This is a genomic window from Pseudenemella bisphenolivorans (genome assembly GCF_051133435.1).
In the GTDB taxonomy this organism is placed as follows: domain Bacteria; phylum Actinomycetota; class Actinomycetes; order Propionibacteriales; family Propionibacteriaceae; genus JAAYAO01.
Genome location: NZ_JBPGNY010000005.1, coordinates 284,278 through 380,458, shown reverse-complemented (window position 1 = coordinate 380,458; position 96,181 = coordinate 284,278). Strand labels below are relative to the sequence as shown.

The window sequence follows — 96,181 nt, the reverse complement described above, 5'->3', positions numbered from 1 at the left end:
CGAGCACTACCAAGCCCGTATCCTCCTGGCCAGCGCCCACCGACACGGCAGGCGCTCACCCTTGAATCAGCAGGCCACCACGTTCAACTGCGGATAGCCGCCAAAAGGGCCGGGTGTCGATGTCCCAAAAGGGCGCTAAGCGAAGCGGCGCGGCCATTATGGTCATGCCGACCCGCTCAGTGCCCTCGTAGGACATGAAAGACGCGGTGACCGGTCACCTGAGTTTTATGGTGCGCACTGCTACGAGCGTGAGCAGAACGAACGTCAACGCCAAGCCCAAGGCTGTTGCGATGATCGGAAGGGTGTCACCGGCGGTCAGCCCTCCCGAGCCGGCGAGGGCAGTCGAACCGAGGTTCAGCGCCCGGGTGTTGATGGCTTGTGGCAGTACGTAGCTGAACGGTCGAAGGGTTTCGGAAGTGACGGTGGCGACGCCGACAACGCAGCCGACCAGACAGATCGCCACTGGTGCGGCGAACGACTTCAACAACATGGACAGCAACGATTGGATCGCGATCAGCGGCAGGGCAGCGACGACGGCGATGACGCCAACGAGGGCGAACTGCCACGGCATCTGGCCCGATAGTCGCAGGATGAATTCTCCTGACAATAAAGTGCCGGTGACCAGCACGACCTGCATGAAGGCAACCGGGATGCTGACGACGGCGATCTTCGCGAGAACCAGCTTGACGGGTTGCCGAGTGCTGGTGAGCAGCAGGTTCCAGTTGGTGCCGCGGTGTTCCATCCGCCACACAGTGGCGGTGAGCAAGCCGATGCCGATGGAGTAGAACAACAGCCCGTAGAACAGGGTGGCCTGGGAGGTGAAGGACGCCCACCCCGCGTTGAGTGCCTCGGGGTTGTTGGCGTAGTTGATCGTGCCGGTGGTCACGGCCAGCAGAGGCAGCACCAGAGCGATCAGCCACGTGGTGGATCGCCTCAGTTTGATCAGTTCTGCACGGAGCACGTTGGTTACCTTTCAATGCGGTCGAGGTGGCGCGTGGCCGCCGCGAAGACGACTCCGACGAGGAGGAGGAACCCGACGATCCAGGCGAAAGGCGGGGTGATGTAGGTGATGCGGTCTCCGTCCTGCCCGGCGTGCAGGATCATGGCGTAATACCCCCAAGGGACGAAGCGCACGATGGTTCCGGGCATGAGCAGAGTGAATACCGCGACGAACGCGCCGAGCATGCCGATGCCGACACTGATGAGCTGGTTCTCGACCACCGAGGCGAGCCAGATGTGCAGGGCCAGGAAGGCCAGGTCGACGCCGAACAGCAGGGCGGTGTACCCGACCCACGGCCCGAACTCGAGGGGCACGCGGATGCCAACGGCAATCCCGATCCCGGCGACGAGCAGGCTTTGGACGGTGACCGCCGGAACCAACACGAGGCCCAGGGCAGCGAGCTTGGCACGGCAGAGCAAGCCGGGGCTGTATCCGGCGGTAGACGCCAGGGCCCATCCTCCGGTGTGCTCGATGTCGGTCTGGCGGCTGGCGAGAATGGCCGTGAGGATCGGCGAGGTCATCGCGGCCATGAACCCGTAGCTCGCCAGCAGCCCTGCCCACGGCAGCGCCGCCGGCTCATCGAAGGTGTTGCGAGTGCTGCCCGAGAACAACGAGATGCTGGACAGGGCGGCGACAGCAATGATCAGGAGCGCCAGGATCGGGCCGGTGCGCAGGCGTCGCATCTTGCAGAACTCGAGGCGGATGGCGCGCCTCACAGCAGACCTCCGCGTCCGGTGAGGTCCATGAACACGTCTTCCAGACTCTGCGCCACCCGACGCACCTCATGGATCGGGATTCCGGCCACGGCTAGCTGGTGAACGATCCTCGCGGTCTCGTCCTTGTCGACACCACTCACCCTGATTCCCTCCGGCACCGGTGTCGCGTTGATGCCTTGGGCGAGTGCGGCTCGCGGGTTCGGGGTTTCGATGATGAGATCCGGAATCGAGTGCTCGAAGAGTTGCTCGCGCGTGCCTTGGAAGATCATTCTCCCGCCGGAAAGGATGCCCAGCACGCTCGCCATCTTGTCGATCTCATCAAGCAGGTGGCTGGAGACCATGACGGTGATTCCATGGCCTGCAAGTTGCACCAGCAAGGTGCGGATCTCTTCGATCCCGGCAGGGTCGAGACCGTTGGTGGGCTCGTCCAGGATCAACAGCGCGGGTTTGCGGGCCAAGGCCATCGCGATGCCGAGGCGCTGCTTCATGCCCAAGGAATAGTTGCGGACCAGTTTGTGCTGCTCCTCAGTGAGCCGCACGGTCGCTAGGGCGTGCTCGATCTGCGTGCCCGACAGGTCGAGCATGTCCTGCACGATGCGCATGTTCTCGCGTCCGGTGAGATGGCCGTAACCGGGTGGGGCCTCGATCATCGAACCGATCGAGGGCAGCAATTTCGTGCGCGAGGCATGGGTGAGTGGTTGCCCGAGGATCTCGATGTCGCCGCTGGTCGGCTGGGTGAGGCCGAGCAGCATCTTCATCGTGGTCGATTTCCCCGATCCGTTCGGGCCCAAGAATCCGTACACCGCGCCCTGTGGAACTGCCAGGTTCAGCGAGTCGACGGCGGTGTGGGACTTGAACGCCTTGGTTAGTCCGCGGGTGGTGATGACGCTGCTCATCCATGCCTCGTTTCGATCGTGGGAGCCATGTTCTCCACGATTGCGCGACGCAACGTCCGGCAGATCATGCCGAGGCACGAAGTTCGAGTTCATACCGCGGTATGAACTGCCCGCAGCGCCGAGCGCGTAGCCTGCTGAGGTATGGAATCGTTCGCCCGTCCAGCCGTTTTCGGACGGTTCCTGACCCGGGATCGCCCCTGGGTCGTTGATCTGGCACTGGCCCTGGTTTTCGTCGTCATCGGAGCACTGGGCAGCCCCACGATGTCATGGGCGACAACAACCCAAACGGTCTACACGCTCGTCGTGATCGGCTGCGCGGGCATTCTGGTGATCCGGCGGATCCGTCCGCTGCTGACGCTGACAATCATCGGCGTGCTTCTGGTGGTGCATCTGCTCCTGGTGCGCGAACCGGGAATTTTCGCCGGCGCGGTGTGTGCTCTGGCCATCTACACCACCCAGACCCAACTCGTCCCACCCTGGCGATGGCTCGTCCCGATCGCCATCTTTCTCGGCGCCTGGGCGGCGATCCTGACTGCCCCCGCACTCACCGACAACACTGCATGGGCCACCCGCGCAACGTTTGCCGCTTTCGTCACGATCGTGCTGACCGTCGCGCTCCTGGCCGGGGTGATCCGCCGGGACCGGAAGGCCCGCTATCAGGGTGCTCTTGAGCGGGCCGCCTCGCTCGAGGCCCGCAGAGAAATCGAAACACGGCTGGCCGCAGCAGAGGAACGGGCCCGGATCGCCCGAGAGATGCACGACGTGCTCGGGCACTCGTTGAATGTCATCGCGGTACAGGCCGAGGGCGTTCGCCTGGTGGCCCGCACCGAGCCCGACCGGGCCGACCAGATTCTCGCGGGCATCGGAGAACTCAGCCGAAACGCCGTCGATGACATCAAAGGCCTCATCGACGTGCTCGCCACCGACGACGAGGAGGCCCCGGTGCGCCCGGCGCCATCATTGCGCGACATTCCCATGCTGATCGACGACCTGCGATACACCACGGGACCGATCCGCCTGCAGGTTGAAGGTGACCTCACCCGGGTACCCGGCCCGGTGGGTCTCGCCGGATACCGGATTGTTCAGGAGAGCCTGACGAACGTGCTCAAGCACGCGCACGGTGCGGCGGTGAGGATCCACATTGCCGTCGGAGTTCAACAGGTTGACATCACGATCCTCAACACTGCGACCGCAGACTCGGGCACGTCCACCGACACCGAGAACCGGCACGGCCTGGTGGGGATGCAGGAACGCGCCCGTGCCGTCGGCGGCACTTTGACGGCCGGCCCCGAGCCGAGCACGGGCGGGTGGCGGGTATCTGCGAGCCTGCCGTGGAGCAGGCCGTGATCACCATCGCACTCGCCGACGACGAACCTCTGTTCACCTCGGGTCTGACCATGATCCTGGAGGCACAACCCGATATGCGTGTGCTCTGGCAAGCCGGGGACGGAGCTGAGGCGATCCGCCGCCATGATGAGGAACAACCCGACGTTCTGCTTCTCGACATCCGGATGCCGACACTCGACGGACTGGAAGCCACGAAGCGACTGGTCACGGCCGAAACGTCGAGCAAGATCATCATCTTGACCACCTTCGATACCGATGAGTACGTCCTCACCGCCATCGAATCGGGGGCATCGGGATTCCTCGTCAAGAACACCCCGCCGGAGCAGCTCGTGACTGCAATCCGCACCGTCCATCACGGCGACGCCGTGATCTCTCCCGGTGCGACCCGCAAACTCTTCGCGACGTTCCGGCGCGAGCCCAGAACCGCGATGTCGGTAACGCCCACCGAAGTGCGCCTGGCCGCGCTGATCACTCCGCGCGAGCGCGACGTCCTGACCCTGATCGCACGGGGGCTGACGAATCAGGAAATCTGCGACGAACTGTGGCTGTCGATGCCGACGATCAAGACCTATGTCGGCAACCTGTTGGCAAAAACGCAGTCGCGGGATCGCGTGCAACTAGCACTCTTCGCGCTCCGCACGGGGATCGCCAACCTCGGTTCCTAGGAACCATGGGGTGGCCGTCTCCACCGGAGTCTTTGTGGGATATGTGGTGGGCGCAGAGGGACTCGAACCCCCGACATCCTGCTTGTAAGGCAGACGCTCTAACCAACTGAGCTATGCGCCCGTCGCACGCATGTGCGCAGGACACCATAGTGCACGAATGCCCGTACCGCCTACCGGCACCGGGGCGTGCCGGGTCTGGGCACCGTCGATCGGACCCGTCCGAAACTACTCAATGATTCGTGAGAACATCAGAGCATGACAACGCACATCGTCACTGCCGGCGGCGGAGGATTCTCCATGTCGTCCACCGGCTCGGTCACCCCCCTTGATCACTTTGTGTTGGAACTGGCCGACAAGCCCAAACCTCTGGTCTGCTTCGTGCCGACTGCGTCGGCCGACGATCCGCGATACATCAACAGGTTCCTGACCGCCTACGGCGCGATGGGCGTGCGCACCATGGTGTGCACCCTGTGGCGCGACGCGGCGACCTCGGTGTCGCGGCTCGAAGAAGCCGACGTGATTCTGGTCGGCGGCGGTTCGACGGTGAACCTGATGGCGCTGTGGGACGCCCACGGTGTCTCCCGCAAGATCAAGGACCTGGCCGCCGACTCGCGCAACATCGTGCTGGCCGGCACGGCCGCCGGTGGGGCCGCCTTCTACGACGGCTGCGTGACCGACTCCTTCGGTGACCTGCGGCCGTGGCGCGGCGGGGTGGGCCTGCTGCCGGGCAGCTTCTGCCCGCACTACAACGGTGAGGACACCCGTCAGCCGATCTTCGTCGATGCGATCGGTCGCGGCGATCTGCCGCCCGGTTACGGCGTCGATGACGGTGCCGCGATCCACTACGTCGACGGGGTGATCAAGTCCTACATCGCCGACACGGTGCACACCAAGGTCTACCGGGTCGAGGACTCGCTGTCGCCGACCTCGAGCGGGGTCACCGTTCAGCCGCAGAAGATGAAGGTCGTCTGAGCTAGACTGCCACGTTGTGGCTGTTGATTACTCTGCGCGAATTTCGGAACTGAACCGGGCACTGTCCTCGATCGAGGCGGTGGTCGACGTCGATGCCAAACGCGCCGAGATCTCCGAACTGGAACAGGCGGTCTCGGCCCCCGACCTGTGGGACGACCAGGACAATGCCCAGAAGCTGACCTCCCGGCTGTCGGCGGTGCAGTCCGATGTCGAGCGGGTCGAGAACCTGCGCAGCCGGCTGGACGATCTCGAGGTGCTGGTCGAACTCGCCCAGGAAGAGGGCGACTCCGACACTCTGGCCGAAGCCGACCGTGAGGTGGAGTCGCTACAGGAGGCGATCGACGCCCTCGAGGTGCGCACCCTGCTGTCGGGTGAGTACGACGAACGCGACGCGCTGATCACGATCCGGGCAGAGGCCGGGGGAGTGGACGCCGCCGATTTCGCCGAGATGCTGATGCGGATGTACCTGCGCTGGGCCGAACGCCACGGCTACGGCACCGAGGTGATGGACACCTCCTACGCCGAGGAGGCCGGCATCAAGTCGACCACCTTCCAGATCCGGGCGCCCTTCGCCTACGGCACCCTGTCGGTCGAGCAGGGCACCCACCGCTTGGTGCGGATCTCGCCCTTCGACAACCAGGGCCGTCGACAGACCTCCTTCGCCGGGGTCGAGGTGCTGCCGGTCACCGAGGAAGCCGACCACATCGACATTCCCGAGGCCGACATCCGCATCGACGTGTTCCGGTCGTCCGGCCCCGGTGGGCAGAGCGTGAACACCACCGACTCGGCGGTGCGGATCACCCACCTGCCGACCGGCATCGTGGTGTCGTGTCAGAACGAGAAGTCCCAGATCCAGAACCGGGCCGCGGCGATGCGGGTACTGCAGTCGCGCCTGTTGGAGAAGGCCCGACAGGACCGGGAGGCCGAGCTCAACGCCCTGAAGGGTGACGGCGGCAACTCCTGGGGTTCGCAGATGCGTTCCTACGTGCTGCACCCGTACCAGATGGTGAAGGATCTGCGCACCGACTTCGAGACCGGCAACCCCGACGGGGTGTTCGACGGAGACATCGACGCCTTCATCGATGCGGGCATCCGCTGGCGGCGCAGTTCCGAGGACGAGGACTGATCGACGCGCCCATTCGCTTGGCCGTTTCTTCGGGTTTTCCTGCTTAGACTCGCAAAGCGAGGCCGTCTTCCCCTACCCGGCCTCGCGGCGAGGCCATGATCACTTTCGACAATGTCACCAAGATCTATCGCGGGCAACGCAAACCCGCACTGCGCGACGTGTCCCTGGAGATCGGTGCCGGTGAGTTCGTCTTTCTGGTCGGACGTTCCGGTTCGGGTAAGTCGACCTGCTTGCGCCTGATGATGCGCGAGTACCGGCCCACCAAGGGCTCGGTGGTGATCGACAACCAGGACGTGGGCCGGCTGCCGAGCTGGCGAATCCCGAAACTGCGCCGCCAACTGGGGGTGGTCTTCCAGGACTTCCGGTTGCTGCCCGGCAAGACGGTCTTCGAAAACGTCGCCTACGCCCTGCAGGTGATCGGACGGCCCGGCCGCGAGATCCGCAAACAGGTTCCCGAGGCACTCGACATGGTCGGTCTCGGCTCGCTCAGCGACCGGATGCCCGACGAACTCTCCGGCGGTGAACAGCAGCGCGTCGCGATCGCGCGGGCCTTCGTGAACCGCCCCAAGATCCTGATGGCCGACGAGCCCACCGGTGACCTCGACCCGGAAAGCAGTGTCGGCATCATGAAGCTGCTCGACCGGATCAACCGAACGAACACCACCGTGGTGATGGCCACCCACGACCACTCGATCGTGGACCAGATGCGCAAGCGCGTGATCGAACTGGACGACGGCTACGTGGTGCGCGATCAGGGACGCGGCGTCTACGGCCGCGCGTCGTGATCAGGATCGCGGGAGGAGAACGATGAGGCATATCTGGTCGGAAACATGGACGGGCTTGCGCCGCAACGGTGCCATCACCGCCTCGATCATCGTCACCATGTGGGTGTCGCTGACCCTGCTGGGGGCCGGGCTGTTGCTGCAGCAGCAGGTCAGCCTGATGAAGGGCAACTGGTACGACCAGATCGAGATCTCGGTCTTCCTGTGCAATGCCGACACCGTCGGTGAGAACTGCACCCCGGGACGCGACGTCACCGAGGACGAGAAGGCGGAGATCAAGCGCACCCTGGACGCCAACCCCGAGGTGGCCGAGGTCTTCCACGAGTCGAAGGAACAGGCCTACGAGGAGTTCCGACGCACCAACGAGGACAGCCCGATCCTGGACAGTGTGACCGTCAACCAGATGCAGGAGTCCTACCGGGTCAAGCTGGTCAACCCCGAGGAATACCAATCGGTGGTCTCCGACGTGGCCGGCCTGCCCGGGGTGGAGAACATCCAAGACCTGCGGCAGTGGCTCGAACCACTCTTCCGGCTGATGTTCATGATCCAGGTGGGGGCGTGGATCACCAGTGGACTGTTGCTGGTGGCCGCCATGCTGCAGATCGGCACCACGATCCGGATGGTCGCCTTCGCCCGGCGCCGCGAGCTGCGGATCATGCGTCTGGTGGGTGCCGGCAACGGCTTCATCATGATGCCGATGCTGCTGCAAATTCTTATTTCATCCTTGATCGGAGCCCTGCTGGCGGCTGTCACAATCGTCACAGGAGTCTATTTGCTGACCACCCGTAACTCTGAACCCTCAAGTCAGACTTCAGCCCTAATTGGCTGGGATGAGACGCTTTTTGCCCTTGGAGGGCTTGCAATCGTCGCCATCGTGCTGTCTATATTGCCCACGCTTCTTGCGACTCGGAGGTATCTGCGGGTCTGAGGAGTTTGGGATGGGTCTCTGGGCTCAACCCAACCTGGAGACCTGATGGGGGATATCTGTGAAACGGGAACTTCCCTTCACCCGAGTGGGTGACCCGAAGAACAGCAAGACCTTGGCACGACTGCTGACCGCGATAGTGGCACTACTGATTTCAACCAGCCTGATCGCACCGGCGGCTGCCGACGATCTGGACGACGAACGCGAGCGGGTGGGCCGCGAACTGGCCCAGACCCAGCGCGACCTGGGCGCCTCGGACCAGAAGCTCGGCCAAGCCGCCGCAGCTCTGCAACAGGCCGAAGCCGATCTGTCCGCCGCCCGCGCCGAACTGCAACGCACCCGTGAGGCCTTGGCCGTCGCCCAGGCCCACGACGAGAAGATGGCGCAGAAGCTCGCCAAGGCCGAGGCCGAGTTGGAGCGGGCCAAGGCCAAGGTGGAAGAGGGTCAGCGCAAACTCGATGCCGAGCAGGAGATGGTCGGCAATGTGGCTCGCCATTCGTACCAGAACCGCGCCGACCTGATGCCGATCGCGGTGCTGGTGCAGGACGACTCGATGTCGAACATGCAGACCCGGATGCAGTGGTCGAACACCATGCAGCAGGCCACCGAGGCCGACATGGAGCGGCTGCGTGAGCTCAAGCGCAAGCTCGACGCCGACAAGGCCAAGAAGGAAGCCATCGAGGCCAAGGTCGCCGAAGAGCGCAAGGCCGCCGCCGAAGCCCTGTCGGCCAGCGAAGCCCTCGAAGCCCAGGCGGCTCAGCAGGAGGCCGTGGTCACCGAACGGGTGAACCAGCACGCCGCCGCCAAGACCCAGGCCGAGCAGGCCGTGGCCAAGGACAAGGCCCGCTACGAAGCCCTGAGCGCCGAGCGCGCCTCGGTCGAGAAGCGGATCGCCGAACGCATCGCCCGGCAGAAGGCCGAAGCCGCCCGCAAGGCTGCCGAGAAGCGGGCCCGCGAAGCCGCCGCCCGACAGGCCGCGGCCAAGGCCCGGGAAGCCGAAGCCCGCCGCAAGGCTGCTGCCAGCAAGGCTCCGGTACGTCGTGCGGCTGCCGCGCCGAGCCGAACCACCACTCGTTCTGCTGCCAGCCGACCCGCGGCACGTTCGTCCTCGTCCTCGAGCAGCGGTGGTGGCGGTGGCCTGGTGCGCCCGGTGTCCGGCCCGATCACCTCACCGTTCGGGATGCGGCTGCACCCGGTGCTCGGCTACTGGAAGCTGCACGACGGCATGGACTACGGGGCCGCCTGCGGCACCCCGATCCGAGCCGCCGCGGCCGGCCGGGTCACCGAGCAGTACTACAACGGTGGCTACGGCAACCGGGTGATGATCGATCACGGCAAGGTGAACGGTCGCTACCTGTCCACCTCGTACAACCACCTGTCGCGCTACGCGGTGCGCACCGGCTCCCGGGTTCAGAAGGGCCAGGTCATCGGCTACGTGGGTAACACCGGTTACTCCACCGGCTGCCACCTGCACTACATGACCTGGGTGAACGGCAAGCTGGTCAACCCCTGGTCGTTGTACTGAGTTCGATCACAACGCGCACGTGCCCACCGACGGGGAAGCGGTGGGCACGTTGCGTTGTCGGGAAAGGCACCTGCGTTGTCGGGAAAAGCACGTGCGTTGTCGGGAAAAGTAGTGCGGACGAAGCCCTCGGAACGAACAAAATGACAGCAGGATTTCGCCCCAGGTGCGAAGATGGCCCTCATGGTTAAGGAGAAGGGCCGCAAGATGGTCGCGCAGAACAAGAAGGCGCGCCACGACTATCACATCCACGACACCTACGAGGCGGGGATGGTGCTGACCGGCACCGAGGTGAAGTCGCTGCGGCAAGGGCGGTGCTCGCTCACCGACGCCTTCGCCACCATCGACGACGGTGAGGTGTGGCTGCGCCAGGCCAACATCCCCGAGTACTCCCAGGGGTCCTGGACGAACCACTCGGCCCGCCGCAACCGCAAGCTGCTGCTGCACCGCCGTGAGATCGATCGACTCGAACGTGACTTGGCCAAGACCGGCTCGTCCACCCTGGTGCCGTTGTCGGTGTACTTCCACGACGGTTTCGCCAAGGTCGAGATCGCGGTCGCCACCGGTAAGAAGGAATACGACAAGCGCCAGACGATCGCCGCCCGCGACGCCAATCGCGAAGCCCAGCGAGCCTTGGCCCAGCGCAACAAGCGCAGCCGGGATCGCGAACGGGTCCGCTGAGCCGGCCCCGGGCCACGTAGACTCGTCGCGTGCCGATCTTCACCAACAACAACCTGCACGGCTCCACGCCGCCGCGGGTGAAACCCCGGCTGGGCGAATGGGGTCCGCTGGAGGTGCCGGCTTACCGCGCGAAACGGCGGGCCCGCTGGTTGGTGTGGTTGGCCTTCGTGGCCGCCCTGATCGCGGTCACCCTGATGGGCTGGTACTTCTACGCCCTGCTCACCGGGTCGAAGTTCCTCTGGTTCGAGCTGTACTGAGCCTCTGCACCCCTAGGTGGATCGAACCAGCCAGGTATCGCAACCGGGCCAGTTCCGAATCGAAGAAGACCGGCCCACCGGGGCGTCCGACCAACACCAGGTGTTCGGGATCTTGCGGTACCGGCACCACCGCCACCGTGGTTTCCGGCCAGCCGGGCATCCAGTCGGCCGCCAACTCCACCCGCGCGGGTTCCCGATGCACCCCGACTGCGGCCAACACCGTCTCGGCCGGCTCGGGGGCGTTCGGCCCCACCAACACCGGGTCGCCGTCGGTGGTGAGCACCATCGCCCAGGACGCATGCAGCAACCGCGGCGCTGCCCGCAGCAACACCTCACCGGCCCTGCGGGGGTCGGCCAGCATCTCCTCCAACACCTCGACGTCGGTCACCAGCGAACCGGTCGGGGTTCGGGAGATCCACAGCACCTCCACCTCGTCCAGGCCGTGGCAGGCGCTGATCAACTCGTCGGGCAGCACGCCTGCCGACGGCTCCACCACGAAGTCGTCGACGACCCACTCACCGCCGCGCTGCACGATCTGCACCGACTCGATGTCGGCACCGATCGACCCCAGCGCGGTCGCCACCGCACCCAGCGAACCGGGCCGGTCGGGCAGAATCACTCGCATCAAGAACACCCCTCCAGTGTGCGTCGCGAAATTTCCACCGCCGTGTCACACGTGTTACGCGTGCGTTAAGGGCCGTTAGGATGACGGCTGGCCGTATCGGCAGCAGAGGAGAAGAACACGTGGCATTGAGCGAGCAGGAGGTGGCCAAGTTGGGCCACCTCGCGCGAATCGAGTTGAGTCCGGAAGAACTGACCCTGTTGGCGGGCCAATTGGATGTGGTCCTGCAGGCCGTGGCCCGGGTATCGGAGGTCGCCACCGACGACGTGCCGCCGACCTCCCACCCGCTGCCGCTGACCAACGTCTTCCGCGACGACGAGGTACGGCCGTCACTGCCGGTGGACGTGGTGCTGTCGCAGGCACCCGAAGCCGAGGAATCCCGCTTCCGGGTACCCCGAATCCTGGACGAGGAGGCCTGATGAGCAACGAGATCATCACCGCCACCGCCGCCGACCTGGCCGGCAGGATCGCGGCCGGCGAACTGAGCGCGGTCGAGGTCACCCAGGCACACCTGGACCGGATCGCCGAGGTCGACGGCGAGATCAACGCCTTCCTGCATGTCGACACCGACGGCGCGCTGGCCGCGGCCCGACGGATCGATGAACGCCGCGCCGCCGGGGAGGAACTCGGGCCGCTGGCCGGGGTGCCGCTGGCGCTGAAGGACGTGTTCACCCAGGAAGGGGTGCCCACCACCGCCGGCTCGAAGATGCTCGAGGGCTGGATCCCGCCGTATTCGGCGACCGTCACCCGACGCATCCAGGATGCCGGGATGGTGATCCTGGGCAAGACGAACATGGACGAGTTCGCGATGGGATCGTCCACCGAGAACTCCGCCTTCGGCCCGACCCGCAACCCCTGGGACACCGAGCGGATTCCCGGTGGTTCCGGCGGCGGTTCCTCGGCCGCGTTGGCCGCCTTCGAGGCCCCGCTGGCGATGGGCAGCGACACCGGCGGTTCGATCCGCCAGCCCGCTGCCTTCACCGCGACGGTCGGCATCAAGCCGACCTACGGCGGCACCTCCCGCTATGGCCAGATCGCGCTGGCCTCCTCGCTGGATCAGCCCGGCCCGTGCGCCCGTACCGTGCTGGACGCGGCCCTGCTGCACCAGGCCATTGGGGGCCACGACCCGATGGACGCGACCAGCCTGGCCGACCCGGTACCGGACGTGGTGGCTGCCGCCCGCAGCGGCGACATCGCCGGCATGAAGATCGGCGTGGTCACCGAACTGCGCGGTGAGGGCTACGCCCCGGGCGTGCTGGAGGTCTTCGACCGCACCGTCGAGACCCTCACCGGCCTGGGCGCCGAAGTGGTCGAGGTCTCCTGCCCGCACTTCGAATACTCCCTGGGCGCCTACTACCTGATCCTGCCCAGCGAGGCCTCGTCCAACCTGGCCCGCTTCGACGCGATGCGCTACGGCCTGCGGGTCGGGGACGACGGGATGCGGTCGACCGAGGAAGTGATGCAACTGACCCGCGAGGCCGGTTTCGGCGCCGAGGTCAAGCGCCGCATCATCCTGGGCACCTACGCCCTGTCGGCCGGTTACTTCGACGAGTTCTACGGCTCGGCCCAGAAGGTGCGCACCCTGGTGCAGCGCGATTTCGACGCCGCCTTCGACAAGGTCGATGTGCTGGTCTCGCCGACCACCCCGACCACCGCCTTCAAGCTGGGGGAGCGGGTCGACGACCCGATGGCGATGTACCTCAACGACCTGTGCACCACCCCGTCCAACCTGGCCGGCAACGCCTCGGCCTCCTTCCCGGCCGGTCTGTCGGCCGAGGACGGCCTGCCCGTCGGGGTGCAGGTGGTCGCCCCGGCCCGCGCCGACGACCGTCTCTACCGGGTCGGTGCCGCCCTGGAACGAGAAGTCGGGGTGCTGATGGAGCAGATCGCGAACTACCCGGCAGGAGGGGCCCGATGACCGAACTGGTGGAATACGACGACGCGGTGGCCCGCTTCGACCCGGTGATGGGTCTGGAGGTGCACGTCGAACTGAACACCGCCTCCAAGATGTTCTGCGGCTGCGCCACCGACTTCGGGGCCGAACCGAACACCCAGGTCTGCCCGGTGTGCCTGGCCCTGCCCGGCGCGATGCCGATGGTCAACGGCAAGGCGATCGAATCGGCGATCCGGATCGGTCTGGCATTGAACTGCCAGATCGCCGAACAGTGCCGGTTCGCGCGGAAGAACTACTTCTATCCCGACATGCCGAAGAACTACCAGATCAGCCAGTACGACGAGCCGATCGCCTTCGACGGCTGGGTCGAGGTGGACGTGGAAGGTGAGCCCTTCCGGATCGAGATCGAACGCGCCCACATGGAGGAGGACACCGGTAAGTCGCTGCACGTCGGCGGCAGCACCGGCCGGATCCACGGCGCCTCGCACTCCCTGCTCGACTACAACCGGGCCGGGGTGCCGCTGATCGAGATCGTCACCAAGCCGATCACCGGAGCCGGGGCGAAGGCCCCGCTGGTCGCCAAGGCCTATGTCGAGATGCTGCGCGACCTGTTGCGTGCCCTGGGTGTGTCGGACGTGCGGATGGAGCACGGCTCGCTGCGCTGTGACGCCAACGTGTCGTTGCGTCCCTCACCCGATGCCCCCTTCGGCACCCGTACCGAGACCAAGAACGTGAACTCCCTGCGCAGTGTCGAACGGGCCCTGCGTTACGAGATCTCGCGGCAGGCCGCGGTACTGGACGCCGGTGGCTCGGTGCATCAGGAAACCCGGCACTGGCACGAGGACTCCGGCGAGACCACCTCGGGTCGATCCAAGGAAGAGGCCGAGGACTACCGCTACTTCCCCGAACCGGACCTGTTGCCGGTGGCCCCGAGCCGGGAGTGGGTGGAGGAACTGCGCGCCACCCTGCCCGAACCGCCCGCCCAGCGCCGCAAGCGCCTGCAGGCCGAATGGGGATTCACCGATCTGGAGATGCGCGATGTGGTCTCGGCCGGGGCGACCGACCCGATCGCCGACACCGTCGCCGCCGGTTGTGTCCCGCAGGCCGCCCGCAAGTGGTGGCTGGCCGAGCTGACCCGCCGGGCCAACGAGGCCGGCGTCGAGCTCACCGAACTGGCGATCACCCCGGCCCAGGTGGCCGAACTGCAGGGCCTGGTCGATGCCGGCACGATCAACGACAAGCTGGCCCGCCAGGTGATCGAGGGGGTCTTGGCCGGTGAGGGCGAACCCGCCGCGGTGGTCGAGTCCCGAGGCCTGGCGGTGGTGTCGGACGACGGTGCCTTGTCGGAGGCGGTCGACCGGGCGATCGAGGCCAACCCCGATGTCGCCGAGAAGATCCGTGGCGGCAAGGTGGCTGCGGCCGGTGCGCTGATCGGTGCGGTGATGAAGGAGATGCGCGGTCAGGCCGACGCGGGCCGGGTGCGCGAGCTGATCATCGAAAAGCTCACCTGATCAACTCTGCTCCACAGAACACTGCTCAATACTGTGGTGCGTCGAAATCGTCATCGTCGTCGGCCGGGTCCGGATCCTCGGCGTCGAGGGTGACGATTTCGCCGTATCCGGGCACCACGGCCACCACACCGAGTTCGGCGCGCAGGTGTTGTGCGAAGCCGCGGGCCACCTCGGGTTCGCCGTGCACGATGAACACGGTCTCGGGCACCTGATCGAGATCACGCAACCAATCGGTGAGGTCGGAGCGATCACCGTGCACCGAGAATTCCCGATCGCGGACGATCTCGGCGGCGACCTTGACGTAGCGGCCATGAATCTTGACCTGGCCGGCGCCGTCCTCCAGGGCTCGTCCGCGGGTGCCCTCGGCCTGATACCCGACCAGGGCGATGGTGTTGCGGTCATCGGGCAGCAGCCGCTTCAGATGGTGCAGCACCCGGCCGCCCTCCAACATGCCCGAGGACGAGATGATGATCTTCGGGCTGCGGTCGGTGTTCAACGCCTTGGACGAGCGGGCGGAGCGGGATTCCCGCAGTTGCGGCAGCCCGGTGAAATCGGAGATCTCGATGTCGTCGCGCAACTCGTCGAGGCGCACATCCTTGTAGACCCGCAGCGCCTCCAGGGCCATGGGTGAATCGACCACCACCGGCACATCGGGAATGCGACCCTCGCGCTGCATCGAGGTGAGCGCCCGCAGCACGGTCTCGGTGCGGTCGATCGCGAACGCGGGAATCAACACCGTGCCACCGCGTTCGACGGTGCGGGTGATCGCCTCGGCCAGGTCCTGGTGTTCGACCTCGGGTTCTGGATGTTCCCGGTCACCATAGGTCGACTCCATCACCACATAGCGCGCCCCCGGTGGGGTCTTGCGGGCCTTCAGGATCGGATGGTCGTGTCGTCCGACATCGCCGGAGAACAGCACCTCGGCATCGCCCAGGCTCAGATGCACCGAGGCCGAACCCAGAATGTGTCCGGCCCGCACCCACCGTCCGACCAGCCCGTCACCGAGATCGACGTTGACGTCGAAATCCACCTCCCGGAACAGCGGCAGGGTCGCCTCGACATCCTCGGTGGTGTACAGCGGCAGCGCCGGTTCGTGTTTCGACCAACCACCCCGGTTGGCGTCCCGGGCGCCGAGTTCCTGCAATTTGCCACCATCGCGCAACACGATCTCGCCGAGCCGAATGCTGCCCTCGGTGGCCCACACCGGCCCGGAGAACCCGCGGGCCACCAGAGCCGGCAGGTAACCGATGTGGTCGGTGTGCGCGTGGGTCAGCACCACATCGCTGATCGAGGCCGGGTCGACCGGAAAGTCGTCCCAGTTGCGTTCCCGCCACTGCTTCTCACCCTGGAACAGGCCCGCATCGACCAGCACGCGGCGCCGTCCGATCGTGAGCAGGTACTTCGAACCGGTCACGGTTCCGGCCGCGCCGAGAAAGGTCAGGGTCAAGTGCTCGGTCATCGCTGGCTCCTCGCGTGTGGGTGCCCTCAGGCTAGCCAGCCGATGGTCCGCAGCGGTGGTGTCACTCGCCGAGACGCAACAACCGGTCGTCACCGTCGGCCGGATCACCACGCCCGTCGGTATTGGAGGTGCCGACCACCAGGGCGTCATCGTCGGGATCTGCGGCCACCGCCCGCAACCGGCCGTACTGCTCGACCAGATGTGCCACCGGGTCACCGGAACCGGATTCCTGCACCGGAATCTGCCACAGGCGTTGGCCGCGCAGCCCGGCCATCCACAACGAGCCGCGCCAGAAGGCCAGCCCGGACGGGGAAGCCTCCTCCACCGGCCAGGTGACCTGGGGGTTGATCATGCCGGGTTCCTCGCCGTACCCCTCCACGGTCGGCCAGCCGTAGTTGCCGCCGGATTCGATCAGGTTCAGTTCATCGGCACCCTTGTCGCCGAACTCGCTGGCCCACAACCGGCCCTGATCGTCGAAGGCCAGGCCCTGCACATTGCGGTGGCCCAGGCTGTACACCTCGTTGCCGAAGGGGTTGCCCGGGGCCGGGGCGCCCTGGGGTGTCAGCCGCAGGATCTTGCCGGCCAGGGAGTTGCGGTCCTGGGCGTCCTCACGGGTCTGGGCGTCGCCGGTGGAGACATAGAGGTAACCGTCGGGGCCCAGGCGAACCTGTCCGCCGTTGTGGGTCTGGGCGACCGGGATCTCGGTGAGCAGGTTCTGCTGCTCGCCGGCCCGCTCACCGTCCCAACTCACCGACACCAACCGGTTGTCGGTGCCGGTGGAGTAGTACAGGAATAACGTGTCGGTGCCGACCGCGATGCCGAGCAAGCCACCCTCCGACGACGGGACGACCTCGTCGATCCGGCCGACCTCGGTGGCGGTGCCCGAGGAGTCGATGCGTTTGATCAGCCCGGTATCGCGTTCGGTGACCAGGGCGTCGCCGTCGGGCAGCCAGTCGATACCCCACGGTGTGGTCAGGCCGGTCGTCCAATCGCTCACGCTGGGCGGGGCAGTCGGATCCGTGCTGGGGCTCGCAGTGGCCGTGGGCTCCGGTGTGGCGGTGGCGTCCGGTGTGGTGCTGGGAGCCGACGAGCCCGGGGTACCGGAGGGTTGCGGTTCCGGCTCGGTGCCCCCGCTGCATCCGGAGACGACCAGCGCCGCCGCCAGGGCGGAGATCCACGGTGCACGGCATCGCATGGCACCCATTTTGCCCGTTCCGGTCGCCTCGCACCCACCCTGCCCCGGCCGGTGTCGGGCCGACTACTGTTGAGTAACAGTCGAGACGTCCCTGGAGGGGCCATGTCCAGCAGCACCCATCCCGACACCTGCCCGGTGGGCCATGCCTCGGATCGCAAGACCGAACGCCCCGCCGAGAGCTACACCCCCGCGATCGAGAACCTCGACGGTGCCTGGCACATCCGCTCGCAGCATCTGGTGCGTCAGGCCCTGCGCGAGTTCGGCGACGAATCGATCCAGGAAGGGTTCAGTGCCGAACTGATCCGGGCCCGCACCAGCAGCATGCGCACCCCGGTGCTGTACATGGACGGGGAACCGCATCGCCAGGTACGCGCCAAGATCGCCCGCTACTTCGCCCCGGTCACCGTCGGACGCCGCTACCGGGATCTGATGGAGGCCCGCGCCGACGAACTGGTGGCCCAGGCCCGGCAGCGACGCGAGTTCGACCTCGACCAGATGTCGCTGCGGATGGCGGTACACGTCACCGCCCAGGTGATCGGGTTGACCAACTCCGATATGGAGAAGATGACCCGGCGTCTGGAACGGTTCTTCGCCTTCCCCTCGGTGACCCCCGGCAAGCGGGCCGAAACCCGTTGGGCCAAGTTCAAGGTGAAGCTGCGTTCGGCCCGGTCCTCGCTGCCGTTGGTGTTCTTCCACATCCACGACGTGAAGCCCGCGATCAAGGCCCGCCGGGCCGAACCGCAGGAGGACGTGATCAGCCACCTGATCGAGGAGGGCTATTCCGACGGCGAGATCCTGGCCGAATGCCTCACCTACGGGGCGGCCGGCATGGTCACCACCCGCGAGTTCATCGTGGTCGCGGTCTGGCACCTGCTGGAACGTCCCGACCTGATGCAGCGCTACCTCGGTGCCGAAGAGGCCGAACGGCACCAGATTCTGCACGAGATCCTGCGGGTCGAACCGGTGGTCGGCCACATCTACCGCACCGCGGTTGCCCCGATCACCCTCACCGACGGGGACGAATCCTGGACAATTCCGGAGGGCGCCTTGCTCGACATGTACGTGCGCGCGGCGAACTCCGATACCGCGGCGGTGGGGGAGCACCCGCACTCGATCTGCCCCGACCGCACCCGCTCCCGCGGGGTGCGCCCCGAGGTGCTGTCCTTCGGCGACGGCTCCCACCGCTGCCCGGGGTCGCACATCGCGATCCAGGAGACCGACATTCTGCTGACCAGGTTGTTGCAACTGCCGTTGACGATCGTGCAGACCCCGTCGCTGTCCTGGGTGGACGTGGTGGCCGGTTACGAACTGCGCAATATGCGCCTGCGGATCGGCTGAGCTACAAGCTCAGGTCGGTCTCGGCCAGCTTCGCAACCGCTTCGTCGGTGCCGATCACCTGCACGTGGGCGGCCTCCCGCCGACCGTGCCCGTAGAGCATCAACTCGCTGGGCAGCCCCACCAGGTTCACGGTCAGATCACCGCTGGCCACCCGCAGTTGGGCGCCGTCATCGGCCCGCTCCAACACCACACCCACGTCGGCGCGTCGGAACCAGGCCCGGCCGAGCAGTTTGATCCGCCGCCACATCCAGTCCTCGACCTCGGTACCGAGATCGCGCGGGTTCGGTTCCCCGTTGACCCGCCGGACGTCCTCGTGGTGCACGAAGAACTCGGTGGCATTGGCCGGCTCGTCCACCCCCGGGATGGCGAAGACCGAGAAGCGGAACGGCCCGGTGCGCACCCGTTCGACCAATTCCGCGTAGCTCCACCGCTGTTGGGCCTCGGCCATCCGACGTTCGGTGAGCCCGGCCAGCGGTTTGGCGATGATGCCGGGGGCTCCCAACGGATCGGTTTCGCGTACCCACAGGTGCGTGACCAGATCATGGGTGGTCCAGCCGTCGCACAGGGTCGGGGCGTCCGGCCCGACATGGTCGAGCAGGTCACACAGGGCGGCGCGTTCAGTCTGGGCGAGATGCACGAACGCCAATGTTAGGCCATGGGGGACAATGGCGCAGTGAGTGAACCCATCACAGCCCTCGATCCCGACCTGAGCCGACGCCTGACGCGCAATGCCGATGGTCTGGTTCCGGCCATCGCCCAGGACGCCACCACCGGACAGGTGTTGATGATGGCCTGGATGAACGACGAATCCCTGGCCCGCACCCTGAGCACCGGACGCGCCACCTACTGGTCGCGCAGCCGCGGCAAGTTCTGGGCCAAGGGTGAGGAATCGGGCCACCGGCAGTGGGTGCGCGAGGTACGCCTCGACTGTGACGGCGACACCCTGCTGCTCCAGGTCGACCAGGAGGGCCCGGCCTGCCACACCGGCACCACCAGTTGTTTCGACACCGACCTGATCGCCACCCTGCCGGCCCAGGAGGATGCGCAGTGAAAGTCAGCCCCACCCTCGAGGAGTTCCGCACCGCGGCCGTCGAGCGGCGGGTGATCCCGGTACACACCCGGCTGATGGCCGACACCCTCACCCCGGTGGGTTTGTACGCCAAACTCGCCGCGAACCGACCGGGCACCTTCTTGTTCGAGTCGGCCGAACACGGCTCCTGGGGCCGTTGGTCCTTCGTCGGGGTGCACGCCGCGGCAACCCTGACCACCCGGGACGGACAGACCCACTGGGAGGGGAACGTGCCGGTCGGGGTGCCCACCGAGGGCGACCCGTTGGAGGTGCTCGATCGCACCGTCGAACTGCTGCACACCGAACGTGACCCCGACCTGCCTCCGTTCACTTCCGGAATGGTCGGCTACCTCGGCTACGACATCATCCGCCGGCTGGAGAACCTGCCCGACACCAACCCCGACGACCTCGGGGTACCCGAGTTGCGGATGAGCCTGGCCACCGACCTGGCCGTACTCGACCACTTCACCGGCGAGGTGTGGCTGATCGCCAACGCGATCAACTTCGACGCCACCGACGAGCGGGTGGATGCCGCCCACGCCGATGCGGTGCGTCGGGTGGAGCAGATGGCCGAGGCTCTGGCCCGGCCCACCCCGGCCCTGGCCGGGATTCGCGATACCCCGGCCGAACCGAAACTGCGCCACCAGCGCACCAGCGCCGAGTACGCCGCCGCGGTGGCCGAGATCATCGAGCGGATCGAAGCCGGTGAGGCCTTCCAGGTGGTGTTCTCGCAACGCTTCGACATCGACACCGAGGCCGATGCCTTCGACATCTACCGGATGTTGCGCACCTCGAACCCGAGCCCCTACCTCTACCTGCTGCGGATGCCGGGCTTCGACATCGTCGGCTCCTCACCCGAGGCGCTGGTCACCGTCAGCGACCGGCGTGCGATCACCCGTCCGATCGCCGGCACCCGGCCCCGGGGCAGCACCCCGGCCGAGGACGCCCAACTCGAGACCGACCTGCTCGCCGACGAGAAGGAATGCGCCGAACACCTGATGCTGGTCGACCTGGGCCGCAATGACCTGGGTCGGGTCTGTGAACCGGGCACCGTCGAGGTCACCCAATTCATGAAGGTGCGCCGGTACTCGCACGTGATGCACCTCGAGGCGGAGGTCACCGGACGACTTCGCGAGGAACACAGCGCCCTGCGCGCGGTGCTCTCCTGCTTCCCGGCCGGCACCCTCTCCGGGGCACCCAAGGTGCGGGCGATGGAGATCATCGACACCCTGGAAACATCGCGCCGCGGGGTCTACGGCGGGGTGGTCGGCTACTTCGATTTCGCCGGCGACGCCGATGTCGCGATCGCGATCCGCACCGCCCTGATCAAGGACGGCATCGCTCACGTGCAAGCCGGCGGTGGCATCGTCGCCGACTCGGTCGTCGAAGCCGAGAACGCCGAAAGTCGCAACAAGGCCGCGGCGGTGATTCGGGCGATCGCGGCGGCCGAAAGCCTGCGCCCGGTGACCCAGCCGGAGGCGCCGTGAGTGGCAGCAGGCTGCGGCTGCTGGGCCTGGCCGGGCTGCTGCTCGGTGCGCTGGCCGGCCTGGTGATTGCCTCGCGCACCTGGTGGACGATCCACACCGACGGCCCACCAGTGCCGATGTCGGGCACCACCAGCAGCGGCGGTCTGGCCACCGCCCTGGCCCTCATCGTCGCCGGCGGTATGCCACTGCTGCTGTTGTTGCGGCACCGGGGCCGGCAGGTGGTGGCGGTGGTGCAGGGGTTCGCTGGGGTCGGCATGATCCTCACCGGTGCGTTGCCGGGCACCCCCGGTGACGAACTGGTGCGCACCCAACTGCGTCAGCATACCCTGGCGAATGCGACCGGTCTGGAAACCACCGGCTGGCCGCTCGGCTACTTGGTGGCCGGCCTGATTGCGGTGGCCGGTGCGGTGATCGTGATGGTCGGGGCCGGACGTTGGCCGACCCGCGGTGACCGTTTCGACCGGCGCACCGTCGATGCCACCAGTGACGACCCGCACGAGGTCTGGAAAGCTCTCGACGCCGGGGTCGACCCCACCGCGGTCGACGGCGCGGCGGACGATGCCGAACCCGGCAGGTCACCTAGGCTGAACCATCCGGAGTGAAACAGGTGGGCGGAAAGCCCGAAAGTTCGACACAATGGCCTCGCGACCTGCCCATTCGGCGAATGCGGGAGGCCATTTTGCAAGCGACCAGGAGGCACCGATGAGCGCCAGCTACATCAACCGGGGCAACACCGAACCCGACGAAGCGAAGTACCACCACGGCCGTTCCCCCTCGGCCTGGGTCAGCGTTGCGATCGCCTTCATCGCCGCGGTGATCGGCACCGTGGCCGTGGTGACCCTGAACTGGTGGCTGCTGGCGGTGGCCGGCGGTGTCGTGGTGGTGGCACTGATCGTCGGCCGGATCATGCAGGTCGCCGGGCTGAGCAACGCCTGACGTGGGCGTCCTCGACGAACTCACCGCCGTTGCCCGTGCCGACGCCGACCGGCGAGCCGCGGACCTGCCGCTGAAGGAATTGCGGGCCCGGCTGGCCGACGCGCCGCCGGTGCGCGATCCGCTGCCGGCCTTCGCCGCCGAGGATCTGTCGGTGATCGCCGAGGTGAAGCGGTCCAGCCCCAGCAAGGGTGCGCTGGCCGAGATCACCGACCCCGCCGGGCTGGCCTCGGCCTACGCCCGCGGTGGCGCCGCGGCGATCTCGGTGCTCACCGAACGCACCCGGTTCAACGGCTCCTTGGCCGACCTGGCCGCGGTGCGCGCGGCGGTGGACGTGCCGGTGCTGCGCAAGGACTTCACCAGCAACGAATACCAACTGGTCGAGGCCCGGGTGACCGGCGCCGACCTGGCCCTGCTGATCGTTGCCGCCCTCACCGACGACGAACTCGCCGCCCTGTACGAGCACTGCCTCGAACTGGGACTGACCCCGTTGGTGGAGGTGCACACCGCCGAGGAGATCGAACGCGCCCTGCGGCTCGACCCGGCACTGCTCGGGGTGAACAACCGCAACCTGCAGACCCTCGAGGTGCACCCCGAGGCCTTCGCCGAGCTGGCACCGCAGATTCCCGATCACGTGATCAAGGTCGCCGAATCCGGTCTGCAGGGCCCGGCCGATGCCGCCGCAGCCGCCCGAGCCGGTGCCCGCGTGGTGCTGGTGGGTGAAGCGCTGGTGACCGGTACCAACCCCGAGGACGGCGTGGCGGCCATGATCGCCGCCGGCTCGTCCGGCCACGAGAAATCGGAACAACAATGACCCGCACACCCGACCCGTCCGAACTCACCGGCCACTTCGGCCCCTTCGGCGGACGCTTCACCCCCGAGGCCCTGCACGCCGCCCTGAGCGAACTGGACGCGGCCTTCACCGCCGCCCAGGCCGACCCGTCCTATGCCGCCGACCTGCACGACCTGCGGGTCAACTACGCCGGACGGCCCACCCCGCTGACCCTGGTCGACCGTTTCTCCCGGCACGCCGGCAACGCCACGATCCTGCTCAAGCGCGAAGACCTGAACCACACCGGTTCGCACAAGATCAACAACGTCCTGGGTCAGGCCCTGCTCACCCGGCGGATGGGCAAGACCCGTCTGATCGCCGAAACCGGCGCGGGGCAGCACGGCGTTGCCACGGCCACCGCAGCCGCCCTGTTCGGCATGGAATGCCGGGTCTACATGGGTGAGGTCGACACCGATCGACAGGCCCTCAACGTCGCCCGGATGCAACTGCTCGGCGCGGAGGTGATCGCGGTCAAGGCCGGTAGCCGCACCCTCAAGGACGCGATGAACGAGGCGATGCGCGATTGGGTCGCCACCGTCGACCACACCCACTACCTGATCGGCTCGGCCGCCGGGCCGCATCCCTTCCCGAAGCTGGTGCGCGAACTGCAGCGGGTGATCTCCACCGAAACCCGCGACCAGGTTTTGCAGCGCTACGGCCGACTGCCCGACGCGGTGGTCGCCTGCGTCGGCGGCGGATCGAATGCGATCGGCATGTTCGCCGACTTCATCGACGAAAAGTCGGTGGGCCTCTACGGCTTCGAGGCCGAGGGAGAGGGCATCGACACCGGCCGGCACGCCGCCTCGATCACCGGTGGTGCGGTCGGGGTGCTGCACGGCATGCGCACCTACGTACTGCAGGACGAGGACGGCCAGACCAAGGACTCGCACTCGGTCTCGGCCGGGCTGGACTACCCGGCCGTCGGGCCGGAGCACGCCTGGCTGCATCACAGCGGCCGGGCCAGCTACGAGCCGGTGACCGACCGGGAGGCGATGGAAGCCTTCAAGCTGCTGTCACGCACCGAGGGCATCATGCCCGCGATCGAATCGGCGCACGCCCTGGCCGGCGCCCTGCGATTGGGCCGCCGCCTGGCCGACGAGCAGCCCGACGCCGAACCGCTGATCGTGGTCAACCTGTCGGGGCGCGGCGACAAGGACGTCCGGACCGCGATCCAATGGTTCGGGATCGACGGGTCGGTGGACGGATTCCAGGGGGACGAGGCATGACCGGCGCAGACATCACACTGACCCGCGAACCGGGTAAGTCGGGACGGGCCATCGCCGCGGCCAAGGCCGAGGGCCGGGCCGCCTTCATCGGCTACCTGCCGGTCGGATACCCGACCGTGGAACTGTCGGTCGCCGCGATGACCATGCTCGCCCGGGGACAGCACTCGGCCGGGGCCGACATCGTCGAGATCGGCATCCCCTACAGCGACCCGATGCTGGACGGCCCGGTGATCCAGCGGGCCGGCAATGACGCCCTGCGCGGCGGAGTACGCACCCGCGACGTCTTCACCGCCGCCGAAGCGGTGGCAACGGCGGGGGCGGTACCGGTGACCATGACCTACTGGAACCTGGTCGAGCAGTACGGGGTGGATGCTTTCGCCCGCGACTTCGCCAATGCCGGCGGCGCCGGTCTGATCACCCCCGACCTCACCCCCGATGAGGCCGAGGAGTGGCTGGCCGCCTCGGAGAAATACGACCTGGAACGGATCTTCCTGGTCGCCCCCTCGTCCACCGACGAACGCATCATCAGCACCGTCGAACACTGCCGCGGCTGGGTCTACGCCACCGCGGTGATGGGCGTCACCGGTACCCGCACCAGCACCTCGGCGGCCGGGGAGGAACTGGTCGCCCGGCTGCGCGCCCTGACCCCCGACGTCCTGGTCGGGTTGGGGCTGGGGGTGTCCGATGGTGACCAGGCCGCCACGGTGGCCGGCTATGCCGACGCGGTGATCGTGGGTTCGGCCCTGGTCAAGACCCTGCTCGCCGCCGTCGACGCCGGGAACCCCGGCGATCTCAGCGCGATGGCCGCGGTGGTGGACGACCTGGCCGAGGGTGTGCGCCGCAAGCACTGAGCAACAATTCCGTTGCTCCGGGAACCATCCGGCGCGGTTGCAGGTTCTACCCTCGTGAGACCCGTGTGGATCGTGGTGGGGCTCGCCCTGGTGTTCTTGGCCGGGTGCGGGTCGGCCGCACAGACCCCGGATGCCGCTGAGGCGGCCGACCTGCACGGCACGGAGATCACCGAACCCTACGACCTGCCCGACGCCGTGCTCACCGACACCTCCGGGCACCGCTACCGGCTGGCTTCGACCCCGACCTCACCGATCGTGGTGATCGTCTTCGGCTACAGCCACTGCGAACCTCGCTGCTCCGAAACCCCCGGCAAACTCTCCGAGGCGCTCGCGATGCTGCCACGGGATCTGCGGCAACGGATCACCGCCATCCTGATCACGGTGGACCCCGAACGCGACACCGCGGCATCCCTGAAAGAATGGCTGGCGCGCGATGCCCCAGGCGTGATCGGATTGACCGGTGAACGCCCCGACGTCGAACACGTCGCCGAACGGGTCGGGGTGGCGATCAGTGGAAAGCAGCGCAACGGACAGGATGGCTACTTCGTGGGACACGGCACCCAGCTCATCGCCTTCGGCCCCGACCGGACTGCGATCGCGTACTGGCAGCAGGACCTCTCGGCCGCGGACATCGCGGCCGACCTACAGGTATTGGCTTCGAGGTGAAAGATGATGGCGACACAATTGCTTGATGCACCACCCCGGCAGACCACATTCGCGAAGGCACAGCCCTGGCTCTCGCTGCTGATGCGGCTGGGCCTGGTGGCGGTCTGGCTGGTATCGGGCCTGCTGAAGGTCGGCACCCCGCAGCAGTCGGTGATGGCCGTCGAGGCCTACGAACTGCCGCTGCCGCCGGCGCTGGTGAACGTGATCGGCTGGGGCCTGCCCTGGTTCGAGATCGCGCTCGGGCTGTTGTTGCTCGCCGGACTGTTGACCCGTCCGGCCGCGATCGCCTCCGCGGTGGTGCTGGTGCTGTTCATGGCCGGGATCATCTCGGCCTGGGCGCGTGGCTTGAGCATCGACTGCGGATGCTTCGGCGGTGGCGGCCAAGTGGCGCCCGACCAAACCAGTTACGCGTGGACCTTGCTGCGCGATGCCGGCTTCGCTCTGATGGCCGGCTGGCTGATCCTCTTCCCGCGGTCCAAGTTCAGCCTGGACCGTTTCGGTGAGGACGACGAGTTCGTTGTGGACGACGAGGAGAACGAATGAGCAAGAAGACTCGGGCCAATAAGCAGTTGAAGCGGGCCGGGACACCGTCACCCGGCGGGGCCAACGCCCGCGAGCGGGCCCGGCTGCAGGCGCAGGCCGAGAAGCGCAAGAAGGACCGGATGACCCTGATCATCGCCGGAGTGGTCGTGGTGGCCCTCCTGGTCGGCGGCGGGGTGCTGTTCTCCTGGTTCCTGTCCACCCGCTCCCCGGAAGCCGCACCCAGCGAGTTCAAGGAAGAACCGCAGGCGCTGGCGATGAACAAGCCGATCGTGTTCGGCAAGCAGGACGCACCGAAGACCATCTCGGTGTGGGCCGACTTCCAGTGCCCGCACTGCGCCGAGTTCGAGAAGCAGTACGGCGACATCATCGAGAAGGCCGTGGTCGGTGGTGAATGGAAACTGGAATCGTGGCCGATGGCCTTCCTGAGCGCCGGATCGGTCAGCTCGGCCAATGCTTACGGTTGCGCGGCCGAGGAGGGATTCGCCTGGTCGTACCAGAAGGCCCTGTTCGAGAATGCGAACCTGCAATGGAACAACGATCAGTTGGTGCAACTGGCCGAGAAGGTCAACGGCTCGGCCCCCGAAACCTTCACCAGTTGCGTCCAGAACATGGAGAAGGGCCAATGGGGTGAATCGATCAATGCCACCTCGCGGTCGATGGGCATCTCCAGCACCCCCACGGTGCACATCAACGGTGAACCCTTCGACCTGCAGGGCCTGACCAAGGAGAAGATGGCCGAGACCCTCGGCGTCGAACCCTGATCGCACCACCCGGGCCCGATGAACGGGCACCCGACAACCCGTGGCGAGGACAACCCCTCGCCGCGGGTTTTTTCATGGCTGTAACAAAGCCGTAGCGCGGGTGAAAAAGCCGGCTGCCACGATTGCGACGAAAAACGCACCGCCCGGCTGTGGGAGAACACCGGGTGGCGCGCACCGACGCTCACACCACGGAGGATCGCATGGTCGCCTTTACCGCTCGGGGACACGCACCCACAGCACAGGGCCTGTACGACCCCCTGAACGAGCACGACGCCTGCGGGGTGGCCTTCGTCGCCAACCTCACCGGTGAGCCCGCTCACCGAATCGTGCAACAGGGGCTCGAAGCCCTGCGCAACCTCGACCACCGCGGCGCCACCGGTGCCGACACTGCCGCCGGGGACGGGGCCGGGATTCTGATCCAGGTACCCGACGAGTTCCTGCGTGCGGTGGTCGATTTCGCACTGCCCCCGGTCGGGGCCTATGCGATGGGCATGGTGTTCCTGCCGACCGATCCCGAACACGCCCGTGCGGCCCGAGAAGGCGTGGCCCGGATCGCGGCCGAGGAAGGCCTGCGTGTGCTCGGCTGGCGTGCGGTGCCACACGATGCCGCCGGCTTGAGCCCGGTGTCGACCGCATCGATGCCCGGCTTCGAACAGCTCTTCGTGGCCGCCGATGATGCCGAGGGTCGGCCGCTGACCGGGCTGGACCTGGATCGGGTCGCCTTCGTGCTGCGGGTGCGAGCCACCCTGGAACTCGACCTGTATTTCGCTTCCCTGTCGGCACGCACCACGGTGTACAAGGGCATGTTGACCACCGATCAACTCGGTGAGTTGTTCCCCGACCTGCACGACGAGCGGATCGCCTCGGCGCTGGCGCTGGTGCACTCGCGGTTCTCGACCAACACCTTCCCGTCCTGGCGGCTGGCCCACCCCTTCCGGATGATCGCCCACAACGGTGAGATCAACACCGTGCGCGGCAACCGCAACTGGATGCGTGCCCGGGAAGCCCTGCTGGACACCGATCTGATTCCCGGTGACCTGCAGCGACTCTTCCCGATCGCCGAACCGGGCTCGTCCGACTCGGGCATCTTCGACCAGGTGCTGGAACTGCTGCACCTCGGCGGGCGCAGCCTGCCGCATGCGGTGCTGATGATGATCCCGGAGGCCTGGGAGAACAACGCCGACCTGAGCCCGGCGATGCGCGACTTCTACGAGTTCCACTCCTGCCTGATGGAGCCCTGGGACGGACCGGCCTGTATGACCTTCACCGACGGCACCGTGATCGGCGCGGTGCTCGACCGCAACGGCTTGCGCCCGGGCCGTTACTGGGTCACCCACGACGGTCTGGTGGTGCTTGCCTCCGAAGCCGGAGTGCTGGACATTCCGGCCGATCGGATCGCCACCAAGGGCCGGCTGCAACCGGGACGGATGTTCCTGGCCGACCTGGCCGAGCACCGGATCATCCCCGACGAGGAGATCAAGCAGAGCCTGGCCGGGGCTGCGCCCTACGGCCAATGGCTGGCCGATACCCGGGTGAACCTGGCCGACCTGCCGCAGCGCGAACACGTCGTGCACACCCACTCCTCGGTGGCCCGCCGCCAGCAGGTCTTCGGCTACACCGAGGAAGAACTGCGCCTGGTGGTGGCACCGATGGCCAACACCGGTGCCGAAGCGATCGGCTCGATGGGTTCCGACACACCTCTGGCGGTGCTCTCACAGCGGCCACGTCTGCTGTTCGACTACTTCATCCAGCACTTCGCCCAGGTCACCAACCCACCCCTGGACGCGATCCGCGAAGAGATGGTCACCTCCCTGCGCAACCGGATCGGGCCGGAGGAGAACCTGCTCGACCCCGGCCCGCGGACGATGCGCCAGATCGTGCTGCCGTACCCGATTCTGAACAACGACGAGCTGAAACAGATCGTGCAGATCAACCGCGACGGCGACCTGCCCGACCTGGCCTCGCACGTACTGCGTTGCCGCTATCGCGTTGCCGACGGCGCCGAGGGGCTGCGTGAGGCCCTGGACGCCCTGTGCGCCGAGGCCGCGGCCGCCATCGAGGACGGCGCCAAGGTGTTGGTGATCTCCGACCGGCACTCCACCGCCGACCTGGCCCCGATCCCGTCCCTGCTGGCCACCGCCGCGGTGCACCATCACCTGGTGCGGCAGAAGTCCCGCACCCGCGTCGGCCTGGTCGTCGAGGCCGGTGATGTGCGCGAGGTGCACCATGCCGCGCTGCTGATCGGCTACGGCGCCGCCGCGATCAACCCCTACCTGCTGTTCGAGTCGGCCGAGGACCTGGCCCGCCACGGCAGCTACGTCACGGTCTCGCCCGAGCGGGCGGTGCGCAACATCATCACCGCACTCGGCAAGGGCGTGGTCAAGGTGATGTCGAAGATGGGGGTGTCCACCGTGGCGTCCTACACCGGCGCCCAAATCTTCGAGGCCCTCGGCCTGTCCCGGGAGGTGATCGAGCAGTACTTCACCGGCACCACCAGCCAACTGGGCGGGATCGGGTTGACCGAACTGGCCGCCGAGGTCGCCGCGCGGCACCGTACCGCCCACCCCAGCGACGGCATCGCGCTACCGCACCGCACCCTGCCGGTCGGTGGCGAATACCAGTGGCGGCGCGAGGGTGAGGAGCACCTGTTCGACCCCGAGACCGTTTTCCGACTGCAACACTCCACCCGGCATCGCCGCTTCGACGTCTTCCGCCAGTACACCGAACGGGTCAACGAGCGGGCCGAACGGCTGATGACCCTGCGCGGGCTGCTGGAGTTCCGTTCCGATCGCACCCCGGTGCCGCTGGACGAAGTCGAGCCGGTCAGCGAGATCGTCAAACGCTTCTCGACCGGTGCGATGAGCTACGGCTCGATCTCGCAGGAGGCCCACGAAACCCTGGCGGTGGCGATGAACCGGCTGGGCGGCAAGTCGAACACCGGCGAGGGTGGGGAGGACTCCGCCCGTCTGCACGATCCCGTCCGGCGCAGTGCGATCAAGCAGGTCGCCTCGGGACGGTTCGGGGTGACCTCCGAATACCTGAGCAATGCCGACGACATCCAGATCAAGATGGCCCAGGGTGCCAAGCCCGGTGAGGGTGGGCAGTTGCCCGGCCGCAAGGTGTACCCGTGGGTGGCGAGCACCCGGCATTCCACCCCCGGGGTGGGGCTGATCTCGCCCCCGCCACACCACGACATCTACTCGATCGAAGACCTCAAACAGCTCATTCACGACCTCAAGTGCGCCAACCCGAGCGCTCGGGTGCACGTGAAGCTGGTTGCCGAATCGGGGGTCGGCACGATCGCGGCCGGGGTCAGCAAGGCCAAGGCGGATGTGGTGCTGATCTCCGGCTCGGACGGGGGCACCGGCGCCGCCCCACTGACCTCGCTGAAACATGCCGGCGGCCCGTGGGAACTCGGCCTGGCCGAAACCCAGCAAACCCTGCTGCTCAACGGCTTGCGCGACCGGATCGTGGTGCAGGTCGACGGCCAGCTCAAAACCGGCCGCGATGTGGTGATCGGCGCCCTGCTCGGTGCCGAGGAATTCGGGTTCGCCACCGCCCCGTTGGTGGTCAGCGGCTGCGTGATGATGCGGGTCTGCCATCTGGACACCTGCCCGGTCGGGGTGGCCACCCAGAACCCCGAACTGCGCGGCAAGTTCACCGGCCAACCCGAGTTCGTCGAGACCTTCTTCGAATACATCGCCGAAGAGGTGCGCGAACTGCTTGCCGAGCTGGGCTTCCGCAGTATCGAGGAGGCGGTCGGCCAGGTCGAGGTGCTGGACGCGAACCGGGCGGTGGACCACTGGAAGGCCGCCGGACTCGACCTGACCCCGATGCTGTACCGGCCCGAACTGCCCGAGGGCACCGCCCTGCACCACACCACCGGGCAGGACCACGGTCTGGCCCACACGCTCGACGTCGAGCTGATCCGGATCGCCGGTGAGGTGATCGAGGCGATCGAGGCCGGACGGCAGCCCGAACCGGTGCGCGCCGAGGTGGCGGTGAGCAATGTCGACCGCACGGTCGGCACCATGCTCGGCCACCACATCACCAAGGCCTCGGGTTCGGCGACCCTGACCGATGACACCGTCGACCTGACCCTGCGTGGGGCCGCCGGCCAGAGCTTCGGCGCCTTCCTGCCGGCCGGGGTGACCCTGCGGCTGATCGGGGAGGGCAACGACTACGTCGGCAAGGGCCTGTCGGGTGGCCGGATCATCGTGCATCCCAGCCCGGACGCCGGATTCAGCGCCGAGGACCAGATCATCGCCGGCAATGTGATCGGCTACGGCGCCACCTCCGGGCAGTTGTTGCTGCGCGGCCGGGTGGGGGAACGGTTCTGTGTGCGCAACTCCGGGGCCACCGCGGTGGTCGAAGGGGTCGGCGACCACGGCTGTGAGTACATGACCGGGGGAGAGGTGCTGGTGCTCGGCCCGACCGGACGCAACTTCGCCGCCGGGATGTCCGGTGGGGTCGCCTACCTGCTCGACCTGCGCCCCGACCGGCTGAACACCGAATTGGTCGACACCATGGCCCCCGACCCGGTGGATGTGGCCAGAATCGGCGAACTGCTCGAACTGCACCGTGCCGAGACCGGCTCGGCGGTGGCCGACCGGTTGTTGGCCGGCGGAGAACACGAGATCGCCGAGCGCTTCACCAAGGTGTTGCCGCGTGACTATGCCCGGGTGCTCGCCGCCCGTGCCGCCGCCCAGGACGAAGGCCTCGACGACGAGGCCACCACCGCGAAGATGATGGAGGCCGCTCATGGCTGATCCGCGTGGATTCATGAAGTACGACCGCCAGGTCGCCGACCGGCGTCCGGTCACCGAACGACTCGACGACTGGCAGGAGGTGTACCCGGGCGACCCGGCCCGGGCCCTGCTGCCGATCATCGGCACCCAGGCCGCCCGGTGCATGGACTGCGGCATTCCCTTCTGCCACTCGGGCTGCCCACTGGGCAACCTGATTCCGGAATGGAACGACCTGGCCCACCGCGGCGACTGGGAGCAGGCGATCGAACGCCTGCACGCCACCAACAACTTCCCCGAGGTCACCGGACGACTGTGCCCCGCCCCCTGCGAAACCGCCTGCGTGGTGGGGATCAGCGGCGACCCGGTGACGATCAAGAACGTCGAGGTCTCGATCGCCGAACGCGCCTTCGACCGGGAGTGGGTGCAACCGGTGCCCCCGCCCTGGCACACCGGCCACACCGTCGCGGTGGTCGGCTCGGGGCCGGCCGGGTTGGCCGCGGCCCAACAACTCACCCGCGCCGGACACACCGTGGCGGTCTACGAACGTGCCGATGCCCCCGGTGGGCTGCTGCGCTACGGCATTCCCGAGTTCAAGATGGAGAAGGCGGTGCTGGACCGGCGGATCCGCCAACTCACCGAAGAAGGCACCATCTTCCGCACCGGGGTGGAGGTCGGCGTCGACATCACCGCCACCGAACTGCGTGCCCGCTACGACGCGGTGCTGTTGGCGACCGGGTCGACGGTGCCGCGCGACCTGACCGCCCCGGGCCGGGAACTGGACGGGATCCATCAGGCGATGGAGTACCTGCCGCAGGCCAACCGGGCCGCCCTGGGTGAACCACAGCCCGGCCAGATCACCGCCGCCGGCAAACATGTGGTGATCATCGGTGGCGGCGACACCGGTGCCGATTGCCTGGGCACGGCCCTGCGTCAGGGCGCCCGGTCGGTCACCCAGGTGGAGATCATGCCCCAACCCGGCCCCGGGCGTCCGGCACATCAGCCGTGGCCGACCTACCCGATGATCTTCCGGGTTGCCTCGGCCCACGAGGAGGGCGGGGAGCGGGTCTACGCCTCGTCCACCACCGAGTTCTGCGGCACCGACGGACGGGTCACCTCGCTGCGACTCACCGAGGTGCGCTTCACCGACGGCGCCTTCGAACCGGTACCGGGCACCGAACGGGAGATTCCGGCCGACCTGGTGTTGCTGGCGATGGGTTTCGTCGGGCCCGAACCGACCATTGCCGCCGAACTCGGCCTGGATCTGGACGCCCGCGGCAACATCGCCCGCGACCGCGACTACGCCACCAACCTGCCGGGGGTCTTCGCCGCCGGGGACTGCGGCCGGGGCCAGTCGCTGATCGTCTGGGCGATCGCCGAGGGCCGGGCCGCCGCGGCCGGGGTGGACGCCCACCTGACGGGTGCCGACACGATCCTGCCCCGTCCGATCGCCCCCACCGAACGCAGTTTGATGCTCTGAGTGGTGTCGTCGCGGTTCGTGGGACGATATGCGGTGATATGAAACCTTTCGTGATGGTGGCGGCCCGGGACGGGGACGCGGCGGTGGCGGCCGAGTACGGCGCGGTGTGCACCGCAGGAGGATTGTCGCCCGAGGAACTGGTACTGGTTCGGGGCTGGGAGGAGTCGCTGGCCGACCTCGATGTCACCGCGTATTCGGCGGTGATCGTCGGGGGCAGCCCGTACAACGCCAGCGATGAGGACAAGAGCGACAACCAGGTGCGCCTGGAAACCGAACTGGGCCGGGTGATGCGCGATTGCCTGGACACCGGTACGGGCATGCTCGGGATTTGTTACGGCGTCGGGCTGATCACCCAACAACTCGGTGGGGTGGTGTCGAAGGACTTCGGCGAGCCGGTCTCGGCGGTCGAGGTGCGGGTCACCGAGGCGGGCCGCCGGGACCCGGTGCTGGCCGGGGTGCCGCCCACCTTCCGGGCTTTCACCGGCCACAAGGAGGGTTGCGCGGTGATGCCCGACGGTGCCGAACTGCTGGTGACCGGCGACAACCCGGTGCAGGCCTACCGGATCGGCGATGTCTACGTCACCCAGTTCCACCCCGAACTCGACGCCGCACTGCTGGCCGACCGGATGCGGATCTACGTCGATCACGGCTACTTCGACCCCGAAGAAATGGAAGACATCATCGCCCGGGCCCATGCCGCCGGTCTGGGCGGGGAACAGATGCGGGTGCTGACCAACTTCGTCGCCCACTACCGTCGCTGAGGCCGCCCCGCTAGCCGTTGTCGATCCGCTAGCTCGTGTCGATCCGCAGATCGGCCCGCTCGGCGGTGCCATCGGCACCGAAGAGGGCGGCTTCCTGGGCGGCCCACCGTTGCCAATACGGACGGTAGGTCTCCCCGTCGCGGGCCAGGCCACGGGCCATCCTGACCTCCGCCGGCGCATCCAACCAGAGCCGCACCGCGGCGTAATCACCGGCCGGGCGCACCGACGATCCGCAGCCCTCGATCAACAACAGTTCCACCGGTGGCACCTCGACGATCTCGGCCCAGTCGTCGGCATACCAATCCCAGCGCCGATAAGCACCCGAGCGCCCTTGGCCGAGGGGCTCGAGAATCTGCTCGGTGAGCAGCCTCGGGGCCTCGGCCAGACCGTCCCAACCCGGAATCAGGTCTTCCACCTCGATCACCGGGCAGCGGTACTCCTCGGCGATCAGGCCGGCCAACACGGTCTTGCCGGCACCGCTGGGGCCGTCCACCGCGATCACCCGCACCGGCCCGCATCGGGCCGGCGAGCTCTCGATCAGGTCGCGAACCTGCGCGGTCAGTTTCACCGGCGCAGCCAGGAGCGATGTTCCTTGGCATTGGCCCTGGTCAGGGCGCGGGCCGAGACCTCCCGATCGTGCTCGGATTCGTTGATCTCCCAGCCGTAGAGCACCCCATAGCTGAATGTCGACTCACCGTGGGCCCGGGCGATGTCGGCCAGTTCGTGCAACCGCTGTCGGGCAACCACCCCGTCCTGCAGGCCACCGAAGGTTTCGGTGACCGCCTCCCAGGCCTTGGCCGCGGGCCCGGCTTCGGGGAAGGCACTGCTGACCGCCTCGCAGGCATAACGCATCGCCTTGGCCTTCTTGCGGGTCTCGTGCAGGGCCTCCCAATGCTCGTCACCGGTGCGCTCATGGGCGTAACGGTCCCAGCGCAGCACCCGTTTGCGGGCCTTGTTGATCGGGTCGCGCAGTACCTGCCCGGCGGGCCGGTCGGCCTCGTCCAGCAGCGGCGGATGGGTCAGCAACCGCACCAGGGCTTGGTGCAGTAGCACATAGCGCGGCGACTCCATCGCCTCCAGCAGGGTTTCCCGGGCGCGGTCGTGGGTGGCGTCCAGTTCGGTGGTGATCCGTTCGATCACCGGTCCGTCCACCGCGTCGTCGGGCAACCGCTCCAGATCGGCCAGCAACCGGGCCTTCAATACCTCGGCGTCGCGGGGGCCACCGAGTTCGGTGGCGAACCACTTCAACTCCATCCGCAGCGGGTCGGTGATCGACCGGTCCATCAGGTCACGGAAGGTGCGCAGCGCACTGCGCAGCCGGCGGGTCGCGACCCGGGTCTTGTGCACCGCCCCGGGGGCGTCGACCACCAGATCGGCGGCCCGGCCCTGGATCACCCCGACCTGTTCGGCCAGGTGATCCAACAGCACGGTGCGCGCAGAGGTGTCGGGGGAATGCTCGGTGATCTCGGGCAGCGGCCCCAGCGCGTGGGCCAGTTTGGAGGCATCGGCGGCGACCGAGAAGCCGGTGGTCGCGGCGATCGCATCACCGACCGAGCCGAACCAGTCGGGGCTGCCCTCGGCCAGCTCGAGTTCGATCTCGCGCCACCGTTCGACCGAGTCGGTGCGTCCGGTGCTGCGCAGGGCCAACACCGTGTCATCGCACAGCACCCCGAGCACCTGCCCGCCCCGTCCGGCACACAGATCGCGTTCGATCCGGTGGGTGCGCAGCTCGGCGATCGGCACCAACGGCGCCAGGCCGACCAGCTCCGACAACTCCGCGCGCATCCGGTCGGGTACCAGCACCGCTGAGCGTCCCGAGTCGAGGTCGGCATGAACTTCCACCCGGTTGTCGGCCGATTTGGGCAGTTTGGCGTGCCAGCCGGCGTCCGACCCACCGGTGCGGCGCCGCAGCGTCACCCCGGCCCGGGCCAGGGCATAGTCGGGGGTGTCGAAGTAGGTGGCCACCAGGTGGAACTCCCGGGTGGCATCAACGACTGCCAGGTCACCGAAAGCGGGCAACAGGGCATCCGGTTCGGCGGCGAACTTGCGTTCGACCTCCAGGTGGGTGTGCACCGGGCATCTCCTCGTGGGTCAACTGAGCATTGACAGTCTAGCTGGTGCGGTTACCCCTGGGGCCGGACGAAGGGGAAGGCCAGGGTGGCCCGGATCGGCTGCCCCAACAGCAACATGATGATCCGGTCGACCCCGATGCCCAGGCCACCGGTCGGCGGCATGCCGTACTCGAGGGAGGCCAGGAAATCCTCGTCCAATTGCATCGCCTCGGGGTCGCCGGCCGCGGCGGCCAGCGACTGGGCGGTGAGCCGGTCGCGCTGGTCGAGCGGATCGGTCAGCTCCGAATAGGCACAGCCCAGTTCGGCACCGAAGGCGACCAGATCCCATTGCTCGGTCAACCCCGGGACACTGCGGTGGGGGCGGGCCAGCGGGGATACCTCGCGGGGGAAATCGCAGTAGAAGGTGGGGAAGGTGGTTTGCTTCTCGACCAAGGCGTCGTAGAGCTCCATCACCAACTCACCGGCACTGGCCCCGGCCGGCACGTCGATCTCGTGGGCCCGGCAGGCCGTGGCCACCTCGTCGCGGCTCGAGTCGGGATGCAACTGGTGGCCACTGGCTCGCGACACCGCTTCGTGGATGGTCACCACCGGCCATTCGGGGGTGAGATCCACCTCGATCACGCCACCGTTGCCGTCGGGGCGGATCGCCACCGGACGTCCGTTCACCGCGGTCGCCATCGCCAGGATCAACCGGCGGGTGAGTTCCCGCATCTCGACATAGTCGGTGTAGGGGGCGTACACCTCGCAGGCGGTGAACTCCGGGTTGTGGGTGGCGTCGGCACCCTCGTTGCGGAAGTTGCGGCCGACCTCGAAGATCCGGCCCATGCCGGCCACCGTGAGCCGCTTCAGGTACAGCTCGGGGGCGATGCGCAGGTACAGCTCCATGTCGTAGGCGTTGATGTGGGTGATGAACGGTCGGGCCGCGGCACCACCGTGGATCTGCTGCAACATCGGGGTTTCCACCTCGAGGTATCCCTCACCGACCAGGGCTGCTCGCAGGGCCTGGACGCCCAGTCCGCGGCGGCGCAGGTGGTCGAGGGAATCGTCGGAGGTGATCAGGTCCAGCACCCGGTTCCGGGCCCGGGCGTTCTCGGCCAGCCGGCTGTGCAGGTCGGGCATCGGGTTGAAGCACTTCGCGGCCATCTGCCAGGAGGCCAACCACAGGCTGGGTTCACCGGAACGGCTGGTGCCCAGTTCACCGGTGACCGAGACGATGTCGCCCAGATCCACCCAGCGGCGGAAGTCGGTGCGCTGATCGGCCGGGGTGGTCTCGGCCGACACCAGGGCCTGGAGGCGTTCCCCGTCCTCCTCCAGTACCGCGAAGGTGACCCCGCCGAGGTCGCGCAGGGCACGCACCCGGCCGGTGATCGACACCACTTCACCGGTGTGCAGCTCTGAGGGACGGCCCTCGGCGGCCCCGGACAACAGGGTTCGGGCTTCGGCGATGCTGTGGCTGCGGGGCACCGACGGGGGATTGGGGGCCCGACCGGCCGCGTCCATTTCGGCGGCCTTGCGGCGGCGCACCCGCTGTTGGTCATTCAGCTTGCGGGTCGGCAGGGCCGGAACCGGTGGCGCGGCCTCCAACGCCCGCAGTTGGGTCAGGAAGTGCTCGTCGCGAACGACCTCCTCACTGCCGCGCCGCGGGGAGGGCAGGAATCCTTCGGCCACCGCCATCGCCCAGGCGGCCCTGGCCGCGGTCAGCCCGGGTTCGTAACACAGCAGCCGGGGAGACCATTGCGGGCTGTACTTGTCGTTCGACCGGTACAGGCTGTCGAGCTGGTAGAACCGCGACGCGAGCTTCAGCAGGGCATTGCTGAGCCGGGTGACCGGGCCGGCGCCGACCTGCTCGGCGGCACTGAACACATGCCGGAAGACCGCGAAGTTCAACGAGATCCGCTGGATCCCCAGCTCCTCGGCGTGCTTCATCAGCGAGGCGACCATGAACTCGGTGATCCCGTTGTCGGCCGCCGGCGAGCGACGCATCAGATCCAGCGAGGCACCGTGCCGTCCCCAGGGGGCGAAGGACAACAGACCCTGCGGTTCGCCCTGGGCATCCTTGGCCAGCACCAGCAGACACTGCCCGTCGGCGGGGTCGCGCACCCGGCCCAGGGCCATCGAGAAGCCACGCTCGGTGTCGGAGCCGCGCCACAGATCGGCCAGGTCGGCGGCCTCTTCCCGGGCCTCGGGGGTGAGAGCGGCGAAGCGGTTGATCTCGGCGGTGTACCCGGCCCGTTCCACCCGTCCCACGGCGTGGCGCACCGCGCGCATCGCCGGGCCGGCCAGGGTGAAACGGTCGGTGTGCAGTACCGCCTCGTCGCCCAGAGCCAGTGCGGTGAGCCCGCGTCGGGCATACAGTTCGGCGCCGTTGCGGCTCGCCGACAGCACCGTGGCGTAGCGTCCCGAAGCGTGGGCATGGGTCAGGAAGGCGTCGATCGCGGCCGGCCAGGAGTCCGGATCACCGATCGGGTCTCCGCTGGCCACCGCCACCTCGCCGTGCATCCGATGGGCGACCGCAGCCCGTCCATCGGGTGAGAAGGTCACCGCCTTGTCGCGTCGGGTGGCGAAATACCCCAGGGAATCGTCCTCGCCGTGTTCGAGCAGTAGGGCGCGGACGCGCAGTTCGTCGTCCGCACTCATCCCGATCGCCTCGGTCTCTGCCCGCCACAGCAGGTAGAACGCCGCCACCACCGCAGAGCCGGCCAGCAAGCCGCCCACGACATGCACCCAATCCGCCGCCGGCCACGGGGAGGTGTCGGAGCTGATTCCCAGCACTGCCATCAACGACCAGCGGGCCCGGGCCGGCCACGCCGGAAGTTCGCTGACTGCGGTCAGCAGCCCGAAGACCACCAGGTAGGCCACCACCAAACCGCTCACCAGAATGCCCAGGGCGTTGCGCACCGGACGTGCTCGCATCCGGACGACGAAGGCCGGCCGGGCCCACCAGACGTAGGCGGTGGCGGCCACATTCGTCACCACGGAGACCCACGCCAACCACACATCCCCGGCATCGAGCTCGAGTTCGGGGATGAAATTGCCCACGATGATCACCACCGCCAGCAACGAGGTCAGGGTGGTGAGCAGCATCAAACCGAGCAGGATGGAGTGGGCTGCGCGATACCGCCTGCCGATCGGGCCGGCCAGCACGATCAGCAGGGCCGCCGGGAACAGGCCGGGGCCGATCGGTAGTGCCAGCAGGTTGAACGGCAGGGTCACCCAGAAGTAGATCGAACCGGTGGTGATCAACGCGCCGATCAGCGACAACAGACCGGCCAGGAAGAGGATCCGCGACAGCCAGATGGGGGTGCGGTCCCGAACTCGATCGCGGCGACGGGGAAGGGCTGGATGGGTCATGGCACGTCCGGAGAAAGATCGAGGGTCTGGCGAAACAGGACCGCAACGGTATCGGGGTGGGTGAGCATCAGCATGTGCGGGGCCGGTTGCACCCGCACCCGGGCGGTGTTGCCCCGATGGGTGCGGTGCACCGGGCGGTGTTCAGCGGTATCGGTGCCCGGACGGTACCAGCGGGCGGTGACATTCAGCAGCGGTACCTCGCCGAGCGGCCGGGCATGGCGCAGTTCACCGAGTTGGGCGCGCAGGGTCGGGTAGGCGGCCCATTCGACCAGGGCTGCCTGCCACAGGCCCCGGCGCCGGTAGGTGTGTCGGCATCGTTGGCGGTGCAGGTCGCGTTCCGGGCCCGGATGTGGCCCGGGGCCCTCGAGTGCCTTGCGCAACCAGGGACCGAGCCGGCGCCAGCCGATCAGGCCGGCGGCCAGGTCCAACAGGGCCATCGCGAACCTCGTCTGGGTGTACCGGATGCGTCGGGTCAGTCTGCCGGGTGGGCGGTGCCGATCGGCGGCCGGGCTGGCATCGAGCAGGATCACCCCGACCGCCCGGGAGCGGTGTCCGGCGGCGGCCGCTTCGGCGTACCAGCCGCCCATCGAATGCCCGGCGAAAACCGCCGCGGACACCCCCAGGGAGTCCAGGATGGTGCCGGCATCGGCGACCACCTGTTCGAGGTCGTGGGTGCCCGGTGGCCAGTCGGGGGCGTCCCCGTTGCCGGGGCGATCGATCACCAGGATCCGCACTTCCGGCAGCCGGGCGGCCACCGGCACCCAGTCGAACCAGGCTCCACCCAAACCCGACCAGATCACCAACACCGGCGCGTCGGGAGCCTCGGCGGCCCATTCGGCGACATGGGCGATACGGGCTGGTGGGCCGACCTCGATCTGGTGATGGCGAATCATGGCCGGACTCCGATCCGCCCGGTCCAGCAGGCGATCGACAGCAGGGCCAGGCACACCGAGGATCCGACGATCTGCAGGCGTTGACTCCAGCCCAGCATCGACGCCCCGAACTCGGCGACCTCCAGCAACACCCAGCCGGTCAGCAGGGCGTAACCGATCGCCGCGACCATCAGGGCGCGCGATGGCGGCCGGCTTCGGGCCAGCACCCAACCCAGCAGCAGAAAACCGGCTACGGCGCCGGTGGTCGCCACCGAACTGCTGACGGTGTGCAGTTGGTGGTGCAGTGGTACCGTCCCGGCCTTCTCGGCCGCGGCGCAGGCAGCCGACACCGACGGGGTGCAGGCCATCGGCAACAGCGCGTCGGTGATCGTGCCTGCTCCGAACAATCCCAAGCCCAACAGGCCCACGGCACCGGGTTCCAGTAGTCGGGCCCGCCGGTCGCGGAGCCGGGCACTGAGCAACAAAATCGCGGCGACCAACACGGCCGTCCCGGCCAACACATCCCCGAATCGCAGCCACTGCGACCAGGGCTGGCCGAGGGCGAAGAGTTCGCTGACATAGGAGGTGCGAACCGGTAGCCGCGACCCGGACACGAACTCGGTGAGCCAGGACAGGTGGCACAACGCCGCGAAGGTGAGACAGGCGCCGGCGACGCGGGAAGAGATCGTCACCCGAGCCACCCTACTCAGCAGTACCGGGATCAACCGGTAGCGCGGCGCCGAAGCCCGGTGTTGGAGTGTCGGTGGGTGCCCCTACGATCGACACCCCGGGTCGAACACGACCGGCTCCCGGGGCGTTGCGGCTAGGCTGGTCGGGCTCGGTCGGGAAGCCGGGTTTGAGGTTGGGGAGGCAGTGGCGGGAATGACGGATCCGTTTGTTCACCTGCATGTTCATACCGAGTTCTCGATGCTCGACGGTGCGGCCCGAATCAAGCCGCTGTTCAAGCGGGCGGCCGAGTTGAACATGCCGGCACTGGCGATTTCGGATCACGGCAACCTGTTCGGTGCCTACGAGTTCTACAAGGCCGCGCAGGGCAGCGGGGTGAAGCCGATCATCGGTCTGGAGGGGTACCTGACCCCGAAGACTCACCGCTCGGAACGCAAACGGGTGCAGTTCGGCGACGGCTCCGGTGATGACGTGTCGGCCAAGGGTGCCTACACCCACATCACCCTGTGGGCCGGCGACAGCGACGGCATGCGCAACCTCTTCCGGCTGGCCTCGCGATCGTCCCTGGAGGGCTTCTTCTACAAGCCGCGGGCCGACCGGGAACTGCTCAACGAGTACGGCAAGGGCCTGCTGGGCACGACCGGTTGCCCCTCCGGTGAGGTGCAGACCTATCTGCGGCAGGGCATGTACAAGGAAGCCCTGGCCTCGGCGGGGGAGTTCCGCGACATCTTCGGGCCGGACAACTACTTCGTGGAGCTGATGGACCACGGTCTCGACATCGAGACCCGGGTCCGGCAGGACCTGCTGAAGATCGCCAAGGAACTGAACGTGCCCCTGGTGGCGACCAATGACCTGCACTACATCGACCGCGAGGACGCCGAAGCCCACGACAACCTGCTGTGTGTCTCGGCCGGTGCGAACAAGGACACCCCGGGCCGGTTCCGGTTCAACGGTGACGGGTACTACCTGAAGTCGGCCGAGGAGATGCGGGCACTGTTCGCCGAACTGCCCGAGGCCTGTGACACGACCCTCGACATCGCCGAGCGGTGCAATGTGGAGTTCCTCGAGGGCGAGGGACGGTACATGCCGCGGTTCCCGGTGCCCGAAGGGCATACCGAGGAATCCTGGTTCGTCCATGAGGTGAACACCGGGCTGGAAGCCCGCTATCCGCGCGGCGTGCCCGAGGAAGTGCGCCGCCAGGCCGATTACGAGATCGAGGTCATCGAGGGCAAGGGCTATGCCGGGTACTTCCTGGTGGTGGCCGACTTCATCAACTGGGCCAAGAACCAGGGCATCAAGGTCGGGCCCGGACGTGGTTCGGGTGCCGGTTCGATGTGCGCCTATGCGATGCGGATCACCGACCTCGACCCGCTGCAGCACGGCCTGATCTTCGAGCGATTCCTGAACCCCGAACGGGCCTCGATGCCCGACTTCGACGTCGACTTCGACGACCGCCGTCGCGATGAAGTCATCTCCTATGTGATCGACAAGTACGGCGACGACCGGGTCTGCCAGATCGTCACCTACGGCACCATCAAGGCCAAGCAGGCGGTCAAGGACGCCGGCCGGATCCTCGGCAAGCCCTACGGGATGGGCGACCGGATCACCAAGGCGATGCCGCCGGATGTGATGAGCAAGTCGGTGCCGTTGAGCGGGCTGTTCGATCCCGAACACAAGCGCTACCACGAGGGTGGCGAGTTCCGTGAGCTCGTCGAGAGCGACCCCGAGGTCAAGCAGGTCGTGGAAACCGCCCGCGGCCTGGAAGGTCTGAAACGCCAGTGGGGCGTGCACGCGGCCGGCGTGATCATGTCGTCGGAGCCGTTGCTGGACATCATCCCGATCATGAAGCGCGAGGCCGACGGCGCGGTCATCACCCAGTTCGACTACCCGGCCTGCGAATCCCTCGGCCTGGTCAAGATGGACTTCCTCGGGTTGCGCAACCTGACGATCCTGGCCGACGCGCTGGCCAACGTGAAGCTCAACGCCGGCATCGACATCGACCTGGACGAGCTCTCCCAGACCTTGGACGACAAGGCCACCTACGAGCTGTTGTCGCACGGTGACACCCTGGGGGTCTTCCAGTTCGACTCCCCGGGATACCGGCAGCTGTTGCGGGCGATGAAACCCGACAACTTCGAGGACATTTCGGCCCTGGGTGCGCTGTTCCGTCCGGGCCCGATGGGTGCGAACTCGCACACCAACTACGCCCTGCGCAAGAACGGCCTCCAGGAGGTCTCCTACCCGCATCCGGAGCTGGCCGAGGCGCTGGAACCCATCCTGGGTGAGACCTTCGGGTTGATCGTGTACCAGGAGCAGGTGATGGCGATCGCGCAGAACCTGGCCGGCTACACCCTGGGTGCTGCGGATCTGTTGCGCCGGGTGATGGGCAAGAAGAAGCCCGACGAGATGGCGGCGGCCTTCCCCAAGTTCCAGGCCGGAATGTTGGAGCGGGGGTTCTCCACCGAGTCGATCCAAACGCTGTGGGACGTGCTGGTGCCGTTCTCCAACTACGCCTTCAACAAGGCCCACTCGGCCGCCTACGGTCTGGTGTCGTACTGGACGGCGTACCTGAAGGCCAACTACCCGACCGAATACATGGCCGCGGTGCTGACCAGCGTGAAGGACAACAAGGACCGGATGGCGTTGTATCTGGGCGAATGCCGCCGGATGCACATCCAGGTGCTGTTGCCCGATGTCAACGAATCGGTGGCGAACTTCACCCCGGTCGGCAAGGACATCCGCTTCGGTCTGGGCGCGGTGCGCAATGTCGGCCTGGCGGTGGTGGACGGGATCGTCGCCGCCCGAAACGAACACGGGCCGGCCGCGAACTTCGGCGAGTTCCTCGACAACGCGCCGCTGGCGGTGTGCAACAAGCGCACCATCGAATCGCTGATCAAGGCCGGTGCCTTCGACACGATGAACCACACCCGTCGGGGTCTGGTCGAAGTGCACGAGGAAGCGATCGATCAGGTGATCGATCTGAAGCGCAATGAGGCGCACGGCCAATCCGACCTGTTCGGTGACCTGGGTACCGAGGAATCACCGATGGCGGTGACGGTGCCCGAGGTGGAGGAGTGGGACAAACGCACCCGGTTGGCCTTCGAACGCGAAATGCTCGGGCTCTACGTCTCGGATCACCCCCTGCACGGCCTGGAACACATCATCGCCAACGAGCGCGACGTCTCGATCGCCCAGTTGCTGGCCGATGACGGCCCGCGCGACACGATGGTCAACATTGCCGGGCTGATCACCCAGGTCACCCGCAAGCAGACCAGACGCGGTGACTTCATGGCCTCGATCGTGGTGGAGGATCTCGAGGCGGCCGTCGAGGTGACCCTGTTCCCGAAGGCCTACGAACTGGTGTCCCATGTCCTGGCCCCCGATGTGGTGGTCAAGGTGCGCGGCCGGGTACGCGAACGCGACGAATCCGTCGAGATCACCGCCGACGCGGTCACCTTGCCCGATGTCAGCGAGGGGCCCAGCGGGCCGGTGGTGATCACCTTGAGTTCGACCCGGGTGACCGCACCGGTGGTGGAGCGGCTGCGGGGCGTCCTCGAAGCCCACCCCGGGGTGACCGAGGTTCGGCTGCGGCTGCAGGCCGACCAAAGCACTACCGTGTGGCGGGTGGACGACAATCTGCGGGTGACCCCCTCCCCACCCCTGGCCGCCGACCTCAAGGCCCTGCTGGGACCCTCATGCCTGGGTCACTGATCGACGCGCGTCCGACCTTCCGCGAGGTGCTGCCCCGGTTGGCATTGATGCTCGGCATCAGCATCGGACTGGGCGCTTTCGCCGGGGTGGTGTGGTGGCTGGTGACCCCACTGCCTGGGTATCAGATCAATCAGGACGGACTGGCCTCGATCAATGAGCGTGGTCTGGCCCAGATTTTCGCCGCCGATGCTTGGTTCTCGGTGATCGCGATGGTGGGTGGCGCGGTGATCGGGTTGCTGGCATCCCTGTGGCTGGCCCGCCGGCTGGGGTGGCTGGTGGCCCTGGTGGTGCTCGTCGACACCCTGATCGCCGGGTTGTTGTGCTGGGGGGTGGGTGCGCTGCTCGGCCCCGGCGACTTCAGTACCCGGCTCGCCGAGGCCCAGGCCGGTGATGTGGTGCCGGTGTCATTGACCCTGCGCTCCTGGGTGGCGTTGTTGGTGTGGCCGTTCATCGGCATGCTGCCGGTGCTGATCTGGTCGACCCTGGCGCGTGACCCCGAGGAACCCAAACCGATCCGCTCCCCGGCTCAGATCTGGCGCGAATGGCGCGACGGCAACGGGGCCGCCTGACTCAGCCGGTATGCACCCGGGCCGCGACCTCGGCCAGCAGCGGTGCCATCAGCAGGGCCGGCATCAGGTTCGCCACCGGCACCGGTTTGATCCCGAGCAATCTGATGCCCAAGCCGACCAGCATCAACCCGCCGGTCGCGGTCAGGGCATCGACGTGGGCCACCGGCATCAGATCACCCAGGAGCCAGCCGAGCAGGGTGAGGCCACCTTGCACCACCGCGACCGACAAGGCTGCGGCCATCACCCCGATCCCCAGCGAGGCCGCGAAGGCGATCGAGGCGAAGCCGTCGAGAACAGCCTTGAGGATCAGTTGGTCGGCGCCCAGCCCGATCCCGTCCGAGAGTGAACCCAGCACCGTGAGCGGGCCGATGCAGAACAGCATCGAGGCGGTGACGAAGCCCTCGGCGAAGCGTTGCTTGGCCGACTGGTCGTCCTTGCCGCGGGAGAACCGGCCGCGCAGCCAACCACCGAGATCGTCAACCCGGCGCTCCAGATCGAGTACCGAGCCGACGATGCCACCGAGCAGCAGGGAGCCGAGCACGATCAACACCGGGGCGCTGTCGCCGACCCGCTCGCCGAGTTCGGGGCTGACCACCCGGATGGCGGCCAGCGCCCCCATCAGCAGAGTGACCAGGCCCAGGGCATCGGTGACCGTGGTGCGGGTGCGGTCGGGCAGCCGTCGGCTCAGCAGCAGCCCGACCAGCGAGCCGAGCACGATGGTGGTGACGTTGACCACCGTGCCGAATCCGGGAAACACGCCACGCATTCAACCACGTGACCGCCCCCGGCCGGGCCCGCGCTCAGGTGTCGCGCTGCAGCGGGGCGCGCCGGGCGCGTCGTTCGTCCTCGGCCTGCATGTCGTCGCTCAGGTGCAGGTCGTCATCGCTGATGCCGGGGTGGCGGCGCAGGTGCACCACGGCGGCCAGCAATCCGCCCCACACGACCACCAGGGAGATCACCATCATCACAATCGCCGAGATGCTCATCGGACCTTCTCCTTGCTGTCGAGCCGGCTGCTGTTGAGGGGCGGCCAGGGGGTGAAGTCGTCGACCCGGCGGTGACGCCAGGGCAGGGCGGTGAGGATGATCGCCATCACGATCACGAAGGCCAGGGCACCCCAGCCGAACAGGCCGGTGTACCAGGTCGGGTAGCCCTCGTAACCCTCGGTGATCAGCGTGATGATGCGCTGCACCAGCATCACCAGCAACACGATCGGGGCGACGATGCCGACCAGGCCGAGCCAGATCCAGCCGACCTTGAAGGTGGACACCGCATTCAGGTGATCGCGCAGTTCCTGGCCGCGCCGCATCACCCAGACCGACAGCAGGGTGGCGAAGATGGCCGAGATCACGATGCCGAGGTTGTTGCTCCACATGTCCACGGTGTCGAGGGCGAACAGACCGGAGGTGGTCGAGAACAACATCAACGACAGCAGCCCGCAGACCGCGGAGACCAGCACCGCGGCGGTCTTGCGACCGAGTCGGAATTTCTCCTGCACCGAGGCGGCCACACCCTGCATGATCGACACCAGCGAGGTGAGCCCGGCCATGGTCAGGGAGGCGAAGAACAGGGCGCCGAAGATGTTGCCGCCCGGCATCTGCGAGATCACCGCCGGGAAGGTGACGAACGAGAGGATGGGGCCGGTGAGGCCCTCCAACTCGCTGACCTGGGTGCCGGCGTTGAAGGCCATGAAGCCGAGGGTGGCGAACACGCCGATACCGGCCAGTAGTTCGAAGGACGAGTTGGCGAAGGCCACCACCAGGCCCGAGGAGGTCATATTCGCCTTACGCCGCTGGTAGGAGGCGTAGGTGATCATGATGCCGAAGGCGATCGACAGCGAGAAGAAGATCTGCGCGTAGGCGGCGATCCACACGTTCGGATCGAGCAGTGCGGCCCAATCCGGGGTGAAGAAGGAGTCCAGACCCGCGAGGGCGCCCGGCAGGGTCAGGGCCCGTACCACCAGCCCGACGAACACCAGCACCAGCAGCGGAATGAAGACCATGTTGAGCTTCTCGACCCCTCGGGCCACACCCAGGGCCAGCACCACCATGATGGTCAACCACACCAGCAGCAGCGGAATGGCCACCCCGGCCACCAGCTCGGTCGACACGGTGGTGTCACCGGCCTTGAGGTACTCGGCCAGGAAGAAGGTCTGGGTGTCGTCGCCCCACTTGAGGTCGAAGGAGAAGACGAAGAAGCTCATCGCCCAGGCGATGACCGCGGCGTAGTAGACCCCGATCACGAACATCAGGGCGGTCTGGAACCAGCCCAGGGGCTCGGCCCACTTGGCCATCCGACGGAAGGCCAGGGGAGCCGCGCCGCGGAAGCGGTGACCGATCGCGTAGTCGAGGAACAGGATCGGAATACCGGCGGTCAGCAGGGCCACCAGATACGGGATCAGGAAGGCGCCGCTGCCACTGGCGTAGGCCACACCGGGGAAACGCCAGATATTGCCCAGGCCCACGGCCGACCCGATAGCGGCCAGAATGAATCCGGCCGAGTGATTCCAATACTCCCGGCTCGTGTCTTCCCCGGGTTCCGTACTTCTCGGTGTAGCCACCGTCTACCTCCAGCGAATCGCCCCATCACGTCAACGACCCATGTCGTGCGTCCATACGTTGGCGTAACCGGTGCGGGGTGGCAAGAGTTTGTGCCGATCCAGGCACCGCCGGGGGCCCGATCGTGACCTAAACGTTTTCTTGGCCCCGCTTCTGTCGCGGGTTGATCGGACATGCCCGGTGTCGGTGCGGTCTGCGACAATCGAGGACGTGCTTCAGATCATCGACCTGCGAGGCCGGCTCGCCGCCGGCGAAAAGTTGGACTACCCGACCCTGGTGCCGCGCGCCGAAACCGACGTGGAGGCCGCGGTGGCCGCCGTCGCGCCGATCTGTGATGCGGTGGCCCGCGAGGGTGAGGCCGCCCTGCGGCGTTTCAGTGAGCAGTTCGATCATGTGGTGCCCGAACATCTGCGGGTGCCGGCCGAGGCCATCACCGAAGCGGTCGCCGGTCTGGACCCCGAGGTACGGGCGGCCTTCGAGCTGGCCATCGAGCGGCGCCGCACCGTGGCCGCCGCCGAACGCGGGTCGGAACAGGTCGAGGTCGAGTTGGCCCCGGGGGCCCGGGTGATCCAGAAGATGGTGCCGGTGAACCGGGTCGGCCTGTACGTGCCGGGCGGTTTGGCACCGCTGGCCTCCAGCGTGCTGATGAACGTGATCCCCGCCCAGGTGGCCGGGGTCGGGTCGATCGCGGTGACCTCGCCGCCGCAGGCCGAGTTCGGTGGGTTGCCGCACCCCAACATCCTGGCGGTCTGTGGTCTGCTCGGGGTCGATGAGGTCTACGCCGTCGGTGGTGCCCAATCGATCGCGATGTTCGCCCACGGGGTGCCGGGGCTGTGCCCGAAGGTGGACGTGGTGACCGGGCCGGGCAATATCTATGTGGTGGCCGCCAAGCGGTTGCTGCGCGGGCTGATCGGCATCGACGCCGAGGCCGGCCCGACCGAAGTGGCGATCATCGCCGACGACACCGCGATACCGGCCCACGTCGCCGCCGACCTGCTCTCGCAGGCCGAACACGACCCGATGGCCGGTTCGGTGCTGATCACCGACTCCCACGACCTGGCCGAGAGGGTTGATCAGGAACTGCAGCAATTGCTCACCGGCCAGACCCACGAAGAACGCATGCGCACCGCGCTGACCGGCACCCAGTCGGGCATCGTGTTGGTGGACGATCTCGACCAGGCGGTGGCGGTGGCCGACGCCTACGGAGCCGAACACCTGGAGATTCACACCGCCGAGGCGATGGCGGTGGCCGAACGGATCACCAATGCCGGCGCGATCTTCGTCGGCAGCTTCGCCCCGGTCTCGCTGGGCGATTACTCGGCCGGATCCACCCACGTACTGCCCACCGGCGGTTCGGCCGCCCATTCCGCCGGGTTGAGCGTGCAGAGCTTCCTCAAGCCGATGCACGTGATCGACTACGGCGCCGAAGCTCTGGCCGAGGTCGCCGACCGGGTGGCCACCTTCGCCCGGGCCGAGAACCTGCCCGGCCACGCCCTGGCCGTGACGATCCGACAGGAGCGACCCCGTGGCTGAACTGAGCCTGTCCGACCTGCCGCTGCGTCCCGAACTGGTGGGTGCCGAACCTTACGGCGCGCCACAGTTGGACGTACCGGTGCGGTTGAACGTCAACGAGAACCCGTACCCACCCAGCCCGGCACTGCGCGATGCGATCGCCGAGGCGGTGCGCGAGGCCGTCGGAGAACAGAACCGGTACCCCGACCGGGAGGCGGTCGCGCTGCGGCAGGCCCTCGCCGACTACCTGGGCCGCGGGCTGACGGTGGCCAATATCTGGGCCGCGAACGGTTCCAACGAGGTGATGGCCCACGTCCTCGGTGCCTTCGCCGGGCCGGGACGCACCGTGCTGACCTTCTCGCCGACCTACTCGATGTACCCCGAATACGCCCGCAACACCCACAGCGGCTTCGTCACGGTGCCCCGGGCCGCGGACTTCACCATCGACCTCGATACGGCCCTGGCGGCGATCGCGGAACATCAGCCGTCGGTGGTGATCGTCACCACCCCGAACAATCCGACCGGCACCCCGACCGACACCGAAACCCTGCGGGCGATCTGTGCGGCCGCCCCCGGCGTGGTGGTCGCCGATGAGGCCTATGCCGAGTTCTCCCGTCCCGGAACCCGCTCGGCACTCGAACTGCTGCCCGAATGCCCCAAGCTGATCGTCTCGCGCACCATGAGCAAGGCCTTCGCCTTCGCCGGTGGACGGCTCGGGTACCTGGCCGCGGCACCGGCGATCGTGGACGCCTGCCGGATCATCCGGTTGCCCTACCACCTGTCGGTGACCACCCAGGTGGTCGCGACCACTGCACTGTCCTTCGCCGATGAACTGCTCGCCGAGGTGGACTCGCTGCGCGAACAGCGCGACCTGCTGGTCGACTGGCTGCGCGGGGTCGGGCTCACCGTGCCCGACAGCGACGCGAACTTCTGCCTGTTCGGCACCTTCGTCGACCGGCATGCGGTGTGGCAGCTGCTCCTCGACCAGGGTGTTCTGGTGCGCGAGGCCGGCCCCGACGGTTGGCTGCGGGTGAGCGCCGGCACCCCGGACGAAATGGCCGCATTCCGCACCGCGATGCACAATGTGCTGAACTCCCATCCCGAGCTGATCGACCGATCGACCCCAACACCGGAGGAACCCCGATGACCCGCACCGCAGAGATCAAACGCGAAACCAGTGAGGCGTCGGTCTTCGTGCAACTCGATCTGGACGGATCGGGGCAGGCGAATATCGAAACCGGTGTGCCCTTCTTCGATCACATGCTCACCTCACTGGCCAAGCACGGCCTGTTCGACCTGACCGTGCACACCATCGGTGATGTCGAGATCGACGCCCACCACACCGTGGAGGACACCGCGATCGTGCTCGGGCAGGCCTTCCGCGAAGCCCTGGGCGACAAGCAGGGCATCCGGCGGTTCGCCGATGCGATGGTGCCCCTGGACGAAGCCCTCGCCCAAGCCGTGGTGGATGTCTCCGGCCGCCCCTACAGCGTGATCACCGGCGAACCGGAGGCGATCGCCTACGCCCAGATCGGCGGCGGCCGCGGCGGGGTGCCCTTCCCGGGCGCGCTGACCCGGCACGTGATCGAATCCTTCGCCTTCCACGCCCACATCTGCGTGCACCTGCGCCTGCTCGCCGGCCGCGACCCGCACCACATCGTCGAGGCCCAGTTCAAGGCCCTGGCCCGAGCCCTGCGCGATGCCGTGGCGATCGACCCCCGGGTCAGCGGTGTGCCGAGCACCAAGGGCCTGCTGTGAGAACCCGCGCGGGGCGGCGGTGAACTCCGCCGAGGGCCCGGACGTGGTGGTGCTCGACCACGGTTCGGGCAATCTGCATTCGGTCACCCGCGCCCTGACCGCCGCCGGTGCGCGCATCGAACTCAGCGCCGACCCCGAGCGTGCCCTGACCGCCACCGGTCTGGTGGTGCCCGGGGTGGGGGCCTTCGCGGCCTGCATGGCAGGTCTTACCGCGGTGGGGGCACCGTCGATCCTGGCCGAACGAGTGGCTGCCGCCCGTCCGGTTCTGGGTATCTGTGTCGGTCACCAGGTGCTGTTCGAGGAGGGCGTGGAACACGGCCAACACACCCGTGGCCTCGGCCTGTTGCCCGGCCGGGTGGCCCGGGTGCCCGCCGTCCGACTGCCGCACATGGGCTGGAACACCGTCGAACCCGACGCCGGCAGCGCGCTGTGCCCGGACCCGGGGGAGTACTACTACTTCGTACACAGCTATGCCGTGCTGGACCCGGCCGGGCTGCGGGCCGCCGGGGCGACGGTCACCACCACCGAACACCAGGGGCACCGGCTGGTCGCCGCGGTGGAGCTCCGCGCGCTCAGTTCGACGCAGTTTCACCCGGAGAAGTCGGGCCCGGCCGGGGCGAGGCTGCTTCGCAGGTGGGTGCGCTCGCTCGATCCGCGATAGGCTCCTCGGGTGAGTCATCTGGAACTGTTGCCGGCTGTCGATGTGAAGGACGGCCAAGCCGTCCAGCTCGTTCAGGGCGTGGACGGAACCGAGAAGACCTTCGGTGACCCGATCGAGGCGGCCCGCCGCTGGGCCGATGCCGGAGCCGAGTGGATCCATCTGGTGGATCTGGACGCCGCCTTCGGGCGCGGCTCCAACGCCGAGGCGGTGGCCGGTGTCCTCGACGCGGTCGACATCAAGGTCGAACTCGCCGGCGGTATCCGCGATGACGAGTCGCTGAGCCGGGCACTGAGCACCGGCTGCACCCGGGTGAACATCGGTACCGCCGCCCTGGAGAACCCGGAATGGTGCGAGCGGATCATCGCCACCCACGGCGAACGGATCGCGATCAGCCTGGACGTGAAGGGCAGCCGGCTGGCCGCCCGCGGCTGGACCAACGAGGGCGGCGACGTCTTCGAGACCCTGGCCCGACTTTCCGAGGCCGGCTGCGCCCGCTTCGTGGTGACCGACATCGCCTCCGACGGCATGCTCACCGGCCCGAACTTCGAACTGCTCGGCGCGATCTGCGCCCGCACCGGCGCCGCCGTGGTCGCCTCGGGAGGCATCTCCAGCCTCGAGGATCTGCGTCAGTTGCGCGGCCTGGTGCCGATCGGGGTGGAGGGTGCGATCATCGGCACCGCCCTGTACGTCGGCAACTTCACCATGACCGACGCGCTGGCCGTGGCCCGGGGCGAAGAACGGTGACCAACACGAGCGCACCGGCGTACGCCTTCCGGCGCGAACACGACCAGACCTCGGATGCCGACACCCGCCCCACCCTTGACGGACGGCTGAAGGACCTGCTGGCCGGCAAGAAGATCGTGATGACCGGGGTCACCGGCTTCATCGGCGAACACCTGCTGTGGAAGATCCTGACCGAACTTCCCGAGACCACCGCCGCGGTGCTGGTGCGCCGCAAGGGGTCGGCTGATGCCCGCGCCCGGGTGGTCAAGCTGGTGCGCAAGAAGATTTTCGCCGACCTGGTGGCCGAGGCCGGTTCGCCCGAAGCGTTGGTCGACCAGCGCATCGAGGTGATCGAGGGTGACCTGCCCAACGTCCCGCCGCTGCCGTCCGACCTCGACGTGGTCGTGCACTGCGCCGGCGATGTGTCCTTCGACCCACCCATCGACCAGGCCTTCCAAACCAACACCATCGGCACCGAGGCCCTGATCCGGGCGATGCTGGAAGCCTGCAGCGACAACGAGGGCAACCTGGTCACGTTGCCGCACTATGTGCACGTCTCGACCGCCTACACCGCCGGTCGACGCCGCGGCGCGATCCGCGAGGCCCCGCACGAACACGACATCGACTACCGGGTCGAAACCGAGCAAGGATTGGCGCTCGGTTCGGCGATCGAACTGGAATCACGCACCCCGGCACGGCTGACCAAGCTGCGCAAGGCCGCCGAACGCGAACACCGCCGGGCCGGGTACCTGACCACCTCGGTGGACACCGAACGTCGCCGCAAGGAATGGGTCACCGAACAACTGGTCAAGGCCGGCACCGAACGGGCCCGATCCCTGGGCTGGACCGACGTGTACACCTTCACCAAGGCCCTCGGTGAGCGGGTGGTCACCGATGTGGGCCGAGACGTGCGGTTGTCGGTGGTGCGCCCCGCGATCGTCGAATCGGCTTGGAAACACCCCTTCCCGGGGTGGATCGAGGGCTACAAGATGGCCGAGCCGCTGATCATGGCCTACGGCAAGGGCAGGTTGCCGGAGTTTCCCGCCTCGCCCGATTCGGTGATCGACATCGTTCCGGTCGACCACGTGGTGAACGCCATCGTCGCGGTCTGCGCCACCGAACCCGAGGTCGGCGACCCGCAGTTCTACCACCTGAACTCCGGGGCCCGGAACCCGATCACCTTCCGCACCCTCTACGAGCTGGTGCGGCAGTACTTCATCGACCACCCCTTCGAGACCGACGGGCGCGGCACCCCGATCGCCCACGAATGGGACTTCCCCGGGGCCGCGGCGGTGGAACGGCTGCTCGCCACCTCCGAGAAGGCGACCTCGGTGGCCGCCCGGGCGCTCACCTTCGCGCCCCGCTCGGCCGCGGTGCGCCGCACCGGCACCCAGTTGTCCAAGCAGGCCAAACAGCTTGCCTTCCTGCGTCGTTACCTGGACCTGTACAACGAGTACGGCCAATCGGAATTGCACTTCGTCGACGACAACACCCTGCGCCTGCACCACCAGTTGCACGCCGAGGATGTCGACGCCTTCGCCTTCGACTCCGCGGTCTACGACTGGCACACCTACCTGGTCGAGGTGCACTGCCCGGCGGTCACCGAACCGGTGCGCCGGCTGGACCGGGCCCGCCGCCGACGCGGAACCCGCGCCAGCACCTACCGCGACCTCAGCACCCTCAGCGGTGACCAGTCGAAGGTGCTGGCCGCCTTCGACCTGGACGGCACCGTGCTGGCCACCAACGTGATCGAGACCTACCTGTGGGCCCGGCTGTCCGAACGCGGTCCGCTCGGTCGGCTCGCCGAAGTCGGCAGCATCCTGCGCAACCTGCCCGGCTACCTGCACGCCGAGCGCCGCGACCGCGGTACCTTCCTGCGCGCCTTCTACCGCCGCTACGCTGGGGCCGACGTTGCCGAACTCGAACGGGCGGTGGATGAGGAACTGACCAACCACATCCTGGAGCGGGTCTCCACCGATGCGATCCGTCGGATCAAGGAGCACCGGGCCGCCGGGCATCGCACGATCCTGCTGACCGGCGCGATCCGTCCGCTGACCCGCCCGCTCGAGCCGCTGTTCGACGTGGTGATCGCCGCCGACCTGATCACCGATGAGGACGGCATCGCCACCGGCTTCCTGACCGGGCCGCCGATGGTGGGCGAATCGCGTTCGGCCTGGCTGAAGCACTACGCCGCCGTGCACGGCATCGACCTGGCCGAGAGCTACGCCTATGCCGACAGTCATGTCGACCTGCCGATGTTGAGCGCGGTGGGCCACCCGGTCGTGGTCAGCCCCGATCTGGCGCTGATGAAGGAAGCCCAGGAACGGGCATGGTCGACCGTGGACTGGAAGGCGGCCGCTCAGGTGCCGCGCTGGTCGATGCCCACCCGTAAGTTCTGAGATACGCCGCAGAAGGAGTCGCGTCATGCGTCCGGGATTCGTTCACGAGGTCGACGAGTCGACCCCGCCGTTGCTGATCCATCAGGGCCACCGTGCCCATCGGCAGCGTTTTCCGCACGGCACCAAGGTGGTGTACCCGCCGATCGAACCCGAACTGCTGCCCGAGCCGATGGACGAGTTGGCCGGCCAACTCGCCGCACCCCTGGACGCGGCCCCGCTGGCCGAACAACTGCGGCCCGGGATGAAGCTGACGATCACCTTCTCGGTCGGCGGGCCCCGACAGCACAGTGATCCCCGGGCCCGGGTGATCGAACAGGTGCTCACCATGGCCGCCGAGGCCGGTGTCGACGACGTCGAACTCATCGCCGCCAACGGCCTGCAGCACAAGCTGTCGGAGGGCGACCTGCACCACGTGGTCGGTGAACGGGTGGTGCGCTCCTTCCTCGGACGCGGAGCCCTGCGCTCCCACGACGCCGAAGACCGTGAGCAGTTGGTCGAGTTGGCCCGCACCGACCGCGATGAACCGATCGAGGTCAACCGTCGGGTGGCCGAATCCGATCTGGTGATCCACGTCGGGCTGGTCGACCAACAGGGCAACGACACCTGGAACCAGATCACCACCGGACTCACCAGCACCGCGACCATCGACGCCCAACGTGGCCTGGCCGGGGTGCGCGACGGTGGCGTGGGCGCGCGGATGGCCACCGCCCTGACCGGGGTGTTGCCGGTGTTCGCCGTGCAGGTGATCACCGCCGAGGAGCCCTTCGGCCCCAACCTGGGCTTCCTGGCCAAGCGGGAATGGGAATGGACGATCAGCGACCGGCTCGCCTGGGCCGGTTTCGACAAACTGCTGCGGGTCGCCTCCGGTCAGGTGCGCCGCGGTGCCTACCAGGCCGTGGGACAACGCGGCATCGTCGCGATCCACGCCGGTGACCCGGGTGCGGTGGCCAATGCCGGTGCCGAAGTGCTGCGTCGGATGCACACCGTGTCGGCCCCCGCCCCGGCGGACGTGCTGGTGGTCGGCGTCGCACCCAACACCGCGCACAACCACGACCAGGCGGTGGATCCGCTGATCGCCAACTGGTCGGTGCTGGCCGACAGCTTCGGGGCCCACACCGGAACCCCGGCGCTGCGTCCCGGCGGGGTGGTGCTGGCCTTCCACGCGCTGACCCCGAGATTCCACGCCAATCGCGATGCCGCGGCGGCCGACTTCTTCACCCAGTTGCTGCCTGCCGACGACGACGAGATCGCCGCGGCCCAGGAGCGTTGGGCCACCGACGAGTGGTACCTGCATCTGTACCGCAACCAGCGCGGCAACCACGGCCTGCATCCCTTCCATCTCTGGTACGCGACCGCGGCCGCCCGCGAACTGCTGGGCGAGGTGATCTGGGTCGGTGGTGACCGCGACAGTGCCGCCAAACTCGGTGCCCGTGCCGCGACCAGGCTGTCCGATGCCCTGGAGATCGGCGCGGCCCGGGTGGGGGCCGACCCGTCGATCACCTACCTGCACAGCCCGCCGCGACTGGTGGCCGATGTGGCCGGGGGGCAGGCATGAACCTGCTGAGCCCGGTACTGCGGCTGGAGAGCGGCGGGGCCGAGGTCTTCCACCGCGTCCGCGGCCCGGTGCTGCTGGTGGCACCGCACACCGCAGCCCTCGACGCGGCGGTGATCGCCACCGCGCTGCCCGGTAAACACCGTTGGCAGTTGCGCGCCGCCACCGGGGACGGCCCGCTGCAACGCGCTCAGGTGGCCGCCGGCAACAGCCTGCTGGTGTTGGCCGACCTGACCGAGCCCTGGGTGGGGGAGTTGCTCACCGAAACCGAGCTGCCGATCATCCCGGTCGGTGTCCGCGGTGCCCGGGCCGTCGGTGGCCTGCGCGACATCGTGCGTCGCGGGCTGCCCCGTCCCGATGACCGCCCACGGGTCGCAGTGCGCTTCGGTGCACCGATCCGCGCCACCGGCACCCCACAGCAGGTGGCCGAGCAGGTCGCTGCGGCCTGTGCCCGACTGGTTGCCGAGGACGAAACCACCTGGTGGCAAGCCCTGCGCACCGACGCCGACCGGCCGACCGCACCGCAGGGATCGTGGCGGGAGGAATGGCACAGCACCGGCCCGATGCCCCGCGGAGGCCCGGTCACTCGTCGGCGTATTTGGCGATAACCCGTCCCAACGCGCGGCGATGAGCCACGTTCCACGCGAGTTCGATAGACTCGAATGCCCTCAACGGAGAGGAGGCAGTCCGTGTCACCCCATCCCCTGGATGACGTGACCCCCCTGACGTGGGCCCCGTTGACCCCGAAGGACCTGCCCGATTTCGCTGCTCTGGTCACCGCCATCGAGCATCTCGACGACGCGATCGACCGGCAGACCCTCGAGGAGATGACCGAATATTTCCATTCCTCCGGTTCCGAACCGGAGATCTCCAGCCTGCTGGGTCGCGACCGCGGCGGAAACCCCGCCGCCTGGGCCTGGAACCGCAAGTACGGGCGCGACGGCAAGCCCGTCCGGATCTGGTTGCGCGGCAGCGTGCACCCGGTGTGGCGATCCCAGAACATCGGGCGACGGCTCTTCGACTGGCAGATTCAACAGGCCCGCGAGTGGTACGCCCGCGATTTCCGCCCCGGGGACGGGCCCCTGCAACTGATCGCCTACGCCGACGAGAAGCTCCCCGGTCACAAACACCTGCTGCTCAATGCCGGGATGACCCCGGCGCGCTGGTACATCGACATGGTCCGTCCGCACCTGGCCGACATCGAGACGGTGGAGGCGCCCGAGGGAGTGCGCCTGGTGCCGCTCACCCCGGCCCGCTACGAATCGGTGCGGCTGGCCCACAACCAGGCTTTCGAAAGCGAATGGGGGGCCGACCCGGTCGCACCGCACGCCTGGGAACAGACGTTGAACCGGGCCGCGGCCCGTCCGCAATGGTCGTGGGTGGCGGTCAACGCCGAATGCGAGGAGGAGGTCGTCGGCTACGCGATCTGTTCGGAATTCGACGCCGAAGAGGGCCGCTGTGGCTGGATCGATCACCTGGGGGTGCGGCGCGAGTGGCGGCACCGCGGAGTGGCCAGTGCGGTGGTCACCGCCTGCATGCGCACCTTCGCCGATCAGGGCCTGCCCGGGGCCGGATTGGGCGTCGACGTCGCCAATCCGGATACTCTCGGCCTGTACGAGCGGCTAGGGTATGAGGCTGCCGACACGATGGTGTTGTACAAGCGAGATGAGGAGAGCGCCGATGGCAGGTCACTCGAAATGGGCCACCACCAAGCATAAGAAAGCGGCGCTCGACGCCAAGCGCGGCAAGCTGTTTGCCAAGCTGGTCAAGGGCATCGAAGTGGCGGCCCGGATCGGTGGCGGAGACCCGGCCGGCAACCCGACGCTGTACGACGCGATCCAGAAGGCCAAGAAGAACTCGGTACCGAACGACAACATCGAGCGCGCGGTCAAGCGCGGCTCGGGTGCCGACGCCGGTGGTTCGGACTACGAGACGATCATGTACGAGGCCTACGGCCCCGCCGGTATCGCGCTGCTGATCGAGTGCCTCACCGACAACCGCAACCGCTCCGCCTCCGATGTGCGGGTTGCGGTCACCCGCAACGGCGGCACGATGGCCGACGTCGGCTCCACCGCCCGACTGTTCTCCCGCAAGGGCGTGGTGGTGGTGGCCAAGGAGCAGGAGGGTCGCACCGTCACCGAGGACGACCTGCTGGAAGCCACCCTGGACGCCAACCCCGAGGAGGTCGAGGACGCCGGGGAGAACTTCGAGATCGTCTGCGACCCCAACGACACGGTTTCGGTGCGCCAGGCGGTGCAGGCCGCCGGGCTGGACTACGAATCGGCCGAGGTGTCCTTCGTGCCCGACTTCACCCAGGAGGTCGACGCGCCGACCCTGGAGAAGCTGTTGAAGATCATCGAGGCGCTCGAGGACTCCGATGACGTCCAGAATGTTTTCGGCAACTTCGACGCGTCGGACGAAGTGATCGCCCAACTCGAGGGCTAGGATCCGAACATACGTTCGCACCGTGCGGACGGGTGTGGTTCGGACGAGGGAGGTGCCGCCTTGCGGGTGATGGGCATCGACCCCGGATTGACCCGTTGTGGCGTGGGCGTGGTCGAGGGTGGGCGTAACGCCCAACTGGTGATGGCCGGAGTGATCCGGACTCCCGCCGACCTCGACCCGGCCCGACGGCTGTACACCCTGTCCCAGGAGCTCACCGAACAGATCCGGGCCCATGCGCCCGATGTGATCGCGGTGGAGCGGGTGTTCGCCCAACACAACCTGTCCAGCGTGATCGGTACCGCCCAGGCCGCCGGGGTGGCGATGATGATCGGTGCCAGTCTCGGCATTCCGGTCGACACCCATACCCCTTCGGAGGTCAAGGCCGCGATCACCGGTTCGGGACGCGCCGACAAAGCCCAGGTCGGGTCGATGGTGGCCCGCATCCTGCGACTGGCCGCCGCCCCCAAACCGGCCGATGCCGCCGACGCGGTCGCGCTGGCGATCTGCCAACTGTGGCGCGGTGGGGCCCGCAACCGGCTGCAGGCCGCGGTCGAGGCGGCGAGCCGATGATTGCCCATCTGAACGGCACGGTGACCGCGATCGGGGCCACCTCGGTGGTACTCGACATCGGCGGGGTGGGCCTGGAGGCCCAATGCAGCCCACAGACCACCGCCGACCTACGCTTGGGGGAGACCGCCCGGTTGGCCACATCCCTGGTGGTCCGGGAGGACTCCCTGACCCTCTACGGCTTCGGCGACGACGATGCCCGCGACCTGTTCGTGGTGCTGCAAACCGCGTCCGGCATCGGGCCCCGACTCGCCCAGGCGGTGCTGGCGGTGCTCAGCCCCGATGAGGTGCGGGCCGCGATCGACAGCGAAGACCTCGCCACCTTGACCCGGGTGCCCGGGATCGGCCGCAAGGGAGCCCAGCGGATGGTGCTGGAACTCAAGGACAAGGTCTACACCCCCTCCGCGGTCAGCAAACCGACCCGTCCGACCGCAGCACCCTGGCGCACCCAGGTGGCCGGTGGTCTGGAAGGCCTCGGCTGGTCGGCCAAGGAGGCCGAACTGGCCTGTGACCGGGTCGCCGGCCTGGTGGAGGAGAACCCGGAGATCACCATCGCGGCCCTGATGCGGGCCGCCCTGCAAACGATGGCCAAGTAGCACGCGATGGAATATTCACCGGTGGACCCGGTTGCCGATGCCGAGGACAAGGCCGTCGAAGCCGCCCTGCGGCCGGCCCGGCTGTCCGAATTCGAGGGCCAGGAGCGGGTCAGTGACCAACTCGAGTTGATGCTGGCCGCAGCCCGGGGCCGCAACCAGGTACCCGACCATGTGTTGCTGTCTGGCCCGCCCGGGTTGGGCAAAACCACCCTGGCGATGATCATCGCCGCCGAAATGGCCGCGCCGCTGCGAATCTCGTCCGGGCCGGCGATCCAGCACGCCGGGGACCTGGCCGCGATCCTGTCCGGCCTGGTCGAGGGGGAGGTCTTCTTTCTCGACGAGATTCACCGGATGTCGCGGCCGGCAGAAGAGATGCTTTATTTGGCGATGGAGGACTTCCGCGTCGACGTGGTGGTCGGCAAGGGCCCCGGGGCGACCGCGATCCCGATCGACATTCCCCGGTTCACCCTGGTCGGGGCCACCACCCGGGCCGGATTGCTGCCCGGGCCACTGCGCGACCGGTTCGGCTTCACCGCCCAGCTCGACTACTACGAGCCCGCGGCCCTGGAGCACATCGTGCACCGCTCGGCAGCCGTGCTGTCGGTGCGGATCGACCCCGAGGCGGCCGCCGAGATCGCCCGCCGCTCCCGAGGCACCCCGCGGATCGCCAATCGGCTGTTGCGCCGGGTGCGCGACTACGCCGAGGTGCGCGCCGACGGCCGGGTCACCCAGGACCTGGCCCATGCCGCGCTGGCCCTCTACGAGGTGGACGAACTGGGCCTGGACCGGCTGGACCGGGCCGTGCTGGACGCGGTGTGCCGACGCTTCGGCGGGGGACCGGTGGGCATTTCAACCCTGGCGATGGCAGTCGGTGAGGAAGCCGGCACCGTGGAGGAAGTGGCCGAGCCCTTCCTGGTGCGCCAGGGCTTCCTGATGCGGACCCAGCGGGGGCGGGTTGCCTTGCCTGCGGCATGGGAACATCTAGGGTTGGTAGTGCCCGACAATCAAGGACCGGACCTGTTCGCGTGAAGAGGTGTAGACTCCGCGCGGCGGTATCCGCTGTCATCACAACTGTTTAGGAATGTTATGCCCGAGAACATCGTGTCCACGCTCGGCCTGCTCGCCGTCATGGGCTTGCTCTTCTACCTGCTGTTGATTCGCCCCCAGCAGCGTCGGGTCAAGGAGCAGGCCAAGATGATGGACGCCCTGCAGCCCGGGACGACCGTGATGTTGTCCAGCGGCATCATTGCCAATGTTGTCGAGATCGGTGACACCCAGGTGCTGGTGGAAATCGCCCCGGGCCTGGAGATGTCGGTGCTGAAGCAGGTCATCATCAACACCAGCGCGACCGATGAGTTCGCCGCCGATGACGACGAGCCCGGCACCGAGGCCGACCCGGCTGTGGTCACCGGCGACGCTGCAGTTGCCCAAGAAGCTGTTGGTGCCGACGAAGCGGTGACCAATGAGCCGGTTGTCGCCGACCCGGTGGTCACCGAGCCCGTCGTCGAGGACACCGTGACCGACCGCACCGACGTGCCGGCCGCCGAGCCGACCGACGATCCCGAGGTCGCCCGGCCGGATCGCAGCCAGGAGTAATCGCGCCCCCATGCACAAAGTTCGACCTGTTCGCACCCTGGTGGTGTTGGGCGTGTTGCTCATCGCCATGCTCGCCACCATGGTCGCCATGGGCAGTTGGAAGCCCAAACTCGGACTGGACCTCCAGGGCGGCACGACGGTCACCTTGACCGCGTCCACCCGCACCGGCGAGGTGACCCCCGAGAGCCTGGAACAAGCCCGCACCATCATCCAGAACCGCGTCGACGCCCTCGGCGTCGGTGAAACCGAGGTCACCACCTCCGGTGGCAACCAGATCGTGGTGGCGGTACCCAACGTCCAGCAGGACGAACTGGTGCGGATGGTGGGCACCACCGCGGTGCTGACCTTCCGGCAGGTGATCACCGCCCAACCGGTGATGCCGACCCCGCCCTCGCCGAGCGAGCAACCCTCCGGCGAACCTTCCGGTCAACCTTCGGGCGATCCCAGCGGTCAGCCCTCGTCGGACCCGACCGCCCAGCCCTCGGGTGAACCCTCCGGTCAACCGAGCGGTGACCCGACCACCGCCCCGCCCGAGCGGGAACCGCAGCTGCCGCAGGCGCCGCGTCCGACCGAACCGGGATCGGGCTGGAGCCCCGAAGAAGCCCTCACCTGGCAGCCCTCGGCGGAGGACCAGCGGGCTTTCATGGAATGGAATTGCTCCGACCCCTTCCCCGAGGTCTCCGATCAGCCGCTTTTCGCCTGCAATCGCGAGGGCACCGAGAAGTACCTGCTCGGCCCGGCCCTGATCAGTGGCGACCAGTTGGACAGCGCCTCGGCCGGCGTTCCGCAGAACGAGTTCGAGTGGGTCGTCGAACTGGCCTTCAACGGAGAGGGCGCGCGCCTCTTCGAGGCCGCCACCCGTCAGCTCGCCCAGCTCGGCCAGCCGAACAACCGGTTCGCGATCGTGCTCGACTCCGATGTGATCTCCGCCCCCAGCGTCGACGAGCCGATTCCCGGCGGACGCGCGGTGATCCGCGGCGGATTCAACCAGTCCGGCGCCAACGAGTTGGCCAATGTGTTGAAGTACGGCTCCTTGCCGCTGACCTTCGAGGTCTCCTCGGTGGACAACATCTCGGCCGCCCTGGGTGGCGAACAGCTCCGGGCGGGCATCATCGCCGGCATCATCGGCCTGATCCTGGTGCTCGGCTTCGCGATCTACATCTACCGGGCCCTGTCGGTGGTGATCTTCGCCTCCCTGGTGATGGCCCTGGTGATGACCTGGGCGGCGCTGTCGATCCTCGGTGAGTCGGTGGGCATGGCGCTGAACCTGCCCGGTATCGCCGGCGCGATCGTGGGTATCGGCATGACGGCCGACTCCTTCATCATCTACTTCGAACGCGTCAAGGACGAGATCCGGCAGGGCCGCACCGTGCGTTCGGCCGTGGAGAGCGCCTGGGATCGCACCAAACCCACCCTGCTGATCTCCAACGGTGTGCAAGCGTTGTCGGCGGTGATCCTGTTCATCCTGGCGATCGGCGCGGTCAAGGGCTTCGCCTTCGTGCTCGGGTTGAGCACCGTGATCGACCTGGTGCTGATCTTCCTGTTCAGCAAGCCGCTGATGACCCTGTTGGCCCGCACCCGGTTCTTCGGTGAGGGACGCCGTGGATCGGGCGTCTCCCCGGCCCTGGTCGGTGTCAGCGAACTGCCCGGTTCCCGTCGTCGGGTCCGTTCCAACAAGGAGGTGAAGGCGGATGCGTGAAACCCTCGCCCGCCTGCGACACGGCACTTTGGACGCGGACTTCGTCGGACGCCGCAAGCGCTGGTACATCGTCTCCGGCATCATCCTGGTCATCTGCATCCTGGCCCTGCTGATCCGCGGCCTGACCCTGGGCATCGAGTTCAAGGGTGGCGCCGACTTCCAGGTGTCCACCCCCGTCACCGCCGAGACCACCGAGCAGTACCGGCAAGCGGTGCTGGGCTCCGGGGTGGAGAACCTCGAAGACCTCTCGGTGCTCACCATCGGTGACAACACGGTGCGGGTACAGACCCGCTCCCTCGAGGTCGACGAGGTCGTCCAGGTTCGCCAGGCCATCGCCGACCAGGCCGGGGTGAGCGCCGAGGAAGTCAACTACAACCTGATCGGCGCATCCTGGGGTGGACAGATCACCAAGAAGGGCCTGCTCGCCCTGGCGGTCTTCATCGTCCTGGTGATGATCCTGATCGCGGTCTACTTCCGCGACTGGAAAACCTCGGTGGCCGCGATCGCCGGTGTCTTCCACGACCTGATCGTCACCATCGGCGTCTACGCCCTGGTGGGCTTCACCGTCACCCCGGCCACCCTGATCGGTGTGCTCACCATCCTCGGCTATTCGCTGTACGACACGATGGTGGTCTTCGACAAGGTTCGCGAGAACGTCAAGGGCCTCACCGGTCGTCGCACCACCTACACCGATGAGACCAACCGGGCCCTGAACCAGGTACTGGTGCGCTCGGTGAACACCACCGTGATCGGCCTGCTGCCGGTGCTCGCGCTGTTGGTCGCCGGTGTCTTCGTGCTGGGTACCGGCCCGCTGAAGGACCTCTCCCTGGCCATGGCGGTCGGAATGGCGGTCGGCGCCTACTCGTCGATCTTCGTCGCCAGCTCGCTGTTGGTGGAGATGAAGGAACGCGAACCGGCGATGATCGAACACCGCCGACGGTTGGCCCACCGGGCCGAACGGGCCGCGATGCGCAAGCACCACGGTCAGTCGTCCGGATCGGTCTCGGTACTGGAGGACACCGAGGTCGTGACCGAAGAAGCTTCGGAACCGCAGCGCACGCCGGTCAGCCGCCGAGACTTCGACGAGGAACGCCGGCAGCCGCGCCGCAAGCCGCGCAGTCAGCGGAAGAAGTGAGATGACCAACGGACTGGCCACCCAACGACGGGACCTGATCGCCTCGTTGATCAGGGACGTCCCCGACTTCCCGAAACCGGGCGTGGTGTTCAAGGACATCACCCCGGTGCTGGCGCATCCCGAGGGTTTCCGGGCGGTGATCAGTGAACTGGTCAGCACCGCGCCGACGGGCGTCGACGTGGTGATCGGCATGGAGGCCCGCGGGTTCATTCTGGCCGCACCGGTGGCACTGGCCCTGGGCGCGGGCTTCGTCCCGGTGCGCAAGCCGGGCAAGCTGCCCGGCACCACCTACTCGGAGTCCTTCTCGCTGGAATACGGTCACGAAACCCTGACCATTCAGACCGACGCGGTGCGGGCCGGATCACGGGTGCTGGTGATCGACGACATCCTGGCCACCGGCGGCACCGTGGGAGCCACCGCCGCGCTGATCCGCAAACTCGGTGCCGAGCTGGTGCACGTCAGCGTCCTGTTGGAACTGGGGTTCCTGAATCCCCGCGAACGCCTCGTCGAGCACGGCCTGGGCGAAGGCGAAGTGAGCTCCATCCTGACGGTGGACTGACCGATGGCACGGATGAGAGGCGGGTTCCGCAATCAGATCCTGGTGACGCTGCCGGAGAAGAAGATTGCGCCCCTGGTGCAGTTGGCCCGCCGCGGACTGATGGCGGTGATCCTGCTCACCGCGGCCACCTTGCTGGTGTGGGTCGACCGGGGCGCCTACATCGACAACGTGAACGCCGACGGGGTCGACCTGATCGACGCCCTGTACTACTCGACGGTCACCATGACCACCACCGGGTACGGCGACATCACCCCCCACTCCGCCCATGCCCGGATCATCAACGCCGTGCTGATCACCCCGATGCGGGTCGCCTTCCTGGTGCTGTTGGTCGGCACCACCTTGGAAGTGTTGGCCAACGAAACCCGCCGAATGATCCTGGACAGCCACTGGAGGAAGCACATGCGCAACCACGTCGTGATTGTGGGATTCGGCACGAAGGGACGCAGCGCGGTCGCGACCCTGCAGCGCAACGAAACCCCGCTCACCAAGATGCTGGTGATCGACCCGCGCTCCCAGGCGATCGCCGATGCCAACCAACTCGGCCTGGCCGCGATCGAGGGGGACGCCACCCGCCGGGACATCCTGCGCCGGGCCGAGATCGCCAAGGCCCGCGAAGTGATCATCACCGTCGACCGGGATGACTCGGCGATTCTGGTCACCCTCACCGTCCGCCAGCTCAACCCCAGCGCCCATGTGGTGGTCGCGGTACGGGAACACGAGAATGGCTCCCTGCTGCGTCAATCCGGTGCCGATGCGGTGGTCACCTCGTCGGACGCGGTCGGACGACTGCTCGGATTGTCCGCGGTCAGCCCCAATATCGGCCTGGTGATCGAAGACCTGCTCACCTCCGGCGACGGGCTCGAAGTGGCCCAGCGTCAGGTCGGCCCCGAAGAGGTCGGGCAGGCCCCCGGTGAGCTGGAGGGTGAGCGGGTGATCGGGGTGGTGCGCAACCACACCCTGCGACGCTTCTACGACCCGACCGTGGCCACCCTGGAAGCCGGCGACGAAGTCGTGGTGATTCGCCGATCGGTGCTGCCCAAGGCGCCGGGGTCGTCCGGCCCGGGCCGACCGTCCACTCCCGGTGGGGGCGCCTGATCCTCCGATTGGGTGATTGGGCCTAGAATGGGGCTCCAATTGCAGGGAGGTGCGCGATGGCCGATCGATTGACCACAGAGGCCGGCAACGCGCCTGCCCCGGACCGGATCCGGTCGGGCCCCGAGCAACCGAGGTTGAGCATGCGCCACCGGTTGGCGCGCCTGGGGGCGATCCGCAACGCCCAGCTCGCCGTGCTCGACCCCCTGTTCAAGGTGATCAAGGCGAACCACCCGAAGGCCGACCTGGCACTGGTGGAACGCGCCTACCGCACCGCCGAGCACTACCACCGCGGCCAGACCCGCAAATCCGGTGATGCCTACATCACCCACCCGCTCTCGGTGACGACGATCCTGGCCGAGCTCGGCATGACCGAGACCACCCTGTGCGCGGCCCTGTTGCACGACACGGTCGAGGACACCGAATACACCCTGGAACAGCTCACCAACGACTTCGGCAGCGAGGTCGCCCAGTTGGTCGACGGGGTCACCAAGCTCGACAAGGTCACCTACGGTGATTCGGCCCAGGCCGAAACCCTGCGCAAGATGATCGTGGCGATGAGCCGCGACATCCGGGTGCTGGTGATCAAACTCGGCGACCGGCTGCACAACATGCGCACCCTGCACTTCCTGCGTCCCGACAAGCAGGTGCGGATCGCCCGCGAAACCCTCGAAATCTATGCCCCCCTGGCGCACCGGCTCGGTATGAACTCGGTCAAGTGGGAACTGGAGGATCTCTCCTTCGCCACCATGCAGCCCAAGCTGTACGACGAGATCGTGCATCTGGTCGCCGAACGCGCCCCGTCCCGGGAACGGTTCCTGCGGGAGGTCTCCGAGCAGGTGCAGGCCGACCTGAAGGCCGCCAAGATCAAGGCGACCGTCACCGGACGACCGAAGCACTACTACTCGATCTACCAGAAAATGGTGGTGCGCGGCCGGGACTTCTCCGACATCTACGACCTGGTCGCCCTGCGCATCCTGGTCGACACCCCACGGGATTGCTACGCGGCTCTGGGCGTGATGCATGTGCGCTGGAACCCCCTGCCGGGGCGGTTCAAGGACTACATCGCGATGCCGAAGTTCAACATGTACCAGTCGCTGCACACCACGGTGCTGGGCCCCGAGGGCAAGCCGGTGGAACTGCAGATCCGCACCTGGGACATGCACCGCCGCGCCGAATACGGTGTCGCCGCGCACTGGAAGTACAAGGAGTCGGCCCGTTCCAGCAACGGCCAGGCCGCCTCGGAGGAAACCCAACTCAACTGGGTGCGCCAACTCACCGAATGGCAGCGCGAAACCGCCGACCCGGGGGAGTTCCTCGACTCGCTGCGCTTCGAGATCAACACCGGCGAGGTGTACGTCTACACGCCCAAGGGGGACGTGATCGCCCTGCCCCAGGGTTCGACCCCGGTCGACTTCGCCTACGCCATCCACACCGAGGTCGGGGCCCGTTGTGTCGGGGCCCGGGTGAACGGCCGCCTGGTGCCCCTGGAATCCCAGCTCAACAACGGTGACCGGGTCGAGGTGCTCACCTCCAAGGCCGACGGTGCCGGGCCCAGCCGCGACTGGCTGTCCTTCGTCAAGAGTGCGCGGGCACGCAACAAGATCCGTCAGTTCTTCACCCGGGAACGGCGCGAGGAATCGATCGAGCACGGCAAGGAAATGCTGGCCCGGCAGATGCGGCGCGCCCAACTGCCGCTGCAGCGTCTGCTCACTCTGGAACACCTCACCGCGGTGGCGAACCATTTCCGCTTCGCCGACGTCAGCGCCCTCTACGCGGCCGTGGGGGAGGGCCACGTCGGCGCCCAGGCCGTGATCGGACGGCTGATCGAACTCGAGGGCGGCACCGAGGCAGCCACCGAGGAGGCCCTGGAAGACCACCCGGTCAGCCCACGCCGCACCCAGGTTTCCGAGACCGGCATCGCGGTGCAGGGCGACCCCACGGTGTGGGTGAAACTCGCCAAGTGCTGCACCCCGGTGCCCGGTGACGAAATCATCGGCTTCACCACCCGCAGCCAGGGTGTGTCGGTGCACCGGGCCGACTGCACCAACGCCGCCGACCTGCAAACCAAGTCCGACCGGCTGGTGGAGGTCTCCTGGGCCCCGACCGCCGAGTCCACCTTCCTGGTGTCGATCCAGATCGAATCCCTCGACCGCACCGGCCTGCTTTCCGATGTCACCCGGGTGGTGTCCGACCAGCACGTGTCGATCGTGTCGGCCTCCACCGCCACCAGCCGGGATCGAACCGCCAAGGTGAACCTGACCATCGAAACCCCCGACCCGACCCACCTGGGGCACCTGATCCGGTCCATCCGCCGGGTTCCCGGCGTCTACGACGTCTTCCGCGTCGGCACCTGACCGGGCCGCACCGCAGGACAGCTCAGCCGGGCAGACGGTGCCGGTTGTCGGCAATCAGCCGGTACCCGATCCGGGCCAGGGCCCGGCAACCCGGAAGCCTCAACAGCCGACCCACCGGCCGGCTCCACCACGGCCCGGCCCGCAGCAGACCGGCCACCGCCTCGGCGCCGGAGTGAAGCCCTCCGACCGCGTCCACCCACTGCAGCGCCCGGGCACATTCCTGTCGGGTCAGGCCCAGGGCAGCCAGGTCGGCACGCTGATACGGCACCACGACGAAATCGCTGGGATCCCGGCGCAGACCTTCGGCCCGCCGGGCGGCCCGGGTGCAGAACCGGCAGTCGCCGTCGTACACCAGCACCGGCCGGCCGGGCGCCACCACCCGGTCAGCCGGAGTAGTCGGCGACGGCCTTCTCGGCCTCGGTGAGCCAGGTGCCGTAGGTTTCGGCGGCCTTGCGGTGCTCGGCAGCCTTCTTGGCGTCGCCCTTGGCCTCGGCTTTGGCCGCCTGCTCCTCCAGCTTGGCGATCTGGGCGCGCAGCTTCGCGGCGGTGTCCTCGGCGCGCTGCCGCGCCTCGGGGTCGGTGCGCCGCCACTGCTCGTCCTCGGCCTCCTTGAGGGCCTTGTCGAGTGCCTTCAGCCGGTTGTCCAACGGACGGATCGCATCGCGCGGCACCTTGCCGATCTCGGCCCACTTCTCCAGCAGCTTGCGGTACAGCGTCCGGGCGGCTTCCAGGTCTTCGGCGGGCTTGATCTGCGGCTCGTACTCGTCCAGCAGTGCTTCCTTGGCCTGCTGGTTGCCGATGAACTCGGCGTCCTGCTCGGCCATCGCGGCATTGCGGGCATTGAAAAAGGTGTCCTGCAGACCGCGGAAGGTGTTCCACAGCTTGTCGTCCACCTCGCGCGGGGCGGGGCCGGCGGCCTTCCACCGTGCCATCAGATCGCGGAACTCACCGGCAGTGGGTCCCCAATCGGTGGAGGTGGCCAACCGCTCGGCCTCGCTGATGATCTGCTGTTTGATCACCTGGGCCTCTTCGCGGCGCTTGGCCTGCTCGGCGAACTGGGCCTTGCGGCGCCGGGTGTAAGTGGTGCGGGCGCTGGAGAAGCGGTGCCACAACTCGTCATCGGTGGCCTTGTCGATCCGCGGCAGGGCCTTCCACGATTCCAGCAGATCCCGGAACCGGTTCACCCCACCGCGCCAGTCGTTACCGGCGGCGAGCTTCTCGGCCTCGGCGACCATCGCCTCCTTGGCCTGCTTGGTCTCGGCATTCTGCTGGGCCCGGGCGGCCTTGCGTCGTTCGGTCGCCTCGGCCAGAGCCGGGGTGAGGGCATCCAGTCGGGAGATCAACCCGGCCAGGTCGCCGACGGCATTGGCCTCGGCAATATTGCTCTTCTGGGCAGCGATCCGCTTCCGGGCCTCGTCGGGGTTCAACGCCCCGGAGGCCAGTCGGGATTCGAGCAACCCGACCTCCACCTCGAGGGCTTGGAATCTCTTCACGAAGAAATCGAGTGCTTCTTCGGGGGAGACGTCCGGAACCTGGCCGACGCTGCGTTCCCCGTCCGCGGTGCGGACGTAGACGGTGCCGTCGGGGTCGACGCGGCCGAACTCGGCCGGTCCTGCTGCTTCACTCATGGGACATATCTTGCCGGATAAGGTGGCGCTTGTGTGGATTGCCTCTTTTCCAGCCGGTCCGTGGCAGACGAACTGCTACCTGCTGGCTGCCGAACCAGGTGCCGAGTGCATCATCATCGACCCCGGAATGACCGCCGCCGACACGATCGCCCGAGTCGTCGAGGAACATGACCTGACCCCGGTTGCGGTGCTGCTCACCCATGGGCACATCGACCATCTGGCCGATGCCGAGCCGGTGTGCACCCGCTACGACATCCCGTGCTGGATCGCCGCCGAGGACCGACACCTGCTGACCAACCCGACCGCCGGGGTGGGCATGGCGAAGGACCTCTTGGCCCAACTCGGTATCGAACGCGAGTTCACCGAACCGGCCGTGGTGCGCGAATTGGTGGACGGACAGCCGATCGCGGTGGCCGACCTGAAGGTGCAGGTTCAGGCCGCACCGGGGCACACCCCCGGATGCATGCTGCTGAGCGTGGACTGGCCGGCCGACCAGCAGCCGGAGGGAATGACGGTCTCGCAGGCCATCTTCACCGGGGATGTGCTCTTCGCCGGGTCGATCGGACGCACCGACCTGCCCGGTGGAGATGGCGCGGTGATGGATGAAACACTGCGCACTGTGGTCAGCCGACTCGATCCCGACGCGGTGATCCTGCCCGGGCACGGCCCCCAGTCGACCATCGCCCGCGAACTGGCCACCAACCCGTATCTGCAGAACATCGAAAGGCCGTGATGAGCCGCCCCAAGGCCATGTCGGGGTACCCCGAATTCCTGCCCGCCGACCGGATGGTCGAACAGTACGTCCTGGACGCGCTGCGGGCCACCTTCGAACTGCACGGTTTCGCCCCGATCGAAACCCGTGCGGTCGAACCACTGGATCAGCTCGCCCGCAAGGGTGAGATCGACAAGGAGATCTATGTGGTGCGCCGGCTGCACGCCGAGGCGCAGGCCGAGGACGACCTGGGACTGCACTTCGACCTGACCGTGCCCTTCGCCCGCTACGTGCTGGAACACGCCGGCCACCTGGCCTTCCCCTTCCGCCGCTACCAGATCCAGAAGGTGTGGCGCGGGGAACGCCCCCAGGAGGGTCGCTACCGCGAGTTCACCCAGGCCGATATCGACATCGTCGGCCAGGATCGGCTCGCCGACCATCACGATGTGGAGATTCCGCTGGTGGCCCTGGACGCCTACGAGCGGCTGCACGTCGATCTCGGGGTGCCGCCGGTGCGGTTGCACGTGAACAACCGCAAGCTGTCCGAGGGCTTCTACCGGGGACTGGGCATCGAGGAACCGGCCGGGGTGCTCCAACGGGTCGACAAGTACGACAAGATCGGCCCCGAAGCGGTGACCGACCTGTTGGTCGACGAACTGTCGCTCAGCCGGGCCCAGGCCGAGGCCTGCGTGGCCCTGGCGGGAATCTCGGCCGGCGACGAGTCCTTCGTCGATCAGGTCGCCGCCCTGGGGGTGAGCCACCCGATGCTGGACGAGGGTGTGGCGGCCCTGGCCGCGGTGGTGCGGGCCGCCGAACGGCAGGTACCCGGCCGGCTGCTCGTCGACCTGAAGATCGCCCGCGGTCTGGACTACTACACCGGCACCGTTTACGAGACCCTGCTGGCCGGTTCGGAGAAGCTCGGCTCGGTCGGTTCGGGTGGACGCTACGACTCCCTGGCCAGCGACGGGAAGGTGACCTTCCCCGGGGTTGGGTATTCCTTCGGGGTGACCCGGCTGCTGGTGCCGCTGTTGGGCAAGAAGAAGCTGCAGGCATCGCGCAGCGTGCCGAGTTGTGTGCTGGTGGCGGTCGATTCCGATGACACCCGTGACCAGGCCCTGGCCGTGGCGCACCGGTTGCGCAGCCGCGGCATCAGTGTGGAGGTGGCCCCGAAGGCCGACAAGTTCGGCAAGCAGATCCGCTTCGCCGACCGCCGGGGCATTCCCTTCGTGTGGTTCGGTGCCGGGGTGGACGATTCGGTCAAGGACATCCGCTCCGGGGAACAGGTGCCGGCCGACCCGGCCACCTGGGAGCCCCCGGCCGACGATCTGCGGGTGCGGGTCGACGGCAACTTCTGACAGTTACCGTCGACCCTTTCCGGGCGCTTACTCGTTCCGGTCGTCGTCGAAGCGCAGGTGCACCGCCGAACCGTACGCCGCAGCCGACTCCACCAACCGGATCTTGGCCAGCGCGGGATGCTCGTCGAGCAACCGGGCGCCGTTCAGCATCGCCCGCAGGGCTGCGGTCTCGGCCCGTGCCGCAGCGAGCTTGCGCTCACCCTCCAGCCGGACGGTGAGCAACTCGGTGCTCGCCCGACGCAACTCCGCCGGCAACACCACGTCCTTGATCACGACCGATTCGACCTGCAGGCCCACCTCGGCACCGGCCGCCCGGGCCGCGGTGGTGAGGTCCTCGGGCAGGTCTCCCCACGACCGCTCGGCGATCCGGGCCACCTCCAGGGTGGCGATGCGCTCGCGCAGCCGCACCTGGGTGGCGAGGTAGACCACATCCTCGGGCACGGCCGAGCGCTGGAGGAAGGCCACCGGGTCGGTCACCCGCAACGACAGCGTCAGGGTGAGTCGCACCTGTGCACCGTCGGCGGTGGTGATCTCCTGGGCCGGCATCGGCAGCAACTGCGAGCGCATCTCGACCGGCCGGTAGCTGGTGTGCCGGTACTTGCGGTACCGGCCCGGTTCGAGCACCCGGGCGGGACGCCCCGGACGCTGCGCCACGACGCGTTCGGTCTCGTCCACGATGACGTGGAACATGGTCTCTTCCATGGTGGGCCCCCCTTCGAGGGATTGTTTCGGATGGGTAGGTCAAACATCGGCAAACCGACACCCGAACCGCGCACGGTCCGTCGCGGGGCAGCGCCGGGGGACGTGATCGTCGCCCGGCCTGCCGCAGGGCGACGGGCCGATCAGGTGCGGTCCGGGTGCCGGCCAGGAATGAGGACTCGAACCTCGGCCCGGCGAGCCGGGCTTTGCCATAGGAGGTATACGGGTTCCAAGGCGCAGAACCGGTGGTCGCCACAGCGATCCGGCTACTCCCCGCATTCCGCTACCAGGATAGGAAAGCCCGTTCCCGGTGAGCAACGGAATTACCGGGCTCAGAAGGAGCGGCGGCCGCGAGGTGGGTCGGGGTTGTCGTCCTCGTCGGCGAACAGCTCGTCGAGCGAGAAGGCGTGCCGACCGGTGTCCTCGGGGTTGTCGGTCACTATCGGGATACCCCGGGCCGCGGTGTCCAGGATGTCGTCGATGTCGTAGCCCTCGTCATCGTCCGGATCGTTTCGGTCGGGGTCGATGATGGCGTGCCGGCCGGTGATCTCCACCTCGGAGTCATCGTCCTCGTCGTCGTCCCGAACCACCGGAATGCCGCGGGTGGCGGTGGTGACCACGGCGTCGTAGTCGCTGTCGTCGTCATCAGCGTCGGCCCAGGTCGGCCCGGACGGCTGGTCGGGTTCACCGGGGTCCGGCTCGTCGGATGCGGGGGCCGAGGGCTCGGTAGCGGCTGCCGGGACGACCGGGAGCTGCGGATCGGTCGTTTCGAGATCGCTTGCTTCCAGATCGCTTGCTTCGAGATGAGGCGCTTCGAGATCAGTCGTTTCCGGTTCGACGCCCGTGGCCTCGCCTGCTTCGGGTGCGCCTGTTTCGGGTTCGCCTGCCTCCGGTTTGCCGGTCTCGGGTTCGGCGACCCCGGCTTCGGCGGTCTCGGCAGAGGGTGCCGGTTCCTCCGGTTCTTCCTGATCCACCGGTTCGTCCTGCGCCGTTACGGCCGGTCGTGCGTAGGGATTGGTGGCGGGCTGGGCCGTGGCACGTCCTTCGCGGGGCCAGTCGACCAGCGCGCTGCGCGGTGGGCTGGGGACCACCCCGGGATCACCCGGTGCCAGATCGGTGGCGTCGGGGGTCGGGGCGGTGGGTGCGGTGACGTTGTCCAACCCGGCGAAGAAGGCGTGCTGAGCGGCCTCGGCCCGAGCCGGCTCGGCCTCCGGCAGCACTGGCTCCGGTGTCGGCATCTCGTCCTCGATCTCGTCGTCCGACACCTTCGCCGCCTTGCCGGCACTCGGGACGGTGACCAGATCGAGCACCTCGGGCACCATCAACACCGCACCGACGATCGGCATCAGACTCAGCCACCACGGCAACCCGGTGACGAAACCCCAGGCGCCCACACCCACCGACGCCACCAGCATCGAGGCACCGAAAACCAGGGCCAGACGGCGTCCCAGAGCGCTGCGCGGTGACGAGATCAACCCGATATTGGTCAACGCGGCCAACCCGGCGACCACCCCGAGGGGTCGGGCCAGTACCCAGCCCAAGACCGCAGCCGCGCCGAAAACCAGGGCGGCCAACAGCGCGGAAGCCATCACCAACACGGTGATCACGCGGGAACGGGGCATAGCAAGCAGGTTATCCCGCCGGGGATCAAGAAGCACCGGCCGACACCCCGGCAGCTGTGCCGGCCGACCTACACTGGCCGACATGTCGAATCCTTTCGCCGCCGCCCTGTCCAAGATCTCCCGCCGACCCGATCATGACCATGACGCCGTGGTGCTGGAGTTGGCCGGCCCCTACCAGGCGATGGGACCGACACACCCACTGAAAGCTCTGCTGCAGCGCGTCGAATCGCTGGAATCCCTCGCCGCCCGGGTGCGCCGCCTGCAGGACAACGAACAGGTACGCACTGTGTTGGTGCGGGTCAGCGGCCTGACCTGTGGGCTGGCCGGAGCCCAGGCGATCAGCCGCCTGCTGGCCGAACTCGCCGAACACAAGCGGGTGGTGGCCCACCTGCAGTCGGTCAGCATGGTGTCGGTGCTGGCCACCGCCGGTGCGACCGAGGTCGTTGCGCCGCGTTCGGCCGAGGTACTGCTGTTCGGTTTCGGGGCCGAACAACTCTTCCTGGGCAAGTTCCTGCGCACCCACGGGGTGGAGTTCGAGAACCTGCGGATCCGCGAATACAAGTCGGCCTTGACCCGGTTCTCCGACGACCAGATGGACGAACACAACCGGGAACAGCTCACCGCCTACCTCGACTCGGCCGAGGCCGAATGGGTCGATCAGATCGCTCGAGCGCGCGAGTTGCCCCGCGAAACCGTGGCGGGCTGGCTGACCGCCGGAATCGGCACGGCCGCCGAAGCCCAGCGGGCCGGAGTGGTGCATCGGGTCGCCTACGAGGACGAACTGGTCACCGACCTGGCCGACAGCCCCGCGTCCGGGGTGGAGGTGTTGCTGGATCGCCTCGAGCAGCGCGGCAAGCGGGCCGGACAACGGGTCGCGGTGGTGCCCGTGGTCGGTGCCATCGTTTCCGGCCGTCCGCAATCGGTGCCCCTGCCACCGCCCTTCGGCCCCGGGCCGATGGCCTGGTCGGGTGTGGTGATCGAGGCCCTGCGGCGGGCCAAGGCCGATGAACGCACCAGCGCGATCGTGCTGTATGTCGACTCCGGCGGCGGCTCCGCCCTGGCCTCCGACCTGATCTGCCGAGAGATCGAAACGTCCACCAAGCCGGTGGTTGCAGTGATGGGCGAGGTCGCCGGCAGCGGCGGCTACTACGTACTGGCCAAGGCCGACAAAGTGCTCGCCAGCCCCTTCACCCTCACCGGCAGCATCGGTGTGGTCAGCGGTAAGCCGGTGTTGGCGGAGTTCCACCAACGCCACGGCTTCACCCCCGAGGCGGTCGGCCGCGAGCAGGCCCTGATGAGCTCCACCGCCCGCAAGTACACCGACGAACAGCGGGCCTGGGTCGAGGACATGATGGAGGAGGTCTACCGACAGTTCACCGGGGTGGTCGCCGAGGGCCGCGGGCTGCCGGTCGAACGGGTGGACGAGATCGGCCGCGGTCGGATCTGGAGCGGCCGCGATGCCCGCGAAATCGACCTGATCGACGACTACGGCGACCTCGATTCGGCGATCGCCGAGGCCCGCCGGATGGCCGGTCTGGACGAGGACGCGCCGACCTGGGTGCCGACCCCGAAGCGCAGCCTGCTGCCCACGACCGAGGTCGGTCGTTCGGTCGAGTCCGGTCTGCTCGCCCGGCTGTGGCCCTTCGGTGGCGAACGGGTGCTGGCCTGGATGGACGCCCCGATCCGCGTGCACTGAATCGGCGCGAAACAGACCGGTTGTGGCAAGGTTGGACGGTGCCCATCAGGGCCCGTTCGACTTTGGAAGGAATAACGTGATTCGCACCCATCAGGCCGGCACTTTGCGCGCCTCCGACATCGGCAGCACGGTCACCCTCGCGGGCTGGGTTGCCCGGCGTCGGGACCACGGCGGGGTGGCCTTCCTGGATCTGCGCGATTCCTCCGGCATCGTCCAGGTGGTGGTGCGCGACGAGGTGCTGGCCGCCTCCGGCGCCCACGACCTGCGCAACGAGTACTGCATCGCGGTGACCGGGGTGATCGAGCAGCGCCCCGAGGGCAATGCCAACCCCGACCTGGCCACCGGCGAGATCGAGGTGGCGATCAGCGAACTCGACGTGCTCAACCCCTCGGCACCGTTGCCCTTCCAGATCGACGAGCGGGTCACCGTCGGTGAGGAAGCCCGCCTGAAGTACCGCTACCTCGACCTGCGCCGTCCCGCCCAGGGGGCCGCGCTGCGGCTGCGCAGCGAGGTGAACCGGGTCGCCCGCGAGGTGCTCGGCAAGCACGACTTCGTCGAGATCGAAACCCCCACCCTGACCCGCTCGACCCCCGAGGGCGCCCGCGACTTCGTCGTTCCCGCACGGCTGTCGCCCGGGTCGTGGTACGCCCTGCCGCAGAGCCCGCAGCTGTTCAAGCAGTTGCTGATGGTGTCCGGAATGGAGCGGTACTACCAGATCGCCCGCTGCTACCGCGACGAGGACTTCCGCGCCGACCGCCAGCCGGAGTTCACCCAGTTGGACGTCGAGATGAGCTTCGTCGACCAGGACGACGTGATCGCCCTGACCGAGGAATTGCTGGCCGAGATCTGGGCCCTCAAGGGAGTGGAACTGACCACCCCCTTCCCGCGGATCACCTACCGCGACGCGATGGCCCGCTACGGCTCGGACAAGCCCGACCTGCGCTTCGACAACCCGATCACCGAACTGACCGAACACTTCGCCGACACCCAGTTCCGGGTCTTCCAGGCCGAGTACGTCGGCGCCGTGGTGATGCCCGGCGGCGGTTCGCTGCCGCGCCGCCAGTTCGACGCCTGGCAGGAATGGGCCAAGCAGCGCGGGGCGAAGGGCCTGGCCTATGTCACCGTCGGCGACGACGGTGAACTCGGTGGCCCGGTCGCGAAGAACCTCTCCGATGCCGAACGTGACGGTCTGGTCGCCGCCGCCGGTGCCTCGGCCGGGGACGCCATCTTCTTCGCCGCCGGACAACGCAAGGCCTCCCAGGAACTTCTCGGCGCGGCCCGGGTCGAGATCGCCCAGCGCACCGGCATGATCGCCGATGACGCGTGGGCCTTCTGCTGGGTGGTCGACGCACCGCTGTTCGAGCCCACCGGTGAGGCCGTGGCCGCCGGAGACGTGGCCGTCGGTGCCGGGGCCTGGACCGCGGTGCACCACGCCTTCACCTCGCCCAAGCCCGAGTCGATGGACACCTTCGACACCGACCCGGCCTCGGCCCTGGCCTATGCCTACGACATCGTCTGCAACGGGAACGAGATCGGTGGCGGGTCGATCCGTATCCACCGCCGTGACATCCAGGAACGGGTGTTCGCGGTGATGGGTCTGGACGAGGCCGAAGTGCAGGAGAAGTTCGGCTTCCTGCTCGACGCCTTCGCCTATGGTGCGCCACCGCACGGTGGCATCGCCTTCGGTTGGGACCGGATCGTCGCCCTGCTCGCCGGGGCCGAATCGATCCGCGATGTGATCGCCTTCCCGAAGTCCGGCGGCGGGTACGACCCGTTGACCGGGGCTCCGGCTCCGATCACCGCCCAGCAGCGCAAGGAAGCCGGGGTGGACGCCAAGCCGCAGCCCAAGGGCGAGCAGGGCAAGGGTGAGGCCAAGCCCGAGCAGGCCAAGGCCGAGGGCAACTGAGCAACTGACCACACGACGTACCGACCGGTCGGGCCTTTGCGGCCCGGCCGGTTTGTCGTTGCCCGGCGATATGGTGGCGGTGACATGGATCAGGATCTCTTCGGCAACCCGGTGAACAAGCCCGGTGGCGCGGCCGGTAACGCCTCGCGCACCGGCAGCCTGGGCGATGCCGAACATGCCGACGCGCCCCTGGCCGTCCGGCTGCGCCCACGCACCCTCGACGAGATCGTCGGCCAGCAACACCTGCTCACCCCCGGCTCGCCGCTGCGCAGACTGGCCGACGGCCAACCGATGTCGGTGTTCCTGTGGGGGCCACCCGGGGTCGGTAAAACCACCATCGCCTCGGTGGTCTCCCGAGCCACCGGACGCCGCTTCGTGGAGATCTCCGCGGTCACCGCCGGGGTCAAGGACGTGCGCGCCGAGATCGAAACCGCGAAGTACGAACTGGCCCGCGGCACCTCCACGGTGCTCTTCGTCGACGAGGTGCACCGGTTCTCCAAAGCCCAACAGGACGTGTTGTTGCCGGCGGTCGAGAACCGTCTCGTCACCCTGATCGCGGCCACCACCGAGAACCCGTCCTTCTCGGTGATCGCGCCGCTGCTCAGCCGCTCGCTGCTGCTGACCCTGCAACCACTCACCGACGACGACCTGAGCGGGCTGCTCGACCGGGCCCTCAGCGACGAACGGGGCCTGCGCACCGCACAGGGGGAACAGTTCACCCTCGCCGAGGAAGCCCGCGCCGTGCTGTTGCGCTTCGCCGGGGGAGACGCCCGCCGCGCGCTGACCTTCCTGGAAGAGGCCGCCGCCGGTGCCGAAGCGGTCGACCGCACCGAGATCGACACCGATGCCATCGAGCGGGCCGTCGACCGCGCCGCGGTGCGCTACGACAAGGACGGCGATCAGCACTACGACGTGATCAGCGCCTTCATCAAATCGATGCGCGGCTCCGATGTACACGCCTCCTTGCACTACCTGGCCCGAATGATCGAGGCCGGGGAGGACCCCCGGTTCATCGCCCGACGACTGGTGATCCTGGCCAGTGAGGACGTCGGGATGGCCGCCCCCTCGGTGCTGCAAACCTGTGTCGCCGCCGCCCAGGCGGTGCAACTGATCGGCATGCCCGAGGCCCGAATCAACCTGGCCCAAGCGGTGGTGGCCTGTGCCACCGCCCCGAAGTCGAACGCCGTCTACACCGCCATCGACGCGGCCCTGGCCGACGTCCGGGCCGGCAGAATCGGCCAGGTACCGCCACATCTGCGCGATGCCCATTACCCCGGCGCCGCCGGACTCGGTCACGGGGCCGGCTACCGCTACGCCCACGACGAACCGCACGGGGTCGCCCGTCAGCAATACCTGCCCGACGAACTCGTCGACGCCCGCTACTACCATCCGACCGGCCACGGCAACGAGGCCCAGGTGGCCGAACGCCTCGCCGCGATCGAGGAGTTGCTCGGGCGGCAACAAGACTCGTCGTAGTCGACTAGTGTTGCCCCAGACAATCCGACATGGAGGAGCCAGACACATGACCGTTGGTGAGATCGCCGGCCTGATTGCCGCCATCGCCGCCGTTGCCTTCGTGGTCTTTTGCGCTGTGCCGTTGCTGAAGCTCGGCCGGGTGCTGGAGGAAGTGCGCCTCGCGGTGCGTGATCTCGGCCACAACTCCGTCCCGATTCTGACCGAGTTACGCGGCACGGTGCAGGCGACCAACAGTGAGATCGAGAAGCTCGGCGTGATCACCACCGACGCCAGCACGGTCAGCCGCAATGCCGCGGCCGTGTCGGAGAATGCCGCCAGCCTGACCAGCCTGTTCGCCGCCACCCTCGGTGGCCCCCTGGTCAAGACCGCTGCCTTCTCCTACGGCGTGCGCAAGGCGCTGCGCGGCGACAAGAAGGGCAAGTGATGTTCCGCAACCTGCTGTGGCTGTTGATCGGCGGAGCTGTCGTCGCGTTTCTGGTCTACAAGTGGCGTGACCTGAAGCGGCGCACCACCCCGGCGGCGATGGCCGAGAAACTCGACCGCACCCGACAGTCGATGGGGGCCCGAATCTCGGAGTTCATCGACACCGCCCGGGAAGCCTCCACCGAACGGGAGACCGAACTGCGCGACGCCCTCGGCCTGACCGAGGACGGGCAGGTCACCCAACCCTGACCGGGACCCCCGTCCCGAACCTCAACAAGCAAGGACTCTTCATGCGTACCGCCGACATCCGACGTCGGTTTCTCGACTTCTTCGCTGCGCGCGGACACGAGATCGTGCCGTCGGCATCCCTGGTCTACAACGACCCCACCCTGCTGTTCGTGAACGCGGGCATGGTGCCGTTCAAGCCGTACTTCACCGGCGCCGAGGAAGCCCCCTTCGCCCGCGCGGCCAGCGTGCAGAAGTGTGTGCGCACCCTCGACATCGAAGAGGTCGGCAAGACCACCCGACACGGCACGTTCTTCCAGATGAACGGCAACTTCTCCTTCGGTGACTACTTCAAGGAAGGCGCGATCCACTACGCCTGGGAGCTCGTCACCGGATCGGTCGCCGACGGCAACCTCGGCTTCGACGGCGACAAAGTCTGGGTCACCGTCCTCGACGGCGACGACGAGGCGATCGCCCTGTGGCAGGAGGTCGGCCTGCCCGCCGAACGGATCCAGCGCCGCGGGCTGCTGGACAACTACTGGAACATGGGCGTGCCCGGCCCCGGTGGCCCCTGCTCGGAGATCTACATCGACCGCGGCCCGGCCCACGGCCCCGACGGCGGCCCGATCGTCGACGAGGACCGGTTCCTGGAGATCTGGAACCTGGTCTTCATGCAGGAGGAACTGTCCACCGTCCGGGCCAAGGACGACTTCGATGTGCGCGGCGAACTGCCGAGCAAGAACATCGACACCGGCATGGGCCTGGAACGGGTCGCCTACCTGCTGCAGGGCGTCGACAACATGTACGAGACCGACGAGGTCTTCCCGGTGATCGCCCGGGCCGCCGAACTGGCCGGCAAGGAATACGGCGCCAACGACGTCGACGATGTGCGGCTGCGGGTGGTCGGTGACCACGTCCGCTCCTCGCTGATGCTGATGGCCGACGGGGTGACCCCCGGCAACGAGGCCCGCGGCTACGTCCTGCGCCGTTTGCTGCGCCGCTCGGTGCGCGCGATGCGCCTGCTCGGGGTGGGCGACGAGGTGCTGCCCGAACTGCTGCCGCTGAGCCGCGACCTGATGGCCCGGTCCTGGCCCGAAGTCTCCGACGGTTGGGACCGGATTTCGGCAGTGGCCTACGCCGAGGAGGACGCCTTCCGGCGCACCCTGAACTCGGGCACCCAACTGTTCGACGTCGCGGCGGGCAAAGCCAAGCAGGCCGGGCGCAGCGAACTGTCGGGTGAGGAAGCGTTCACCCTGCACGACACCCACGGTTTCCCGATCGACCTGACCATGGAGATGGCCGCCGAACAGGGCCTGGCCGTCGACCGGGAGGCGTTCACCCGGCTGATGGCCGAACAACGCGCCCGGGCCAAGGCCGACGCGCGGGCCAAGAAGGGCGGCGCGGTCGACACCGAGGTGTACCGCGAACTGCGCCAACTCGGCGAGACCCCGTTCACCGGCTACCAGGAACTCACCGCCGAAACCCGGGTGGTCGGCATCGTGCGCGACGGCACCGCGGTGCCGGTCGCGATGGTCGGCGACGAGGTCGAGGTCGTCCTGGCCGAGACCCCGTTCTACGCCGAATCGGGTGGGCAGGACGCCGACCAGGGCGTGCTCACCGACGGCCACGGGCTGCGGGTGGACATCACCGACGTGCAACGTCCGGTGGCCGGCCTGATCGTGCACACCGGCACGGTGCGCTCCGGAGAACTGCACCTCGACGCCGGCGTGACCGCCGCGGTCGACCCGACCTACCGGCACGGTGCCGCAATGGCGCACTCGGCCACCCACCTGGTGCACGCCGCCCTGCGTGAGGTCGTCGGCCCGACGGCCACCCAGGCCGGCTCCTACAACCGACCCGGCTACATGCGCTTCGACTTCAGCGCCACCAGTGGGCTGAGCACCGCGATGCGCGACGAGATCGAGGGCCGCACCAACGAACAGATCGGCGCCGACCTCGAGGTGGTCACCAAGGAAATGTCGCTCACCGAGGCGAAGAACCTCGGTGCGATGGCGATGTTCGGCGAGAAGTACGGCGACTGGGTGCGGGTTGTCGAAATGGGTGGGGAGTGGTCGCGCGAACTGTGCGGCGGCACCCATGTGGCCCATTCGGCCCAGATCGGGCTGCTCAGCCTGACCAGCGAGTCGTCCATCGGCTCGGGGGTGCGCCGGGTCGAGGCCCTGGTCGGCCCCGATGCGTTCAAGCAGTTCGCCGCCGAACGCGCCCTGGTCGCGACCCTGGCCGACACCTTGAAGGTGCAGCCCGACCAGTTGCCCGACCGGGTGTCGAAACTGACCTCCCAGTTGAAGGCGGCCGAGAAGCAGATCGCCGAACTCCGGGCGGCCCAGTTGCTGTCCGGGGCGGCCGAGATGGCCTCCGGTGCCACCGAGGTGGCCGGGGTGTCCTATGTCGCCCGGCACCTGCCCGGGGTGGCCGGCGGTGATGTGCGCACCCTGGTCAATGACATCCGCGACCGGCTGGGCAGCCGGCCCGGGGTGGTGGCGTTGATCGGCGGTACCGATGCCAAGCCGAGCCTGGTCGTGGCGACCACCGCCGCGGCCCGGGAACGTGGCCTGGATGCGGGCAAACTCCTCGCCCCGGGCTGTCAGGCACTCGGTGGCAAGGGTGGCGGCAAGGCCGATATCGCCCAGGGTGGCGGCAAGGACGCGTCCAAGGCCGACGAGGCTTTGCGCGCGGTCGCCGAAGCAATCACCTCCGCCGGCGCCTGACGTGCGCACCGGAGTGCGACTCGGGGTCGATTGGGGCGAGGCCCGGATCGGCGTGGCGGCCTGCGACCGCGACGGCCTGATGGCCTTCGGGGTGGCCACGGTGACCGCGGGGGACTCGGCTTTGGACGAACTCGCCGCCCTGGTGGCCGAGTACGAACCGATCGAGGTCGTCCTCGGCCTGCCGCGCACCATGGCCGGCACCGAAGGCATCGCCGCCGAGAAGATCCGGGCCCGGGCCGACGAACTGGCCGGACGGATCACCGTGCCGGTTCGCCTGGTCGACGAACGTCTCACCACCGTCACCGCGTCGCGCCAACTGCGTGCCGGGGGCAAATCGGCCAAACGGCAGCGGTCGGTGATCGACCGGGCCGCCGCCGCGGAAATCCTCAACGGTGCCCTGGAACGGGAGAAGGCCACCGGCGAGCCGCCGGGCGAAATTCTGGGTGGTCAGCAGTTACCATCGTCCGAGTTGAACGATGAGGGGTACCACACGTGAGCATGCTCGACCCACAACAGGATTCCAAGCGACGCGAACGCATCGCCGGGCTGAAGAGCGCCCTGGCCGTGTTGGTGGCGTTGGGGGTGTTGGTCGGTGGTGGCTATTTCGCCTACAACACCGTCACCGGATGGTGGGACGGATTCACCACCGGCGCCGAGGACTATCCCGGCCCGGGCGGGGACCCGGTCGACGTGACCATTCCCGAGGGTGCGAACCTCTCCACGATCGGGGCGATCCTCAAGGACGCCGACGTGGTGCGATCGGTGGATGCCTTCACCGCGGCGGCCGCGGCCAATGACGAATCCACCAAGATCCAACCGGGCAAGTTCACGCTGCGAAAACAGATCCCGGCGTCGGTGGCGGTCGAGATGTTGCTCGACCCGGCCAACCGCTCCTACTCCAAGGTGACCATCCGGGAGGGTCTGCGGCTCGATGACCAGATCGAGGTGCTGGCCGCCGCCACCGGGGCCTCGGAGGAGGACTTCCGCAAGGCCCTGGCCGACCCCGCCTCGTACAAGCTGACCGAGATGGCCGGTGGTAAACCCGAGGGCTTCCTGTTCCCGAACACCTACGAGTTCGACCCCGACGACCCCGTCCTGCCGCTGTTGACCAAGATGGCCACCCAGTTCGATTCGGTCGCGCAGAACATCGATTTCGGTGCGATCGCCGAGGACATGAACATCAAGGGCTACGACGTGGTCACCATCGCCTCGATCATCGAGGCCGAGGTGAACAAACCCGAATACCGCGCGATGGTGGCGCGGGTGATCTACAACCGGCTCGAGAAGGGCATGCCGCTGCAGATGGACTCCACCGTCCACTACGCGGTCGGCAAGAGCGGCGGGGTCACCACCACCGATCAGGACCGGGCCAACAAGTCGCCGTACAACACCTATGTGCACAAGGGCCTGCCGCCGGGGCCGATCAACGCCCCCGGTGAGGCCGCCCTGAAGGCCGCCGCCGAGCCCGACGAGGGTGACTGGCTGTACTTCGTCACCGTGAACCTCGACACCGGCGAGACCAAGTTCGCCGAGACCATGGAGGAGCACGAGAAGAACGTGGCCGAGTTCCAAGCCTGGTGCCAGGCGAACAAGGGACGGTGCTGATGCGGCGCTGCGCGGTACTGGGCAGCCCGATCAGCCACTCGCTGTCCCCGGTGCTGCACCGGGCCGCCTACGCCCACCTCGGTCTGCACTGGGAGTACGAGGCGATCGAGGTTGCCGAAGGTGACCTGGCCGAGTTCGTGGCCGGCCTGGACCACACCTGGCGCGGGTTGAGTCTGACCATGCCGTTGAAGGTCGAGGCCCTCACCGTCGGAGACGAAATCTCCGAGGTGGCCCGGCTGATCGGGGCGGGCAACACGATGGTCTTCGAGAGCGGGTGCAGGCTGGTCACCAACACCGACGCCTTCGGCCTCACCGACGCGCTCAGCCGCAATGGTGTGGAGCGCATCGACAGTGCGCTGATTCTGGGTGGCGGCGCGACCGCACGCTCGTCCCTGGTCGGCCTGGCCGCCCTGGGAGCCCGGCAGGTCGCGGTCAGCGTCCGCACCCCGGAGCGGATCGCCGAACTGTCCCGGATCGCCGAGGCCCTCGAGGTGACCCTGCAACCCCTGGCCTGGGATCCGGCCGCGTTGGTCGAGGCCGATGTGTGCGTCTCCACCGTGACCGCCGGTGCCGCCGACGACTTCGCCGAAGCGGTGGCCGACCGGGCCCGGGTGGTGTTCGAGGTGCTGTACGAGCCCTGGCCGACCCGCTTGGTCGAGGTTGCGGAGGCGGTCGGCCGCCAGGTGTTGGGTGGACTCGACCTGCTGGTCGGGCAGGCGGTGCGTCAAGTGCGTGGGATGACCGGTTTGGACGTTCCGGCCGAGGTGCTGTTGGCCGCCGGGCAACAGGCACTAAATCGTCGGTGACCCGTGCCGTCGATGAACGATGACCGGCCGACCACGGCACTCGTGAGAGACTGACGCCCATGTTGCGTTGGATGACCGCAGGGGAGTCACACGGCCCTGCCCTGATGGCGATGATCGAGGGACTGCCCGCCCATGTGCAGGTGACCTCGTCCGATATCGCCGATGCCTTGGCCCGCCGCCGACTCGGTTACGGCCGGGGTGCCCGGATGAAGTTCGAGGCCGATCAGGTGCGGATCGTCGGTGGTATCCGGCACGGCGAAACCCTCGGTTCGCCGATCGCGATCGAGGTCGGCAACACCGAATGGCCCAAGTGGGAAACTGTGATGGCCGCCGACCCGGTCGACCCCGAGGTACTGGCCGGTAAGGCCCGCAACGCCAAACTGACCCGTCCCCGTCCCGGGCATGCCGACCTGGTGGGTATGCAGAAGTACGACTGGGACGAGGCCCGGCCGATCCTGGAGCGGGCTTCGGCCCGTGAAACCGCGGCCCGGGTGGCACTGGGCACAGTGGCCAAGGCCTTCCTGAATCAGGCGCTGGGGGTGAAGGTGCTGTCGCACGTGGTCGAACTCGGCACCGTCCGCAGCCCCGGCACCCAGCTGCCCACGATCGACGACCTGCCCCGGATCGACGCCGACCCACTGCGCTGTGCCGACCCCGACACGTCGGCCGCGATGGTGGCCGAGGTCGACGCCTGCCACCGCGACGGCGACACCCTCGGCGGCGTGGTCGAGGTACTGGCCTGGGGGCTGCCCCCGGGGCTGGGGGCGCACACCATGGGTGACCGTCGGCTGGACGCAAAACTCGCCTACGCCCTGATGGGCATTCAGGCGATCAAGGGTGTCGAGATCGGTGATGGTTTCGACCTGTCCCGCTCGCGTGGCTCGCAGGCCCACGACGAGATCGTCTCCGACGACGCCGGCATCCGCCGCGCCGGACACCGCGCCGGCGGCACCGAAGGTGGCATGAGCACCGGCGAGGTACTGCGGGTGCGGGCGGCGATGAAACCGATCGCCACCGTCCCGCGGGCGCTGCGCACCATCGACACCGAAACCGGTGCGGCCGCCCAGGCCCACCACCAGCGCTCCGATGTGTGTGCGGTACCGGCCGCCGGTGTGGTCGCCGAGGCCATGGTGGCCCTGGTGCTGGCCGAGGCGGTGCTGGAGAAGTTCGGCGGCGATTCGGTGGCCGAGGTGCGGCGCAATGCCGAGGCCTACCTGGCCCGGGTCGCCGAACGCGGCCTGCAGGTGGGCCGGTGACCATCGTTCTGATCGGCGCCCCCGGTGCCGGCAAGTCCACCGTCGGCGCGGCCCTGGCCGAACGGCTCGGCCGCGGCTTCGTCGATGTCGACGAGGTGATCGCCACCCGGGCCGGCAAGGAGATCGCCGAGATCTTCGCCGTCGACGGGGAAGCACATTTCCGGGAACTCGAACGCGACGCCACCCTCGACGTGCTGGGCACCGATGACGTGGTGTCGCTGGGTGGCGGGGCGATCCTCACCGAGGCGATCCGCGACGGCCTGCAGGGCCACGATGTGGTGTGGTTGCAGGTCTCGGTCGGTACCGCCGCGAACCGGGTCGGCCTCAATGTGGCCCGCCCTCTGCTGTTGGGCAACGTCCGCGGCAGGTTGCGCACCATGTTGGCCGAACGCCTGCCCTGGTACGAAGCGGCCGCGACGATCAGTGTTGATACCGATGACCGCACCACCGACGAGGTCGTCGAGGCGATCGTGGAGGAACTGCAACGATGATCGAGGTACGCGCCGAGCGCCCCTACCACGTGCATATCGAGCACGGCGCGATCGGCCGATTGCCCGAGTTGGTGACCGATGCCGACCAGGTGGCGATCCTGTTCCCGCCGACGATGGCCGACACCGCCCGCCGGGTCGCGGAATCGCTGACCGCTCTGCCGCTGCTGCTGGAGGTTCCCGACGCCGAAACCGCCAAGACCCCCGAGGTACTGGTGCGGTGCTGGAACGACCTGGCCGCGGCCGGGTTCACCCGCAGCGACGTGGTGATCGGCCTGGGCGGGGGCACCAGCACCGACCTGGCCGGATTCGTCGCCGCGAGCTGGTTGCGCGGGGTGCGCTACATTTCCGTGCCCACCACGGTGCTGGCGATGGTCGACGCGGCCGTGGGCGGCAAGACCGGCATCAACCTCGATGCCGGCAAGAACCTGGTCGGCGCCTTCCACGAGCCGATCGCCGTGCTGTGCGACCTGGACTTCCTGGCCACCCTGCCCCCGGCCGACCTGCGCGCCGGGATGGCCGAAGTCGCCAAATGCGGCTTCATCGCCGACCCCGCCATTCTGGGCCTGATCGAGGAGGACCCGGCCGACGCGCTGCGTCCCGACGCCCCGCGGCTGGCCGAACTGATCACCCGCGGCATTCAGGTCAAGGCCGACGTGGTCAGCGCCGACCTGCGCGAGACCACCTCGGTGGGTGCCAAGGTCGGCCGCGAAGTACTCAACTACGGCCACACCCTCGGCCACGCGATCGAACGCCACGAGGGCTACCAATGGCGGCACGGCGATGCGATCAGCGTCGGAATGGTCTTCGTCGCCGAGCTCAGCAACCTATTGGGGCGGATGCCCGCTGACCTGGTCGAGCAACATCGCCGGGTACTCGGCACACTCGGGCTGCCGACGACGTACCGCGCCGATGCCTGGCCGGCCCTGCGGGCTGCGATGAACCTCGACAAGAAGACCCGCGGGGCAACCCTGCGGCTGGTGATCCTCGACGAACTCGCCGCCCCGTCGGTGTTGGTAAGCCCCGACGAGGCCGCGTTGCAGGAGGCCTACCGCAAGATCTCCGGCTGACTCAGTCCTCGGGGTCCTTGTACTTCTTCTTGCCCTTGGTCAAGGTGCCGGCATGGTCGGGCACCTCGAGTTGCAGACTGCGGTCGGTGCGCTGGTAGCCGGTGGATTCCGGGCGCTCGGGCAGGGTGATCTCGGGCCGCTCCACGTATTTGTAGGGCACCGAGTCGAGCAGGTGGGCGATCATGTTGATCCGGGCGCTGCGCTTGTGGTCGCTCTCGACCACGTGCCAGCGAGCCTCCTTGATGTCGGTGTGCACGAACATCTCGTCCTTGGCCCGCGAATAGGCCTCCCACCGGGTCAGGGACTCGAGGTCGGTGGGCGACAACTTCCACCGCCGCATCGGATCGGTCAGCCGGGATTGGAAACGCTTGTACTGTTCCTTGTCCGAGACCGAGAACCAGTACTTGCGCAGCATGATCCCGTCGTCGACCAGCATCCGCTCGAAGATGGGGCACTGCCGCAGAAACAGCCGATGCTGTTCGGGGGTGCAATAGCCCATCACCCGCTCCACCCCGGCGCGGTTGTACCAGGAACGGTCGAACAACCGGATCTCACCGGCCGCGGGCAGATGCGGGATGTAGCGCTGGAAGTACCACTGGGTTTCCTCCCGCGGGGTGGGTTTGGGCAAGGCCACGATCTGGGCCACCCGAGGGTTCAGGTACTGGGTGATGCGCTTGATCGCGCCACCCTTACCAGCGGCATCGCGCCCCTCGAAGATCACCACCAGGCGTTTGCCCTCGGTGCGAATCCATTCCTGCATCTCGACCAACTCGGATTGCAGCCGGTGCAGTTCGGCCTCGTAGGTGTCCTTGTCGATTCGCGTTGACATGTCCAGATTCTGTCATGACCAACATCGTGTGACTTCTTGCCCACCCCTGGTGCAAAAAGTCACACGATCATGAACCGGAGTGTCAGCGTGCGCCGATGGCGGTACCGAGGAGTCCGCCGAGGAAGGTGGGGGAGTCGTCGGTGGACAGTTCCCCGGCCAGCAACTGGGCCTGGGAGATCGCGATCCGCGGATCCAGGCCCTGGTCGGCCTCCCAGAGCGCGATCCGGGCCAGTGCCCGGTCGACCCGGGGCATCCGGTGCAGGGTCCAGCCCTTCGCACAGGCGGCCGAGATCCGCACATCCAACTGGTCCAGGTCGGTGCTGACCCCGCGCACGATCTCGGCGGTGTAGTCACGCACCACCGGATCGGCATCGGCGATCCGCTCGGCCAGGGTGTCCAAGGGGTCGTTGCCGCGCAGCTCGGCCTCGAAAAGAATGTCGAGTGCGCGTTTGCGGGCCTTGGTGCGGGAGTTGCTGGTGGACGACACCTCAGGCGCGACCGAGGTACTCGCCGGTGCGGGTGTCGACCTTGACCCGGACGCCGTTGTCGAGGAACAGCGGCACCTGAATCTGCTTGCCGGTCTGCAGGGTCGCGGGCTTGGTGCCACCGGTCGAGCGGTCACCCTGCAGGCCGGGCTCGGTGTAGGTGATCTCCAGTTCGACCGAGGTCGGCATTTCCAGGAACAGCGGGGTCTCACCGTGGAAGGCGACGGTGGCCATCATCTCTTCGAGCAGGTAGTCCTTGGCGTCACCGACGACCTCGGGGTTCAGGGTCACCTGGTCGTAGTTCTCGGTGTCCATGAATACGAAGCCCTCACCGTCGTGGTAGAGGTACTGCATCTCGCGGCGGTCGACGGTCGCCATCTCGATCTTGGTGTCGGCGGGGAAGGTGCGCTCGACGATCTTGTTCGACAGCACGTTCTTGATCTTGGTGCGAACCACGGTGTTGCCCTTGCCGGGTTTGTGATGCTGGAACCACTGCACCTGCCAGAGCTGGCCGTCCAGGTTGAGGACGGTGCCGTTCTTGATGTCGTTGGTGGTCGCCACGTACTTCCCTTTCGCTACTGATTCTGCCGTCACAGTGTAGGGCCAAAAGCTCACCGGCGTTCACCGCGAGCCTCGGGGCCCGTGTCACCCGGGGCCGGGGGTGGGGAGAACCGGAACGGAAACCGGCCGGTTTCGGCCGCTGTGCCCGGCGCCGGGTCACAGTGCTGGAGCCATGATCAACCAGACCCCCCTGCGTCCGCTGCTGCTGATCGGGCGCACCCCTGAATAAGCAGGGCCGCGGAGTAGCCGGGCCTCAGCCGGAGCTGAGCAGTCGGGTGGGCAGTTCCGTCTCGACCACGCAGGCGTTCCCGCGATCTATGCGGAAGACCGAACTGCCTTCGCGATCGGCAATGGCATCAACGAGCTGCCCGTCTGTGAACACCGCGGCCGCGAAGTCGTCGATCGCGTAACCGGGGGCGAGTGCACCGGTGGCGATCCACTGGTGCAGTTTCTCGCGGCGGTCGGCCTGGCCGCGATAGTGCGGGCAGGCACTACCCGGAAGAAAGCCGAGCCCATCGTGCAGCGGACGCAGCGGGCCGTAGGAGTCGGTGGAGGAGGCGTCGAACCAGCAGTTCATCCCGGCACTGATACCGGCCAACACCGTGCCGTTGGTCGCAGCGGTGCGCAACACCTCGGGTAACCCGTGCAATCGCCACAGCGCCAATAAATTGGCCGTCGATCCGCCTCCGACGTAGATCAGATCCTGAGTCAGCAGCATCTCGGCGTCGGCATAGCCCCACGGGTCCTGGCCGAACAGTGACAGCACCGAGGTCTCGGCCCGATGGGCGAAGGCGGCTTCGAAGCGGTTGCAGTAGTCGGCCGCGTCCCCGCTGGCGGTTGGGACGAAACACACCCGAGGACGCGAAACCCCGGTGAGCTCGAGCAGACGATCATCGATCGCGGAGGCACCGTCCTCCGACATCGAGAACCCACCCCCGCCGAGCGTGACGATGGTGCCGATCATCGAACCTCCCCCTTGCGTCCGGCCACTTGCCAGAACCGTACGCCGCCACCGGACGGTCGGGCATCGTAGGCTGATCAGTCATGACCCACTTGGTGCAGCGGATGCGGGGCTTCTCCACCACGATCTTCGCCGAGATGTCGGCGCTGGCCACGGCCACCGGATCGATCAACCTCGGCCAGGGATTCCCCGACACCGACGGACCCAGCGAGGTGCTCGAAGCCGCGGTGGACGCGATCCGGGGCGGCCACAACCAGTACCCGCCCGGACGCGGGATCCCCGAACTACGGTCCGCGATCAGCGCCCACGACGAGCGCTTCCACGGCCTGCGCTACGACCCCGACACCGAAATCCTGGTCACCGCCGGCGCCACCGAGGCCATCGCGGCCACAATCCTCGCGCTGTGCGAACCCGGTGACGAGGTGGTCGCCCTGGAACCGTCCTACGACTCCTACACCGCCTCGGCCGCCCTCGCCGGTGCCCGGCTGGTACCGGTACGCCTCGAAGCGCCCGACTACCGGCTCGACCCGCAACGACTGCGCGACGCGATCGGGCCGCGCACCAAGTTGCTGCTGATCAACTCCCCGCACAACCCCACCGGTACCGTGCTCAACCGGGCCGAACGCGAGGAGATCGCCCGGGTCGCGATCGAACACGATCTATTGGTCGCCTGCGACGAGGTCTACGAACACCTCACCTTCGACGAACCCCACGTCTCCCTGGCCACCCTGCCGGGCATGGCCGAACGCACGATCCGGATCTCATCGGCGGCCAAGACCTTCTCGGTGACCGGCTGGAAGGTCGGCTGGGCCTGTGCCCCGGCAGAGTTGATCGATGCGATCACCACCACCAAACAGTTCCTCACCTACGTCAACGCCGGACCCTTCCAGTATGCGGTGGCGGTCGGGCTCGGCCTGCCGGACAGCTTCTACAGAGGGCTCGCCGACGACCTGCGCGCCCAACGCGACATCCTGGTGCCCGGCCTGGCCGCGGCCGGCTTCGAGGTGCACCCCACCCGGGGCAGCTACTTCGTGGTGGCCGACGCGTCCCCGCTCGGGGTCACCGACGGTCTGGCGTTCTGCAGGCAACTACCCGAGTTGTGCGGGGTGGTCGCGGTGCCGAACCAGGTCTTCTACGCCGATCCGACAGGTGTTTCGCAGATGATCAGGTTCGGGTTCTGCAAGCGCCCGGAGGTGCTCACCGAGGCGGTCGGACGGCTGGCCAGGCTCCGCGGCTGACCGGCAGGCCGAGCCCGTCCGGACTCACGACCTCGATGCCGCGCCGCGAAGCATCAACGTTGGCGCAGCGCTTTCAGGTACTTCCGCCTGCCCCGCTCGCCGACTGCGGTGAACAGCGGCAGCACCCGTTCGGCCACCCACGGCAGGGTCAGCACGACCCGGGAGGTCAGACTGTCGTGGTAGGGCAGATAAGTTTCCAGCCGACCCGTGCGCAGCGCCGAAAGCACACCGTCGGCCACCTGATCTGCGGTGAGGGGATCGGCCAGGAAGTTCAGTGCCGAACCGCCGTGCAGCGCCTCGTGTTGCAGCATCGGGGTGTCCACGCCACTGGGGTAGATGCCCATCAGGCGAATGCCGTGCCGGGCCAACTCGCTGCGCGCCGAGATCAAGAAGCCGCGCAGTCCGAACTTGGACGAGGCGTACGCCGCGCTGCCGGGAAGCGGCGCGATCGCCGCCATCGAGACGATGGTGACAATGTCGCCGCGGCCTCGGGTACGCATCTGACGGGCGGCAGCCCTGGTCAGGTACATCGGCGCCAGCAGATTCACATTCAGATGCCGATCGAACTCCACGGGGTCGACGTCGATCACCTCGCCCGGTTCGACGACGCCGGCAGCATGCACCAGCAGGTCGACGTCGGCGTGCGGCCCCTCGAACAGTTCGGCCGCCTCCCGAATACCGTCCGGGGTGGCCAGGTTCACCACCTCGACGGCGGCCGGATGGCCCAGTTGCGCGGCGGTGGCCTCCATCGCGGCGCGGTTGATGTCGAGCAACACCAGGCGGTAGCCCAGCCCATCCAGCCGCCGGGCCACTTCGTGGGCGATCGCGCCGCCGCCACCAGTGATCACCGCCTTCGCCCCCGGGCGCGGTGCGCGCCTCATCGGACGGCCTTGCGCAGGTGGGCGAAGTCGCCGGGCTTCAGGCCCGGCCAGCCCAGTTGGTCGCGCACCTTCTTGAGGTGGCGCAGGTAGCTGGCCGATTCCACATAGCCCTGGTGCCGTTGCGAGCCGACGTGCCGAACACCGCCGGTGAGATCCGGCCGATCCGTGCTGACGAGCCGCTCGAAGTCGGCCGAGTTCCCCGCCGAACGGGCGACGATGGCCCGGGCGATCAGGTCGGCCGCGTCGTCGAACAGCTTGTAGGCGCCGCCGTTGGTTTCGAGGTAGCCCATCACGTACAGGGTGGGGTTGGTGCGGCTGAACAGGTTGAGGTACAGCACCGGGCGACCGTTGCGCCACGTGAACGCCTCACGGGGCACATAGGGGATCGGCCAGTGGTAGCCGGTGGCGGTGATGATCAGGTCGACCTGCTCGCTGGTGCCGTCGACGAACTCGACGCGATCTCCGGCCAACCGGGCGACGTCGGGTTTGGCCTTGATGTCGCCGTGGGCCAGGTGATGGAGGATCTGCGTGTTCATGATCGGGTGACTTTCGAACAGCTTGTGATCCGGTTTGGCCAACCCGAAGCGGCGGGGGTCGCCGTTCAGCAGCCGCAGCAGTGCGCCGAAGACCCGCTGCTCCAGCCACATCGGCAGCTTCGGGCCCTTGGCGCCGAAGACGTCGGCGGGTACGCCGAAGATCATCTTCGGGATGAAGTGGTAGCCACGCCGCAGTGAGATGAACGCGGCATCGGCGCTCCGGGCCGCGTCACAAGCGATGTCGCAGCCGGAGTTGCCGCCGCCGACGATCAGCACCCGGCGACCCTTGAACTCCTCGTCCGAGGAGTAGGTCCGGGAGTGCCGCAGCTCACCGTCGAAAGTGCCGGGGAGATCAGGCAGCACGGGGTGCCAGTTGGTGCCGTTGGCGGTGACCAGGTTGCGATAGCTGCGCTGCTCACCGGTGGAAAGCGTCACCCGCCACCCCGACGACGTGGGCTCGGCGTGCTTGACAGCGGTACCGAAGGTGACGTGTTCGCGCAGACCGTAGGCGTCGACGAAGGCGCGGTGATAGTTCAGGATCTGCCGGTTCGACGGGTAATCGGGGTAGTCGTCGGGCATCGGGAAGTCGAAGTAGTGCGATTGGGTCTTCGACGAGATGAAGTGCGCTGATTCGTAGATGGGCGAGCCGTCGTTGCGCGGATCCCAGAGCCCGCCCACGTCGTCGTGACGTTCGAAGACATCGAAGCTCACCCCGTGCCGCAGGAGCGCTCTGGCCATCGCCATGCCCGCCGGCCCTCCGCCGACGATGCAGACGTCGGCACTCTGGTCGCTGTTCATTGCGGCACGCTAGCACCGCCGGGAGTGACCGGCCCGGCTGCGAGGGCAACCACCGCAGCCGGGCCAAAGACGTCCGCTCAGGAACGGCCCACGATCTGTCGACGACGCAGACCGATCAGCCCCAGCGCGACCCCGGCTGCGCAGATCGCGGCCAACACCAGCAGCGGTGCGGCCTCGATCGACTCGGACGGGTACTGCGCCGGATGGCTCAGCGGCGAGATTTGGCTGACCCATTCGGGCAGGTCCAACAGGGCGGCGAAGTTGCCGACGAAGACCATCACCGCAACCAGGGCCCAGCCGACCGGGGCCAGCAGGGCCGGCGCCCAACCGTGCAACAGGGCCGAGACCCCCAGCACCACCAGCACCGCGGGGATCATATTGAGGTGAGCCACGACCGCGTCGGCGACCAGCGACCAGTCGGAGGTGACGATGCCGGCGGCCACGCCGGTGAGCAATCCGGCGACCAGCATGATCACGCTCGCCGACACGGCGATGACCAGATGGTGCGCTCCGGCCCACGCCGTGCGGCCGGTCGGGGTGGCCAACACCGATTCGGCGCGTCCGGCCTTCTCCTCGGCTCGTAGGGACTGCACCGCATATACGACATAAGCACCGGTCAGGTAACCGATCAGCACGGCCAGGAATCCGATGTAACCGTCGACGAGCGAGGAGGCGCCGAAAATCTCCTTCAAGGTTGGCGGCAGATCGTCGACCGAGTCGATCATCACCTGGGTGAAAGCCCCGTCCACGACACCGAGGACGGTGATGGCCACACCCCAGGCCAACGCCGGGCTTCGCTGCAACCGCGCTGCCAGACCCCAGGGCGTGCCCAGCGACCGGGAGGCCTGGGGTCGGCCCGGACGGGTCGCGAGCAGGCCGGCCCCGAGGTCACGTCGGGCCTGCAGTACGAAGGCGAGCACGATCGTCAGCACTGCCAAGCCGGCGAGCAGCAGCAGTGGCCACCACCGGTCGAGGACGTACGGCGCGGTCTGGGCGACCCAGCCCAGCGGCGAGGCCCACGACGGCCCGGAGCCGCCGATCGCGGCCATGTCCCCGACTGCCCGCAACAGGAAGGAAGCACCCAGCACCACGCCGGCCATACCGGCAGCCGTACGGGAAAACGCGCTCAGTTGGACGGTGACCGCGGTGATGCCGGCGAAGGCCATCCCGACCAGGCCAACGCCAACCCCGAGGATCACCGATCCGGTGATCGGGAAATCGATGGCCACCACCGCGAGCAACGACACGATCGCTGCGCCGAGCACATTGGCGATCACCGCCACGATCAGGGCAGCGGTGAGGGAGGCATGTCGTCCGGTGACATTGGCCCGGACCAGTTCCGCCCGGCCGCTCTGCTCCTCGACGCGGGTGTGGCGACTGATCAGCATGATGTTCATCAAGGCGGCGATCAGCAACAGGTAGAGGGCGTAGCCGCTGGCGAAGACCCGCGCATAGGTGGGGGC

The 96,181-nt window shown here is 67.8% G+C and carries 88 protein-coding genes and 1 tRNA gene (1 of these 89 cut by a window edge); 62 read left to right on the top strand and 27 right to left on the bottom strand.

Going from position 1 to position 96,181, the window contains the following annotated elements; genetic code table 11:
- Nucleotides 1-214: 214 nt before the first annotated feature.
- From ACR4XW_RS14025 to ACR4XW_RS14015, 3 genes are read right to left on the bottom strand one after another with little or no spacing between them, the layout of a single operon-like run.
- Nucleotides 215-961, bottom strand: coding sequence for an ABC transporter permease (locus tag ACR4XW_RS14025; protein WP_434761179.1), 747 nt, complete (start codon nt 959-961; stop codon nt 215-217).
- Between the two features lie 5 nt (nt 962-966).
- The gene (locus ACR4XW_RS14020; RefSeq protein WP_434761178.1) at nt 967-1,716 is read right to left on the bottom strand and encodes an ABC transporter permease; all 750 of its coding nucleotides are present in this window, start codon (nt 1,714-1,716) and stop codon (nt 967-969) included.
- Complete coding sequence (locus ACR4XW_RS14015; protein WP_434761177.1) at nt 1,713-2,612, bottom strand: ABC transporter ATP-binding protein; 900 nt, start codon at nt 2,610-2,612, stop codon at nt 1,713-1,715. The genes ACR4XW_RS14020 and ACR4XW_RS14015 overlap by 4 nt, the downstream gene beginning before the upstream one ends.
- Nucleotides 2,613-2,753: 141 nt before the next feature.
- On the opposite strand from ACR4XW_RS14015, the gene ACR4XW_RS14010 reads away from it, so the two are divergent.
- Nucleotides 2,754-3,959, top strand: coding sequence for a sensor histidine kinase (locus ACR4XW_RS14010; RefSeq protein ID WP_434761176.1), 1,206 nt, complete (start codon nt 2,754-2,756; stop codon nt 3,957-3,959).
- Complete coding sequence (locus ACR4XW_RS14005; RefSeq protein WP_434761175.1) at nt 3,956-4,624, top strand: response regulator; 669 nt, start codon at nt 3,956-3,958, stop codon at nt 4,622-4,624. The genes ACR4XW_RS14010 and ACR4XW_RS14005 overlap by 4 nt, the downstream gene beginning before the upstream one ends.
- 44 nt (nt 4,625-4,668) lie before the next feature.
- Here ACR4XW_RS14005 and ACR4XW_RS14000 read toward each other — a convergent pair.
- Nucleotides 4,669-4,745: transfer RNA gene (locus tag ACR4XW_RS14000), tRNA-Val, on the bottom strand.
- A 134-nt stretch (nt 4,746-4,879) separates the two neighbouring features.
- Here ACR4XW_RS14000 and ACR4XW_RS13995 point away from each other — a divergent pair.
- The 7 genes from ACR4XW_RS13995 to ACR4XW_RS13965 all read left to right on the top strand — a co-directional run bounded on the left by ACR4XW_RS13995 (nt 4,880) and on the right by ACR4XW_RS13965 (nt 10,889).
- Nucleotides 4,880-5,596 (top strand): Type 1 glutamine amidotransferase-like domain-containing protein, encoded by a 717-nt coding sequence (locus ACR4XW_RS13995; protein ID WP_434761174.1) that lies wholly within the window; start codon nt 4,880-4,882, stop codon nt 5,594-5,596.
- A gap of 16 nt (nt 5,597-5,612) precedes the next feature.
- Entirely contained in the window at nt 5,613-6,722 is a 1,110-nt protein-coding gene (prfB, locus tag ACR4XW_RS13990; RefSeq protein WP_434761173.1) for a peptide chain release factor 2, read from the top strand.
- A gap of 95 nt (nt 6,723-6,817) precedes the next feature.
- The gene (gene ftsE, locus ACR4XW_RS13985) at nt 6,818-7,507 is read left to right on the top strand and encodes a cell division ATP-binding protein FtsE (protein WP_434761172.1); all 690 of its coding nucleotides are present in this window, start codon (nt 6,818-6,820) and stop codon (nt 7,505-7,507) included.
- A 22-nt stretch (nt 7,508-7,529) separates the two neighbouring features.
- A complete protein-coding gene (ftsX, locus tag ACR4XW_RS13980) occupies nt 7,530-8,432 on the top strand; it encodes a permease-like cell division protein FtsX (RefSeq protein WP_434761171.1) in 903 nt (300 codons plus the stop codon).
- A gap of 58 nt (nt 8,433-8,490) precedes the next feature.
- Nucleotides 8,491-9,954 carry a peptidoglycan DD-metalloendopeptidase family protein gene (locus tag ACR4XW_RS13975; protein ID WP_434761170.1) on the top strand — a complete coding sequence of 488 codons (1,464 nt, stop codon included), beginning with the start codon at nt 8,491-8,493 and terminating at the stop codon, nt 9,952-9,954.
- 180 nt (nt 9,955-10,134) lie between these two features.
- Complete coding sequence (smpB, locus tag ACR4XW_RS13970) at nt 10,135-10,632, top strand: SsrA-binding protein SmpB (RefSeq protein WP_434761192.1); 498 nt, start codon at nt 10,135-10,137, stop codon at nt 10,630-10,632.
- 29 nt (nt 10,633-10,661) lie between these two features.
- Nucleotides 10,662-10,889: a hypothetical protein gene (locus ACR4XW_RS13965; RefSeq protein WP_434761169.1), complete on the top strand. Its 228-nt coding sequence runs from the start codon at nt 10,662-10,664 to the stop codon at nt 10,887-10,889.
- Here the strand turns inward: ACR4XW_RS13965 and ACR4XW_RS13960 are convergent.
- Nucleotides 10,852-11,523: an ACT domain-containing protein gene (locus ACR4XW_RS13960; protein WP_434761168.1), complete on the bottom strand. Its 672-nt coding sequence runs from the start codon at nt 11,521-11,523 to the stop codon at nt 10,852-10,854. The genes ACR4XW_RS13965 and ACR4XW_RS13960 overlap by 38 nt on opposite strands.
- 71 nt (nt 11,524-11,594) lie before the next feature.
- Between ACR4XW_RS13960 and gatC the strand changes: the two genes are divergently transcribed.
- From gatC to gatB, 3 genes are read left to right on the top strand one after another with little or no spacing between them, the layout of a single operon-like run.
- Nucleotides 11,595-11,930, top strand: a complete 336-nt coding sequence (gatC, locus tag ACR4XW_RS13955; protein WP_434761167.1) for an Asp-tRNA(Asn)/Glu-tRNA(Gln) amidotransferase subunit GatC — start codon at nt 11,595-11,597, stop codon at nt 11,928-11,930.
- Nucleotides 11,930-13,429, top strand: a complete 1,500-nt coding sequence (gene gatA, locus ACR4XW_RS13950) for an Asp-tRNA(Asn)/Glu-tRNA(Gln) amidotransferase subunit GatA (protein ID WP_434761166.1) — start codon at nt 11,930-11,932, stop codon at nt 13,427-13,429. Before gatC ends, gatA begins: the two co-directional genes overlap by 1 nt.
- Nucleotides 13,426-14,916, top strand: coding sequence for an Asp-tRNA(Asn)/Glu-tRNA(Gln) amidotransferase subunit GatB (gatB, locus tag ACR4XW_RS13945; RefSeq protein ID WP_434761165.1), 1,491 nt, complete (start codon nt 13,426-13,428; stop codon nt 14,914-14,916). The genes gatA and gatB overlap by 4 nt, the downstream gene beginning before the upstream one ends.
- Nucleotides 14,917-14,941: 25 nt before the next feature.
- Here gatB and ACR4XW_RS13940 read toward each other — a convergent pair whose 3' ends face one another.
- Nucleotides 14,942-16,375 carry an MBL fold metallo-hydrolase RNA specificity domain-containing protein gene (locus tag ACR4XW_RS13940; protein ID WP_434761164.1) on the bottom strand — a complete coding sequence of 478 codons (1,434 nt, stop codon included), beginning with the start codon at nt 16,373-16,375 and terminating at the stop codon, nt 14,942-14,944.
- Nucleotides 16,376-16,436: 61 nt separating this feature from the next.
- A complete protein-coding gene (locus tag ACR4XW_RS13935; protein WP_434761163.1) occupies nt 16,437-17,372 on the bottom strand; it encodes a PQQ-dependent sugar dehydrogenase in 936 nt (311 codons plus the stop codon).
- A gap of 300 nt (nt 17,373-17,672) precedes the next feature.
- Between ACR4XW_RS13935 and ACR4XW_RS13930 the strand changes: the two genes are divergently transcribed.
- Complete coding sequence (locus ACR4XW_RS13930; protein WP_434761162.1) at nt 17,673-18,908, top strand: cytochrome P450; 1,236 nt, start codon at nt 17,673-17,675, stop codon at nt 18,906-18,908.
- Between the two features lies 1 nt (nt 18,909).
- On the opposite strand, the gene ACR4XW_RS13925 is transcribed toward ACR4XW_RS13930, so the two are convergent.
- Nucleotides 18,910-19,545, bottom strand: a complete 636-nt coding sequence (locus ACR4XW_RS13925) for a TIGR03085 family metal-binding protein (protein WP_434761161.1) — start codon at nt 19,543-19,545, stop codon at nt 18,910-18,912.
- 18 nt (nt 19,546-19,563) lie between these two features.
- Here ACR4XW_RS13925 and hisI point away from each other — a divergent pair, with 18 nt between their 5' ends.
- The 13 genes from hisI to ACR4XW_RS13860 all read left to right on the top strand — a co-directional run bounded on the left by hisI (nt 19,564) and on the right by ACR4XW_RS13860 (nt 34,262).
- Complete coding sequence (gene hisI, locus ACR4XW_RS13920; protein ID WP_434761160.1) at nt 19,564-19,959, top strand: phosphoribosyl-AMP cyclohydrolase; 396 nt, start codon at nt 19,564-19,566, stop codon at nt 19,957-19,959.
- Nucleotides 19,956-21,464 carry an anthranilate synthase component I gene (locus ACR4XW_RS13915; protein ID WP_434761159.1) on the top strand — a complete coding sequence of 503 codons (1,509 nt, stop codon included), beginning with the start codon at nt 19,956-19,958 and terminating at the stop codon, nt 21,462-21,464. The genes hisI and ACR4XW_RS13915 overlap by 4 nt, the downstream gene beginning before the upstream one ends.
- Nucleotides 21,461-22,066: a Trp biosynthesis-associated membrane protein gene (locus ACR4XW_RS13910; RefSeq protein ID WP_434761158.1), complete on the top strand. Its 606-nt coding sequence runs from the start codon at nt 21,461-21,463 to the stop codon at nt 22,064-22,066. The genes ACR4XW_RS13915 and ACR4XW_RS13910 overlap by 4 nt, the downstream gene beginning before the upstream one ends.
- Before the next feature lie 100 nt (nt 22,067-22,166).
- Nucleotides 22,167-22,400 carry an HGxxPAAW family protein gene (locus ACR4XW_RS13905; protein WP_434761157.1) on the top strand — a complete coding sequence of 78 codons (234 nt, stop codon included), beginning with the start codon at nt 22,167-22,169 and terminating at the stop codon, nt 22,398-22,400.
- Nucleotide 22,401: 1 nt separating this feature from the next.
- A complete protein-coding gene (gene trpC / locus ACR4XW_RS13900; RefSeq protein ID WP_434761156.1) occupies nt 22,402-23,211 on the top strand; it encodes an indole-3-glycerol phosphate synthase TrpC in 810 nt (269 codons plus the stop codon).
- Nucleotides 23,196-24,455: a tryptophan synthase subunit beta gene (trpB, locus tag ACR4XW_RS13895; protein ID WP_434761191.1), complete on the top strand. Its 1,260-nt coding sequence runs from the start codon at nt 23,196-23,198 to the stop codon at nt 24,453-24,455. Before trpC ends, trpB begins: the two co-directional genes overlap by 16 nt.
- Nucleotides 24,452-25,306 (top strand): tryptophan synthase subunit alpha, encoded by an 855-nt coding sequence (gene trpA / locus ACR4XW_RS13890; RefSeq protein WP_434761155.1) that lies wholly within the window; start codon nt 24,452-24,454, stop codon nt 25,304-25,306. Before trpB ends, trpA begins: the two co-directional genes overlap by 4 nt.
- Before the next feature lie 54 nt (nt 25,307-25,360).
- Nucleotides 25,361-25,972, top strand: a complete 612-nt coding sequence (locus ACR4XW_RS13885; RefSeq protein ID WP_434761154.1) for an SCO family protein — start codon at nt 25,361-25,363, stop codon at nt 25,970-25,972.
- Between the two features lie 6 nt (nt 25,973-25,978).
- On the top strand, nt 25,979-26,515 hold the full coding sequence (locus ACR4XW_RS13880) for a MauE/DoxX family redox-associated membrane protein (protein WP_434761153.1): 537 nt from the start codon (nt 25,979-25,981) through the stop codon (nt 26,513-26,515).
- Nucleotides 26,512-27,276 (top strand): DsbA family protein, encoded by a 765-nt coding sequence (locus ACR4XW_RS13875; RefSeq protein ID WP_434761152.1) that lies wholly within the window; start codon nt 26,512-26,514, stop codon nt 27,274-27,276. The genes ACR4XW_RS13880 and ACR4XW_RS13875 overlap by 4 nt, the downstream gene beginning before the upstream one ends.
- A 200-nt stretch (nt 27,277-27,476) precedes the next feature.
- Entirely contained in the window at nt 27,477-32,045 is a 4,569-nt protein-coding gene (gene gltB / locus ACR4XW_RS13870; RefSeq protein ID WP_434761151.1) for a glutamate synthase large subunit, read from the top strand.
- Nucleotides 32,038-33,501 (top strand): glutamate synthase subunit beta, encoded by a 1,464-nt coding sequence (locus tag ACR4XW_RS13865; protein ID WP_434761150.1) that lies wholly within the window; start codon nt 32,038-32,040, stop codon nt 33,499-33,501. The genes gltB and ACR4XW_RS13865 overlap by 8 nt, the downstream gene beginning before the upstream one ends.
- A 38-nt stretch (nt 33,502-33,539) precedes the next feature.
- On the top strand, nt 33,540-34,262 hold the full coding sequence (locus ACR4XW_RS13860; RefSeq protein ID WP_434761149.1) for a glutamine amidotransferase: 723 nt from the start codon (nt 33,540-33,542) through the stop codon (nt 34,260-34,262).
- A gap of 28 nt (nt 34,263-34,290) precedes the next feature.
- Here the strand turns inward: ACR4XW_RS13860 and ACR4XW_RS13855 are convergent, their stop codons facing one another.
- Genes ACR4XW_RS13855 through ACR4XW_RS13835 form a run of 5 tightly spaced genes read right to left on the bottom strand, consistent with a single transcriptional unit; the run spans nt 34,291 to nt 41,249 of the window.
- A complete protein-coding gene (locus ACR4XW_RS13855; RefSeq protein WP_434761148.1) occupies nt 34,291-34,830 on the bottom strand; it encodes a nucleoside/nucleotide kinase family protein in 540 nt (179 codons plus the stop codon).
- Nucleotides 34,827-36,335, bottom strand: a complete 1,509-nt coding sequence (locus ACR4XW_RS13850; RefSeq protein WP_434761147.1) for a CYTH and CHAD domain-containing protein — start codon at nt 36,333-36,335, stop codon at nt 34,827-34,829. Before ACR4XW_RS13850 ends, ACR4XW_RS13855 begins: the two co-directional genes overlap by 4 nt.
- Nucleotides 36,336-36,385: 50 nt before the next feature.
- Nucleotides 36,386-39,685 carry a bifunctional lysylphosphatidylglycerol synthetase/lysine--tRNA ligase LysX gene (gene lysX, locus ACR4XW_RS13845; protein ID WP_434761146.1) on the bottom strand — a complete coding sequence of 1,100 codons (3,300 nt, stop codon included), beginning with the start codon at nt 39,683-39,685 and terminating at the stop codon, nt 36,386-36,388.
- Nucleotides 39,682-40,578, bottom strand: a complete 897-nt coding sequence (locus tag ACR4XW_RS13840; RefSeq protein ID WP_434761145.1) for an alpha/beta fold hydrolase — start codon at nt 40,576-40,578, stop codon at nt 39,682-39,684. The genes lysX and ACR4XW_RS13840 overlap by 4 nt, the downstream gene beginning before the upstream one ends.
- Nucleotides 40,575-41,249, bottom strand: coding sequence for a DUF998 domain-containing protein (locus tag ACR4XW_RS13835; RefSeq protein WP_434761144.1), 675 nt, complete (start codon nt 41,247-41,249; stop codon nt 40,575-40,577). Before ACR4XW_RS13835 ends, ACR4XW_RS13840 begins: the two co-directional genes overlap by 4 nt.
- Before the next feature lie 190 nt (nt 41,250-41,439).
- On the opposite strand from ACR4XW_RS13835, the gene dnaE reads away from it, so the two are divergent.
- Nucleotides 41,440-44,955, top strand: a complete 3,516-nt coding sequence (dnaE, locus tag ACR4XW_RS13830; RefSeq protein ID WP_434761143.1) for a DNA polymerase III subunit alpha — start codon at nt 41,440-41,442, stop codon at nt 44,953-44,955.
- Nucleotides 44,940-45,524: a hypothetical protein gene (locus ACR4XW_RS13825; protein ID WP_434761142.1), complete on the top strand. Its 585-nt coding sequence runs from the start codon at nt 44,940-44,942 to the stop codon at nt 45,522-45,524. The genes dnaE and ACR4XW_RS13825 overlap by 16 nt, the downstream gene beginning before the upstream one ends.
- A gap of 1 nt (nt 45,525) precedes the next feature.
- Here the strand turns inward: ACR4XW_RS13825 and ACR4XW_RS13820 are convergent, their stop codons facing one another.
- The 3 genes from ACR4XW_RS13820 to ACR4XW_RS13810 are packed head-to-tail and all read right to left on the bottom strand — an operon-like array spanning nt 45,526 to nt 48,084.
- Nucleotides 45,526-46,281, bottom strand: coding sequence for a DUF554 domain-containing protein (locus tag ACR4XW_RS13820; RefSeq protein ID WP_434761141.1), 756 nt, complete (start codon nt 46,279-46,281; stop codon nt 45,526-45,528).
- Between the two features lie 43 nt (nt 46,282-46,324).
- Nucleotides 46,325-46,510, bottom strand: coding sequence for a methionine/alanine import family NSS transporter small subunit (locus ACR4XW_RS13815; RefSeq protein WP_434761140.1), 186 nt, complete (start codon nt 46,508-46,510; stop codon nt 46,325-46,327).
- Nucleotides 46,507-48,084, bottom strand: a complete 1,578-nt coding sequence (locus ACR4XW_RS13810) for a sodium-dependent transporter (RefSeq protein ID WP_434761139.1) — start codon at nt 48,082-48,084, stop codon at nt 46,507-46,509. Before ACR4XW_RS13810 ends, ACR4XW_RS13815 begins: the two co-directional genes overlap by 4 nt.
- A gap of 208 nt (nt 48,085-48,292) precedes the next feature.
- On the opposite strand from ACR4XW_RS13810, the gene hisD reads away from it, so the two are divergent.
- The 19 genes from hisD (at nt 48,293) to ACR4XW_RS13715 (ending at nt 68,733) form a co-directional block, all read left to right on the top strand.
- Nucleotides 48,293-49,615, top strand: a complete 1,323-nt coding sequence (hisD, locus tag ACR4XW_RS13805; RefSeq protein ID WP_434761138.1) for a histidinol dehydrogenase — start codon at nt 48,293-48,295, stop codon at nt 49,613-49,615.
- On the top strand, nt 49,608-50,741 hold the full coding sequence (locus ACR4XW_RS13800; protein ID WP_434761137.1) for a histidinol-phosphate transaminase: 1,134 nt from the start codon (nt 49,608-49,610) through the stop codon (nt 50,739-50,741). Before hisD ends, ACR4XW_RS13800 begins: the two co-directional genes overlap by 8 nt.
- Nucleotides 50,738-51,352 (top strand): imidazoleglycerol-phosphate dehydratase HisB, encoded by a 615-nt coding sequence (gene hisB, locus ACR4XW_RS13795; protein ID WP_434761136.1) that lies wholly within the window; start codon nt 50,738-50,740, stop codon nt 51,350-51,352. The genes ACR4XW_RS13800 and hisB overlap by 4 nt, the downstream gene beginning before the upstream one ends.
- Nucleotides 51,353-51,371: 19 nt before the next feature.
- Nucleotides 51,372-52,013, top strand: coding sequence for an imidazole glycerol phosphate synthase subunit HisH (gene hisH / locus ACR4XW_RS13790; protein ID WP_434761135.1), 642 nt, complete (start codon nt 51,372-51,374; stop codon nt 52,011-52,013).
- Nucleotides 52,014-52,022: 9 nt separating this feature from the next.
- Entirely contained in the window at nt 52,023-52,757 is a 735-nt protein-coding gene (gene priA, locus ACR4XW_RS13785; RefSeq protein ID WP_434761134.1) for a bifunctional 1-(5-phosphoribosyl)-5-((5-phosphoribosylamino)methylideneamino)imidazole-4-carboxamide isomerase/phosphoribosylanthranilate isomerase PriA, read from the top strand.
- Nucleotides 52,754-55,135 (top strand): HAD-IB family hydrolase, encoded by a 2,382-nt coding sequence (locus ACR4XW_RS13780; protein WP_434761133.1) that lies wholly within the window; start codon nt 52,754-52,756, stop codon nt 55,133-55,135. The genes priA and ACR4XW_RS13780 overlap by 4 nt, the downstream gene beginning before the upstream one ends.
- A gap of 25 nt (nt 55,136-55,160) precedes the next feature.
- Nucleotides 55,161-56,690, top strand: coding sequence for a lactate racemase domain-containing protein (locus ACR4XW_RS13775; RefSeq protein ID WP_434761132.1), 1,530 nt, complete (start codon nt 55,161-55,163; stop codon nt 56,688-56,690).
- Nucleotides 56,687-57,295 (top strand): hypothetical protein, encoded by a 609-nt coding sequence (locus ACR4XW_RS13770; RefSeq protein ID WP_434761131.1) that lies wholly within the window; start codon nt 56,687-56,689, stop codon nt 57,293-57,295. Before ACR4XW_RS13775 ends, ACR4XW_RS13770 begins: the two co-directional genes overlap by 4 nt.
- A gap of 81 nt (nt 57,296-57,376) precedes the next feature.
- Nucleotides 57,377-58,405, top strand: a complete 1,029-nt coding sequence (locus ACR4XW_RS13765; RefSeq protein ID WP_434761130.1) for a GNAT family N-acetyltransferase — start codon at nt 57,377-57,379, stop codon at nt 58,403-58,405.
- Nucleotides 58,368-59,132, top strand: coding sequence for a YebC/PmpR family DNA-binding transcriptional regulator (locus ACR4XW_RS13760; protein ID WP_434761129.1), 765 nt, complete (start codon nt 58,368-58,370; stop codon nt 59,130-59,132). The genes ACR4XW_RS13765 and ACR4XW_RS13760 overlap by 38 nt, the downstream gene beginning before the upstream one ends.
- Nucleotides 59,133-59,201: 69 nt before the next feature.
- Nucleotides 59,202-59,702 (top strand): crossover junction endodeoxyribonuclease RuvC, encoded by a 501-nt coding sequence (gene ruvC / locus ACR4XW_RS13755; protein ID WP_434761128.1) that lies wholly within the window; start codon nt 59,202-59,204, stop codon nt 59,700-59,702.
- Nucleotides 59,699-60,295 (top strand): Holliday junction branch migration protein RuvA, encoded by a 597-nt coding sequence (ruvA, locus tag ACR4XW_RS13750; protein ID WP_434761127.1) that lies wholly within the window; start codon nt 59,699-59,701, stop codon nt 60,293-60,295. Before ruvC ends, ruvA begins: the two co-directional genes overlap by 4 nt.
- 6 nt (nt 60,296-60,301) lie before the next feature.
- Nucleotides 60,302-61,324 (top strand): Holliday junction branch migration DNA helicase RuvB, encoded by a 1,023-nt coding sequence (gene ruvB, locus ACR4XW_RS13745; protein WP_434761126.1) that lies wholly within the window; start codon nt 60,302-60,304, stop codon nt 61,322-61,324.
- Nucleotides 61,325-61,381: 57 nt separating this feature from the next.
- On the top strand, nt 61,382-61,891 hold the full coding sequence (yajC, locus tag ACR4XW_RS13740; RefSeq protein ID WP_434761125.1) for a preprotein translocase subunit YajC: 510 nt from the start codon (nt 61,382-61,384) through the stop codon (nt 61,889-61,891).
- A 40-nt stretch (nt 61,892-61,931) separates the two neighbouring features.
- On the top strand, nt 61,932-63,590 hold the full coding sequence (secD, locus tag ACR4XW_RS13735) for a protein translocase subunit SecD (protein WP_434761190.1): 1,659 nt from the start codon (nt 61,932-61,934) through the stop codon (nt 63,588-63,590).
- Complete coding sequence (secF, locus tag ACR4XW_RS13730; protein ID WP_434761124.1) at nt 63,583-64,725, top strand: protein translocase subunit SecF; 1,143 nt, start codon at nt 63,583-63,585, stop codon at nt 64,723-64,725. Before secD ends, secF begins: the two co-directional genes overlap by 8 nt.
- Nucleotide 64,726: 1 nt before the next feature.
- The gene (locus ACR4XW_RS13725) at nt 64,727-65,284 is read left to right on the top strand and encodes an adenine phosphoribosyltransferase (RefSeq protein ID WP_434761123.1); all 558 of its coding nucleotides are present in this window, start codon (nt 64,727-64,729) and stop codon (nt 65,282-65,284) included.
- 3 nt (nt 65,285-65,287) lie between these two features.
- Nucleotides 65,288-66,379 carry a potassium channel family protein gene (locus ACR4XW_RS13720; RefSeq protein ID WP_434761122.1) on the top strand — a complete coding sequence of 364 codons (1,092 nt, stop codon included), beginning with the start codon at nt 65,288-65,290 and terminating at the stop codon, nt 66,377-66,379.
- A 56-nt stretch (nt 66,380-66,435) separates the two neighbouring features.
- The gene (locus ACR4XW_RS13715) at nt 66,436-68,733 is read left to right on the top strand and encodes a RelA/SpoT family protein (RefSeq protein ID WP_434761121.1); all 2,298 of its coding nucleotides are present in this window, start codon (nt 66,436-66,438) and stop codon (nt 68,731-68,733) included.
- A 22-nt stretch (nt 68,734-68,755) separates the two neighbouring features.
- On the opposite strand, the gene ACR4XW_RS13710 is transcribed toward ACR4XW_RS13715, so the two are convergent.
- Complete coding sequence (locus ACR4XW_RS13710; protein ID WP_434761120.1) at nt 68,756-69,112, bottom strand: thiol-disulfide oxidoreductase DCC family protein; 357 nt, start codon at nt 69,110-69,112, stop codon at nt 68,756-68,758.
- 4 nt (nt 69,113-69,116) lie between these two features.
- On the bottom strand, nt 69,117-70,361 hold the full coding sequence (locus ACR4XW_RS13705) for a DUF349 domain-containing protein (RefSeq protein WP_434761119.1): 1,245 nt from the start codon (nt 70,359-70,361) through the stop codon (nt 69,117-69,119).
- A 31-nt stretch (nt 70,362-70,392) separates the two neighbouring features.
- Between ACR4XW_RS13705 and ACR4XW_RS13700 the strand changes: the two genes are divergently transcribed.
- On the top strand, nt 70,393-71,094 hold the full coding sequence (locus ACR4XW_RS13700; RefSeq protein ID WP_434761118.1) for an MBL fold metallo-hydrolase: 702 nt from the start codon (nt 70,393-70,395) through the stop codon (nt 71,092-71,094).
- Nucleotides 71,094-72,428, top strand: a complete 1,335-nt coding sequence (gene hisS, locus ACR4XW_RS13695; RefSeq protein ID WP_434761117.1) for a histidine--tRNA ligase — start codon at nt 71,094-71,096, stop codon at nt 72,426-72,428. The genes ACR4XW_RS13700 and hisS overlap by 1 nt, the downstream gene beginning before the upstream one ends.
- Nucleotides 72,429-72,455: 27 nt before the next feature.
- Here hisS and ACR4XW_RS13690 read toward each other — a convergent pair whose 3' ends face one another.
- Complete coding sequence (locus ACR4XW_RS13690; protein WP_434761116.1) at nt 72,456-73,130, bottom strand: SPFH domain-containing protein; 675 nt, start codon at nt 73,128-73,130, stop codon at nt 72,456-72,458.
- A 329-nt stretch (nt 73,131-73,459) separates the two neighbouring features.
- Nucleotides 73,460-74,749, bottom strand: a complete 1,290-nt coding sequence (locus tag ACR4XW_RS13685) for an APC family permease (RefSeq protein WP_434761115.1) — start codon at nt 74,747-74,749, stop codon at nt 73,460-73,462.
- Between the two features lie 82 nt (nt 74,750-74,831).
- On the opposite strand from ACR4XW_RS13685, the gene ACR4XW_RS13680 reads away from it, so the two are divergent.
- The 12 genes from ACR4XW_RS13680 (at nt 74,832) to aroB (ending at nt 88,429) form a co-directional block, all read left to right on the top strand.
- The gene (locus tag ACR4XW_RS13680; protein WP_434761114.1) at nt 74,832-76,445 is read left to right on the top strand and encodes a S49 family peptidase; all 1,614 of its coding nucleotides are present in this window, start codon (nt 74,832-74,834) and stop codon (nt 76,443-76,445) included.
- A gap of 76 nt (nt 76,446-76,521) precedes the next feature.
- Complete coding sequence (gene aspS, locus ACR4XW_RS13675; protein ID WP_434761113.1) at nt 76,522-78,351, top strand: aspartate--tRNA ligase; 1,830 nt, start codon at nt 76,522-76,524, stop codon at nt 78,349-78,351.
- A gap of 84 nt (nt 78,352-78,435) precedes the next feature.
- Nucleotides 78,436-79,827, top strand: a complete 1,392-nt coding sequence (locus ACR4XW_RS13670) for a replication-associated recombination protein A (RefSeq protein WP_434761112.1) — start codon at nt 78,436-78,438, stop codon at nt 79,825-79,827.
- A 46-nt stretch (nt 79,828-79,873) separates the two neighbouring features.
- Nucleotides 79,874-80,251: a DUF948 domain-containing protein gene (locus ACR4XW_RS13665; RefSeq protein ID WP_434761111.1), complete on the top strand. Its 378-nt coding sequence runs from the start codon at nt 79,874-79,876 to the stop codon at nt 80,249-80,251.
- The gene (locus ACR4XW_RS13660) at nt 80,251-80,499 is read left to right on the top strand and encodes a hypothetical protein (protein WP_434761110.1); all 249 of its coding nucleotides are present in this window, start codon (nt 80,251-80,253) and stop codon (nt 80,497-80,499) included. The genes ACR4XW_RS13665 and ACR4XW_RS13660 overlap by 1 nt, the downstream gene beginning before the upstream one ends.
- A 41-nt stretch (nt 80,500-80,540) precedes the next feature.
- Nucleotides 80,541-83,204: an alanine--tRNA ligase gene (gene alaS, locus ACR4XW_RS13655; protein ID WP_434761109.1), complete on the top strand. Its 2,664-nt coding sequence runs from the start codon at nt 80,541-80,543 to the stop codon at nt 83,202-83,204.
- Nucleotides 83,205-83,217: 13 nt separating this feature from the next.
- Nucleotides 83,218-83,700 (top strand): Holliday junction resolvase RuvX, encoded by a 483-nt coding sequence (ruvX, locus tag ACR4XW_RS13650; RefSeq protein ID WP_434761189.1) that lies wholly within the window; start codon nt 83,218-83,220, stop codon nt 83,698-83,700.
- A gap of 2 nt (nt 83,701-83,702) precedes the next feature.
- Nucleotides 83,703-84,809, top strand: coding sequence for an endolytic transglycosylase MltG (gene mltG / locus ACR4XW_RS13645; protein ID WP_434761188.1), 1,107 nt, complete (start codon nt 83,703-83,705; stop codon nt 84,807-84,809).
- Nucleotides 84,809-85,615: a shikimate dehydrogenase gene (locus ACR4XW_RS13640; protein WP_434761108.1), complete on the top strand. Its 807-nt coding sequence runs from the start codon at nt 84,809-84,811 to the stop codon at nt 85,613-85,615. The genes mltG and ACR4XW_RS13640 overlap by 1 nt, the downstream gene beginning before the upstream one ends.
- A 59-nt stretch (nt 85,616-85,674) precedes the next feature.
- On the top strand, nt 85,675-86,871 hold the full coding sequence (aroC, locus tag ACR4XW_RS13635) for a chorismate synthase (RefSeq protein WP_434761107.1): 1,197 nt from the start codon (nt 85,675-85,677) through the stop codon (nt 86,869-86,871).
- The gene (locus tag ACR4XW_RS13630) at nt 86,868-87,362 is read left to right on the top strand and encodes a shikimate kinase (protein WP_434761106.1); all 495 of its coding nucleotides are present in this window, start codon (nt 86,868-86,870) and stop codon (nt 87,360-87,362) included. The genes aroC and ACR4XW_RS13630 overlap by 4 nt, the downstream gene beginning before the upstream one ends.
- Nucleotides 87,359-88,429, top strand: a complete 1,071-nt coding sequence (gene aroB, locus ACR4XW_RS13625) for a 3-dehydroquinate synthase (RefSeq protein WP_434761105.1) — start codon at nt 87,359-87,361, stop codon at nt 88,427-88,429. Before ACR4XW_RS13630 ends, aroB begins: the two co-directional genes overlap by 4 nt.
- A gap of 1 nt (nt 88,430) precedes the next feature.
- Here the strand turns inward: aroB and ppk2 are convergent, their stop codons facing one another.
- From ppk2 to ACR4XW_RS13605, 4 genes are all read right to left on the bottom strand, one after another.
- Entirely contained in the window at nt 88,431-89,258 is an 828-nt protein-coding gene (ppk2, locus tag ACR4XW_RS13620; RefSeq protein WP_434761104.1) for a polyphosphate kinase 2, read from the bottom strand.
- A gap of 82 nt (nt 89,259-89,340) precedes the next feature.
- On the bottom strand, nt 89,341-89,745 hold the full coding sequence (locus ACR4XW_RS13615) for a transcription antitermination factor NusB (RefSeq protein ID WP_434761103.1): 405 nt from the start codon (nt 89,743-89,745) through the stop codon (nt 89,341-89,343).
- A 1-nt stretch (nt 89,746) separates the two neighbouring features.
- Nucleotides 89,747-90,304 (bottom strand): elongation factor P, encoded by a 558-nt coding sequence (gene efp / locus ACR4XW_RS13610; protein ID WP_434761102.1) that lies wholly within the window; start codon nt 90,302-90,304, stop codon nt 89,747-89,749.
- Nucleotides 90,305-90,557: 253 nt separating this feature from the next.
- Nucleotides 90,558-91,268, bottom strand: a complete 711-nt coding sequence (locus tag ACR4XW_RS13605) for a Type 1 glutamine amidotransferase-like domain-containing protein (protein WP_434761101.1) — start codon at nt 91,266-91,268, stop codon at nt 90,558-90,560.
- Nucleotides 91,269-91,348: 80 nt separating this feature from the next.
- On the opposite strand from ACR4XW_RS13605, the gene ACR4XW_RS13600 reads away from it, so the two are divergent.
- A complete protein-coding gene (locus tag ACR4XW_RS13600) occupies nt 91,349-92,503 on the top strand; it encodes a pyridoxal phosphate-dependent aminotransferase (protein ID WP_434761100.1) in 1,155 nt (384 codons plus the stop codon).
- A 53-nt stretch (nt 92,504-92,556) separates the two neighbouring features.
- Here ACR4XW_RS13600 and ACR4XW_RS13595 read toward each other — a convergent pair whose 3' ends face one another.
- From ACR4XW_RS13595 to ACR4XW_RS13585, 3 genes are all read right to left on the bottom strand, one after another.
- Nucleotides 92,557-93,384 (bottom strand): SDR family NAD(P)-dependent oxidoreductase, encoded by an 828-nt coding sequence (locus ACR4XW_RS13595; RefSeq protein WP_434761099.1) that lies wholly within the window; start codon nt 93,382-93,384, stop codon nt 92,557-92,559.
- Complete coding sequence (locus ACR4XW_RS13590; RefSeq protein WP_434761098.1) at nt 93,381-94,718, bottom strand: flavin-containing monooxygenase; 1,338 nt, start codon at nt 94,716-94,718, stop codon at nt 93,381-93,383. The genes ACR4XW_RS13595 and ACR4XW_RS13590 overlap by 4 nt, the downstream gene beginning before the upstream one ends.
- 77 nt (nt 94,719-94,795) lie before the next feature.
- A protein-coding gene (locus tag ACR4XW_RS13585) for an ABC transporter permease (protein WP_434761097.1) crosses the window boundary here: on the bottom strand, nt 94,796-96,181 show its 3' portion. 261 nt of this gene lie beyond the right edge of the window; 1,386 of the gene's 1,647 nt are visible here — the last part of the coding sequence; its start codon lies off the right edge, out of view; it ends in the stop codon at nt 94,796-94,798.

Coding starts and splice junctions, on each gene's coding strand:
- ACR4XW_RS14015 (WP_434761177.1), bottom strand. CDS start 2,612: ATGAGCAGCGTCATCACCACCCGCGGACTAACCAAGGCGTTCAAGTCC.
- ACR4XW_RS14010 (WP_434761176.1), top strand. CDS start 2,754: ATGGAATCGTTCGCCCGTCCAGCCGTTTTCGGACGGTTCCTGACCCGG.
- ACR4XW_RS13995 (WP_434761174.1), top strand. CDS start 4,880: ATGACAACGCACATCGTCACTGCCGGCGGCGGAGGATTCTCCATGTCG.
- ftsE (WP_434761172.1), top strand. CDS start 6,818: ATGATCACTTTCGACAATGTCACCAAGATCTATCGCGGGCAACGCAAA.
- ftsX (WP_434761171.1), top strand. CDS start 7,530: ATGAGGCATATCTGGTCGGAAACATGGACGGGCTTGCGCCGCAACGGT.
- smpB (WP_434761192.1), top strand. CDS start 10,135: ATGGTTAAGGAGAAGGGCCGCAAGATGGTCGCGCAGAACAAGAAGGCG.
- gatC (WP_434761167.1), top strand. CDS start 11,595: ATGACGGCTGGCCGTATCGGCAGCAGAGGAGAAGAACACGTGGCATTG.
- gatA (WP_434761166.1), top strand. CDS start 11,930: ATGAGCAACGAGATCATCACCGCCACCGCCGCCGACCTGGCCGGCAGG.
- gatB (WP_434761165.1), top strand. CDS start 13,426: ATGACCGAACTGGTGGAATACGACGACGCGGTGGCCCGCTTCGACCCG.
- ACR4XW_RS13940 (WP_434761164.1), bottom strand. CDS start 16,375: ATGACCGAGCACTTGACCCTGACCTTTCTCGGCGCGGCCGGAACCGTG.
- ACR4XW_RS13930 (WP_434761162.1), top strand. CDS start 17,673: ATGTCCAGCAGCACCCATCCCGACACCTGCCCGGTGGGCCATGCCTCG.
- hisI (WP_434761160.1), top strand. CDS start 19,564: ATGGGGGACAATGGCGCAGTGAGTGAACCCATCACAGCCCTCGATCCC.
- ACR4XW_RS13905 (WP_434761157.1), top strand. CDS start 22,167: ATGAGCGCCAGCTACATCAACCGGGGCAACACCGAACCCGACGAAGCG.
- trpA (WP_434761155.1), top strand. CDS start 24,452: ATGACCGGCGCAGACATCACACTGACCCGCGAACCGGGTAAGTCGGGA.
- ACR4XW_RS13880 (WP_434761153.1), top strand. CDS start 25,979: ATGGCGACACAATTGCTTGATGCACCACCCCGGCAGACCACATTCGCG.
- ACR4XW_RS13875 (WP_434761152.1), top strand. CDS start 26,512: ATGAGCAAGAAGACTCGGGCCAATAAGCAGTTGAAGCGGGCCGGGACA.
- gltB (WP_434761151.1), top strand. CDS start 27,477: ATGGTCGCCTTTACCGCTCGGGGACACGCACCCACAGCACAGGGCCTG.
- ACR4XW_RS13865 (WP_434761150.1), top strand. CDS start 32,038: ATGGCTGATCCGCGTGGATTCATGAAGTACGACCGCCAGGTCGCCGAC.
- ACR4XW_RS13860 (WP_434761149.1), top strand. CDS start 33,540: ATGAAACCTTTCGTGATGGTGGCGGCCCGGGACGGGGACGCGGCGGTG.
- lysX (WP_434761146.1), bottom strand. CDS start 39,685: ATGACCCATCCAGCCCTTCCCCGTCGCCGCGATCGAGTTCGGGACCGC.
- ACR4XW_RS13840 (WP_434761145.1), bottom strand. CDS start 40,578: ATGATTCGCCATCACCAGATCGAGGTCGGCCCACCAGCCCGTATCGCC.
- dnaE (WP_434761143.1), top strand. CDS start 41,440: ATGACGGATCCGTTTGTTCACCTGCATGTTCATACCGAGTTCTCGATG.
- ACR4XW_RS13825 (WP_434761142.1), top strand. CDS start 44,940: ATGCCTGGGTCACTGATCGACGCGCGTCCGACCTTCCGCGAGGTGCTG.
- ACR4XW_RS13815 (WP_434761140.1), bottom strand. CDS start 46,510: ATGAGCATCTCGGCGATTGTGATGATGGTGATCTCCCTGGTGGTCGTG.
- hisB (WP_434761136.1), top strand. CDS start 50,738: ATGACCCGCACCGCAGAGATCAAACGCGAAACCAGTGAGGCGTCGGTC.
- ACR4XW_RS13775 (WP_434761132.1), top strand. CDS start 55,161: ATGCGTCCGGGATTCGTTCACGAGGTCGACGAGTCGACCCCGCCGTTG.
- ACR4XW_RS13770 (WP_434761131.1), top strand. CDS start 56,687: ATGAACCTGCTGAGCCCGGTACTGCGGCTGGAGAGCGGCGGGGCCGAG.
- ACR4XW_RS13760 (WP_434761129.1), top strand. CDS start 58,368: ATGGCAGGTCACTCGAAATGGGCCACCACCAAGCATAAGAAAGCGGCG.
- ruvC (WP_434761128.1), top strand. CDS start 59,202: ATGGGCATCGACCCCGGATTGACCCGTTGTGGCGTGGGCGTGGTCGAG.
- ruvA (WP_434761127.1), top strand. CDS start 59,699: ATGATTGCCCATCTGAACGGCACGGTGACCGCGATCGGGGCCACCTCG.
- ruvB (WP_434761126.1), top strand. CDS start 60,302: ATGGAATATTCACCGGTGGACCCGGTTGCCGATGCCGAGGACAAGGCC.
- yajC (WP_434761125.1), top strand. CDS start 61,382: ATGCCCGAGAACATCGTGTCCACGCTCGGCCTGCTCGCCGTCATGGGC.
- secF (WP_434761124.1), top strand. CDS start 63,583: ATGCGTGAAACCCTCGCCCGCCTGCGACACGGCACTTTGGACGCGGAC.
- ACR4XW_RS13725 (WP_434761123.1), top strand. CDS start 64,727: ATGACCAACGGACTGGCCACCCAACGACGGGACCTGATCGCCTCGTTG.
- ACR4XW_RS13720 (WP_434761122.1), top strand. CDS start 65,288: ATGGCACGGATGAGAGGCGGGTTCCGCAATCAGATCCTGGTGACGCTG.
- ACR4XW_RS13715 (WP_434761121.1), top strand. CDS start 66,436: ATGGCCGATCGATTGACCACAGAGGCCGGCAACGCGCCTGCCCCGGAC.
- ACR4XW_RS13705 (WP_434761119.1), bottom strand. CDS start 70,361: ATGAGTGAAGCAGCAGGACCGGCCGAGTTCGGCCGCGTCGACCCCGAC.
- hisS (WP_434761117.1), top strand. CDS start 71,094: ATGAGCCGCCCCAAGGCCATGTCGGGGTACCCCGAATTCCTGCCCGCC.
- ACR4XW_RS13690 (WP_434761116.1), bottom strand. CDS start 73,130: ATGGAAGAGACCATGTTCCACGTCATCGTGGACGAGACCGAACGCGTC.
- ACR4XW_RS13685 (WP_434761115.1), bottom strand. CDS start 74,749: ATGCCCCGTTCCCGCGTGATCACCGTGTTGGTGATGGCTTCCGCGCTG.
- ACR4XW_RS13680 (WP_434761114.1), top strand. CDS start 74,832: ATGTCGAATCCTTTCGCCGCCGCCCTGTCCAAGATCTCCCGCCGACCC.
- ACR4XW_RS13670 (WP_434761112.1), top strand. CDS start 78,436: ATGGATCAGGATCTCTTCGGCAACCCGGTGAACAAGCCCGGTGGCGCG.
- ACR4XW_RS13665 (WP_434761111.1), top strand. CDS start 79,874: ATGACCGTTGGTGAGATCGCCGGCCTGATTGCCGCCATCGCCGCCGTT.
- ACR4XW_RS13660 (WP_434761110.1), top strand. CDS start 80,251: ATGTTCCGCAACCTGCTGTGGCTGTTGATCGGCGGAGCTGTCGTCGCG.
- alaS (WP_434761109.1), top strand. CDS start 80,541: ATGCGTACCGCCGACATCCGACGTCGGTTTCTCGACTTCTTCGCTGCG.
- mltG (WP_434761188.1), top strand. CDS start 83,703: ATGCTCGACCCACAACAGGATTCCAAGCGACGCGAACGCATCGCCGGG.
- ACR4XW_RS13640 (WP_434761108.1), top strand. CDS start 84,809: ATGCGGCGCTGCGCGGTACTGGGCAGCCCGATCAGCCACTCGCTGTCC.
- aroC (WP_434761107.1), top strand. CDS start 85,675: ATGTTGCGTTGGATGACCGCAGGGGAGTCACACGGCCCTGCCCTGATG.
- aroB (WP_434761105.1), top strand. CDS start 87,359: ATGATCGAGGTACGCGCCGAGCGCCCCTACCACGTGCATATCGAGCAC.
- ppk2 (WP_434761104.1), bottom strand. CDS start 89,258: ATGTCAACGCGAATCGACAAGGACACCTACGAGGCCGAACTGCACCGG.
- ACR4XW_RS13605 (WP_434761101.1), bottom strand. CDS start 91,268: ATGATCGGCACCATCGTCACGCTCGGCGGGGGTGGGTTCTCGATGTCG.
- ACR4XW_RS13600 (WP_434761100.1), top strand. CDS start 91,349: ATGACCCACTTGGTGCAGCGGATGCGGGGCTTCTCCACCACGATCTTC.
- ACR4XW_RS13595 (WP_434761099.1), bottom strand. CDS start 93,384: ATGAGGCGCGCACCGCGCCCGGGGGCGAAGGCGGTGATCACTGGTGGC.
- ACR4XW_RS13590 (WP_434761098.1), bottom strand. CDS start 94,718: ATGAACAGCGACCAGAGTGCCGACGTCTGCATCGTCGGCGGAGGGCCG.